At 55.0% G+C, this 108212-nt stretch carries 102 protein-coding genes, 1 tRNA gene and 3 pseudogenes (1 of these 106 only partly in view); 57 read left to right on the forward strand and 49 right to left on the reverse strand.

Annotated elements, in window-relative coordinates; all coding sequences use genetic code 11:
* Both grxC and PGR09_RS15760 read right to left on the reverse strand, forming a co-directional pair.
* Nucleotides 1–218 carry the 5' portion of a glutaredoxin 3 gene (gene grxC / locus PGR09_RS15755; protein WP_015369179.1) on the reverse strand. The gene continues 34 nt to the left of window position 1, outside the view, so the window shows 218 of its 252 coding nt (coding positions 1–218); its start codon is at nucleotides 216–218; its stop codon lies off the left edge, out of view.
* Between the two features lie 104 nt (nucleotides 219–322).
* On the reverse strand, nucleotides 323–754 hold the full coding sequence (locus PGR09_RS15760) for a rhodanese-like domain-containing protein (protein WP_015369178.1): 432 nt from the start codon (nucleotides 752–754) through the stop codon (nucleotides 323–325).
* A gap of 246 nt (nucleotides 755–1000) precedes the next feature.
* Between PGR09_RS15760 and gpmM the strand changes: the two genes are divergently transcribed.
* Genes gpmM through PGR09_RS15775 form a run of 3 tightly spaced genes read left to right on the forward strand, consistent with a single transcriptional unit; the run spans nucleotide 1001 to nucleotide 4777 of the window.
* On the forward strand, nucleotides 1001–2545 hold the full coding sequence (gene gpmM, locus PGR09_RS15765) for a 2,3-bisphosphoglycerate-independent phosphoglycerate mutase (protein WP_045390640.1): 1545 nt from the start codon (nucleotides 1001–1003) through the stop codon (nucleotides 2543–2545).
* Between the two features lie 9 nt (nucleotides 2546–2554).
* Nucleotides 2555–3826 carry a murein hydrolase activator EnvC gene (gene envC / locus PGR09_RS15770; RefSeq protein ID WP_213797568.1) on the forward strand — a complete coding sequence of 424 codons (1272 nt, stop codon included), beginning with the start codon at nucleotides 2555–2557 and terminating at the stop codon, nucleotides 3824–3826.
* A 3-nt stretch (nucleotides 3827–3829) separates the two neighbouring features.
* The gene (locus PGR09_RS15775; protein WP_045390634.1) at nucleotides 3830–4777 is read left to right on the forward strand and encodes a divergent polysaccharide deacetylase family protein; all 948 of its coding nucleotides are present in this window, start codon (nucleotides 3830–3832) and stop codon (nucleotides 4775–4777) included.
* 6 nt (nucleotides 4778–4783) lie between these two features.
* On the opposite strand, the gene PGR09_RS15780 is transcribed toward PGR09_RS15775, so the two are convergent.
* The 4 genes from PGR09_RS15780 to kbl form a co-directional block, all read right to left on the reverse strand.
* Nucleotides 4784–5575, reverse strand: coding sequence for a glycosyltransferase family 2 protein (locus PGR09_RS15780; protein ID WP_045390630.1), 792 nt, complete (start codon nucleotides 5573–5575; stop codon nucleotides 4784–4786).
* Nucleotides 5576–5741: 166 nt separating this feature from the next.
* The gene (locus PGR09_RS15785; protein ID WP_045390627.1) at nucleotides 5742–6470 is read right to left on the reverse strand and encodes a hypothetical protein; all 729 of its coding nucleotides are present in this window, start codon (nucleotides 6468–6470) and stop codon (nucleotides 5742–5744) included.
* Between the two features lie 175 nt (nucleotides 6471–6645).
* Complete coding sequence (tdh, locus tag PGR09_RS15790) at nucleotides 6646–7671, reverse strand: L-threonine 3-dehydrogenase (protein ID WP_430916287.1); 1026 nt, start codon at nucleotides 7669–7671, stop codon at nucleotides 6646–6648.
* Nucleotides 7672–7683: 12 nt separating this feature from the next.
* Complete coding sequence (kbl, locus tag PGR09_RS15795) at nucleotides 7684–8877, reverse strand: glycine C-acetyltransferase (protein ID WP_015703795.1); 1194 nt, start codon at nucleotides 8875–8877, stop codon at nucleotides 7684–7686.
* Between the two features lie 212 nt (nucleotides 8878–9089).
* On the opposite strand from kbl, the gene rfaD reads away from it, so the two are divergent.
* Genes rfaD through PGR09_RS15815 form a run of 4 tightly spaced genes read left to right on the forward strand, consistent with a single transcriptional unit; the run spans nucleotide 9090 to nucleotide 12979 of the window.
* Complete coding sequence (gene rfaD / locus PGR09_RS15800) at nucleotides 9090–10022, forward strand: ADP-glyceromanno-heptose 6-epimerase (RefSeq protein WP_045390625.1); 933 nt, start codon at nucleotides 9090–9092, stop codon at nucleotides 10020–10022.
* A gap of 9 nt (nucleotides 10023–10031) precedes the next feature.
* Nucleotides 10032–11090, forward strand: a complete 1059-nt coding sequence (rfaF, locus tag PGR09_RS15805) for an ADP-heptose--LPS heptosyltransferase RfaF (protein ID WP_015703797.1) — start codon at nucleotides 10032–10034, stop codon at nucleotides 11088–11090.
* Nucleotides 11091–11093: 3 nt separating this feature from the next.
* Complete coding sequence (gene rfaC, locus PGR09_RS15810; protein ID WP_289577787.1) at nucleotides 11094–12065, forward strand: lipopolysaccharide heptosyltransferase RfaC; 972 nt, start codon at nucleotides 11094–11096, stop codon at nucleotides 12063–12065.
* Entirely contained in the window at nucleotides 12065–12979 is a 915-nt protein-coding gene (locus PGR09_RS15815) for a sugar glycosyltransferase (RefSeq protein WP_289577788.1), read from the forward strand. Before rfaC ends, PGR09_RS15815 begins: the two co-directional genes overlap by 1 nt.
* Before the next feature lie 20 nt (nucleotides 12980–12999).
* On the opposite strand, the gene PGR09_RS15820 is transcribed toward PGR09_RS15815, so the two are convergent.
* The 3 genes from PGR09_RS15820 to PGR09_RS15830 form a co-directional block, all read right to left on the reverse strand.
* Complete coding sequence (locus PGR09_RS15820; protein WP_430916289.1) at nucleotides 13000–14229, reverse strand: O-antigen ligase family protein; 1230 nt, start codon at nucleotides 14227–14229, stop codon at nucleotides 13000–13002.
* Nucleotides 14230–14235: 6 nt separating this feature from the next.
* Complete coding sequence (locus PGR09_RS15825; RefSeq protein WP_045386549.1) at nucleotides 14236–14877, reverse strand: hypothetical protein; 642 nt, start codon at nucleotides 14875–14877, stop codon at nucleotides 14236–14238.
* A 96-nt stretch (nucleotides 14878–14973) separates the two neighbouring features.
* The gene (locus PGR09_RS15830; RefSeq protein ID WP_045390617.1) at nucleotides 14974–15936 is read right to left on the reverse strand and encodes a polysaccharide deacetylase family protein; all 963 of its coding nucleotides are present in this window, start codon (nucleotides 15934–15936) and stop codon (nucleotides 14974–14976) included.
* A gap of 111 nt (nucleotides 15937–16047) precedes the next feature.
* Between PGR09_RS15830 and rfaQ the strand changes: the two genes are divergently transcribed.
* From rfaQ to coaD, 7 genes are all read left to right on the forward strand, one after another.
* The gene (gene rfaQ / locus PGR09_RS15835) at nucleotides 16048–17124 is read left to right on the forward strand and encodes a putative lipopolysaccharide heptosyltransferase III (protein ID WP_045390611.1); all 1077 of its coding nucleotides are present in this window, start codon (nucleotides 16048–16050) and stop codon (nucleotides 17122–17124) included.
* Nucleotides 17121–18248, forward strand: coding sequence for a glycosyltransferase family 4 protein (locus PGR09_RS15840; RefSeq protein ID WP_047066654.1), 1128 nt, complete (start codon nucleotides 17121–17123; stop codon nucleotides 18246–18248). The genes rfaQ and PGR09_RS15840 overlap by 4 nt, the downstream gene beginning before the upstream one ends.
* 2 nt (nucleotides 18249–18250) lie before the next feature.
* Entirely contained in the window at nucleotides 18251–19345 is a 1095-nt protein-coding gene (locus PGR09_RS15845; protein WP_430916290.1) for a glycosyltransferase, read from the forward strand.
* Nucleotides 19346–19375: 30 nt separating this feature from the next.
* On the forward strand, nucleotides 19376–20365 hold the full coding sequence (locus tag PGR09_RS15850; protein WP_047078192.1) for a glycosyltransferase: 990 nt from the start codon (nucleotides 19376–19378) through the stop codon (nucleotides 20363–20365).
* Nucleotides 20366–20457: 92 nt separating this feature from the next.
* Nucleotides 20458–21732: a lipid IV(A) 3-deoxy-D-manno-octulosonic acid transferase gene (waaA, locus tag PGR09_RS15855; protein WP_015369159.1), complete on the forward strand. Its 1275-nt coding sequence runs from the start codon at nucleotides 20458–20460 to the stop codon at nucleotides 21730–21732.
* A complete protein-coding gene (locus PGR09_RS15860) occupies nucleotides 21732–22502 on the forward strand; it encodes a glycosyltransferase family 2 protein (RefSeq protein WP_032713074.1) in 771 nt (256 codons plus the stop codon). The genes waaA and PGR09_RS15860 overlap by 1 nt, the downstream gene beginning before the upstream one ends.
* 2 nt (nucleotides 22503–22504) lie before the next feature.
* On the forward strand, nucleotides 22505–22984 hold the full coding sequence (gene coaD, locus PGR09_RS15865; RefSeq protein ID WP_015703808.1) for a pantetheine-phosphate adenylyltransferase: 480 nt from the start codon (nucleotides 22505–22507) through the stop codon (nucleotides 22982–22984).
* A 78-nt stretch (nucleotides 22985–23062) separates the two neighbouring features.
* On the opposite strand, the gene mutM is transcribed toward coaD, so the two are convergent.
* The 4 genes from mutM to radC form a co-directional block, all read right to left on the reverse strand.
* The gene (gene mutM / locus PGR09_RS15870; protein WP_015369156.1) at nucleotides 23063–23872 is read right to left on the reverse strand and encodes a bifunctional DNA-formamidopyrimidine glycosylase/DNA-(apurinic or apyrimidinic site) lyase; all 810 of its coding nucleotides are present in this window, start codon (nucleotides 23870–23872) and stop codon (nucleotides 23063–23065) included.
* Nucleotides 23873–24051: 179 nt separating this feature from the next.
* Entirely contained in the window at nucleotides 24052–24219 is a 168-nt protein-coding gene (gene rpmG / locus PGR09_RS15875; protein ID WP_002922510.1) for a 50S ribosomal protein L33, read from the reverse strand.
* Between the two features lie 20 nt (nucleotides 24220–24239).
* Nucleotides 24240–24476, reverse strand: coding sequence for a 50S ribosomal protein L28 (rpmB, locus tag PGR09_RS15880; RefSeq protein WP_002436699.1), 237 nt, complete (start codon nucleotides 24474–24476; stop codon nucleotides 24240–24242).
* A 217-nt stretch (nucleotides 24477–24693) separates the two neighbouring features.
* Nucleotides 24694–25359 (reverse strand): RadC family protein, encoded by a 666-nt coding sequence (gene radC, locus PGR09_RS15885; protein ID WP_015369154.1) that lies wholly within the window; start codon nucleotides 25357–25359, stop codon nucleotides 24694–24696.
* Between the two features lie 177 nt (nucleotides 25360–25536).
* On the opposite strand from radC, the gene coaBC reads away from it, so the two are divergent.
* From coaBC to slmA, 3 genes are all read left to right on the forward strand, one after another.
* Nucleotides 25537–26748: a bifunctional phosphopantothenoylcysteine decarboxylase/phosphopantothenate--cysteine ligase CoaBC gene (gene coaBC, locus PGR09_RS15890; protein ID WP_047078234.1), complete on the forward strand. Its 1212-nt coding sequence runs from the start codon at nucleotides 25537–25539 to the stop codon at nucleotides 26746–26748.
* Complete coding sequence (gene dut, locus PGR09_RS15895) at nucleotides 26726–27184, forward strand: dUTP diphosphatase (RefSeq protein ID WP_020077682.1); 459 nt, start codon at nucleotides 26726–26728, stop codon at nucleotides 27182–27184. Before coaBC ends, dut begins: the two co-directional genes overlap by 23 nt.
* Before the next feature lie 124 nt (nucleotides 27185–27308).
* Entirely contained in the window at nucleotides 27309–27905 is a 597-nt protein-coding gene (slmA, locus tag PGR09_RS15900) for a nucleoid occlusion factor SlmA (RefSeq protein WP_015369151.1), read from the forward strand.
* A gap of 94 nt (nucleotides 27906–27999) precedes the next feature.
* On the opposite strand, the gene pyrE is transcribed toward slmA, so the two are convergent.
* Complete coding sequence (pyrE, locus tag PGR09_RS15905) at nucleotides 28000–28641, reverse strand: orotate phosphoribosyltransferase (protein ID WP_015703811.1); 642 nt, start codon at nucleotides 28639–28641, stop codon at nucleotides 28000–28002.
* Nucleotides 28642–28753: 112 nt separating this feature from the next.
* Nucleotides 28754–29470 carry a ribonuclease PH gene (gene rph, locus PGR09_RS15910; protein ID WP_045390593.1) on the reverse strand — a complete coding sequence of 239 codons (717 nt, stop codon included), beginning with the start codon at nucleotides 29468–29470 and terminating at the stop codon, nucleotides 28754–28756.
* A gap of 170 nt (nucleotides 29471–29640) precedes the next feature.
* Between rph and PGR09_RS15915 the strand changes: the two genes are divergently transcribed.
* The gene (locus tag PGR09_RS15915; RefSeq protein WP_045390591.1) at nucleotides 29641–30504 is read left to right on the forward strand and encodes a YicC/YloC family endoribonuclease; all 864 of its coding nucleotides are present in this window, start codon (nucleotides 29641–29643) and stop codon (nucleotides 30502–30504) included.
* Nucleotides 30505–30710: 206 nt separating this feature from the next.
* Nucleotides 30711–31328: a trimeric intracellular cation channel family protein gene (locus PGR09_RS15920; protein WP_015703812.1), complete on the forward strand. Its 618-nt coding sequence runs from the start codon at nucleotides 30711–30713 to the stop codon at nucleotides 31326–31328.
* Between the two features lie 4 nt (nucleotides 31329–31332).
* Here the strand turns inward: PGR09_RS15920 and ligB are convergent, their stop codons facing one another.
* Nucleotides 31333–33006 (reverse strand): NAD-dependent DNA ligase LigB, encoded by a 1674-nt coding sequence (gene ligB, locus PGR09_RS15925; protein WP_430916291.1) that lies wholly within the window; start codon nucleotides 33004–33006, stop codon nucleotides 31333–31335.
* A 258-nt stretch (nucleotides 33007–33264) separates the two neighbouring features.
* On the opposite strand from ligB, the gene gmk reads away from it, so the two are divergent.
* From gmk to fpr, 7 genes are all read left to right on the forward strand, one after another.
* Entirely contained in the window at nucleotides 33265–33888 is a 624-nt protein-coding gene (gene gmk / locus PGR09_RS15930) for a guanylate kinase (RefSeq protein WP_015369144.1), read from the forward strand.
* 54 nt (nucleotides 33889–33942) lie between these two features.
* Nucleotides 33943–34218 carry a DNA-directed RNA polymerase subunit omega gene (rpoZ, locus tag PGR09_RS15935; protein WP_000135058.1) on the forward strand — a complete coding sequence of 92 codons (276 nt, stop codon included), beginning with the start codon at nucleotides 33943–33945 and terminating at the stop codon, nucleotides 34216–34218.
* A gap of 18 nt (nucleotides 34219–34236) precedes the next feature.
* Complete coding sequence (spoT, locus tag PGR09_RS15940) at nucleotides 34237–36357, forward strand: bifunctional GTP diphosphokinase/guanosine-3',5'-bis pyrophosphate 3'-pyrophosphohydrolase (RefSeq protein WP_015369143.1); 2121 nt, start codon at nucleotides 34237–34239, stop codon at nucleotides 36355–36357.
* Between the two features lie 96 nt (nucleotides 36358–36453).
* Nucleotides 36454–37143 (forward strand): tRNA (guanosine(18)-2'-O)-methyltransferase TrmH, encoded by a 690-nt coding sequence (gene trmH, locus PGR09_RS15945; protein ID WP_047047644.1) that lies wholly within the window; start codon nucleotides 36454–36456, stop codon nucleotides 37141–37143.
* Nucleotides 37144–37148: 5 nt separating this feature from the next.
* The gene (gene recG / locus PGR09_RS15950; protein ID WP_430916292.1) at nucleotides 37149–39230 is read left to right on the forward strand and encodes an ATP-dependent DNA helicase RecG; all 2082 of its coding nucleotides are present in this window, start codon (nucleotides 37149–37151) and stop codon (nucleotides 39228–39230) included.
* 51 nt (nucleotides 39231–39281) lie between these two features.
* Nucleotides 39282–40292, forward strand: a complete 1011-nt coding sequence (gene glpX, locus PGR09_RS15955) for a class II fructose-bisphosphatase (protein WP_045390580.1) — start codon at nucleotides 39282–39284, stop codon at nucleotides 40290–40292.
* A 95-nt stretch (nucleotides 40293–40387) separates the two neighbouring features.
* Nucleotides 40388–41134, forward strand: coding sequence for a ferredoxin--NADP(+) reductase (gene fpr / locus PGR09_RS15960; RefSeq protein ID WP_430916293.1), 747 nt, complete (start codon nucleotides 40388–40390; stop codon nucleotides 41132–41134).
* Here fpr and PGR09_RS15965 read toward each other — a convergent pair whose 3' ends face one another.
* The gene (locus PGR09_RS15965; RefSeq protein WP_430916294.1) at nucleotides 41135–41563 is read right to left on the reverse strand and encodes a DUF805 domain-containing protein; all 429 of its coding nucleotides are present in this window, start codon (nucleotides 41561–41563) and stop codon (nucleotides 41135–41137) included.
* 112 nt (nucleotides 41564–41675) lie between these two features.
* Here PGR09_RS15965 and PGR09_RS15970 point away from each other — a divergent pair, with 112 nt between their 5' ends.
* The gene (locus PGR09_RS15970; RefSeq protein WP_015369137.1) at nucleotides 41676–42275 is read left to right on the forward strand and encodes a DUF1454 family protein; all 600 of its coding nucleotides are present in this window, start codon (nucleotides 41676–41678) and stop codon (nucleotides 42273–42275) included.
* A gap of 108 nt (nucleotides 42276–42383) precedes the next feature.
* Entirely contained in the window at nucleotides 42384–43151 is a 768-nt protein-coding gene (gene tpiA / locus PGR09_RS15975) for a triose-phosphate isomerase (RefSeq protein ID WP_002922909.1), read from the forward strand.
* A gap of 97 nt (nucleotides 43152–43248) precedes the next feature.
* On the opposite strand, the gene PGR09_RS15980 is transcribed toward tpiA, so the two are convergent.
* The 4 genes from PGR09_RS15980 to zapB all read right to left on the reverse strand — a co-directional run bounded on the left by PGR09_RS15980 (nucleotide 43249) and on the right by zapB (nucleotide 47013).
* On the reverse strand, nucleotides 43249–44553 hold the full coding sequence (locus PGR09_RS15980) for an SLC13 family permease (RefSeq protein WP_045390574.1): 1305 nt from the start codon (nucleotides 44551–44553) through the stop codon (nucleotides 43249–43251).
* A gap of 64 nt (nucleotides 44554–44617) precedes the next feature.
* Nucleotides 44618–45382 carry a CDP-diacylglycerol diphosphatase gene (locus PGR09_RS15985; RefSeq protein WP_045390571.1) on the reverse strand — a complete coding sequence of 255 codons (765 nt, stop codon included), beginning with the start codon at nucleotides 45380–45382 and terminating at the stop codon, nucleotides 44618–44620.
* Nucleotides 45383–45626: 244 nt separating this feature from the next.
* A complete protein-coding gene (locus PGR09_RS15990; RefSeq protein ID WP_015369134.1) occupies nucleotides 45627–46616 on the reverse strand; it encodes a sulfate ABC transporter substrate-binding protein in 990 nt (329 codons plus the stop codon).
* 151 nt (nucleotides 46617–46767) lie between these two features.
* Complete coding sequence (gene zapB, locus PGR09_RS15995; RefSeq protein ID WP_430916295.1) at nucleotides 46768–47013, reverse strand: septal ring assembly protein ZapB; 246 nt, start codon at nucleotides 47011–47013, stop codon at nucleotides 46768–46770.
* Between the two features lie 438 nt (nucleotides 47014–47451).
* Between zapB and PGR09_RS16000 the strand changes: the two genes are divergently transcribed.
* A complete protein-coding gene (locus PGR09_RS16000) occupies nucleotides 47452–48300 on the forward strand; it encodes an MIP/aquaporin family protein (RefSeq protein WP_015369132.1) in 849 nt (282 codons plus the stop codon).
* Nucleotides 48301–48321: 21 nt separating this feature from the next.
* Complete coding sequence (gene glpK, locus PGR09_RS16005) at nucleotides 48322–49833, forward strand: glycerol kinase GlpK (protein WP_045411423.1); 1512 nt, start codon at nucleotides 48322–48324, stop codon at nucleotides 49831–49833.
* A gap of 114 nt (nucleotides 49834–49947) precedes the next feature.
* On the opposite strand, the gene gltS is transcribed toward glpK, so the two are convergent.
* Complete coding sequence (gltS, locus tag PGR09_RS16010; RefSeq protein ID WP_015703819.1) at nucleotides 49948–51150, reverse strand: sodium/glutamate symporter; 1203 nt, start codon at nucleotides 51148–51150, stop codon at nucleotides 49948–49950.
* Between the two features lie 287 nt (nucleotides 51151–51437).
* Between gltS and PGR09_RS16015 the strand changes: the two genes are divergently transcribed.
* From PGR09_RS16015 to PGR09_RS16030, 4 genes are all read left to right on the forward strand, one after another.
* On the forward strand, nucleotides 51438–52829 hold the full coding sequence (locus PGR09_RS16015; protein WP_015369129.1) for a nucleobase:cation symporter-2 family protein: 1392 nt from the start codon (nucleotides 51438–51440) through the stop codon (nucleotides 52827–52829).
* A gap of 161 nt (nucleotides 52830–52990) precedes the next feature.
* The gene (locus PGR09_RS16020) at nucleotides 52991–54688 is read left to right on the forward strand and encodes an AsmA family protein (protein ID WP_430916296.1); all 1698 of its coding nucleotides are present in this window, start codon (nucleotides 52991–52993) and stop codon (nucleotides 54686–54688) included.
* Nucleotides 54689–54904: 216 nt separating this feature from the next.
* Nucleotides 54905–56464, forward strand: coding sequence for a PTS transporter subunit EIIC (locus tag PGR09_RS16025; RefSeq protein WP_430916297.1), 1560 nt, complete (start codon nucleotides 54905–54907; stop codon nucleotides 56462–56464).
* 13 nt (nucleotides 56465–56477) lie between these two features.
* Nucleotides 56478–57857: a glycoside hydrolase gene (locus tag PGR09_RS16030; RefSeq protein WP_047050350.1), complete on the forward strand. Its 1380-nt coding sequence runs from the start codon at nucleotides 56478–56480 to the stop codon at nucleotides 57855–57857.
* A 253-nt stretch (nucleotides 57858–58110) separates the two neighbouring features.
* Here the strand turns inward: PGR09_RS16030 and PGR09_RS16035 are convergent, their stop codons facing one another.
* The 11 genes from PGR09_RS16035 to PGR09_RS16085 form a co-directional block, all read right to left on the reverse strand.
* Nucleotides 58111–58833, reverse strand: coding sequence for a MurR/RpiR family transcriptional regulator (locus tag PGR09_RS16035; protein WP_430916298.1), 723 nt, complete (start codon nucleotides 58831–58833; stop codon nucleotides 58111–58113).
* Nucleotides 58834–58904: 71 nt separating this feature from the next.
* Entirely contained in the window at nucleotides 58905–59579 is a 675-nt protein-coding gene (locus tag PGR09_RS16040; protein ID WP_047078202.1) for a D-lyxose/D-mannose family sugar isomerase, read from the reverse strand.
* The gene (locus PGR09_RS16045; RefSeq protein WP_032709418.1) at nucleotides 59576–60493 is read right to left on the reverse strand and encodes an ROK family protein; all 918 of its coding nucleotides are present in this window, start codon (nucleotides 60491–60493) and stop codon (nucleotides 59576–59578) included. The genes PGR09_RS16040 and PGR09_RS16045 overlap by 4 nt, the downstream gene beginning before the upstream one ends.
* 49 nt (nucleotides 60494–60542) lie before the next feature.
* Nucleotides 60543–61403 carry a ketose-bisphosphate aldolase gene (locus PGR09_RS16050; protein ID WP_045386571.1) on the reverse strand — a complete coding sequence of 287 codons (861 nt, stop codon included), beginning with the start codon at nucleotides 61401–61403 and terminating at the stop codon, nucleotides 60543–60545.
* A gap of 80 nt (nucleotides 61404–61483) precedes the next feature.
* Nucleotides 61484–62335, reverse strand: a complete 852-nt coding sequence (locus tag PGR09_RS16055) for a class II fructose-bisphosphate aldolase (RefSeq protein WP_047078204.1) — start codon at nucleotides 62333–62335, stop codon at nucleotides 61484–61486.
* 11 nt (nucleotides 62336–62346) lie between these two features.
* The gene (locus tag PGR09_RS16060; RefSeq protein WP_063416208.1) at nucleotides 62347–63438 is read right to left on the reverse strand and encodes a PTS fructose transporter subunit IIC; all 1092 of its coding nucleotides are present in this window, start codon (nucleotides 63436–63438) and stop codon (nucleotides 62347–62349) included.
* A 23-nt stretch (nucleotides 63439–63461) separates the two neighbouring features.
* Nucleotides 63462–63776, reverse strand: a complete 315-nt coding sequence (locus PGR09_RS16065; protein ID WP_015369119.1) for a PTS fructose transporter subunit IIB — start codon at nucleotides 63774–63776, stop codon at nucleotides 63462–63464.
* 21 nt (nucleotides 63777–63797) lie between these two features.
* Nucleotides 63798–64268 carry a PTS sugar transporter subunit IIA gene (locus PGR09_RS16070; RefSeq protein WP_047078206.1) on the reverse strand — a complete coding sequence of 157 codons (471 nt, stop codon included), beginning with the start codon at nucleotides 64266–64268 and terminating at the stop codon, nucleotides 63798–63800.
* 10 nt (nucleotides 64269–64278) lie between these two features.
* Nucleotides 64279–65850: a BglG family transcription antiterminator gene (locus PGR09_RS16075; protein ID WP_047078207.1), complete on the reverse strand. Its 1572-nt coding sequence runs from the start codon at nucleotides 65848–65850 to the stop codon at nucleotides 64279–64281.
* Between the two features lie 267 nt (nucleotides 65851–66117).
* Nucleotides 66118–68436, reverse strand: a complete 2319-nt coding sequence (yicI, locus tag PGR09_RS16080) for an alpha-xylosidase (RefSeq protein ID WP_430916299.1) — start codon at nucleotides 68434–68436, stop codon at nucleotides 66118–66120.
* Nucleotides 68437–68448: 12 nt separating this feature from the next.
* The gene (locus PGR09_RS16085; protein ID WP_430916300.1) at nucleotides 68449–69843 is read right to left on the reverse strand and encodes a glycoside-pentoside-hexuronide family transporter; all 1395 of its coding nucleotides are present in this window, start codon (nucleotides 69841–69843) and stop codon (nucleotides 68449–68451) included.
* A gap of 292 nt (nucleotides 69844–70135) precedes the next feature.
* Here PGR09_RS16085 and PGR09_RS16090 point away from each other — a divergent pair.
* Together PGR09_RS16090 and PGR09_RS16095 are read left to right on the forward strand one after the other, a co-directional pair.
* Nucleotides 70136–70230: transfer RNA gene (locus tag PGR09_RS16090), tRNA-Sec, on the forward strand.
* Nucleotides 70231–70432: 202 nt separating this feature from the next.
* Nucleotides 70433–71560 (forward strand): tyrosine-type recombinase/integrase, encoded by a 1128-nt coding sequence (locus tag PGR09_RS16095; protein ID WP_430916301.1) that lies wholly within the window; start codon nucleotides 70433–70435, stop codon nucleotides 71558–71560.
* A 49-nt stretch (nucleotides 71561–71609) separates the two neighbouring features.
* Here PGR09_RS16095 and PGR09_RS16100 read toward each other — a convergent pair whose 3' ends face one another.
* Both PGR09_RS16100 and PGR09_RS16105 read right to left on the reverse strand, forming a co-directional pair.
* Nucleotides 71610–74012 (reverse strand): DUF4062 domain-containing protein, encoded by a 2403-nt coding sequence (locus tag PGR09_RS16100; protein WP_430916302.1) that lies wholly within the window; start codon nucleotides 74010–74012, stop codon nucleotides 71610–71612.
* A 254-nt stretch (nucleotides 74013–74266) separates the two neighbouring features.
* Nucleotides 74267–74830, reverse strand: a pseudogene (locus PGR09_RS16105) (phage polarity suppression protein).
* Between the two features lie 120 nt (nucleotides 74831–74950).
* Here PGR09_RS16105 and PGR09_RS16110 point away from each other — a divergent pair.
* The 3 genes and pseudogenes from PGR09_RS16110 to PGR09_RS16120 form a co-directional block, all read left to right on the forward strand.
* Nucleotides 74951–75166: pseudogene (locus tag PGR09_RS16110) on the forward strand (winged helix-turn-helix domain-containing protein); the annotation flags it as partial.
* Nucleotides 75167–75545: 379 nt separating this feature from the next.
* A complete protein-coding gene (locus tag PGR09_RS16115; protein ID WP_430916303.1) occupies nucleotides 75546–76685 on the forward strand; it encodes a PIN domain-containing protein in 1140 nt (379 codons plus the stop codon).
* A gap of 545 nt (nucleotides 76686–77230) precedes the next feature.
* Entirely contained in the window at nucleotides 77231–77797 is a 567-nt protein-coding gene (locus PGR09_RS16120) for a DUF6680 family protein (RefSeq protein WP_289577798.1), read from the forward strand.
* A 15-nt stretch (nucleotides 77798–77812) separates the two neighbouring features.
* Here the strand turns inward: PGR09_RS16120 and PGR09_RS16125 are convergent, their stop codons facing one another.
* Nucleotides 77813–78007 (reverse strand): toxin-antitoxin system HicB family antitoxin, encoded by a 195-nt coding sequence (locus PGR09_RS16125; protein WP_015703844.1) that lies wholly within the window; start codon nucleotides 78005–78007, stop codon nucleotides 77813–77815.
* 136 nt (nucleotides 78008–78143) lie between these two features.
* Here PGR09_RS16125 and PGR09_RS16130 point away from each other — a divergent pair, with 136 nt between their 5' ends.
* Together PGR09_RS16130 and PGR09_RS16135 are read left to right on the forward strand one after the other, a co-directional pair.
* Nucleotides 78144–78431, forward strand: a complete 288-nt coding sequence (locus PGR09_RS16130; RefSeq protein ID WP_430916304.1) for a SymE family type I addiction module toxin — start codon at nucleotides 78144–78146, stop codon at nucleotides 78429–78431.
* A 235-nt stretch (nucleotides 78432–78666) separates the two neighbouring features.
* Nucleotides 78667–79704 (forward strand): virulence RhuM family protein, encoded by a 1038-nt coding sequence (locus PGR09_RS16135; RefSeq protein WP_430916305.1) that lies wholly within the window; start codon nucleotides 78667–78669, stop codon nucleotides 79702–79704.
* Between the two features lie 282 nt (nucleotides 79705–79986).
* Here the strand turns inward: PGR09_RS16135 and PGR09_RS16140 are convergent, their stop codons facing one another.
* On the reverse strand, nucleotides 79987–81183 hold the full coding sequence (locus PGR09_RS16140) for a hypothetical protein (protein ID WP_015703847.1): 1197 nt from the start codon (nucleotides 81181–81183) through the stop codon (nucleotides 79987–79989).
* A gap of 498 nt (nucleotides 81184–81681) precedes the next feature.
* Between PGR09_RS16140 and PGR09_RS16145 the strand changes: the two genes are divergently transcribed.
* From PGR09_RS16145 to PGR09_RS16155, 3 genes are all read left to right on the forward strand, one after another.
* Complete coding sequence (locus PGR09_RS16145) at nucleotides 81682–82689, forward strand: zinc-binding alcohol dehydrogenase family protein (protein WP_213797554.1); 1008 nt, start codon at nucleotides 81682–81684, stop codon at nucleotides 82687–82689.
* Nucleotides 82690–82992: a putative quinol monooxygenase gene (locus tag PGR09_RS16150; protein ID WP_015369108.1), complete on the forward strand. Its 303-nt coding sequence runs from the start codon at nucleotides 82690–82692 to the stop codon at nucleotides 82990–82992.
* 157 nt (nucleotides 82993–83149) lie between these two features.
* Nucleotides 83150–84199 carry an NAD(P)-dependent alcohol dehydrogenase gene (locus tag PGR09_RS16155; RefSeq protein WP_047047612.1) on the forward strand — a complete coding sequence of 350 codons (1050 nt, stop codon included), beginning with the start codon at nucleotides 83150–83152 and terminating at the stop codon, nucleotides 84197–84199.
* On the opposite strand, the gene PGR09_RS16160 is transcribed toward PGR09_RS16155, so the two are convergent.
* Nucleotides 84196–85149: a GlxA family transcriptional regulator gene (locus PGR09_RS16160; RefSeq protein ID WP_430916308.1), complete on the reverse strand. Its 954-nt coding sequence runs from the start codon at nucleotides 85147–85149 to the stop codon at nucleotides 84196–84198. The genes PGR09_RS16155 and PGR09_RS16160 overlap by 4 nt on opposite strands.
* 21 nt (nucleotides 85150–85170) lie before the next feature.
* Nucleotides 85171–85950, reverse strand: a complete 780-nt coding sequence (locus PGR09_RS16165) for an MBL fold metallo-hydrolase (protein WP_430916306.1) — start codon at nucleotides 85948–85950, stop codon at nucleotides 85171–85173.
* 167 nt (nucleotides 85951–86117) lie between these two features.
* Here PGR09_RS16165 and PGR09_RS16170 point away from each other — a divergent pair, with 167 nt between their 5' ends.
* Nucleotides 86118–86660: an NUDIX domain-containing protein gene (locus PGR09_RS16170; RefSeq protein WP_047047607.1), complete on the forward strand. Its 543-nt coding sequence runs from the start codon at nucleotides 86118–86120 to the stop codon at nucleotides 86658–86660.
* On the opposite strand, the gene nlpA is transcribed toward PGR09_RS16170, so the two are convergent.
* The 6 genes from nlpA to eefA form a co-directional block, all read right to left on the reverse strand.
* Nucleotides 86661–87470, reverse strand: a complete 810-nt coding sequence (gene nlpA / locus PGR09_RS16175; protein ID WP_047047605.1) for a lipoprotein NlpA — start codon at nucleotides 87468–87470, stop codon at nucleotides 86661–86663. It abuts the gene before it with no gap.
* A gap of 193 nt (nucleotides 87471–87663) precedes the next feature.
* The gene (murP, locus tag PGR09_RS16180; RefSeq protein ID WP_063416180.1) at nucleotides 87664–89097 is read right to left on the reverse strand and encodes a PTS N-acetylmuramic acid transporter subunit IIBC; all 1434 of its coding nucleotides are present in this window, start codon (nucleotides 89095–89097) and stop codon (nucleotides 87664–87666) included.
* Nucleotides 89098–89121: 24 nt separating this feature from the next.
* Nucleotides 89122–90024 carry an N-acetylmuramic acid 6-phosphate etherase gene (murQ, locus tag PGR09_RS16185; RefSeq protein WP_047047600.1) on the reverse strand — a complete coding sequence of 301 codons (903 nt, stop codon included), beginning with the start codon at nucleotides 90022–90024 and terminating at the stop codon, nucleotides 89122–89124.
* A 216-nt stretch (nucleotides 90025–90240) separates the two neighbouring features.
* Complete coding sequence (eefC, locus tag PGR09_RS16190) at nucleotides 90241–91605, reverse strand: multidrug efflux RND transporter outer membrane subunit EefC (RefSeq protein WP_032715335.1); 1365 nt, start codon at nucleotides 91603–91605, stop codon at nucleotides 90241–90243.
* A gap of 3 nt (nucleotides 91606–91608) precedes the next feature.
* Complete coding sequence (gene eefB / locus PGR09_RS16195; protein WP_047047595.1) at nucleotides 91609–94716, reverse strand: multidrug efflux RND transporter permease subunit EefB; 3108 nt, start codon at nucleotides 94714–94716, stop codon at nucleotides 91609–91611.
* Entirely contained in the window at nucleotides 94716–95840 is a 1125-nt protein-coding gene (eefA, locus tag PGR09_RS16200) for a multidrug efflux RND transporter periplasmic adaptor subunit EefA (RefSeq protein ID WP_047047594.1), read from the reverse strand. The genes eefB and eefA overlap by 1 nt, the downstream gene beginning before the upstream one ends.
* A gap of 288 nt (nucleotides 95841–96128) precedes the next feature.
* On the opposite strand from eefA, the gene PGR09_RS16205 reads away from it, so the two are divergent.
* Nucleotides 96129–96545, forward strand: a complete 417-nt coding sequence (locus tag PGR09_RS16205; protein ID WP_213797550.1) for a GNAT family N-acetyltransferase — start codon at nucleotides 96129–96131, stop codon at nucleotides 96543–96545.
* Nucleotides 96546–96711: 166 nt separating this feature from the next.
* On the opposite strand, the gene PGR09_RS16210 is transcribed toward PGR09_RS16205, so the two are convergent.
* A complete protein-coding gene (locus PGR09_RS16210; RefSeq protein ID WP_213797549.1) occupies nucleotides 96712–97359 on the reverse strand; it encodes a TetR/AcrR family transcriptional regulator in 648 nt (215 codons plus the stop codon).
* A gap of 80 nt (nucleotides 97360–97439) precedes the next feature.
* Here PGR09_RS16210 and PGR09_RS16215 point away from each other — a divergent pair, with 80 nt between their 5' ends.
* Nucleotides 97440–98933 (forward strand): MDR family MFS transporter, encoded by a 1494-nt coding sequence (locus PGR09_RS16215; protein WP_047078228.1) that lies wholly within the window; start codon nucleotides 97440–97442, stop codon nucleotides 98931–98933.
* On the opposite strand, the gene PGR09_RS16220 is transcribed toward PGR09_RS16215, so the two are convergent.
* On the reverse strand, nucleotides 98930–99901 hold the full coding sequence (locus tag PGR09_RS16220; RefSeq protein WP_162183996.1) for a LysR substrate-binding domain-containing protein: 972 nt from the start codon (nucleotides 99899–99901) through the stop codon (nucleotides 98930–98932). The genes PGR09_RS16215 and PGR09_RS16220 overlap by 4 nt on opposite strands.
* A 39-nt stretch (nucleotides 99902–99940) precedes the next feature.
* Here PGR09_RS16220 and PGR09_RS16225 point away from each other — a divergent pair, with 39 nt between their 5' ends.
* Together PGR09_RS16225 and PGR09_RS16230 are read left to right on the forward strand one after the other, a co-directional pair.
* Complete coding sequence (locus tag PGR09_RS16225) at nucleotides 99941–100570, forward strand: pyridoxamine 5'-phosphate oxidase family protein (protein ID WP_045390516.1); 630 nt, start codon at nucleotides 99941–99943, stop codon at nucleotides 100568–100570.
* The gene (locus PGR09_RS16230; protein ID WP_045390514.1) at nucleotides 100570–101040 is read left to right on the forward strand and encodes a DUF1348 family protein; all 471 of its coding nucleotides are present in this window, start codon (nucleotides 100570–100572) and stop codon (nucleotides 101038–101040) included. Before PGR09_RS16225 ends, PGR09_RS16230 begins: the two co-directional genes overlap by 1 nt.
* Before the next feature lie 19 nt (nucleotides 101041–101059).
* On the opposite strand, the gene PGR09_RS16235 is transcribed toward PGR09_RS16230, so the two are convergent.
* Complete coding sequence (locus tag PGR09_RS16235; protein WP_047078229.1) at nucleotides 101060–101596, reverse strand: carboxymuconolactone decarboxylase family protein; 537 nt, start codon at nucleotides 101594–101596, stop codon at nucleotides 101060–101062.
* Between the two features lie 116 nt (nucleotides 101597–101712).
* Between PGR09_RS16235 and PGR09_RS16240 the strand changes: the two genes are divergently transcribed.
* From PGR09_RS16240 to PGR09_RS16260, 5 genes are all read left to right on the forward strand, one after another.
* Nucleotides 101713–102618, forward strand: a complete 906-nt coding sequence (locus tag PGR09_RS16240; protein ID WP_047078230.1) for an AraC family transcriptional regulator — start codon at nucleotides 101713–101715, stop codon at nucleotides 102616–102618.
* Nucleotides 102619–102681: 63 nt separating this feature from the next.
* On the forward strand, nucleotides 102682–103584 hold the full coding sequence (locus PGR09_RS16245) for an EamA family transporter (protein WP_015369087.1): 903 nt from the start codon (nucleotides 102682–102684) through the stop codon (nucleotides 103582–103584).
* 101 nt (nucleotides 103585–103685) lie between these two features.
* Nucleotides 103686–103976: a YicS family protein gene (locus PGR09_RS16250; RefSeq protein WP_045390509.1), complete on the forward strand. Its 291-nt coding sequence runs from the start codon at nucleotides 103686–103688 to the stop codon at nucleotides 103974–103976.
* Nucleotides 103977–104192: 216 nt separating this feature from the next.
* Nucleotides 104193–104426: a type II toxin-antitoxin system CcdA family antitoxin gene (locus PGR09_RS16255; RefSeq protein WP_045390507.1), complete on the forward strand. Its 234-nt coding sequence runs from the start codon at nucleotides 104193–104195 to the stop codon at nucleotides 104424–104426.
* A 2-nt stretch (nucleotides 104427–104428) separates the two neighbouring features.
* The gene (locus tag PGR09_RS16260) at nucleotides 104429–104743 is read left to right on the forward strand and encodes a CcdB family protein (protein WP_047078232.1); all 315 of its coding nucleotides are present in this window, start codon (nucleotides 104429–104431) and stop codon (nucleotides 104741–104743) included.
* A gap of 29 nt (nucleotides 104744–104772) precedes the next feature.
* Here the strand turns inward: PGR09_RS16260 and PGR09_RS16265 are convergent, their stop codons facing one another.
* Nucleotides 104773–105708 (reverse strand): LacI family DNA-binding transcriptional regulator, encoded by a 936-nt coding sequence (locus PGR09_RS16265; RefSeq protein WP_047047582.1) that lies wholly within the window; start codon nucleotides 105706–105708, stop codon nucleotides 104773–104775.
* 293 nt (nucleotides 105709–106001) lie between these two features.
* Between PGR09_RS16265 and PGR09_RS16270 the strand changes: the two genes are divergently transcribed.
* The 3 genes and pseudogenes from PGR09_RS16270 to PGR09_RS16280 form a co-directional block, all read left to right on the forward strand.
* Complete coding sequence (locus PGR09_RS16270) at nucleotides 106002–106316, forward strand: PTS sugar transporter subunit IIB (protein WP_430916307.1); 315 nt, start codon at nucleotides 106002–106004, stop codon at nucleotides 106314–106316.
* Nucleotides 106317–106327: 11 nt separating this feature from the next.
* Nucleotides 106328–107653, forward strand: coding sequence for a PTS sugar transporter subunit IIC (locus tag PGR09_RS16275; protein WP_045390501.1), 1326 nt, complete (start codon nucleotides 106328–106330; stop codon nucleotides 107651–107653).
* Between the two features lie 278 nt (nucleotides 107654–107931).
* Nucleotides 107932–108212 (forward strand): annotated as a pseudogene (locus PGR09_RS16280) (carbohydrate porin); the annotation flags it as partial.

Genomic DNA, 108212 nt, shown 5'->3' on the forward strand with positions numbered 1-108212 from the left:
TCAAGCGCATACAAGTCGTCACAGCCGCCAATGTGCTGCGCATCAATAAAAATCTGCGGAACCGTCGTCCGGCCGCTGCGCTGGATCATCTCTTCACGCTTTGCGGCATCGCCATCGATAGGCAGTTCGTTGAACGTCACGCCCTTGCTGTTCAGCAGCGCTTTGGCGCGGATGCAGAACGGGCAGGTCGCTTTGGTATAGATCTCAATATTGGCCATGACTCACTCCTGTTTTTACCCCGAGGGATTTTACGCCGCAGAGGCTCCCCGCCGCCTGAGAGGTTATCGGGGGAACCGCTGCGCCATAACGACGCGGGGGTAAATTATTTGCCGCGTACCAGCGGAAGGTTCTCGCCGCTCCAGCCTGCGATGCCTTCTTTCAGTACAAAGACTTTTTCGAATCCGGCTTTATTCAGCAGGCTGGCAGGTTCTTGCGCCTGCATGCCGGACCCATCCACAACAATAATGGGTTGTGCTTTGTGTTTTTCCAACTCGCCGACGTTATTTGCTTTGATATCGGCAGGCAGCAGGTTGATAGCGCCGGCGATATGGCCTTTACGGAAGTCGTCACGCTGACGCAGGTCGACAACAACGGCTTCTTCTTTGTTGATAAGACGCGTCGCTTCACCACGGGTGATGACTTTAACTTTCGACATCAAGCCCTTAAAGGTGGTGAACAGTACCGCACCCAGCAGCGCGATCCACGCGATGCTCAGGACCGGGTGACGGCCGATGAATTGCATAATTTCTTGCATGGGGGGTTACAACTCCCAACTAAGTGATAAAAAAACCAGGGAAGGAGTATACCTGTGCATTGCGGCAAATACAGCCAGTGAGCGCGATGTAATGTATTTTCTGCGGCCCGTCACGAAAAAAAAGCCGACTTCGCCATCGGCTCTGGCGTCGTCCCTTCCCTTTCTTTGATCTTTTACGGTGATTTGATCGATTCAGCTGTAGTAAAATTACGCAAATTTTCTGTCTTTGAGCATGAGGTTGTCGCAATGTCGGTTACTAAAAAACCTATGGTACTGGTGATTCTGGATGGCTACGGCTACCGTGAAGACCAGCAGGATAACGCCATTTATAGCGCGAAAACGCCGGTAATGGACGCACTGTGGGCAAAACGTCCGCACACCCTGATTGACGCATCCGGTCTGGAAGTCGGGCTGCCTGACCGCCAGATGGGTAACTCCGAAGTGGGTCACGTAAACCTCGGCGCGGGTCGTATCGTGTATCAGGATCTGACCCGTCTGGACGTTGAAATCAAAGAACGCACCTTCTTCGCCAATCCGGTGCTGACCGGCGCGGTCGACAAAGCCGTCGCCGCAGGTAAAGCGGTACATATCATGGGCCTGATGTCGCCTGGCGGCGTTCACAGCCACGAAGACCATATCATGGCGATGGTAGAACTGGCCGCCGAGCGCGGCGCAGAGAAAATCTATCTGCACGCTTTCCTCGATGGCCGCGACACGCCGCCGCGCAGCGCTGAAGCGACGCTGGCTAAATTCGAAGCTAAATTCACCGCGCTGGGCAAAGGCCGTATCGCCTCTATCATTGGTCGCTACTACGCCATGGACCGCGACAACCGCTGGGATCGCGTTGAACAAGCCTATGACCTGATGACGTTGGCCAAAGGCGAATTCCAGGCCGATACCGCCGTGGCGGGCCTGCAGGCAGCCTATGCCCGTGACGAAAACGACGAGTTCGTCAAAGCGACCGTTATCCGCGCCGCCGGCCAGGCCGATGCCGCGATGGAAGACGGCGACGCGCTGATCTTCATGAACTTCCGCGCTGACCGCGCGCGCGAAATCACCCGCGCCTTCGTTAACGCCGACTTCGACGGCTTCGCGCGTAAGAAAGTCGTTAACCTCGACTTCGTGATGCTGACCGAATACGCCGCCGACATCAAAGTCGCTTGCGCCTATCCGCCAGCTTCACTGGTTAACACTTTCGGCGAGTGGATGGCGAAGCACGACAAAACCCAGCTGCGCATCTCCGAAACCGAGAAATATGCGCACGTGACCTTCTTCTTTAACGGCGGCGTAGAAGAGCCGTTCAAAGGCGAAGACCGTATTCTGATTAACTCGCCGAAGGTCGCCACTTACGACCTGCAGCCGGAAATGAGTTCCGCCGAGCTGACCGAGAAACTGGTTGCGGCCATCAAAGGCGGCCAGTATGACACCATTATCTGTAACTACCCGAACGGCGATATGGTAGGCCATACCGGGGTGATGGAAGCGGCGGTAAAAGCGGTTGAAGCGCTGGATCACTGCATCGAACAAGTGGCTGCGGCCGTTGAATCCGTAGGCGGTCAGCTGCTGATCACCGCCGACCACGGCAACGCCGAGCAAATGCGCGATCCAGCGACCGGACAGGCGCACACCGCGCATACTAACCTGCCGGTTCCGCTGATCTACGTTGGCGACAAAACCGTGAAAGTGGCCGAAGGCGGCAAGCTTTCCGACATCGCGCCAACCATGCTGTCGCTAATGGGAATGGAAATCCCGCAAGAGATGACTGGCAAGCCGCTGTTCATCGTGGAATAATCCTTCCCCATGAGGGGAAAGGCGACTTATTCAAATACATGGATCGCAACGGCTGTTCGATCCGTTCTTTACGCCAGCGCGCTTAGCGCTGGCGTATTGCTGTGCGCCGCATCCGCTCACGCCGATGACCGCGACCAGCTGAAATCCATTCAGGCCGATATCGCCGCCAAACAGCGCGCGATTCAGCAACAGCAGCAGCAACGCTCCTCTCTGCTGGCCCAGCTAAAAGCGCAGGAAGAAGCGATCTCCGCCGCCGCGCGTAAGCTGCGTGAAACTCAGGATACCCTCAACCAGCTCAATAAGCAGATCGACGAGATGAACACGTCTATCGCTAAGCTGGAGCGCCAGCGCGCCTCCCAGGAACGTAACCTCGCCGCGCAGCTTGATGCCGCCTTCCGCCAGGGGCCGCATACCGGCATGCAGATGATCCTCAGCGGCGAAGAGGGGCAGCGCAACCAGCGCCTGCAGGCCTATTTTGGTTACTTTAACCAGGCCCGTCAGGAGACTATCGCCCAGCTCAAGCAGACGCACGAAGAAGTCGCGGTGCAGAAATCGATGCTGGAAGAAAAACAAAGCCAGCAGCAAACGCTGGTTTACGAGCAAAAAGCGCAGCAGGCCAAGCTTGAGCAGGCGCGCAACGAGCGTAAAAAGACGCTCTCCAGCCTCGAATCCTCCATTCAGAAAGGCCAACAGCAGCTCAGCGAACTGCGCGCTAACGAATCGCGCCTGCGCGGTCGCATCGCCCAGGCGGAAGCGGCAGCCAAAGCCCGCGCCGACCGCGAGGCTCGCGATGCCCAGGCGGTACGCGACCGTCAGCAGGAAGCCTCGCGCAAAGGCACCACCTATAAACCAACCGAAAGCGAACGTTCGCTGATGTCGCGAACCGGCGGCCTCGGCGCGCCGCGCGGGCAGGCCTTCTGGCCGGTTCGCGGAACAATTCTTCATCGTTATGGCGAACAGCTGCAAGGTGAACTACGTTGGAAAGGGATGGTTATCGCTGCGTCTGAAGGCACCGAAGTCAAAGCCATTGCCGATGGTCGGGTGATCCTCGCCGACTGGCTGCAGGGCTACGGGCTGGTGGTCGTCGTTGAACACGGCAAAGGCGACATGAGTCTTTACGGCTATAACCAAAGCGCGCTGGTCAGCGTCGGTACCCAGGTCCGCGCGGGCCAGGCTATCGCGCTGGTAGGCAGTAGCGGTGGTCAGGGTCGTCCGTCGCTCTATTTCGAAATTCGCCGCCAGGGTCAGGCGGTCAATCCACAGCCGTGGTTGGGAAGATAAGTTTTGCTCCAATTTCGCATGATTGCACTTGCTGTAGCCGGTTCACTGGCTATAGCTGCGCCGGTTTTCGCCGGTAAACTCTCTATCGTTATCGATGATTTCGGCTATCGTCCACAGACGGAAAATAAGGTGCTGGCGCTGCCGCCCACCATCTCCGTTGCCGTGCTGCCGAACGCCCCCCACGCCCGGGAAATGGCCACTAAAGCGCATAATCTGGGCCACGAAGTGCTGATCCACCTGCCGATGGCGCCGCTCAGCAAGCAACCGCTGGAAAAAGACACCCTGCGCCCGGATATGAGCAGCGATGAGATCGAACGTATTATTCGTGAGGCTTACGGGAAAGTGCCTTACGCCGTCGGGCTGAACAACCACATGGGTAGCGCCATGACCTCTAACCTGTTCGGCATGCAGAAGGTGATGCAGGCGCTGGAACGCTACAATCTCTATTTTCTCGATAGTGTGACCATCGGCAACACCCAGGCCATGCGCGCCGCCCAGGGGACCGGCGTGAAGGTGATTAAACGCAAAGTGTTTCTCGACGATACCCAGAACGAGGCGGACATCCGCACCCAGTTCAATCGCGCCATCGCGCTGGCGCGGCGTAACGGTTCGGCGATCGCCATTGGTCATCCACACCCTTCAACGGTGCGGGTACTACAGCAAATGGTTTATAACCTGCCGCCGGATATCACGCTGGTGCGCCCGAGCAGCCTGCTGAACGAACCGCAGGTCGATAACTCGACACCGAACACGCCTGCGCAACCAAACGTGCCGCAGCAGCAGAAGCCGCGTAACCCGTTCCACGGCGTGAAATACTGCAAACCGAAGCGTCCGCTGGAGCCGGTGAACGCCAGCCGCTTCTTTAGCATTCTCAGCGAAAGCATCAGCCAGAGCGCGCTGGTCCAGTATTACCAGCTTAAATGGCAGGGCTGGGATAGCCCCACCAACTAATCTTCATCAGGGATCCGTGCGCTTCTCCGTCACGGTTCCCTGCCGCTTCCCGTCGTGAGCATACCAGGCTTTAAAATACTTCATGAAGCTGTACAAGGTGGCATACAGTCCGGTGACAGCCCCCACCTTACCGCTACGCCACGCGCCGCTGAACAGATACCACTTAAAAAACGCGCCGATGGCGCTGATAATCCCGCGACTGAGCGACGGCCTGACCTTTTGCGCCTTCACCAGCCGGGTGGTATAGCTATTGAGCTTGTTAAACACCTCATGCAGTGAATAGAAGGTATCGTGGCGGACAAAGCCCGGCAGCCTTATCGAGGTCAGATGGCCGACCACCTGATCGTCCACCGGCCGCTGGTTAAAGCTGGCACGCTGACGGTTGAACAGGCGTACCGGGTAATCCGGCGATGAGATGGGATAAATGGTCCGCACCTGCTCGCCAAGCACGAACCAGTAGCGCGGCAGACGCCACGCGCAGCTCGGATCCGGTTCCTCTCCCGCCTTAAGCGCCAGAATCGCCGCAACCACTTCTTCATCCAGAATTTCATCGCTATCCATACATAGCACCCAGTCATGGGTCGCCAGCGAGGTCGCATAGTTCATCTGCATGCCATGGGCGGCATAGGGGTGATGGTGAACCGTTATGCCAAACTGCTGACATATCTGCAGCGTTTCATCCGTACTGCCTGAATCCACGACAATAAACTCATCCGCCACCCGCAACAGCGGCGGCAAGACTTCCCGTAATAAGCGGGCCGAATTACAGGTAAGCAAACATACTGAGAGCTTAAACATAGGGTTTATGCGATTAAACGAAGAGTAAACCAACTGTATAAACGAATAGGCAAAAGATCGATGCGGAAATAGTGCGGTAGATGCGTATTATTTTAGAAATGTTATCCAAATCTAAATAAATCTACCATGAGATAAATTTCATCCCCTTGCCCGATACCATCGGGTATCAGTTATCGGGTTTGAGATGCCCTCTCCTTATGTACCCCCGTTTGTCACTCATACGGTCCGCTTTGCTGTCATCGTAAAGAGCGGCATAGATCCAGTATTTGTTAATAGTGCGTATTTTAACCACCACGTCATCAGCCATAACGGAATATGTATTATTCGCATTATCATCTGGCCATTCTTTGAATGAAAGCTGATTCCATTCACGCTGTAAATGATATGTCGTTAACCAGGGATAGCGCCCGTCGCCGCCGCAGGGGACCTGAGCATGCATATCGTCTATCCAGGATGCAGGTTTATTTCGCGCAGGAACAAAAGAAAGCAATACGGCGCTATAATTCTCACTGTTGCATTCGGTATACTGCGCGATATTATTAACCAGCAGACTGCCCTGCTGGTTAACGTACCACTCGCGAAATCTGATAAAATTTTCCGGGATATCACTAAAGTTCTGCCTAATAAACAGCAACTGTTCTTTCAGCGTTCCCTTAACATATATATTGATGACTTTTTTAAATTTCCCCTGGTCATCCAGCCAATAATAGCGAAATCCGAGGGCCGGAACATTAATGGTAGCATTATCGCTCCATTGCGCCTTCCAGTAGGCTTGCAGCACGCCATGTTCAAGCCTTTGCTCAGCCAGAATGCTAAAACTCATTAAAAGCAGCAACGCCGGTAAGATGATATTCTTCAATTGCCAAACACGATTGATGAAAATAGGGTATGCCATATATATCATCCTTGTTATATGAAGATATAGCAGAATATAAATAAAACCGGAGCCTGTTCAATAGCGATCGTAGTAATAACAAAAACTTTATTATTAATATATATGTTGGGAATATGCTGCCCATAATCCATGGGCAGCAAGAATGGTTATTATCGTCATCCTGACGATAATTCGCTTAATCCCAGCTCAGTACCACTTTACCAGACTGACCGGAACGCATCGCGTCAAAGCCTTTCTGGAAGTCATCAATACCGAAACGATGGGTGATAATCGGCGAAAGATCGAGGCCCGACTGGATCAGCGCCGCCATCTTATACCAGGTTTCAAACATTTCGCGGCCGTAAATCCCTTTGATAAACAGCCCCTTGAAAATGACCTTGGTCCAGTCGATAGACATATCCGACGGAGGAATACCCAGCATCGCAATACGTCCGCCGTGGTTCATGGTATCAAGCATGGTGCGGAACGCAGGCGGCGCGCCGGACATCTCCAGGCCCACGTCGAAGCCTTCGGTCATCCCCAGCTCCGCCATCACATCGTTAATATTCTCTTTCGCCACGTTGACCGCGCGGGTGACGCCCATTTTACGCGCCAGTTCCAGGCGATATTCGTTAACATCGGTAATCACCACGTTACGCGCACCAACATGTTTCGCCACCGCCGCGGCCATCACGCCAATCGGGCCGGCGCCGGAAACCAGCACGTCTTCACCGACCAGGTCGAAGGAGAGCGCGGTATGCACCGCATTACCGAACGGGTCGAAGATGGATGCCAGGTCGTCAGAGATATTGTCCGGGATTTTGAAAGCGTTGAAGGCCGGGATCACCAGATATTCAGCGAAACAGCCCGGGCGGTTTACCCCCACGCCGATGGTATTGCGGCACAGATGCGTGCGGCCGCCGCGACAGTTACGGCAGTGTCCGCAGGTGATGTGCCCTTCGCCGGAAACGCGATCGCCGAGCTTAAAGCCGCGCACTTCCTGACCGATACCCACGACTTCACCGACATACTCGTGACCCACCACCATCGGTACCGGGATGGTTTTTTGCGACCATTCATCCCAGTTATAGATGTGCACATCGGTACCGCAAATCGCGGTCTTACGGATTTTAATCAGCAGATCGTTATGGCCGACTTCCGGTTCCGGTACGTCGGTCATCCAGATGCCTTCTTCCGCTTTCAGTTTGGATAACGCTTTCATCTCACACCCTTATTAGGCGATGACGCCCAGTTGTTTGCCGATGCGGGTAAAGGCTTCTACCGCACGTTCAATTTGTTCAGGGGTATGCGCCGCCGACATCTGGGTGCGAATACGCGCCTGGCCTTTTGGAACCACCGGATAGAAGAATCCGGTGACGTAAATACCTTCTTTTTGCAATTCGCGCGCGAACTCCTGGGCGATGGTGGCTTCACCGAGCATCACCGGGATAATCGCGTGGTCGGCGCCTGCCAGGGTAAAGCCTGCGGCGGTCATTTTTTCGCGGAACAGGCGCGCGTTAGCCCACAGGCGATCGCGCAGTTCGCTGCCCGCTTCCACCATCTCCAGCACCTTGATGGAGGCGGCGACAATGGCCGGCGCCAGGGAGTTGGAGAACAGATACGGACGAGAACGCTGGCGCAGCCACTCAACGACTTCTTTGCGTGCGGCGGTGTAACCGCCTGACGCGCCGCCCAGCGCTTTACCCAACGTACCGGTGATGATGTCGACGCGGCCCATCACGTCGCAATATTCATGGGAACCGCGGCCGTTTTCGCCGACAAAGCCCACCGCGTGAGAATCATCGACCATCACCAGCGCATCATATTTATCCGCCAGGTCGCAGACGCCTTTCAGGTTGGCGATCACGCCGTCCATCGAGAAAACGCCATCGGTGGCGATCAGCACGTGGCGAGCGCCGGCTTCGCGCGCTTCTTTCAGACGCGCTTCCAGCTCCTGCATGTCGTTGTTGGCATAGCGGAAACGCTTAGCTTTGCACAGGCGCACGCCGTCGATGATCGACGCGTGATTCAGGGCATCAGAGATAATGGCATCTTCCGGTCCCAGCAGCGTTTCAAACAGGCCGCCGTTGGCATCAAAGCAGGAGGAGTAGAGAATCGCGTCTTCCATACCGAGGAAATCCGCCAGCTTCTTCTCGAGCTGCTTATGCGTGTCCTGGGTACCGCAGATGAAGCGCACCGAGGCCATCCCGAAGCCGTGGCTGTCCATGCCGGATTTCGCCGCGGCAATCAGTTCCGGGTGGTTCGCCAGACCCAGATAGTTATTGGCGCAGAAGTTAATCACGTGGCTGTCGCCGACGGTGATGTCCGCCTGCTGAGCCGAAGTAATGATACGCTCTTCTTTAAACAACCCTTCCGCGCGCGCGGTATCCAGGTCATTGGTTAACTGTTTGTAGAAATCACCACGCATTGCAACTCTCCAGATTCGGCAAAATTTGGCACATATTACCCAAAGCTATACGTTGATACGAGATGATGCATGCCTGAATGAATAATTTGCAGCATAAATCACGCACGGCCAGCACCTTTTCGGCGAATGGCTGAAGCCTTTCGGATGTAGTGATATGATATGAGTATTCATGTCCGGATTGTTTCCGGGCTTTCTACTTCAAAGGTACAGTTATGATCATCGTAACCGGCGGCGCAGGCTTTATCGGCAGCAACATCGTTAAAGCCCTGAATGACAAAGGCATCACCGATATTCTGGTTGTAGACAATCTGAAAGACGGCACCAAATTCGTAAACCTGGTGGATCTGGACATCGCTGACTACATGGATAAAGAAGATTTTCTGATCCAGATTATGGCCGGCGAAGAGTTCGGCGAGATCGAAGCGGTATTCCATGAAGGCGCCTGCTCTTCCACGACCGAGTGGGACGGCAAGTATGTGATGGATAACAACTATCAGTACTCCAAAGAGGTGCTGCACTACTGTCTGGAGCGCGAAATCCCGTTCCTGTACGCCTCTTCTGCCGCCACCTACGGCGGGCGCACCAGCGACTTTATCGAATCACGCGAATTTGAAAAACCGCTGAACGTCTACGGCTACTCTAAATTCCTGTTCGACGAATACGTCCGTCAGATCCTGCCGGAAGCGGATTCGCAGATCGTTGGGTTCCGTTATTTCAACGTCTACGGACCGCGCGAAGGGCACAAAGGCAGCATGGCGAGCGTGGCCTTCCACCTCAATACCCAACTGAATAATGGCGAAAGTCCGAAACTGTTCGAAGGCAGCGACGGCTTTAAACGCGACTTCGTCTATGTCGGCGATGTCGCCGCGGTAAACCTGTGGTTCTGGGAAAATGGCGTTTCCGGTATCTTCAACCTCGGTACCGGCCGCGCGGAATCCTTCCAGGCCGTCGCCGATGCGACCCTGGCGTACCATAAGAAAGGCAGCATTGAATACATCCCGTTCCCGGACAAACTGAAAGGCCGCTATCAGGCATTCACGCAGGCCGATCTGACTAACCTGCGTAAAGCGGGCTATGACAAACCGTTCAAAACCGTTGCCGAAGGCGTAACGGAATATATGGCCTGGCTAAACCGCGACGCGTAAGAAACAAGCATGAAAATATTGGTGATAGGCCCGTCTTGGGTGGGCGACATGATGATGTCGCAAAGTCTTTATCGTACGCTCAGGGCGCGCTATCCCCAGGCGATTATCGACGTGATGGCGCCGGCATGGTGCCGTCCGTTGTTATCGCGCATGCCGGAAGTCAACGAAGCGATCGCCATGCCGCTCGGCCACGGCGCGCTGGCTATCGGCGAGCGTCGTAAACTCGGCCACAGCCTGCGCGATCGTCGCTACGATCGCGCTTACGTGCTGCCGAACTCGTTTAAATCGGCATTAGTGCCTTTCTTCGCCAACATTCCGCTGCGCACCGGCTGGCGCGGCGAGATGCGCTACGGCCTGCTTAACGACGCCCGCGTGCTGGACAAAGACGCCTGGCCGCTGATGGTGGAGCGCTACGTGGCGCTGGCCTACGACAATGGCGTGATGCGCTGCGCTAAAGACCTTCCACAACCGCTGCTGTGGCCGCAGCTGCAGGTCAACGATGGCGAAAAATCACAGGCCTGCAACGCTTTTAATCTTTCGAACGATCGGCCGATTATCGGCTTCTGCCCCGGCGCGGAATTCGGCCCGGCCAAACGCTGGCCGCATTATCACTATGCCGCGCTGGCGAAAAAGCTCATTGACGATGGTTATCAGATAGCGCTCTTCGGCTCGGCGAAAGATAACGATGCCGGCAAAGAGATCATCGCCGCGCTCAGCAGCGAGCAGCAGGCCTGGTGCCGTAACCTGGCCGGCGAAACCCAGCTGGAACAGGCCGTGATTCTGATTGCCGCCTGTCAGGCTGTGGTCAGCAACGATTCGGGGCTGATGCACGTCGCCGCCGCGCTGGATCGCCCGTTGGTGGCGCTGTACGGCCCGAGCAGCCCGGACTTTACCCCGCCGCTGTCGCATAAAGCGCGGGTTATTCGCCTGATTAGCGGCTACCACAAGGTGCGCAAAGGCGATGCCGCTGAGGGCTATCATCAAAGCCTGATCGACATCACTCCAGAACGCGTCCTGCAAGAGCTGAACGAACTGTTAGCGGAAAAAACCGAGCACGAGGAAGCGTAACGGATGCGGGTATTGATCGTAAAAACCTCGTCCATGGGCGACGTGCTACACACGCTGCCCGCGCTAACCGACGCCGCGCAGGCCATCCCCGGTATCCGCTTTGACTGGGTGGTTGAAGAAGGCTTCGCGCAGATCCCTTCATGGCATGCCGCCGTCGAGCGGGTGATTCCGGTGGCGATTCGCCGCTGGCGCAAAGCCTGGTTTTCCGCGCCTATCAAAGCGGAAAGAAAGGCCTTTCGCGATGCCGTAAAGGCCGTCAACTACGATGCCATTATTGATGCGCAGGGGCTGGTGAAAAGCGCCGCGCTGGTAACGCGTCTGGCGCACGGCGTCAAACATGGCATGGACTGGCAGTCCGCCCGCGAGCCGCTGGCAAGCCTGTTTTATAACCGTCGCCACCATATTGCTGTCGAGCAGCACGCAGTAGAGCGCACGCGCGAACTGTTCGCCAAAAGCCTGGGCTATGCCAGGCCGCAAACGCAGGGTGATTACGCCATCGCAAGCCACTTTATTCGCCCTGACGCGCCTGTAGCAGAGCCGTATCTGGTCTTCCTGCACGCCACCACCCGCGATGATAAACACTGGCCGGAAGCGCGCTGGCAAGAGCTTCTGGATCTGCTGGCGGCTAGCGCCGTGCGTATTAAGCTGCCGTGGGGCGCACCGCACGAAGAGGCGCGGGCAAAACGGCTAGCGGAAGGGCGCGATAACGTCGATGTACTACCGCGCATGAGCCTTGAGCAGGTTGCGCAGATTCTGGCTGGCGCACGCGGCGTAGTTTCCGTCGACACCGGGCTGAGCCATCTGACCGCGGCGCTCGATAAACCCAATTTCACGCTCTACGGCCCAACCGATCCGGGACTGATTGGCGGATATGGCAAAAACCAGCATATCGTCCGCCCGCCGTACGGTAGCAGCACCGGCGATATTACCGCTGAGCATGTTCAGCAACTGTTGCAAGCACAGGGATTGGTTTAATGGGATCGCTATTCAAGCAAATTTATCGCTATACCCGCCCGCGCGCCTACCGCCACAATGAAAACCTGTGGCCGTGGGTAAAGATCCGCCGGGCGGAAAGCGGTGAAATTTGTGCCTTACAATACAAGGGCGAATCGGTACCGCTGTGTAGCCTAAGTGAATTAAAAGACGCTTTCTCCGGGCCAATGCTGCTCACCGCGACCGGTCCATCAATCAACGATGTCGATTTTTCTATTATCCCGTCATCGTTGCCGGTAATGGGCGTCAACGGCGCTTACTTTCTCGAAGGAAAGGTAGGATTTTCTCTGTATCTGATCGTTGATATGGAGTTTTTTGACCGTAAACCCGAGGTTATCGCCGGTATTGTCAGCAATCCACGGATCCTCTTTTTTACCACTACCCACGGTATTGCCAAAATCATTGAGCGCATCGGACTCAACAATATTCAGTGTCGACTCGCCCTGATTGAAGATGCCTGTTATATGATTTACCAGCCAAAGATCCCCGGTAACGATATCGCGACGGTCTTTAGCCGCTCCCCAAGTGCGCTCCTGCACCAGCACTTAAGCCATATTGGTTTCTCAACCGATATTCGCAAAGGGATATTTGATGCGGGAACGGTGGCTTACTGGGCGCTGCAGATTATCGCCTGGCTGGGATTCAACAGAATTATTATTGCCGGTCTGGATATGAATAATTTTGAGCAACCGCGATTTTATGAAAACGGTGAGAATAAGCTTCCCTCATATCTCGCCGATAAAGTAGATGGTATGGTTTTCCCCGCCTTTGAACTCGCCAGCCGTCATTTACAGGCAAAGGGTATTACGGTAATTAATCTTTCCCTTAATAGCGCAATTCCTGAACAGGTATTTCCTAAAATGCCGTTATCTCAAGCGCTACATGAAGTGGCCTGAACGGCCACTTCATCACTCCATCACGATTCTTCCGCAGATTTTTCCGGCGATAACGCCGTGAAAACGGCTAACGCCACAATAAACATAATGATAAATCTGTCGTGGATAAACAGAGTATCGACGCAGCCAAAAAGAATCACCGGCGCGCCAATAAATGCCAATGCACATTTCAGCGTCGCCTTTCTGTAAACATAGAGCAGCATCGCGCCATACAATGCCAGCAGGAAGAGGCCGCCAATAACGCCCTGTAGCGACATGGTTTCGATCAAATCATTATGAAGATGATAAACAATGTTGCGCAACCCCTCTGGATTCCCCTGCTCTTTCTCATACATCAATTGCGAGAGGATCTGGAAACGCTGCTGCGAGCTTACGCCACCGGGATGAGCAATAATTTCATAGATCCCGGTATGCCACATACTGAGCCGGGAACCCATCGAGGTATTGTTATCGCTTTGATAGTCCGAGATCTCAGTGACCGCTTCAATCGCCCGATCTTTCAGCGAGGGAAACGCCAACTCAATCACTGCCAGGCCAGCAACCAACAGCATCAGGCACGCCAGCGCTGATTTTTTCTTCGACATCACGTTACCGGTCAGTAGGGCATAGAGCAGTACCGCCGGATAAATAAGCAGCGCCGAGCGAGTTTCGGTCAGAAAAATAATCCACAGCGAGAAAAATATCACACCGCTGGCAATATAGTTGCGATAGCGGATATTGACGCAAGCTAAAGCATATAGCGTCAATAACGAGTATATCGTATAAAGATAGGCGCTTAAGGTTGCGGAGTTATCGATTCTCAGGCGATCGCCGGAAACAAAAAAATGATAATGTAAAGCGTATAGCGTCAATACTGAAAAGCCCGCGACTAATGCGTAACTCAAGCTTTTGCCATATTGTATTGCTGTTGTCCTTAATACCGCAGGCAAGAGTAACATCATCACAGCGCCGATCATCAAATAAGCGCCTGAGCGAGGATAGCTAACATCAGCCATATAAATTTCAGCCGGATTACCCGGAAAGCGATATGACCAAATAAGCTGTGAGGCTCCTAACATCAATAGCATCAGAGACAGAAACATCTCCTCTTTTTTAAAGGTAAGACGTTTTCTGTTAATTACCGCATAAATTAAGGTAATAACCGAAGACAGGTAAAAGAGATTTCTACCCATAATTTTCTCCGGCATCACAAAAACACATGACAATATTGCCAGAAGCAATATTGTCACTGGCGACATCACTTTACTCATAAATAATTAAGCTTTCTCAAATGGTGGCACCCAAGCTTCACCGCAGTCCCAAGGGCGTGGTTTTCCATGGAAACAGACAATTCGCGTCCCCGCAGGCACGGTGCCATCACCGGTAGCATGTTCATTCTTCTTCTTATGAATGACATGCTTTTTATAGCTAACGATCTGTCCGGGTAAAATGTCCTGCCAGATAGCGGCGTGTGGATAGATTTTGCTGATAAACTCCTGGTCACCACCGCTCTGATAGCGCGTCATGAATAGTTCCGGATAGCGCTTAAAAGCTTCCCAGACCTTGTACTTTTCCTCATGCGGAACGCGCATGATAGCGGAGTTTTTGGTTTTCTGCGGAAAGAAAAAATCACTCAGCATGGTCAGCTGTTTATTTGCCAGAATATCACTAATATCACCGACAACGACGACATCTAAATCGAGATAAAAAATATCTTCGGCAACCGAATCCGGATTAAACATCTCGATTTTTGACCACCAGCCAGGCAAATCTTCAGTTAGTTTAATGGTGTTAACGCCAGGAATAGTTAAATCGGTAAAGCACACTTTCTCGATGTCTGCTGGCAATTGTTTGTATAACCACTGCACATGGCTTTGGTTATAATCACCGCCAGAGCGTAGTACGGTTGCTATCTTCATAAAACCTCAGTATATTAATAATTCAGGCGTTAATTATTCATTCGACTGATGATATTACACCAGATTAACGCCGCACCTCTATCAGTAATGATTGTTTTATGTAAGATTTCTCTTGAAATTATAATATTCTGCTAAAGACATTCCGCGGACCTGCGGCGCAAGCCAGCTAAAGAACGCTTCCAGATCGGCATATAAACGTTCAATATCTTGTTCATTCTTAAAGGTCGGGCTACCGCCTGGCATATACTCCGATGAATGCAGCATATACTCAACATAATCATTACCCTGCGCCAGCGTCTGCTGAACTACTTTTTTCATGGTCTCGACGTTACCGCCCATCGGACGCAGCCAGTGTACGGACGGCGAACGGACTTTGCCGCGTAGCCTATCGTAGCCTTGCTTAACGCTATTCATCCATGCTGAGTGTTTGTATTGAATGCTCATAGGCACTTCCAGCAGCGGGGAATGACCTTCGCGACTGATATCATTTTCATCAAGAAAATAAGCATGTTGCGGGAAGCGACGATAATCCGTACCGCCATCGCCCTGCGGCGCGCCTTTAGCGGTTTTCCAGTTCACCCGCGGCGTCACCGAGCAATCCACCTGATAACCGTACTCCACCAGCAGGCGCGCGTAGCGCTCGTCAAACGCCCAGCGCCCGGCGCGATGGCTCACCATTTTGGTCTGGAAGGTATCTTCCAGTAGATGGGTCATATAGTCGACCTTCTCACGCATGGCGGCATCGCTGTACTCGATGAGATAAGGCTTATGACGCCAGTCATCCGCGGTCAGCGGCTCGGTCGGCGGACTGTTCCAGGCATGCAGATGCATACCGATTTCCGCCGTGCCGCGCGCGATGACATCTTTAGCAAACTCGATATAAAAAGGGTCGATGGCCATTTCATAATTGGTCAAATAGACCGGTTTGAAGCCATACTTTTCGCAAAGCTGCTGAAAACGCGGAAGATAGCGCGCATTCTCCGTGGTGATGCTGTCATGTTTTTGCCAGAGGTTGTCACCCTCTGTATCAATCGTGATGAGAAATGCGGGATTATGCACGAAAACGTCCTCAGGCCATACGTATCGGTCCATGGTAGAGCAATACAACGCTTCTCTCAATCTGCACGATCCCCTAGAATCGGAACCCTTATCCTGGATGAAGAACAGAGTATGACGCCTGAAACCCTCTCCCCCGGCCAGCAGAACCCGGCGCGGATCCTGGTCATTAAGCTGCGCCATCATGGCGACATGTTGCTGATCACCCCGCTGATAAACGCGCTCAAACAGCAATATCCCGCCGCTCGCGTCGATGTACTGCTGTATGCTGAAACCCGCGACATGTTGGCGGCGAATCCGGAGATTAACCAGATTTACGCGATCGATCGCAGCTGGAAAAAGCAGGGCAAGCGGCATCAGCTTAAGATGGAATGGCAGCTCATCCGCAATCTGCGCCAGCAGCGCTACGACATGGTGCTCAACCTTGCCGATCAATGGCCCAGCGCGATCATCAGCAAATTAACCGGCGCGCCGACGCGCATCGGTTTCGATTTCCCTAAGCGCCGTCATCCGTTCTGGCGCTACTGCCACACCGCGCTTGCTTCTACCCAGCAGCACAATCAGCTGCATACGGTGCAGCAAAACCTCTCTATTCTGGCGCCGCTGGGGCTTGAGATAAACGATGCGCCGGCGCGAATGGGCTACAGCGAATCTGACTGGACGACCAGCCGTTCGCTGCTGCCGGACGGCTTCCAGGAGAACTACATCGTTATTCAACCGACTTCGCGCTGGTTCTTTAAATGCTGGCGCGAAGAGCGCATGAGCGCGCTGATTAATGCGCTGTCAGCAGAAGGCTACGCGGTGGTGCTTACCTCTGGCCCTGACGCCAAAGAAAAGCAGATGGTAGAGAACATCATCAGCGGCTGCCCGCAGGCGCGACTGCACTCATTAGCCGGCCAGTTGACGCTCCGCCAACTGGCGGCGGTTATCGATCACGCCCGCCTGTTTATCGGCGTAGATTCGGTGCCGATGCATATGGCGGCAGCGCTGGGTACGCCGCTCGTCGCGCTATTTGGCCCGTCGAAACTGACCTTCTGGCGGCCGTGGCAGGCGAAAGGCGAGGTTATCTGGGCCGGCGACTTCGGCCCGCTGCCCGACCCCGACGACATCAATACCAACACCGAAGAACGCTATCTTGATTTAATCCCTACCGACGCGGTTATCGCGGCGGCGAAAAAGGTACTGGCATGAGTAAATTCCGGCTGGCTCTGGTACGGCAAAAGTATCGCCCCGACGGCGGCGCGGAGCGCTTTGTCTCCCGCGCGCTGGAAGCCCTCGACAGCAGTAATCTGGAACTGAACGTCATCACCCGCGAGTGGCAAGGGCCTGTCAAACCGGACTGGCATATTCACATCTGCAACCCGCGCAAATGGGGGCGCATCAGCCGTGAACGCGGTTTCGCCAACGCCGCGCGCGCGCTCTGGCAGAGTGAATCATTCGACCTGGTGCAAAGCCATGAGCGTATTCCGGGTTGCGATCTGTACCGCGCAGGCGACGGCGTTCATCGCCGCTGGCTGCAACAGCGCTCGCGCATTTTACCGGCCTGGAAAAGCCGCCTGCTGTTCGCCGACCGCTATCACCGTTATGTGATGCAGGCGGAACGCGAGATGTATCAGGACGCGCACCTGCGTGGGGTGATTTGCAACGCGGAGATGATCAAGCAGGAAATTATCGAAGACTTCGGCCTGCCGGCGGATAAAATCCACGTCATCTATAACGCTATTGATAACCAACGTTTTCTGCCGCCAGGCGAAGAGACCTTTGCCGCATTACGCGCTAAATGGCAGTTGCCGCTACAGGCAAGCTGCCTGATTTATGTTGGTTCCGGCTTTGAACGAAAAGGGCTGGATGCGGCAATCCGCGCCATCGCCCCCACCGACCGTTATCTGTTGGTGGTCGGCAAAGACAAAGAACAGAACCGCTATCAACAGCTGGCAAAATCGCTGAACTGCGAAGATCGCGTGCGTTTCTTCGGCATGCAGTCCGAAACGCTGCCGTTCTATCAGATGGCTGACGGACTGCTGCTGCCGACGCTGTATGATCCATTCCCGAATGTAATTCTGGAAGCGATGGCCTGCGGCCTGCCGGTTATCACCACCACCGGCTGCGGCGGCGCGGAGTTCATCGTCGAAGGCAGCAATGGCTACGTCTGCGACGCGCTGGATATCGCCGCGTTACAGCAGGCGGTCATGGCGCTGCCCGCGCGCGCGCTGGGTTCGGCTGAAAGCGCACGCGCCCGCGAACGAATTATGGACTGCACCAGCGAGCGACTGTCGACGCAGCTGCTTTCTCTCTATCAGGATCTGGTGAAATAACGATGCGCATATTGTTTGTTATCGATGGCCTGCCGGGCGGCGGCGCGGAGAAAGTCGTGCTCACGCTGGCGGAACATTTTCTCAGCCAGGGCGAACAGGTATCGCTGTTTTCGCTGCGCGACGTCTGCGATTATCCGCTGCCGGAAGGGCTCAATTATCAGGTGATTGCCGACCGCTGCCGCAAACCGTGGCGCAAGCTAACGGAACTCTCCCGCCGCGCGCGCCAGCTTGATCGCGCGATTGAACAAGCAGAACAGCATGGTCGCTTCGATCTGGTACTGTCGAATCTGCACAAAACCGATCGCATCGTCGCCCGCAGCCGGGCATTGCAGGATCGCAACGTCTGGTTCTGTCTGCACGGCGTTTTCTCTACCTCTTATCTTGGCCATCGCAGCGGTTTTGACCGCTGGATGAAGCAGCAAAAAATCAAGCGCGTATACCAGGGGCGCAACGTGGTGACCGTTTCCGATGCGGTTGGAAAGGATTTGGTCGAGCAGTTCGCACTGCGCCCGGCACAGCTTAAAACCATCTATAACCCGTTCGATATCGCCGCCATTCACGCGGCGGCAGACGCGCCGGCCGATATTCCCCAAGGGGACTATATTATCCACGTCGGCCGCTTCCATCCGGGTAAGCGCCATGACCGGCTGATTGAAGCCTACGCGCAAAGCGGTATCGAGGCGCCGCTGGTGCTGCTCGGGCAGGGCAAACCGGAGCAGGAACAGCGGCTTCGTCAACTGGCGCAGCAGCTGCAGGTCGGCGATCGGGTGCTGTTTAAAGGCTTTCAGCCCAACCCGCTGCCGTGGATTAAACATGCGCGAATGCTAACGCTCAGCTCCGACAGCGAAGGGTTTGGCAACGTCATTGTTGAAGCGCTACTGCTGAATACGCCGGTTGCCAGCACCCGCTGTCCTGGCGGGGTCAGCGAGATCCTCAGCGGCGAACTGTCCCGCGGTCTGGCCGATCTCAACAGTTCTGCGCTAGCCCAGACGATGCAAAGCATTTACCATAGCCCGCCGGCCATTGATTCCGCCGCGCTGGAAAAATTCAGCGTAGAGTCGATTTGCCAACAGTACCGTCAGCTGCGCAGCGCCTGACGTCGTTTTTTAACCAGGATCGAATGAGTTATGAGTCAAACGCCTTTATTGAGCATCGTGGCCGCCGTGTATAACGGTGAAAAATTCCTTGCGCAATTCTTTGAATGCCTCGAACAACAGCAGTTGGCAAGCTATGAGCTGATCCTGGTGAACGACGGTTCTACCGACGGTAGCCTGGCGGTTATCGACCAATGGAAAGACAGGCTGCAGAACGTCACCGTGCTGGAGCAGGAGAATCAGGGCGTCTCGGTAGCGCGTAATACCGGTATGGCGGCGGCAAGCGGTAAATACCTCGCCTTCCCGGACATTGACGATAAGTTCTATCCCGGCATGTACCGCACGCTGTTGGAAATGGCCGAGAAGGGCAATCTCGATGTCGCGACCTGTAATGGCCGCTATGTGTACGAAAGCCGCGACGATATTCACCCGATTTTCCCGCCGGAGCGCCTGCAGTCTACTGGCGTCCTGCCGGGTTACGTCTGGCTAAAGCAGGCGCTCGACTCGCGTAAGTTTCTGCACGTCACCTGGCTGAACATCTATCGCCGCGATTTTATCAACCAGCACCATTTCCACTTTGAGCCGGGCCTGCGCCATCAGGATATTCCCTGGACGACGGAAGCGTTGCTGGCCGCCGAACGCGTGCAGTACACCAGCGAGCAATTTTACGACTATTACATTCACTCGGAATCGGTCTCGCATAAGCCGGACAACGACGATACGCTGATGCGCTCAGCGCGCCATTATATGAAGATCCTCGAGATGCTCAGCGCCATCAACCAACGCTATCCGGACAAGGTACGGCACATTTCCGCCTGCCGCTGGCAGATAGCCAAAGAGGGGTTGGGGATTATTCATACCTTCGACTGCATGAAAGATGAGTCGAAAAAGCATATTATCATCAAAGAATTCTTCGAACGCGGCATCTGGCGCCTGATCTGGACTAACGCCTGCACGTTCCGTTTACGCTGGCGTCTGGGACGCCGCTATTTGCGCATCAAGCGCTATCTCAACGCCGCATAGGTCGAAATCCCTCGGTTTCCGCCAAAGAGATAGCTTTACGCGGGTTAAATGCTTAGAATTTGCCCGCAAAAAACCTAAAACGGATAAATAGTTTGGAATTGCTTTATACCACCCTACTCTACCTCATTCAGCCGCTGGTGTGGCTGCGACTGCTGCTGCGCAGCCGTAAGGCCCCGGCATACCGTAAACGCTGGGCTGAACGTTATGGCTTCTGTCAAAACAAGGTAGTGCCGGATGGCATTCTGCTGCACTCCGTCTCCGTCGGTGAAACGCTGGCGGCAATCCCGCTGGTGCGCGCGCTACGCCATCGTTATCCGTCACTGCCGATCACCGTCACGACCATGACGCCGACCGGTTCTGAACGCGCCATGTCCGCTTTCGGCAAAGATGTTCACCACGTCTATCTGCCGTATGACCTCCCCTGCGCCATGAACCGTTTCCTCAACAGCGTGCAGCCGAAACTGGTCATCGTGATGGAAACCGAGCTGTGGCCGAACATGGTCGCCGCGCTGCACAAACGTAAAATTCCGCTGGTAATTGCTAACGCACGACTGTCAGAACGTTCCGCGAAAGGCTATGCCAAACTCGGCGGTTTTATGCGCCGCCTGCTCAGCCGTATCACGCTTATCGCCGCGCAAAATGAAGAAGACGGCAACCGCTTCCTCGCGCTCGGTCTCAAACGTAACCAACTGGCGGTCACCGGCAGCCTGAAATTCGATATCTCCGTCACCCCGGAACTGGCGGCGCGGGCCGTTACCCTGCGTCGCCAGTGGGCGCCGCACCGTAAAGTGTGGATAGCCACCAGTACTCACGACGGCGAAGAACAGATCATCCTGCAGGCGCATAAAAAACTGCTGGAAACCTTCCCCGACCTGCTGCTGATCCTCGTACCGCGCCATCCGGAACGCTTCGGCGACGCCCGCGATATGGTGCAAAAAGCCGGGATGAGCTTCACCATGCGCAGCACCGGTGAAATTCCGTCTAACAGCACCCAGGTGGTGATTGGCGATACTATGGGCGAACTGATGCTGCTCTACGGCATTGCCGACCTGGCGTTCGTCGGCGGCAGCCTGGTTGAACGCGGCGGACACAATCCGCTCGAACCCGCCGCCCATGCTATTCCGGTGCTAATGGGTCCGCACACCTTTAACTTTAAAGATATCTGCGCCAAGCTGCAGCAGGACGATGGTCTGATCACCGTCACGGACGCCGACTCGCTGGTCAGAGAAGTTTCTACCCTGCTGACCGACGAAGATTATCGCCTGTGGTACGGCCGCCACGCGGTGGAAGTGCTGCATCAAAACCAGGGCGCGCTGTCGCGTCTGCTACAGTTACTGCAACCCTACCTGCCGCAGCGGAGCCACTAATGTCGACCCGACTCTCCGTCGTGATGATCGCCAAAAACGCCGCCGACCTGCTCGCCGATTGCCTGGCGTCGGTAAGCTGGGCGGATGAAGTGGTGGTGCTGGACTCCGGCAGTACCGACAATACCGTCGAACTGGCCCGTAGCCTGGGCGCCCAGGTCTATAGCAACACCGACTGGCAAGGCTACGGCATTCAGCGCCAGCGCGCGCAAGATTACGCCACTCACGACTGGGTGCTGATGATTGATACCGACGAGCGCGTTACGCCTGAGTTGAAAGAGTCTATCCTCAAGGTACTGGATGCGCCGCAGCGCGGCGTTATCTACAGCATCGCCCGGCGTAACTACTTCCTCGGGCGCTTTATGCGCCACAGCGGCTGGTATCCCGATCGGGTGATGCGCCTGTACGAACGCGCGCGTTACCGCTATAACGATAATCTGGTGCATGAATCTCTGGATAGCCTTGGGGCCGAAGTGGTGCCGCTCAGCGGCGATCTGCTGCACCTGACCTGCCGCGACTTCTCCGGCTTCCAGCAAAAACAGCTGGCGTATGCCGCAGCCTGGGCGCTTGAGCGTCATCAGAAGGGCAAGAAGACCTCGATGGCGGGGATTTTCAGCCATACGCTGGGCGCCTTCGTCAAAACGCTGCTGCTGCGCGGCGGCGTACTGGATGGAAAACAGGGTTGGCTGCTGGCGGTAGTCAATGCGCAATACACGTTTAATAAATACACCGAGCTGTGGGCACTGAGCCGCGGCTACTCGGAGAAAGTGTAATTATGGGCACAAAAGCGATCTATCCGGGCACCTTTGACCCTATCACCAACGGCCATATCGATATCGTCACCCGCGCGGCGGGTATGTTTGATAAGGTTTTGCTGGCCATCGCCGCCAGCCCGAGCAAAAAACCGATGTTCAGCCTCGATGAACGAATTGCGCTGGCGGAGCAGGCAACGGCGCATCTGGTCAACGTTGAGGTGATTGGCTTTAGCGATTTGATGGCCAATTTCGCCCGCGCGCAGCAGGCCAATATTCTCATTCGCGGCCTGCGGGCAGTGGCGGATTTCGAATATGAAATGCAGCTGGCGCACATGAACCGCCATCTGATGCCCACCCTGGAAAGCGTGTTCCTGATGCCGTGCAAGGAGTGGTCGTTTATCTCTTCATCGCTGGTTAAGGAAGTGGCGCGCCACCAGGGCGATGTCTCCCACTTCCTGCCGCCTAACGTGCATCAGGCGTTGTTAAATAAGCTGAAGTAGTATGTCCTTCCCCCGCTCGCGCTACGCTTAGCGGGGCTACCAGCTTACCTGGCCTGGCATAATCCCCAACCTTCTCCACTACTTCTGACACTGGCGGCAATAAAAGGTCGCTCGCTGCGCGTGTTTGCTGGCGATAATCGGCGTACCGCAGATCCGGCACGGCTCGCCTTTGCGGCCATAAACCTGTAGCTCCTGGGCGAAATATCCCGGTTTGCCGTCGCTTTGCAGGAAATCCTTCAGCGTCGTTCCACCTTGCTCAATTGAGCGTAGCAGCACCAGCTTAATCATCTTCACTAACCACTCGCATTCTTGATGCGAGAGCGACGAGGCCAGCCGATCGGGATGGATCCCGGCGGAAAACAGCGATTCGCTGGCGTAGATATTCCCCACGCCCACCACCAACTTGTTATCCATCAGCCAGGGTTTGATGGCGGTTTTCTTCTTCGCGCAACGCTGCTGGAGATAGTCGGCGTTGAATTCATCGCTTAGCGGCTCCGGGCCGAGATGCGCCAGCACCGGATGACCATCCAGCTCTTTAGTCCATAACCAGGCGCCGAAGCGGCGAGGATCGGTATAGCGCAGCACTTTACCGTTACTCAGCACCAGGTCGACGTGGTCGTGTTTTTCAGCCGGCTGCTCTTCACTGAGGATACGCAGGCTACCGGACATGCCAAGATGAATAATGATCCAGCCGTGGCGCAGCTCCAGCAGCAGATATTTGGCGCGTCGGCGCACGCTCAGCACCGGTTCATCGCTCAGGCGATAAATCTCTTCGGATACCGGCCAACGCAGGCGCCCGTTGCGTACTACGGCGTGCAGGATGTTAGCGCCTACCAGATGCGGCTCAATGCCGCGACGGCTGGTTTCGACTTCAGGTAATTCAGGCATTTTTTTCCTCTTAACCACACAGTTTCGGGTGACAGGGAGGCAGCGGGAAGAGAGGCCGGAAGGCTTAATAAAGCAAGCGGCCAGGCTGTACGCGTGCAGCCAACGCACCTGTGCTCGAAGGGTGAAGCATAAAACAAAAAACCCCGCCGGAGCGGGGTTTTAGTACAAGGAGACTAAAATTATTTGATTTTAGCTTCTTTGTAGATAACGTGCTGACGTACAACCGGATCGTACTTTTTCAGTTCCATTTTTTCCGGTTTGGTACGCTTGTTCTTCGTGGTGGTATAGAAGTGACCAGTACCAGCGGAAGAAACCAGCTTGATTTTCTCACGAATACCTTTAGCCATGATTTATTTCCTCTAAGTACTTAGTACTTTTCGCCACGGGCACGCAGTTCAGACAGAACTGTATCGATGCCTTTCTTATCGATTACACGCATACCTTTAGCAGATACGCGCAGGGTGACAAAACGCTTCTCGCTCTCAACCCAGAAACGGTGAGAGTGCAGGTTCGGCAGGAAACGGCGTTTAGTCGCGTTCAGTGCGTGGGAACGGTTGTTACCGGTCACCGGACGCTTGCCAGTAACTTGGCAGACTCGGGACATGTCTATTCTCCAAAAATCAAATTAGCTCGAGCTTCGTATGGGGTATTGGCGCCTCGTCAGGCTTTACAGCCCGGTCATCGCATAGTTCTATTGAACTCTCGATTGCCAGGCCCAAATGCCAAACCCGAGATTCTCAAAGGTGGCGTAGTATACGCTGACTTGGCGGTGTGCTCAAGTCCCGAACAGACAAAGATCCCGATAGATCGCATGATCGGGGCTAAATCCAGCCACGTTCGGCAAAAGAGACGTACGCGCCGCGGCCAATAATCAGATGATCAAGCACGCGTATCTCCATGAATCTACAACACTTAACCACCCTGTCGGTCATCAACTTATCCGACTTACTCGGTTCAGGACTACCGGAAGGATGATTATGGGCAAGGATCACCGCGGCGGCGTTCACTTTGATTGCTTCGCGTACAATTTCTCGCGGATGCACCTCTACGTGGCTAAGAGTACCAGAAAAAAGGCGGCTATGTTTCAATACCCGGTTCTGATTATCTAAAAAGATCGCCATAAAGATCTCCCGCTCTTCATCGGCGAGCTGGCTTTGTAAAAATTCTCGCGTCATAAGCGGCGTGACCAGCGACGGTTCCTCTCTCATCCGCAGGCTAAAATAGCGCCGCGCCAGCTCGGCAATACCTTTAAGTTGCGCATATTTCGCAATGCCGATGCCGTCGATATCGGCAAATTGTTCTATCTCAGCCGATAACAACCCGTACAGCGAACCGAAGCGCTGTAGCAAGCTGTGTGAAAAAGTCAGCACATCCTGGGTACGCGTGCCGGTACGCAAAAACAACGCCAGCAGCTCAACGTCGCTCAACGTTTCAATACCGTCGCGCAGCATTTTTTCCCGCGGCATCAATGATTCCTGTATATCCATTACCCTGTCTCCTTTCCCGTTCCTCGCCCATCCTGGCATACCCTTTTCACGCTGCCGACCGGTGATTTCAAGGCCTGCGTAGCCCCTCGCAAAGTGAGTATCCGGCATACGCACGATGCCACCGGGATTGTGATAAGATGCGCGGATTCTGGTGTATTTCAACAGGACAAAATCATGATGAGTCTGGCTGGTAAAAAGATCGTTCTCGGCGTGAGCGGCGGCATCGCCGCCTATAAAACGCCGGAACTGGTGCGCCGACTGCGAGAACGCGGCGCGGATGTACGCGTCGCCATGACCGAAGCCGCCAAGGCCTTTATTACCCCGTTGAGCCTGCAGGCGGTTTCCGGTTATCCGGTCTCCGATAGCCTGCTGGATCCGGCCGCTGAAGCGGCAATGGGCCATATTGAACTGGGCAAGTGGGCCGATCTGGTTATCCTTGCCCCGGCAACCGCCGATTTAATCGCCCGCGTCGCCGCCGGTATGGCGAACGATCTGGTCTCCACGATTTGCCTGGCTACGCCCTCGCCGGTGGTCGTCGTTCCGGCGATGAACCAACAGATGTATCGCGCCGCCGCCACCCAAGACAACCTTGCCACTATTGCCGCCCGCGGCCTGTTGATATGGGGCCCGGATAGCGGCAGCCAGGCCTGCGGCGACGTTGGGCCGGGCCGCATGCTCGATCCGCTCACTATCGTGGAGATGGCGGCGCAGCATTTCTCGCCTGTCAAAGATTTGCAACATCTCAACATCATGATTACCGCGGGCCCAACCCGCGAGCCGCTGGATCCGGTGCGCTATATCACCAACCATAGCTCCGGCAAAATGGGCTTCGCGATTGCCGCCGCCGCCGCACAACGCGGTGCGAACGTCACGCTGGTTAGCGGCCCGGTGTCGCTGCCGACGCCGCCGTTTGTGCAGCGCATCGATGTTGGCACCGCGCTGGAAATGGAAGCGGCGGTGCAGAATGGCGTGCAACAGCAGCATATTTTCATCGGCTGCGCCGCCGTTGCCGACTACCGCGCAGCGATTGTCGCCGACGAGAAAATCAAAAAACAAGGTGATGAATTAACAATAAAAATGGTCAAAAATCCGGACATCGTCGCCGGGGTGGCCGCACTAAAAAATCACCGCCCGTACGTTGTTGGATTTGCCGCCGAAACAAATAATGTGGAAGAATACGCCCGGCAAAAACGTGCCCGCAAAAATCTCGACCTGATTTGCGCCAATGATGTTTCTCAGCCAAATCAAGGTTTTAATAGCGATAACAACGCATTACACCTTTTCTGGCAGGATGGGGATAAGCGCTTACCACTTGAGCGCAAGGAATTCCTGGGCCAATTATTACTCGACGAGATCGTTACCCGTTATGATGAAAAAAATCGACGTTAAGATTCTGGACCCGCGTGTTGGCAAGCAGTTCCCATTGCCGACTTATGCCACCTCCGGCTCGGCCGGACTTGACCTGCGCGCCTGTCTTGACGACGCCGTAGAGCTGGCGCCGGGCGCAACCACCCTGTTGCCGACTGGCCTTGCGATTCATATCGCCGATCCGTCTCTGGCGGCGGTGATTCTGCCGCGTTCTGGTCTGGGCCATAAACATGGCGTCGTGCTGGGCAACCTGGTTGGCCTTATCGACTCCGACTACCAGGGGCAGCTGATGGTTTCCGTGTGGAACCGCGGCCAGCAGAGCTTTACTATCGAGCCGGGCGAGCGCATCGCGCAGATGGTCTTTGTGCCGGTGGTACAGGCGGAATTTAATCTGGTGGAAGAGTTTGACGCCACCGACCGCGGCGAAGGCGGCTTCGGCCACTCAGGGCGCAAATAAGCCCGGCTATACGGAACCCGCATCCCAAAGCGCATAATGCAATAACATCACCGCAAACTAAGGTTTGCGGTCGCTTTGTGGATGCCTGCCTGACAAGTGCTTATTTTCAGGGGTATTTTAAAACATGGCAGAAAAACAAACTGCGAAAAGGAATCGTCGCGAAGAAATACTTCAATCTCTGGCGCTGATGCTTGAATCCAGCGATGGTAGTCAACGTATTACCACGGCGAAGCTGGCGGCCTCCGTCGGTGTTTCCGAAGCGGCGTTATACCGTCATTTTCCCAGTAAAACCCGCATGTTTGACAGCCTGATCGAGTTCATTGAAGACAGTCTGATTACGCGCATCAATTTGATTTTGAAAGATGAAAAGGACACCACGGCTCGTCTGCGCCTGATTGTTCTGCTGATTCTTGGGTTTGGCGAGCGTAATCCTGGGCTGACGCGTATCCTCACCGGCCACGCCTTAATGTTCGAACAGGACCGTCTGCAGGGTCGTATCAACCAGCTATTTGAACGTATCGAAGTTCAATTGCGTCAGGTGATGCGTGAAAAGAAAATGCGTGAGGGAGAGGGCTACACCCTCGACGAGACGCTACTGGCAAGCCAGCTGCTGGCATTTTGCGAAGGCATGCTGTCGCGTTTTGTGCGTAGCGAGTTCAAGTACCGCCCAACGGATGATTTCGATGCCCGCTGGCCGCTGGTCGCGGCGCAACTGCAGTAAAGCTCTATATGCAGCCGCAAGGCTGCATGGCTCATCATTCACCTTCTCAGCGTGCTCTGGCTATACCGGCAGCCGCTGGCTGCCGGGCTCATCTTCAGACGCCGTAGGCTTCGCGGTAAGCGCGTACCGATGCCAAATGCTCAGCCATCTCAGGCTTTTCTTCCAGATAGGCGATAAGATCTTTCAGGGTGACGATAGAAATCACTTTGCAGCCATAATCACGTTCCACTTCCTGAATCGCGGAGATCTCGCCGCGACCGCGCTCCTGGCGATCAAGCGAGATGAGCACGCCAGCCAGTTCAGCGCCGTTAGCCTGAATAATTTCCATTGATTCACGAATTGCGGTACCGGCGGTAATCACGTCGTCCACCAGCATCACGCGGCCCTGGAGCGGGCTACCGACCAGGTTGCCGCCTTCACCGTGGGTCTTCGCTTCTTTACGGTTGAAGCAGTACGGCAGGTCGCGGTCATGATGCTCAGCCAGCGCGACGGCGGTGGTGGTGGCGATAGGGATACCTTTATAGGCCGGGCCGAACAGCAGGTCGAACTCGATCCCGGAATCCACCAGCGCCTCGGCGTAGAAACGGCCCAGCAGAGCCAGATCGCGCCCGGTATTAAACAGGCCGGCGTTGAAGAAATAGGGGCTTTTACGCCCGGATTTCAGCGTAAATTCGCCAAACTTAAGAACCTGCTTGCTAAGCGCAAACTCAATAAACTGGCGCTGATACGGCTTCATGGATTCGCTCCTTTTAGTACTGTCATCAATGTCGGACTACACGCTTTGTCCTTCGCAGGTGTCATGAAGGATAAAGCGCAAAAAAAAGGCGACTTCTCAGTCGCCTTAATCATTAATTTTCTAACGCCGCTTTCTGCGTCGTAATAATGGATTCGATTCCCCCTCGCGCTAACGCCAGGAGAGTGAGGAGCTCTTCATGGGTGAACGGCTCGCCTTCCGCCGTGCCCTGCACCTCAATAATGCGGCCGTCTTCGGTCATTACCACATTCATATCGGTTTCCGCGGCGGAATCTTCCACGTACTCCAGATCGCAGATGGCTTCACCATTAACGATACCAACGGAAACGGCGGCTACCATCCCCTTCATCGGGTTGGTTTTCAGTTTACCGGCAGCAACCAGCTTGTTCAGCGCATCGGCCAGCGCAACGCAGGCACCGGTAATGGACGCGGTACGGGTACCGCCATCGGCCTGCAGCACGTCGCAATCGAGCGTAATGGTGAACTCGCCCAGCGCTTTCAGATCCACCGCGGCGCGCAGCGCGCGAGCGATCAGACGCTGAATTTCCATAGTGCGGCCGCCCTGCTTGCCTTTTGCGGCTTCGCGAGCGTTACGGGTATGGGTGGAGCGCGGCAGCATGCCATATTCGGCGGTGATCCAGCCCTGGCCCTGACCTTTCAGGAAGCGCGGCACGCCTTCGTCGATGGAGGCAGTGCACAGCACTTTGGTGTCGCCAAATTCGACCAGCACGGAGCCTTCAGCGTGTTTTGTATAGTTACGGGTCAGGGTTACTGGACGCACCTGATTAGCGCTACGGCCTGCTGGACGCATGATTACTCTCCGGCTTGAAACGAATGTGGCTGCGCATTATACACAAATTCGGCCAAGTTGCATCGCGACGACGCGCGCCTGCCAATGTGGATAATGCGCGCTTATTCCTATCCTGAAAGGGCCTCGAAAGCTATAATCCTCCCCACTCTCCTTAAAAAACAGGAACGTCTATGATCCGCAGTATGACCGCCTATGCCCGGCGTGAAATCAAGGGTGACTGGGGTAGCGCCGCGTGGGAACTGCGCTCGGTAAACCAACGCTATCTGGAAACCTACTTCCGCCTGCCGGAACAGTTCCGGAGCCTGGAGCCCGTGGTTCGCGAGCGCATCCGCTCTCGCCTGACTCGCGGCAAAATCGAATGTACCCTGCGTTTTGAGCAGGATCCCAGCGCCCAGGGTGAGCTGATTCTTAACGAAAACCTGGCCAAGCAGCTGGTTAACGCCGCTAACTGGGTAAAAATGCAGAGCGATGAAGGCGAAATCAATCCGGTTGATATCCTGCGCTGGCCTGGCGTTATGGCCGCTCAGGAGCAAGACCTTGATGCCATCGCCGCTGAAATCCTCAACGCCCTGAATGGCGCGCTGGACGATTTTATCGTCGCTCGCGAGACCGAAGGCCAGGCATTGAAAACGCTGATCGAACAACGTCTGGAAGGCGTCAGCGCCGAAGTCAGCAAAGTCCGCGCCCATATGCCGGAAATCCTGCAGTGGCAGCGCGAACGTCTGGTCGCCAAGCTTGAAGACGCCGAAGTGCAGCTGGAAAACAACCGCCTCGAGCAAGAGCTGGTGTTAATGGCGCAGCGTATCGACGTCGCCGAAGAGCTCGATCGCCTGGAAGCGCACGTTAAAGAGACCTACAACATTCTGAAGAAGAAAGAAGCCGTGGGTCGCCGCCTCGACTTCATGATGCAGGAATTCAACCGCGAGTCGAACACTCTGGCCTCCAAATCCATTAATGCCGAAGTGACCAATTCAGCGATTGAGCTGAAGGTGCTGATCGAGCAGATGCGCGAGCAGATCCAGAATATCGAGTAATCTCTTCCCCGGCTGGCCTGCCCCCGCGGGCCAGCATTACTTTTTCTTATTCATTTTTGAAAAGCAAAAGCCAAATCCCCCACAGTGATTGACCATATCAATCATTCAGCATTAGCTTTTTTCATGAAAATCAGCTCACTTTAGAAAAACTCAATCGTGATCTGTCGCACAAATCGCTACCCTTTGCCCATCATTGTGGGGGATTTATGCTGCTTCATGTTCTTTATCTGATTGGTATTACGGCGGAAGCGATGACCGGCGCCTTAGCGGCCGGGCGTCGCCGGATGGACACTTTTGGGGTGATTATTATCGCTACCGCCACCGCGCTCGGCGGGGGATCCGTGCGTGATATCCTGCTCGGCCATTATCCGCTCGGTTGGGTGAAGCACCCGGAATACGTCATCATTGTGGCGGTTGCCGCCGTTCTCACCACCATCGCCGCGCCGGTAATGCCGCACCTGCGCCGCCTGTTTCTGGTGCTGGATGCCCTGGGCCTGATTGTATTCTCGATTATTGGCGCGCAAATCGCGCTGGATATGGGCGAAGGACCGATAATCGCGTCTATTGCCGCCGTGATCACCGGCGTCTTTGGCGGCGTGCTGCGCGATATGTTCTGTAAACGTATCCCGCTGGTGTTTCAGAAAGAACTGTACGCTGGCATCTCTTTTGCCGCCGCGGTGCTCTATATCGCGTTACAGCACTACGTCAGCAGCCACGACGTCGTGGTCATCGCCACGCTGCTCTTCGGCTTTACCGCGCGTATGCTCGCCCTGCGCTGGAAGCTCGGCCTGCCGGTCTTCTACTACAAACACGACGCACATTGATTCCTCAAAAACCCGGGATATGTTGCCCGTTGAGCCACTGCGCCAGCGCGGCAATATCCGGGTTTTGCAAAAAGGCGACCAGCTGGCGCGCCCTTTCCTGCCCCACCCCCGGTAATTGCCGCCACTGGGACTCATTGCGCTCCTGCAATAGCTGCCAGTTTTCTGACGCAACGCTCGCCTGCGCGGACTGAGGTATCGGTACCCCCAGCGCCAGCACCCAACGAATAAACGGCTGCTCGCGGGTCAAATTGAACTGATGCCACAGCCGCAGGCCACGCTTGCTGGTAATGCCTGGCACGCTCTGTAGTTGTTCAGGCGTCAAAGCCAGCCATGAAAAAAGATGTGCCATGCGGCGATCGTCTATTAGCGTGCGCCATAGCGCCTCTCCTGCTCCCCCCATATCCAGAACTGGCTTAGACGATAGCCAAACAAGCCGGGAGAGAAACTGCCCGGCGCACTCGGACGACGCATAATAACAGGTTAAGGAATGAAAACGGGGCGAAGGCGGTTGTGGCGCATCGCGGTGGCTGGCCCGCCAGACCACGCTATCCAGACGCGGGATCCCCTGTCCAGCCAGGCTTATTAGCACCTGGTCTCCGGCGACGATGTCTAACTGCCGCCAGCGGGCCACCGAGCCAATATTGACCCGACGCACCAGTTTATCGTCCAGTTTTACCGGTTCGAGATGCGCCACAACGGCTATCTTGCCGCTGCGCCCGACAGTGAACTGGATTGTGGTCACTTCCGCCACCTGCGAAAACGGCTGATATTTCCAGGCCGCCACCCAGTGCCCCTGTCCTGGAAGCCAACTGCCCCCGGCTGGTTCTTTTTCCGCACGGATCACAATGCCATCGGTGACAAAGGGCAGCGGCGAGGCGAACCAGCGCTCGCGCCAGACGGCGGTCTCCTGCCAGTCTTTCACCGGATGGGAATAGCGCTGCGCCAGAGGAAACCCGCCGTCGGCAAGCAGCGCCAGGCGGGCGGACATCCGGGCCGGACCGTCGGGCCAGGCCCAGATAAAAACCCCCAGCGTATTCAGCGTTGCCGATGGCGCTTTGCGCATCAGTATCCCGGCGACTTTCGCCCGTGAATTCATACCGCCCGCCTGTTTTTGTATGTGCCCCTCTTGCAGCTGAAAAATCTCGCCCTGTAGCACGCTATTTGCCAGCGCTCCTGCGGTAGTTTGCGGTACGTCGGGGATCTGGCGCACTTTTACCGTCCAGTCTTCCCCCGCCAGACCGTCGCCGCGGCTAATCGCCTGTATTAACCTCCCCGCGCGATAAACCAGCGTCACCGCCACCCCGTCAACTTTCGGCAGTACCCACAGATTGGGTTTCTCGCGCATCCAGCGTCCGACGCTTGCGGCATCAGGCAGTTTACGCACGCCGGTATGCGGGATGGGATGTTTGACTTCGCCGCGCGGCGGCGGCAGCTCATCTTCAGGCGTCTCCTGACCGAAGCAGCGCCGCCACTGCGCCAACCGGGCAGATAGCATGTCATAGACCTCGTCGCTGACCTCGCTGCGGCCCTGCTGCCAGTAGGCCGCTTTCCAGTCGGCAATCTGCTGGCTCAGGCGATCTATCTCCTGCCCGGCTTGTTGCAAAGACCACGCCGGGCAGGCCGCCGTTGCCATTGCCGCCGCCATCCATAACGCTGTCGCTATCAGCCATCTGCACATGCCTTTACCTCCTTGTTCTACCTTGCGGCATCGTGCGCTAAAGACCGAAGCCGCGGCGACAGGCAAATCATTACGTTGCGAGCGGCTTTCCAGGATTTACACCTTGTTGCTGCAACTGCTTAAGAAATCAGGAAAGCGGCAGGCAAAATGAAAGAAACAGCGGCAAAAAGTGTGACAATGACTGCGTCACGCGGCGGCGGCGTGTATAATAGGCTCGTATGTAGGATCTCTTTCGACAATCACATACAAAAGACACTCATGGCTCAAGGCACGCTTTATATTGTTTCCGCCCCTAGCGGCGCGGGTAAATCCAGCCTGATTCAGGCTTTATTGAAAACCCAACCGTTGTACGATTCCCAGGTTTCTGTTTCGCATACCACGCGCAATCCGCGCCCGGGCGAAGTTCACGGTGAACACTATTTCTTTGTCGATCACGATAAATTCAGGTCGATGATTAGCGAAGACGCTTTCCTTGAGCACGCTGAGGTTTTTGGCAATTATTACGGGACCTCTCGTGAAGCTATCGAGCAGGTCCTGGCGACCGGCGTTGATGTTTTTCTTGATATCGACTGGCAGGGCGCCCAACAAATCCGTAATAAAATGCCCGGCGCGCGCAGCATCTTTATTCTGCCGCCGTCAAAAGACGAACTTGACCGCCGCCTGCGCGGCCGCGGCCAGGACAGCGAAGAAGTCATCGCAAAACGTATGGCGCAGGCAGTTGCAGAAATGAGCCATTACGCGGAATATGATTACCTTATTGTGAATGATGATTTTGATACCGCTTTAGGCGATCTGAAAAACATTATCCGCGCTGAACGTCTGCGCATGAGCCGCCAAAAGCAGCGACATGGCGCTTTAATCACCAAACTATTGGCAGACTGAACCCACATTCAGTATCATGCCCAGTCATTTCTTCACCTGTGGAGCATTTTAAGTATGGCACGCGTAACTGTTCAGGACGCTGTAGAGAAAATTGGTAACCGTTTTGACCTGGTACTGGTCGCCGCGCGTCGCGCTCGTCAGATGCAGGTAGGCGGAAAGGATCCGCTGGTACCGGAAGAAAACGATAAAACCACCGTTATCGCACTGCGCGAAATCGAAGAAGGTCTGATCAACAACCAGATCCTCGACGTACGTGAGCGCCAGGAACAGCAAGAGCAGGAAGCCGCTGAATTACAAGCCGTTACCGCGATTGCTGAAGGTCGTCGTTAATCACACAGCGGGTCGCCCTTGTATCTGTTTGAAAGCCTGAATCAGCTGATTCAAAACTACCTGCCGGAAGAGCAAATCAAGCGCCTTCGGCAGGCATATCTCGTTGCACGTGACGCTCACGAGGGTCAGACACGTTCAAGCGGTGAACCCTATATCACGCACCCGGTAGCGGTGGCCTGCATTCTGGCCGAGATGAAACTCGACTACGAAACGCTGATGGCCGCGCTGCTGCATGATGTGATTGAAGATACCCCTGCCACCTACCAGGACATGGAACAGCTTTTTGGTAAAAGCGTCGCCGAACTGGTAGAGGGGGTGTCGAAACTTGATAAGCTCAAGTTCCGCGATAAGAAAGAGGCGCAAGCTGAAAACTTCCGCAAAATGATCATGGCGATGGTGCAGGATATCCGCGTCATCCTCATCAAACTTGCCGACCGCACCCACAACATGCGCACCCTGGGCTCGCTACGCCCGGATAAACGCCGTCGCATCGCCCGCGAAACGCTGGAAATTTATAGCCCTCTGGCGCACCGTTTAGGTATCCATCACATTAAAACCGAGCTCGAAGAGCTGGGCTTTGAAGCGCTGTACCCTAACCGCTACCGCGTCATTAAAGAAGTGGTCAAAGCGGCGCGCGGCAACCGAAAAGAGATGATTCAGAAAATCCTCTCTGAGATCGAAGGGCGTTTACAGGAAGCAGGGATCCCCTGCCGCGTTAGCGGTCGCGAAAAGCATCTATACTCTATTTACTGCAAAATGGTGCTCAAAGAGCAGCGTTTTCACTCGATCATGGACATCTACGCCTTCCGCGTTATCGTTCACGATCCCGATATCTGCTATCGCGTGCTGGGCCAAATGCACAGCCTCTACAAGCCGCGTCCAGGTCGTTTCAAAGATTACATCGCCATTCCGAAAGCGAACGGCTATCAATCTTTGCACACCTCGATGATTGGTCCCCACGGCGTTCCGGTCGAGGTACAAATTCGTACCGAAGATATGGACCAGATGGCGGAGATGGGGGTTGCGGCGCACTGGGCTTATAAAGAGCACGGGGGCGAAAGCAGCACGACCGCGCAAATCCGCGCTCAGCGCTGGATGCAAAGCCTGCTGGAACTGCAGCAGAGCGCCGGTAGCTCGTTTGAATTTATCGAGAGCGTTAAATCCGATCTGTTCCCGGATGAGATTTACGTTTTCACCCCGGAAGGGCGCATTGTCGAACTGCCTGCCGGCGCCACGCCGGTGGACTTCGCCTACGCGGTGCATACCGATATCGGCCATGCCTGCGTTGGCGCGCGCGTCGACCGTCAGCCCTATCCGCTGTCGCAGCCGCTCTCCAGCGGCCAGACTGTCGAAATCATTACCGCGCCGGGCGCGCGTCCGAATGCCGCATGGCTGAACTTTGTCGTCAGCTCGAAAGCGCGCGCCAAGATCCGCCAACTGCTGAAGAACCTTAAGCGCGACGATTCCGTCAGCCTTGGCCGCCGATTGCTCAACCACGCATTAGGCGGCAGCCGCAAGCTGGCAGAAATCCCGCCGGAGAACATCCAGCGCGAACTTGATCGCATGAAGCTTGCCACGCTTGACGATCTGCTGGCGGAAATCGGTCTCGGTAACGCAATGAGCGTCGTGGTAGCGAAAAATCTGCAGCAGGGCGAAGCCTCTGCCGCACCGGTGCCGGCCAACGCGTCGAATCACGGCCATCTGCCGATCAAGGGCGCCGATGGCGTGCTGATTACTTTCGCCAAGTGCTGTCGTCCGATTCCGGGGGACCCGATCATCGCCCACGTCAGCCCAGGCAAAGGGTTGGTTATCCACCATGAATCCTGTCGTAACATCCGCGGCTACCAGAAAGAGCCCGAGAAGTTTATGGCGGTCGAATGGGATAAAGAAACTGCGCAGGAATTTATCGCCGAAATTAAGGTGGATATGTTCAACCACCAGGGCGCGCTGGCTAACCTGACGGCCGCAATCAACACCGCGTCTTCCAATATTCAGAGCCTGAATACGGAAGAAAAAGATGGCCGCGTTTACAGCGCCTTTATCCGCCTGACCGCGCGTGACCGCGTGCATCTGGCGAATATCATGCGCAAAATTCGCGTCATGCCGGACGTGATTAAAGTCACTCGTAACCGAAATTAGCTTTTACAAAAATCGAATCCCCAGGAAGGTACTAAAGTACGTGACTGGGGTGAGTGAGTGCAGCTAACGCCGAGGCAGTTCGAAGGATTAAGTAGAATGAATTCACAGCGTTATGCGCGTATCTGCGAGATGCTCGCCAGGCGTCAGCCTGATCTGACGGTCTGCATGGAGCAGGTCCATAAACCCCATAACGTCTCTGCGGTCATCCGCACCGCAGACGCCATCGGCGTACACGAAGTACACGCCATCTGGCCTGGCAGTCGTATGCGCACCATGGCCTCTGCCGCCGCCGGCAGCAATAGTTGGGTGCAGGTGAAAACGCACCGCACGATCGGCGATGCCGTCAGCCACTTAAAAGGCCGGGGCATGCAAATCCTCGCGACGCACCTTTCCGACAAAGCCATCGATTTTCGCGAAATCGACTATACGCGCCCGACCTGCATCCTGATGGGCCAGGAGAAAACCGGCATCACCCAGGAAGCGCTGGCGCTGGCAGACCAGGACATCATTATTCCAATGGTCGGTATGGTGCAGTCGCTGAACGTCTCCGTCGCCTCCGCGCTGATCCTTTACGAAGCGCAGCGTCAGCGGCAGAACGCCGGAATGTACCAACGCGCCAATAGCATGCTGCCGCCTGAAGAGCAGCAGCGGCTGCTATTTGAAGGCGGTTACCCGGTGCTGGCACGCGTCGCCAGGCAAAAAGGTCTGCCTTATCCCCACGTCAACGAGCAGGGCGAAGTCGAAGCCGATGCCGAGTGGTGGGCAACGATGCAGGCGGCGAGGTAAATCCGATGTCAGGCCGCCTGTTAGATGCCGTACCGCTCAACTCGCTGACCGGCGTTGGCGCCGCACAGAGCAACAAACTGGCGAAAATCGGTCTGCATACGGTTCAGGACCTGCTACTACACCTGCCGCTACGCTATGAAGACCGGACTCACCTGTACCAAATCGGCGAACTGCTGCCGGGCGTCTACGCAACCGTAGAGGGTGAAGTGCTCAACAGCAATATCACCTTCGGCGGCCGCCGGATGATGACCTGTCAGATCAGCGACGGCTCCGGCATCCTGACCATGCGTTTTTTTAACTTCAATGCGGCGATGAAAAACAGCCTGGCGACCGGTCGTCGTGTGCTGGCCTACGGCGAAGCTAAACGCGGCAAGTTCGGCGCCGAGATGATCCACCCGGAATATCGCGTGCAGGGCGATATGAGCACCCCGGAGCTGCAGGAAACCCTGACTCCGGTCTACCCGACCACTGAAGGCATTAAGCAGGCGACGCTGCGCAAACTCACCGATCAGGCGCTTGAGCTGCTGGAAACCTGCGCGATTAGCGAACTGCTGCCGCCGGAGCTGGCGCAGGGGATGATGAGTCTGCCGGAGGCGCTGCGTACGCTGCACCGCCCGCCGCCGTCGCTACAGCTCAGCGAGCTGGAGAGCGGTAAACATCCGGCACAGCAGCGTCTTATCCTGGAAGAGTTGCTGGCGCATAATCTCAGCATGCTGGCGCTCCGCGCCGGTGCCCAGCGCTACCATGCGCTGCCGCTCAGCGCCAACGACACGCTGAAAACCCAGCTTCTGGCTTCTCTACCCTTTAAACCAACGGGCGCGCAGGCGCGCGTCACCGCGGAGATCGAGCGCGATATGGCGCTGGACGTGCCGATGATGCGCCTGGTGCAGGGCGACGTCGGATCCGGTAAAACGCTGGTCGCCGCGCTGGCCGCCCTGCGCGCTATCGCCCATGGCAAACAGGTGGCGCTGATGGCGCCTACCGAACTGCTGGCCGAGCAGCATGCCAATAATTTCCGCAGCTGGTTCGCGCCGCTGGGCATTGAAGTCGGCTGGCTGGCTGGCAAACAGAAAGGCAAAGCGCGCCAGGCGCAGCAGGAAGCCATTGCCAACGGCGAAGTGCAGATGATTGTCGGCACCCACGCCATTTTCCAGGAGCAGGTGCAGTTTAACGGCCTGGCGCTGGTGATTATCGACGAACAGCATCGCTTTGGCGTTCATCAACGCCTGGCGCTGTGGGAAAAGGGCCAGCAGCAGGGCTTCCACCCGCATCAGTTGATCATGACCGCTACACCGATTCCGCGCACCCTGGCGATGACCGCCTATGCCGATCTCGATACCTCGGTTATCGACGAGCTGCCGCCGGGCCGTACCCCGGTCACTACCGTCGCTATCCCGGACACCCGCCGCAGCGACATTATCGACCGCGTGCGCAACGCCTGCACCCAGGAAGGTCGCCAGGCCTATTGGGTCTGTACGCTGATTGAAGAGTCCGATCTGCTGGAAGCCCAGGCGGCGGAAGCCACCTGGGAAGAGCTCAAGCTGGCACTGCCGGAACTTAACATCGGTCTCGTTCACGGGCGAATGAAACCAGCGGAGAAACAGGCCGTGATGCAGGCCTTCAAGCAGGGCGAGATGCACCTGCTGGTCGCCACCACGGTGATTGAAGTCGGCGTCGACGTCCCTAACTCAAGCCTGATGATTATCGAAAACCCGGAGCGTCTGGGTCTGGCGCAGCTGCACCAGCTACGCGGGCGCGTCGGGCGCGGCGCCGTCGCCTCCCACTGCGTGCTACTTTATAAATCGCCGCTTTCCAAAACGGCGCAGAAGCGCCTGCAGGTGCTGCGCGACAGCAACGACGGTTTCGTCATCGCCCAGAAAGACCTTGAAATCCGCGGCCCCGGCGAGCTTCTCGGCACCCGCCAGACCGGCAACGCCGAGTTTAAAGTGGCGGACTTGCTGCGCGATCAGGCCATGATCCCCGATGTTCAGCGCATTGCTCGTCATATTCACGAACGCTATCCGCTGCAGGCGCAGGCGCTGATTGAGCGCTGGATGCCGGAAACCGAACGCTATTCCAACGCGTAGCGCGTCCTTTTTGCCGCGCTACGGGCAACTTTTCTACACAATGAGTGGATTATGAAACGAGAACTGGCCATCGAATTTTCGCGTGTCACCGAAGCCGCCGCGCTGGCGGGCTATAAATGGCTGGGCCGCGGCGATAAAAATACCGCCGACGGCGCAGCGGTTAACGCCATGCGCATTATGCTTAACCTCGTCAATATCGACGGCACCATCGTCATCGGCGAGGGCGAAATCGATGAAGCGCCGATGCTCTATATCGGCGAAAAAGTGGGTACCGGCAAAGGCGACGCGGTAGATATCGCCGTCGACCCAATTGAAGGCACCCGCATGACGGCAATGGGCCAGGCCAACGCGCTGGCGGTGATGGCGGTCGGCGATAAAGGCTGCTTCCTCAATGCGCCGGATATGTATATGGAAAAGCTGATTGTCGGCCCCGGCGCTAAAGGCGCTATCGATCTCAATCTGCCGCTGGAAGATAATTTGCGCAACATCGCCCGCGCGTTGAATAAACCGCTCGCTGAACTGACCGTCACCGTGCTGGCGAAACCCCGCCACGACGCGGTCATTGCGCAACTGCAGCAGTTGGGCGTGCGCGTGTTCGCGATCCCCGATGGCGACGTGGCGGCCTCTATCCTTACCTGCATGCCGGATAGCGAAGTCGACGTGCTGTACGGCATCGGCGGCGCGCCGGAAGGCGTGGTTTCGGCGGCGGTGATCCGCGCGCTGGACGGCGATATGCAGGGCCGCCTGCTGGCTCGTCACCACGTGAAGGGCGACAGCGAAGAGAACCGCCGTATCGGTGAAAACGAACTGGCGCGCTGCAAAACCATGGGCATCGAAGCGGGCAAAGTGCTGCGTCTTGATGAAATGGCGCGCAGCGATAACGTCATCTTCTCCGCCACCGGGATTACCAAAGGCGATCTACTGGACGGCATTACCCGCAAGGGCAATATGGCGACTACTGAAACGCTGCTGATCCGCGGTAAATCGCGGACTATCCGCCGTATTCAGTCGATTCATTACCTCGACCGAAAAGACCCGGACGTCCAGCAACACATCCTGTAAAACATTTGATCAATCGAGCTTTCCAGCCTTTTCGGGCTGGAAATCTTCTCCCGTCGCGGTGAAGATAGACTGACGAGATTGAAAGGAGAGACGCAATGGCAAACTGGGTTACAGGTAAAGTTGTAAAAGTGCAAAACTGGACCGATGCACTGTTTAGCCTCACCATTCACGCGCCCGTTGAGCCGTTCACCGCAGGGCAGTTTGCTAAACTGGGTCTGGATGTTGACGGCGATCGCGTGCAGCGCGCCTACTCCTACGTCAACGCCCCCAGCAATCCCGATCTTGAGTTCTACCTGGTCACCGTTCCGGAGGGTAAACTCAGCCCGCGACTGGCCGCGCTGAAACCCGGCGACGACGTTCAGATTGTCAGCGAAGCCGCCGGTTTCTTCGTGCTGGAAGAGGTGCCGGACTGCAACACGTTGTGGATGCTCGCCACCGGTACGGCGATCGGCCCCTATCTGTCGATTCTGGAAGAAGGGAAAGACCTGGATCGCTTCAAGAACCTGGTGCTGGTGCATGCGGCGCGCTATGCCGCCGACCTCAGCTATTTACCGCAAATGCGCGAGCTGGAGCAGCGCTATGCCGGCAAATTACGTATCCAGACCGTGGTCAGCCGCGAGACAGCGGAAGGTTCGCTGACGGGCCGGGTGCCGTTCCTGATTGAAACCGGCGCGCTGGAAGAGGCGGTCGGCCTGCCGATGACCGCCGATACCAGCCACGTGATGCTGTGCGGCAACCCGCAGATGGTGCGTGATACCCAGCAGTTGCTGAAAGAGACCCGGCAGATGACCAAACATCTGCGTCGCCGACCGGGCCATATGACGGCAGAGCACTACTGGTAATCAGACGACCGCTTTCCAGCGGACATCCTGCGTCTCTTTGCCAAACTTATTTTCGCCCTGGGTGCCGACGAACGCGCCCAGGTCGATCAACATCATGACGATAATCAGCGTCGGTACAAAGCGCCCGACGCCCCACTGCCAAACCTGCGGCAACATCGCCCAGTTGCCCGCCAGCAGCATCCACGCCAGAATCATCAGCAGCGCCCAGAGGCCGGATCTCCCGCGATCGTGCAGACGCTTCACCACTACCGCCGCCGTCGGCCAGAGCAGGCAGACGAGAATAAACGCCGCGGTCTGCAAACTCAGCAAATTGCTGCCCGCGAGAGTAAACAGCGCGCTCATGGTCAACACCCAGATAACGATCCAAATCCAGAAATCCCGGCGGCCAATACGGCCTTTAATTGAGAATAACCACTGCTGTAGGGTCATGTTTTATTCCTTATCATCATCATTCGCGTAGTTTACCCTGAAGGCGTCACTTTTTGACAAGCGTGACGGTTCCCGTTTTAATCGTCGGCAGGCAAAAAAAGGAAAGATGGGCATGAAGAAGTGGGCAATCTTAAGTTTGATTGGGCTGACAGCGTTATCTGTCGGCCCGATGGCGTTGTCCGCAGAAACGGAATCCGCCGCCACCGCCCCCTATCTTTTACCCAGCGCGCCGATTTTTGATGTCAGCATCAGCGAGTTCCGCGAGAAATTTAATGCCGATAATCCGAAACTGCCGCTTAACGAGTTTCGTTCTATCGCCTCCAGCCGCGATAAAGCCAACCTGACCCGCGCCGCCACCAAGATTAACGAGAATCTGTATGCCTCTACCGCGCTGGAGCGCGGCACGCTGAAGATTAAATCAATGCAGATAACCTGGCTGCCGATTCAGGGGCCGGAGCAAAAAGCGGCGAAAGCGAAAGCGCAGGAATATATGAGCGCCATTCTTCGCGCCTTTGTGCCGACCCTAAGCCCACTGCAGAGCCAGCAAAAGCTGCAAAAACTGCTGACCGCCGGCAAAGGCAAACGCTACTACACCGAAACCGAAGGCGCGGTGCGCTATGTAGTGGCAGATCACGGGGAAAAGGGGCTAACTTTCGCCATTGAACCGATTAAGCTGGCGCTATCTGAAACGCTGGAAGACAACAATAAATGACAAAAAGCAAAGCCTTTCCAGTGACGAGTCTCTATACTGTTTCACAGACCATGCTGCCCTCTGGGGCGGCTATATTCCTTAATTCGCTTAGTAGCGTGGAGAATTAAAATGCGACATCCTTTAGTGATGGGTAACTGGAAACTGAACGGCAGCCGCCACATGGTAAACGAACTGGTTGCTAACCTGCGTACTGAACTGGCCGGCGTAAGCGGCTGTGCAGTGGCAATCGCGCCGCCGGAAATGTATCTCGACCTGGCTAAGCGTGCGGCAGAAGGCAGCCACATTCACCTGGGCGCGCAGAACGTTGACGTGAACCTGTCCGGCGCATTCACCGGTGAAACCTCCGCCGAAATGCTGAAAGATATCGGCGCGCAGTACATCATCATCGGCCACTCCGAACGCCGTACCTACCACAAAGAATCTGACGAACTGATCGCGAAGAAATTCGCTGTACTGAAAGAGCAGGGCCTGACGCCGGTTCTGTGCATCGGTGAAACCGAAGCGGAAAACGAAGCGGGCAAAACTGAAGAAGTTTGCGCGCGTCAGATCGACGCGGTTCTGAAAACTCAGGGCGCAGCCGCTTTTGAAGGCGTGGTTATCGCGTACGAACCAGTATGGGCTATCGGTACCGGTAAATCCGCTACCCCAGCGCAGGCTCAGGCGGTACACAAATTCATCCGTGACCACATTGCTAAAGCTGACGCTAAAATCGCTGAGCAGGTCATCATCCAGTACGGCGGTTCCGTTAACGCCGGCAACGCCGCAGAGCTGTTCACCCAGCCGGACATCGACGGCGCGCTGGTTGGCGGCGCATCCCTGAAAGCAGACGCTTTCGCGGTGATCGTTAAAGCTGCAGAAGCGGCGAAAAAAGCGTAATTCGCTTTCCCGGTGGTGAAACGCCGCCGGGGTTGCTGAAAAATTCGCCAAATGAAAACCCGGCTTAGCGCAGCGCGAGCCGGGTTTTATATTATCGCTACAATTTCCCTAATAGCTGATACCACGCGTAATCCAGCGGCAGCAAAATCAAATAGCTCACCGCCGCCAGCGCCAGACATAGCAACATCCCCGCTCTCGCCGGGACTTTACCTAATCCCATCGCCACCACGATCGGCGACGCCTGGTACGGCAGCAGCGGCGTGGAATAACCCAGCACCTGAATCATAATCACGCTCAGCAGCGGAAAGCCGGTCGCGTCGGCAAAGCTCTGCGCAAAAGTCGTATACAGCGCCGGGACGCCGTTGGCGGTCATAATAAAGTTCAGCGCGCTGGTAATGCCGGTCAGCGCCAGGAAGCTGGTGAACGGATTATCTTTATCCAGCGGCATCACCTGCAGCAGCGCGTTACCCACCGCGCCGCCAATCCCGGTTTGGGTCACGGTAATCGCCAGTCCCAAAATGCCGGCAACATAAATGCAGGTGCGCATATTCACCCCGCTGGCGAACTCCTCGCCGCTGATAAATCCCACTCGCGGCAGCAGCGTGACCACCGCCGCCGCCAGGCCGGTCCACGCCGGGCCGACGCCGTGCCAGCTCTCTGTCACCCATAACGTCAACACCACCGCCAGCAGCCACGCCAGACGCTTTTCGTCGCGGCTCATAGGCGCCAGCGGCGCCAGCTCGCGCGGCGAATGCGGTTTGCCGGGAAACAGCCAGCAGATCAGCGCCACCAGCACCGCCCCTTTCAGCCAGCCAAGTACCGGCGTATGCAGCAGTAAATAGGGAACGTAATTCAGATGGATCCCGTAAGAGCCTTCCGCCGCGCCGCTCATCACCAGATTCGGCACGTTAGCGGGCAAAATGGTCGCAGATAGCTGGAAGGTGCCAAAGCCCACCGCCAGCGCCAGGCCGTACCAGCCGCGCGTGCCGTCGGCTATCCCCGCGCGCCGGGCCATCGCCGCCACGATCGGCATTAACAGCGCGATGCGCCCCATATTTGATGGCATCACGAACGCCAACGCATAACTCAGTAATACCACGCTGCCGACCATCCGCGGCCAGGAGTCGGTGAGCCGCGCCGATAGCGCCTGCGCCGCTCTATCCGCCAGTCCGGTTTTTCGAATGGCGATCCCCAACACAAAGCCGCTGAACACCAGCCAGAACGCCGAGGAAGCAAAACCGCCGAAGATCACCTCCGGCGGAGCGATTTTGGTCATCATCGCCGCCGCGAAGAACAGCAGCGCGGTGATAAATTCCGGTAACAGCGAAGTCGCCCAGAGCACAATGGTGATGCCGACGATCAGCGAAGGGAGGAACAGCGGGTGGGTTAGCCAGAGCGACATGCCTGTCTCCTGTCGTTTTTTTCAGCAAGAATACGACGACAGGAAAGACAGGTAAACGCCAGAACTAGTGGTTTGCGTTAAGAATTGCGCAGCTATGATCCTGAATTTCTTCCGCCGAAGCACGGTTGAGAGTCAGCAGGTTACGCTCTGTCGCCAACAGCACCAGCGAGCCGTCGCTTTGCCGCGCCATCGCTAACGCATAACGCCCCATATGTTCGCGCGCTTCCGGTACCTCTTCCGCCAGCATCAGGAACGGGCTGCGCTGAGCCAGCTCGGTTTCCGTTACCCGACGCGCCAGGTATTCATGGCCCTGCAGACCGCCCGGCAAGGGTAGCCAGCGGCTGCTAATCGTCGCCGCATCATTATCTAACTGCGCACGTACATCGGGACGCAGACAGGAGATATGAATATGGAAGTGGTTTTGCGTGCGCCCGCTGCGCGAGTTAATCGCCAGCGATACCGCGTTATCATCAATTGGCGCGCCGCGGCGCTGGCTCATAATTTCGCGCCCCTGCCAGGCCTGCCAGAAGAAATTCGGCGTTAGCGGATCCAACAGCAGCGGACTTTCGGTACCGTTAATACGGTAGGTCGGCATTAGCAGATATTGCAGCGGGCCGTTGCGATCTTTAAACAATACGTAGCCGCCTTTCAGGTTCACTTCCGCGCACGGCGACGGGTTCTGATGTTGCTGCTGATTGGGTACGCACTGCTGCAGGACAATATGACGTAACGCGTTCGGGTTGCCGGAATGCAGCCAATAGTAGCCGCCGGCCAAAGCCGCCAGAATAACCACCAGCAGCGCCCACAAAAAGTATCTTACTCTTCTCATTATCGTTCCCTGTTAAGCCTGAACCGGAAGAGTAACGTAATTTGATGACTAAATGAAAACAGATGGTGGTCGAGGAGTTATCCCGGGTAGCGGCTGGCGCCTTACCCGGGCTACCAGAGAACTGCAGCCCTGCTAAGCGTAGCGCAAGCAGGGACTCCCGGGTAGCGGCTGTCGCCTTACCCGGGCTACCAGACGGCGCAGAATTGTAGCCCTGCTAAGCGTAGCGCCAGCAGGGACAAGAGGATTAACGCTGGCTAATCTGGTCGAAGGTACCGCCGTTGGAGAAGTGCTCCTTCTGCGCTTTCGTCCAGCCGCCGAACTCCTGATCGATGGTAAACAGCTTCAATTTCGGGAACTCGTTGGCATATTTCTTCGCCACATCAGGATCGCGCGGACGATAGAAATTCTTCGCCGCAATCTCCTGGCCTTCCGGCGAGTAGAGATACTTCAGGTACGCTTCCGCCACCTGACGAGTGCCTTTCTTATCCACCACTTTATCGACGACGGAAACCGTCGGCTCTGCCAGAATGGACTCGCTCGGCGTCACGATTTCAAACTTGTCCTTGCCCAGCTCTTTCGTCGCCAGCAGCGCTTCGTTCTCCCAGGCAATCAGCACGTCGCCGATCCCGCGTTCCACGAAGGTGTTGGTGGAACCACGCGCGCCGGAATCCAGCACTTCCACGTTTTTATACAGCGCCTTCACGAACTCCTGCGCTTTAGCCTGATCGCCGTGATTCTGATGCAGGGCATAGCCCCAGGCCGCCAGATAGTTCCAGCGGGCGCCGCCGGAGCTTTTCGGGTTCGGGGTGATGACCGATACGCCTGGTTTAATCAGGTCGTTCCAGTCATGGATCTGTTTTGGGTTGCCCTTACGGACGAGGAACACGATGGTTGAGGTATACGGCGCGGAGTTATCCGGCAGGCGTTTCAGCCAGTTTTTATCGATACGACCGCGTTCGGCAATGGCGTCTACGTCGTAGGCCAGCGCCAGGGTGACGACATCCGCTTCAATCCCGTTGATAACCGACGTCGCCTGTTTGCCGGAGCCGCCGTGCGACTGACGGATCACCACGTTATCGCCGGTTTCCTGCTTCCAGTGCGCGCTAAACGCTTTATTGTACTGTTCGTACAGCTCGCGCGTCGGATCGTACGAGACGTTCAACAGCTGATAATCTTTTGCCAGCACGCTGGCGGATGCCAGCAACAGAGTTAACCCTACGCCCCACTTATTCATCGCACCGCTCTCTTTATGTGTGTTGTGATGAACTTAGCCTGCCAGAAAGCGAATCAATGATTAAAGAATAAAAAAAGATTGGCTATAACCTGGAGATATAAAGCGGGGGATAGAGAAAACCCCCTCCCGGGCGGGAAGGGGCGGGAAGCGATTAGACTTCTTCCATGCGACCCAGCAGCGCCTGCAGACGATCCTGCCAGCCCTGCTGTTGTTCTCTCAGCTGGCTATTTTCACGCTCCATCTCTTCACGGCCGTGCTGCGCGCTCTGCACTTCCTGCGCCAGCGTGGTGTTCTTTTCTTTCAGCTCTTCGATTTCCATCTGCAACAGAGTGATGGTATCAATCGCCTGCTGAACTTTTGATTCTAATTTCTCAAACACTTCTAATGACATCGTCATACCTCTCCTGATCTTGCAAGGCGTTGATAGAAACTCGTGTTTCGTATACGCGGTCCCGCCTTAACGAATTAGCGCACAATAGCGGTGTTGTCGTCGATTGTATGAATCCCCGCCTCACCTGTCCAGCGACAACCCGCGCAGATTGCGGTTTGCAACACTTTTCAGTCTTTACCTGGTGCGTTCGCGGCAATTGCCCCGAACTTCTCTGGCGATTGTTAATCAATGAGATAACAAAATACGCAGAAAAAGGTGGGTAAATGTGCCGCAACACGCGTTTATGGCGCGAAAACGCTCATTTTCTTGACGAGGGACACAAATTTAAATTTCGATATTTCTCGTTTATGCTCGTTAACGATAAATTAACACTATGCCTACAAGGCACCGTGGTCGTCCGCGACCAACATACTTACAATAATCACTTCGCTTCAGGATCCGATTATGAGCCAGACATCAACATTAAAAGGCCAGTGCATCGCAGAGTTTCTCGGTACCGGGTTGTTGATCTTTTTCGGCGTTGGGTGCGTAGCTGCGCTCAAAGTCGCAGGAGCCAGCTTCGGTCAGTGGGAAATCAGCATCATCTGGGGTCTGGGGGTGGCTATGGCTATCTACCTGACCGCGGGCGTATCCGGTGCACACCTTAATCCGGCAGTCACCATCGCCTTATGGTTATTCGCCTGCTTTGATGGGCGCAAAGTTGTTCCTTTTATTATTTCGCAATTCGCCGGCGCCTTTTGCGCTGCGGCATTAGTTTACGGGCTTTATTACAATCTTTTCTTCGATTTCGAACACACCCACAACATGGTACGCGGCAGCGTGGAAAGCCTTGAGCTCGCCGGTATCTTCTCGACCTACCCTAACCCGCATATCAATTTTGTGCAGGCCTTCGCGGTAGAAATGGTGATTACCGCTATTCTGATGGGCGTGATTTTAGCACTGACCGACGACGGCAACGGCGTGCCGCGCGGCCCGCTGGCGCCGCTGCTGATTGGCCTGCTGATTGCTGTTATCGGCGCCTCCATGGGCCCGCTGACCGGCTTCGCGATGAACCCGGCGCGTGATATCGGACCGAAAGCCTTCGCCTGGCTGGCAGGCTGGGGCAACGTCGCCTTCACCGGCGGCAAAGATATTCCTTATTTCCTGGTGCCGCTGTGCGCACCGGTGGTCGGCGCGGCGCTGGGCGCATTCAGCTACCGCAAATTTATCGGCCGCCATCTGCCTTGCGACACCTGCGTCGAGGAAGAAAAAGAATCCGCTTCTTCCGCGTCGCAACAAAAAGCTTCGCTGTAATCTGACTACGGGACACCAATTATGACCGAGAAAAAATATATCGTTGCGCTCGACCAGGGCACTACCAGCTCCCGCGCCGTCGTGATGGATCACGACGCCAATATCGTCAGCGTATCACAGCGTGAATTCGAACAAATTTATCCGAAGCCAGGCTGGGTTGAGCACGACCCGATGGAGATTTGGGCCTCGCAGAGCTCTACGCTGGTCGAAGTGTTGGCGAAAGCCGACATCAACTCCGACGAAATTGCCGCCATCGGCATCACCAACCAGCGTGAAACCGCCATCGTATGGGAGCGTGAGACCGGCAAGCCTATTTACAACGCTATCGTCTGGCAGTGTCGCCGTACCGCGGATATCTGCGAGCAGCTCAAGCGCGACGGCATGGAAGAGTACATCCGTAAAGCCACCGGCCTGGTGGTGGACCCGTACTTCTCCGGCACCAAAGTGAAGTGGATCCTTGACCACGTCGAAGGCGCCCGCGAGCGCGCCAAGCGCGGCGAGCTGCTGTTCGGTACCGTTGATACCTGGCTTATCTGGAAAATGACCCAGGGGCGCGTGCACGTCACCGACTACACCAACGCCTCGCGTACCATGTTGTTCAACATCCATGAACTGGACTGGGACGACAAAATGCTCGACGCGCTGGATATCCCGCGCGCCATGCTGCCGGAAGTACGTAAGTCTTCTGAAGTGTACGGCCAGACCAACATCGGCGGCAAAGGCGGCACCCGTATTCCTATCTCCGGCATCGCCGGCGACCAGCAGGCGGCGCTGTTTGGCCAGCTGTGCGTGAAAGAAGGGATGGCGAAAAATACCTACGGTACCGGCTGCTTCATGTTGATGAACACCGGTGAAAAGGCGGTGACCTCAACCCACGGCCTGCTGACCACCATCGCCTGCGGCCCGACCGGCGAAGTGAACTACGCGCTGGAAGGCGCGGTGTTTATGGCCGGGGCGTCGATTCAGTGGCTGCGTGATGAAATGAAACTCATCAACGATGCTTTCGATTCTGAATACTTCGCCACTAAGGTGAAGGACACCAACGGCGTGTATGTGGTGCCGGCCTTTACCGGTCTTGGCGCGCCGTACTGGGATCCGTATGCCCGCGGCGCGATTTTCGGCCTGACCCGCGGGGTGAACGCCAACCATATTATCCGCGCCACGCTGGAATCTATCGCCTATCAGACGCGTGACGTTCTGGAAGCGATGCAGGCCGACTCCGGTATTCGTCTGCACGCCCTGCGCGTGGACGGCGGCGCGGTCGCCAACAACTTCCTGATGCAGTTCCAGTCCGATATTCTCGGCACCCGCGTGGAACGCCCGGAAGTGCGTGAAGTCACGGCGCTGGGCGCCGCCTATCTGGCAGGTCTGGCGGTCGGCTTCTGGCAAAACCTCGACGAGCTGCAGGAGAAAGCGGTGATTGAACGTGAATTCCGCCCGGGTATTGAAACCACCGAGCGCAACTATCGTTACAGCGGCTGGAAGAAAGCGGTGAAACGCGCGTTAGCGTGGGAAGAGCACGACGAAGCGTAAGATTGTGGAGGTATTCCCGGCTTGCGGCGTAAACGCCTTAGCCGGGCTACAAAATCCCAAACAGCACGATCTTGTAGCCCGGACAGGTGCGCAGCACCGCCTCCGGGTTTTTTATCAGCCAAATATCGGCAGCAACAGGTACAGCTTAATCACCAGCGCGTTGACGATGTCGATAAAGAACGCCCCCACCATCGGCACCACCAGGAAAGCCATATGCGACGGGCCAAAACGGTCGGTAATCGCCTGCATATTGGCAATCGCCGTCGGCGTCGCGCCAAGCCCGAACCCGCAATGACCGGCTGCCAGCACGGCGGCATCATAGTTCTTGCCCATCATCCGGTAAGTCACAAACACCGCATACAGCGCCATCGCCACCGCCTGCACCGCCAGAATAATAATCATCGGCAGCGCCAGCGACGCCAGTTCCCACAGCTTGAGGCTCATCAGCGCCATCGCGAGGAACAGCGACAGGCTGACGTTGCCCAGTACCGATACCGCGCGGTCAAACACGCGATACAGCCCAGCCAGCGCCAGGCCGTTGCTGAGGATCACGCCGATAAACAGCACGCAGACGAAGGTCGGCAATTCAAACACGGTGCCTGCCAGCAGTTGCGCAACCACCTTCCCTACCGTCAGGCAGATAGCGATTAACGCAATACTTTCAATCAGCACCAGCGAGGTGATCATGCGGCCCATATCCGGCTTCTCAAACGCCGTCGGCGCCAGCTGGTCGTCCGGCGTACCGTCCGGCGAGGAAGAGTGCTTCACCAGATAACGCGCCACCGGCCCGCCGATCAGGCCGCCGAGCACCAGGCCGAAGGTTGCGCAAGCCATGGCGACCTCGGTGGCGTTGGCAAATCCGTAACGCTCAACGAACAATTTACTCCACGCCGCCCCGGTGCCGTGACCGCCGGAAAGCGTAATAGAACCGGCCAGCAGGCCCATCAGCGGATCCAGCCCCAGCAGCTTCGCCATGCCGATACCGAGCGCGTTCTGCAGCAGCAGCAGGCCTACCACCACAATCAGGAAAGTGCCAAGCACTTTGCCGCCCGCCCGTAGGCTGGCAAGGTTAGCGTTAAGGCCGATAGTGGCGAAGAATGCCAGCATCAGCGGGTCCTTCAGGCTCATATCGAAATCAATTTCGATATCCATGCTTTTTTTCAAAACCAGCAGCGCCAGCGCCACCAGCAGGCCGCCGGCGACGGGTTCAGGAATGGTATATTTTTTGAGGAATGGGACGTTCTGAACGAGCTTTCGCCCTAAAAGCAACACCATGGTTGCGGCAACGAGCGTCGATAAGGTATCGAGATGCAACATAAAAAAGAGCTCCTTATGGGCGCATGATTCATTCACACGCGACGGTATTCCTGGTGTCGATTACTTCTCATCTTGAGGAGTCGGAGAGCGATTTTAAGCAGAAGTGCGCAAAAAATGACAGAAAAAGATATTTTGTATTAGCGTTGATGCGATCAAGCATACAAAATGTTAATTAATTTGTTACATCTATTCAGTGAGGATATTTTTCGCGCCAAATCGTGGCAAACGTTTGCTTTTGGTCTACAGTCCGATAAAATTCCCGCTTTGCCACCTTGGGATTGTTTGTGATGTCCGTTACGACCGCAGAGTCAGAAAATGCGCAACCGGTTGCGCATAAACCAGCCAGCGAATTAATCTATCGCCTCGAAGACCGTCCGCCGCTTCCGCAAACGCTGTTTGCCGCATTCCAGCACCTGCTGGCGATGTTTGTCGCGGTCATCACCCCGGCGCTGCTTATCTGTCAGGCGCTCGGCCTTCCGGCCGAAGATACGCAACACATCATCAGCATGTCGCTGTTCGCCTCCGGCGTGGCATCCATTATCCAGATTAAAGCCTGGGGACCAGTAGGCTCCGGCCTGCTCTCCATCCAGGGCACCAGCTTCAACTTCGTCGCCCCGCTGATTATGGGCGGCACCGCGCTGAAAACCGGCGGCGCCGACGTGCCGACGATGATGGCCGCGCTGTTCGGCACCCTGATGCTGGCGAGCTGCACCGAAATGGTCCTCTCGCGGGTTCTGCATCTGGCGCGCCGCATTATTACGCCGCTGGTCTCCGGCGTGGTGGTGATGATTATCGGCCTGTCGCTGATTCAGGTTGGCCTGACTTCTATCGGCGGCGGCTATGCGGCGATGGCCGACCACACCTTCGGCGCGCCGAAAAACCTGCTGCTGGCGGGCATCGTGCTGGCGCTGATCATTATCCTCAACCGCCAGCGCAACCCGTACCTGCGCATCGCCTCGCTGGTCATCGCGATGGCTGCCGGTTATCTGGCGGCGTGGTTCCTCGATATGCTGCCGGCTAACACCGCGCCTACCAACAGCAGCCTGATCACTATCCCTACGCCGCTCTATTACGGCCTGGGCATCGACTGGAGCCTGCTGCTGCCGCTGATGCTGGTCTTTATGATCACCTCGCTGGAAACGATCGGCGATATCACCGCCACCTCCGACGTCTCTGAACAACCGGTCTCCGGCCCGCTGTATATGAAACGCCTGAAAGGCGGCGTACTGGCGAACGGCCTGAACTCATTTGTTTCCGCCGTTTTCAATACCTTCCCGAACTCCTGCTTCGGCCAGAACAACGGCGTGATCCAGCTGACCGGCGTCGCCAGCCGCTATGTGGGCTTTGTGGTGGCGCTGATGCTGATTGTGCTCGGCCTGTTCCCGGCGGTAAGCGGCTTTGTACAGCATATTCCTGAGCCGGTACTTGGCGGCGCGACGCTGGTGATGTTCGGTACCATTGCCGCATCCGGCGTGCGCATCGTCTCCCGCGAGCCGCTGAATCGCCGCGCCATTCTGATTATCGCCCTCTCTCTGGCGGTGGGTCTCGGCGTATCGCAGCAGCCGCTGATCCTGCAGTTCGCGCCGGACTGGCTGAAAAACCTGCTCTCCTCCGGTATTGCCGCTGGCGGTATCACGGCGATTGTTCTGAATTTAATCTTCCCACCTGAGAAGAACTAACGCATTGAAGTTGCGCTCCCCGGTATCGCCACGGCGACCAGGGAGCGCGGCGGCTGTAACATCTCTTCACCTCACTTCATCTCATTTCACTATTCCTGCCTTGAGGATTGCGCATAAATCGTGCATAACACGGTGATGTGTACTTATCAGGATGGAAGATCATGAAATTTCTTGGAAAGCTGATTCTCTGGCTGCTGATCGCCCTGCTGGTCGTTATCGTCGCCGCTTACTTTGCGCTGCAAACCCGCTGGGGGGCGCGCCAGGCGAGCAGTTGGTTAAGCGAAAGCACCGGCTGGAAAATCGCCTTCGATAAGATGGCGCATGACTTCTCTTCCCCACTGCATCTGCAGTTGCAAAATGTCACCTTTGGCCGCGACGGCAAGCCGCCGACGCTGGTCGCCAGAACGGTGGATATCGGTTTTAGCACCCGCCAGTTCAGCGACCCGCTGCACGCCGATGAAATCGTCCTCAGCGACGGCACGCTGAATCTCTCTCCGGCTTCCGCCTCGATGCCGTTTGCCGCCGACCGCCTGCAGCTACGCGATATGGCCTTTAACAGCCCGGACAGCGAGTGGAACCTGAGCGCGCAGCGGGTGACCGGCGGCGTGATGCCGTGGCAGCCGGAAGCGGGCGACGTGCTGGGCAGAAAAGCGCAAATTCAGATGAGCGCGGGCTCGATGAATATTAACGGCGTCGAAGCCAGCAACGTCCTGATCCAGGGGGCAATTGATAACGGCGAGGTGACTCTGAACACCCTTGGCGCCGATATCGCGCGCGGCACGCTGACCGGCAACGCCAAACGCCGCGCCGACGGTAGCTGGCTGGTTGATAACCTGCGCCTGAATGAAATTCGGCTACAGAGCACCAAACCGCTGAATGAGTTCCTTGCGCCGCTCACCTCGGTGCCGTCGCTGCAGATTGGCCGGCTGGATGTGACCGATGCTCGTTTGCAGGGGCCAGGCTGGGCGGTGACCGACCTCGACCTCAACTTGCGCAATCTGACTTTGAGCCATAACGGCTGGCAGAGCGACGACGGGACGCTATCGATGAACGCCAGCGAGTTTATCTACGGTTCGTTGAATTTCCTCGATCCCATCGTCAATGCCGAATTCTCGCCGCAGGGCATTGCGCTGCGCCAGTTCAGCTCCCGCTGGGAGGGCGGCATGGTGCGTACCTCCGGCAACTGGCTGCGCGCCGGTAATGCGCTGGTGCTCGACGATGCCGTCTTCGCCGGGCTGGAATATACGCTGCCGTCCAACTGGAAACAGCTGTGGATGGAGCCGATGCCGAGCTGGCTGCAAAGCCTGACGTTGAAGAAATTCAGCGCCAGCCGAAATCTGATTATCGATATCGACCCGGCCTTCCCGTGGCAGATCACCGCGCTGGACGGTTACGGCGATGAACTACAGCTGGTGAAAGATGGCCAGTGGGGCGTGTGGAACGGTAGCGCCAACCTCAATGCCGCCGCCGCGACCTTCAACCGCATCGACGTACGCCGCCCGTCGCTGAAGCTGAGCGCGAACGCTTCGACGGTCAACATCAGCGAGCTGAGCGCTTTTACCGAGCGCGGCATTCTGCAGGCGACCGCCGCGGTGTCACAATTGCCGCAACGCCAGGTTAATCTGAGCTTGAACGGCCGCGGCGTGCCGCTGAATATTCTGCAGGCCTGGGGCTGGCCTGCGCTGCCGATTAGCGGCGACGGCAACTTCCAGCTAACCGCGAACGGTAGCATGCAGGCCAATGCGCCGCTGAAACCGAGCGTCAACGGCCAGCTCAGCGCCGCCAATATGGATAAGCAGCAGGCGGCGCAGGTGATGCGCAACGGCGAGGTTAGCAACGCGCCCGCCGCGCCGCAGTAAAGTCATCCTCACCCTGCCCTCTCCCCGCAAAACTCAGCTCTGACAGCTCCCTCTCCCTTTCAGGGAGAGGGAGCTGAAACCTGTGCGCAATGAGCGGCTATTTGTACCTATTTCCCGCAACAGGTTCCTTTCAAATATCAGAATTGCTATAACCAAAATACTGGAAGTTGATAAAAATAATGATCCCCTGTACCTACAAAAATAAAAGGAACAACCATGTCTGTAATACGTCAACGTATTCTGGAGAATATGCAAAAATTCTCCAGGGCCATGATCGGCGCAGTATTGTTCTTGCCGGTCATTGGATTAATTCTGGCTCTCAGTTCCGTCTTAACTAACCCAACTCTTATTGCTGAAACCAGTTTCCTTCATCAATTAGGGCAACTGCTTGGCGATACCTTCTGGCCATTATTCGGTAACCTCGGATTATTGTTTTGCGTGGGAATAAGTTACGGCCTGGCAAAAGATAAAAAAACGGAAGTCGCGCTTGTCTCGGTGATGTGTTTTATCATGTTTCTCGGCGCCAACCATTCATGGCTGGAACATACGCATGCGGTGGCGGAAAAAATTAACGGCGAATATTACGGCACCGGGCAAACGCAGCTATTAGGCTTTGTGGTCGTCGATATGGGGGTATTCCTCGGAATCATCCTTGGCTGCACCATTGCCTGGGTACATAATAAAGTCTCCAATATTGAGCTGCCCGGCGCGCTATCGATGTATGGCGGGGCGAAGCTGACGCTGGTCGCGATGACGCCAGTCATTATCTGCTACGCCATTGCTTTTACCTGGATTTGGCCGTTTATGACCCACGGCATTAGCGCGCTGACCGGGTTTATGAAGAACGCCGGCGTCGCGGGAGTGTTTGTCTACGGCTTCTTTGAAAAATTCCTTATTCCCACCGGCTTGCACCATTTCGTGTGGTCGCCTTTCCAGCTCACGCAAATCGGCGGCACGCTGAATGTCGATGGCCAGGTGGTCTCCGGCACCCAGGCGATTTTCCTCGCCTATATGCGCCATCCAGACCTGACCCCGGTGATGAACGACGCGTTGCGTTTCTCGCAACAGGGGATGACCACCATCTTTGGCCTGGCGGGCGCATCGCTGGCGTTTTATCACACCGCGAAGCCGGAGAAGAAAGCGATGGCGAAGGCGATTCTGCTGCCGGCGATTATCACCTCGATGCTAACCGGCATCACCGAACCCATTGAGTTCACCTTCTTATTTGTCTCGCCGCTGCTGTGGGTGATCCATGCGACCTTAACCGCCGCTTCACAGGCAATTTGCGACATCTTCACCGTGCGACCGTGGGGCGCCTCCGGCCTGATTGAATTTCTGATCTACAACCTGCCGCTGCCGGTGTCGTTAACCCGCTGGCCTGGGTACGTGCTGATCGGTATTGGTCAATTTATCGTTTATTACGCGATATTCCGCACGCTGGTCATGAAGTTAAATCTGAAAACGCCGGGCCGCGAGGATGACGATAACGTCAAGTTATACAGTAAGGCGGACTACCGTAAAAAAGTCAGCGGCCCGCAGTCGATGACAGATGAAATTATTAATGGTTTAGGCGGTAAAGCCAATATTATCTCCGTTGATAACTGTTTCACGCGCCTGCGGGTGGCCGTCCATAATATGGCATTAGTTGATGATGAAATATTAAAAAGCACCGGCGCAAATGGCGTAGTACGCAATCGTAATGAAGTTCAGGTTATTTATGGCGTCAAAGTCGGGCAAGTCCGTTCCCGGGTTGATAGCTGGCTAGCAGATAATTAATTGGGAGTAATATATGAAATTAACCGTATTAGGCGGGGGCGGCGTACGCTCTGCATTTCTGGCGAAGTCGCTGGCTTATAACGCGCACCGCATTGGTTTAACGGAAGTGGTATTTCAGGATAGCTCAGCGGAGAATTTATCGCTATTTGGTGAAATCGCCCGCTATGTATTTAATACCATTCGCCCGGATATTCATTTTACTACCACCAGCGATCCGATTGCCGCGCTGCAGGGTACCCATTACGTGATTACCACGCTGCGCGTCGGCGGCGATGAGAGCCGCATCCGCGACGAGCGGATTGCGCTGGAGCATAACACGCTGGGCCAGGAGACCACCGGCGCGGGCGGTTTTGCCATGGCGATGCGCTCGATCCCGGCGATCCTGCGCTACTGTCAGTTGATCGAGGAACACGCCGACAAAGACGCGATCCTGTTTAACTTTACCAATCCGTCCGGGCTGGTTACCGAGGCGATTATCAAATCCGGTTTCAAACGCCGGGTGTACGGGATTTGCGATGCGCCGTCGGAGCTCATCCGCGAGCTGCCGGAGATCCTCAGCTGCGACCCGCACGACCTGAGCGTGGAATGCTACGGCTTAAACCACTTTTCCTGGTTTACGCATTTCACCGTGCGCGGGGAAGATGTTACCGCCCAGTTGGTCGCCAACCCGGATTTGTATCGCAAAACGGCGATGCAGTACTTCTCGCCGGAGCTGGTCAAACTGTGCGATAACCAGTTGCTCAACGAGTATCTCTATTACTACTACTATCGCGAAGTGGCGCTACGAGCGATTCAACAGGCGCCGGAGACCCGCGGCGAGCAGATTGCCCGTATCAACCACGATATGCGTCAGGAGCTAAGCGGCGTGGATGTTAAAGCGGATCCGCAGGCGGCCTTTACCATCTGGATGAAGCACTACCTGCGCCGCGAAAACAGCTATATGCAGAACGAGTCGCAGCAGGAAAAATTCCATACCCGCGAGCCGTTAACGTTGCGGCAGTTTATCGAAGAGCCGGATACCGGCGGCTACGCCGGGGTGGCGCTGGATATTCTGGAGGCGGTCAACAGCACCACCACCAAACGCATTGTGGTGTCGATACAGAATAACGACACGCTCGATTTTTTACGTCCCGACGATGTAATTGAAATCAGCTGCGATCTGAGCAAAGAGGGTCTTAAGCCAGTGACGCCGGTTAAGGTACCGACGGCGCAGAAAAATATGATTGCCAGCGTGAAGGAGTATGAACGGCTGGCGGTGGCGGCGATTCTGCAGCAGGACAAATCGCTGGCGGTGCAGGCGTTAATGGCTCATCCGCTGGTCGGTTCATATTCGCTGGCGAAGAGGCTGGTTGCGGCCTATCTCGACGATGAACAGTTCGCCGGGTGGCGGTAACGAGTTCACGCTAGATTGAGTAGCCCGGATAAGGCGCCAGCCGCTATCCGGGAACTATACCCCGCTCGCGCTACGCTTAGCGGGGCTACAGCCCGCTCGATTGAGTAGCCCGGATAAGGCGCCAGCCGCTATCCGGGAACTCCCCCGCTCGCGCTACGCTTAGCGGGGCTACAGCCCACCCGATTGAGTAGCCCGGATAAGGCGACAGCCGCTATCCGGGAACTATCCCCCGCTCGCGCTACGCTTAGCGGGGCTACCTATTGCTACGTACGCTGGTAAACCACATTTTTAACAACCGCTCAAAGCCCAATATGCAGTAGCCAAAAAACGGGTTGCTCCAGTAAATATCATCGTCAAACTTCTGCGGGTCGTGAATAATAAACGCCGTATTCGCGGCCTGCGCCAGCGGGCTTTGATAATCGCCGGTAAAGCAAACCAGGTTTATCTCCTTACCTTCCAGCGCCTTAACCCAATTTAACGCCGAACTGCTGCGTCCGGATTTCGAAATGATCCAGATAGAATCAAAGCGGGCAGCGTTTTTTTGCTCAAGGATTTCGTAATCGGGCCACAGCGCCAGGCTGGCGTTCACGCCGGTAACGAGAAACTTATTATAAATATACTGGGCGATCAGCTGCGAAAAGCCGCTGCCGTGGATCAAAATACGCTGCTGCTCAAGGCCTGCCAGCAGCGGCGTCAGCGCCTCCGCTGGCTGAATGCTCATATAATCAATATCGTTGGTGACATCGAGTTTTGGCATGGTGATATTGAACTTGATGAAATAGACCAGCTCCAGCCAGCCGCTGAACTTAAGCTTCTTCGCCAGCCGCACCAGCGAAGAAGGATTACTGTAGCAGCGCTCCGCAACGGTGCGGATCCCTTCGCGGATACACAGCTGCGGGTCATTCTGAATAAAACGCAGCACGGTCAGTTCGGTTTTACTCAACTTCACGTCACGAAAGATATTTTCTAAGTCCATTACGGGCTCCTCTCAGCGGCAGATTACGCTACCACCGGAGGGCAAATCGGTCTGTGGGATGGCTCTCAACGTCACTGCCGGTATTCACTGCACAGCAGCCATCTTGCAGGTTCATCTTCCTCAATGGAGGGAAAGCGCCCGCCCGCTTCGAGAAAACGATTATCCGTATGGTCGTCATTAACCATTGAAATCTCCCAACCCATCACTATCCCTTTTTCGGCCCAAAAGCGATGATAGAGGCCCACCGGTAGACAGACGCTCTGCCCCGGATGCAGCACCAGCGTCTCAGCGGGTTTCAGCGTACGCTGGCAGCCATCGATCATCACGCTAACATGGCGCTGTTGGTCTAACTGTTCGTCCTGCGTCGCCCAGGCCAGTTGCATGCAGAGGTCGCCGCCGCCGCGGTTAATGATGTCCTCCATTTTGTGGTAATGGAAATGCCAGGGGGTTTGCTGATCTTGCTGAATCTGCAACATTTTTTCCGCGTAGGGTTTGGTATAACGCGGGTCGGATAAGGAACCGTTGCGTAACGTCAACAGCGTAAGGCCCGTTTCGCGAAAGCAACCGCTGGCGAAATCCGTCACATCCCATCCAAGCTGTAGATCCTGGACTTCATGCCAACCTTCATGCCGCTTCTGCGGCCAGATTGATGCCGTAAAGTGGGCAAATTCCGGCAGGCTGATGCGAAAAGTTTCGGCCATCGCCAGCGCTTTATCTATCGCATAGTTAATCTGGGAACGTTTCATGGTTTAACTCCGCTTCGCACGGCAAGCCAGGCAGCGCCGCGCATACCGCTACTGTCGCCATGCCGCGCAGAAATGATAGGGGTAGAAAAATGGTCGGTGAAGACCAACGGGGCGACCGCCGATGGTAAATCCGCTACCAGCTGCGGCGCGTTGGATAAACCGCCGCCCAACACAATCACGCCGGGATCGATGATATTGACAATAGTCGCCAGCGTCCGCGCCAACTGTTGACGAAAGCGATGGATCTGATGGCAAGCGGCGGATTCTCCCGCCTGCGCGCGGGCGAGAATCTGCTCGCTCGACAAACGCTCTCCGCTGAGCAGTCGATAGCGTTCACGTAGCCCCGTTGCGGAAATAAAAGACTCCACACAGTTAAATCTGCCGCAATAACAACGTGTCGGCGGCCCATCCTCCTCAGGAGAATAGCCAGGCAAGGCGATATGCCCGCACTCTGCGGCAATACCTGAGGCGCCGACGAAAGGCTGCCGCTCCAGGGTAATACCACCTCCGCAGCCGGTCCCTAACGTCATGCCGAAAACCGATGAAAACCCTTCTCCGGCGCCATCGCATGCTTCTGATAAGGCGAAACAATTGCCATCGTTGGCTAACACCACCGGCTGACCGAGCGCCTGTTCAAGCGCATCCTGTAAACGATAGCCGTTAATTACCTGAATGTTGGCGTTACGAATGGCGCCATGCTGTGGCGAAACGCTACCCGGCAACGCGATGCCAATAGCCATCGGCGTTCCCGTCCGCGCGCGAATATCGGCAACGAAATCCACGATGCACGATATAAATGCCTGACGGTTTTCTTTCCGTGTTGCGCGGCGGTAACGCCCCCGCTCCCGTCCCTGCTCATCCATCACGACGGCGGCGATTTTCGTCCCACCGACATCCAGTCCGAGGTAATTCATCTTTGCCTCCTGCCGATTGGAAGGCGGGCGTACCCGCCTTCCGACTGGGTCAATACAAGCTTGCTTTGCCGGTGGAACCAAACAACTTCATTTTGTGGCGAATAACTTCACGTGCGGCATTAATCGGTTCCGGATAAATCACATTCGGATCCCACCAGCTCTCTTTACTTAAAATTTCACGTACTTTCAGGAAGTAGGCGTGTTTCATATCGCTGGAGATATTGATTTTCCCGACTCCGAGCGTGACCGCCTCGGCAATTTCCGCATCCGGATTGGCGGAGCCGCCGTGCAACACCAGCGGAATCGACACTCGTCCGGCAATATCGCGCAGGATGTGCATCTGCAGTTCAGGCTGCATCCCTTTTGGATAGATGCCGTGCGCGGTACCAATCGCCACCGCCAGCGTGTCGACGCCGGTACGCGTGACAAAATCCTGCGCCTGCGCCGGGTCGGTATAAGTCACTTTCGACACTCCGCCCTCTACAGACGTTCCCGTTTGGCCGATGGTCCCCAGTTCACCTTCGACAGAGACGCCAACCGCATGCGCCAGCCTGACCACTTCCCGAGTTAGAGCGACGTTTTCTTCATAGGGCAGCAGCGACCCATCGATCATCACCGAGGTAAAACCGCACTGGATCGCACGCAGAACATGCTCCACCGAGGCGCCATGATCGAGATGTAATGTAAACGGCACCCGGCTACGCTGGGTGATATCCCGCACGTAGCTAAAAAAGGAATCGCCGACAAAGTCGTGCTCGCTGGGGTGAATTGAAATGATGGCGGGAGTATTTGTCGCTTCCGCCTCTTCCACGACGGCGCGAATAAAGCAGCTGTCCGCAACGTTAAATGCGCCGATAGCAAAGCCGTGTTCACGAGTCGGTTTAAGTATTTCTTGCATGGAAACTAACATGGTCTTCTCCAGTTTCAGGGTGTAGTTCGCCCTGCCAGGGCGAATATGCGCTGGCATAGAGGGCGTGACTGATAAGTGAATCAGGCGCGGTTTATCGCGCCGGATGCTTGTAAGTAAGGGACGATAGCTTCAGCGCTGGCGTGTTCCATCACCGCCATGGCATCGGCCAGTTCAATAGAGCTGTCATGGCAAAGGGTATGGAGTAGTGCGGCTTTACCTGCCTCAAACACCGCCGCGCCGACATTAATCTTCGCCACGCCAAATGCCGGGCAGCAGGCAAGCTGATCAAATGGCGTGCCGCTGCCGCCGTGCAGGGCCAAGGGCACCGAAGAGGCTCGCTGCACCTGCGCCAGACGGTCAAAGTCCAGCGCGGGCGTGACCCCAGGCGCATACATGCCGTGGGCCGTGCCGACGGAGACCGCCAGTAAGTCGATACCGGTTTGCTCGATAAACGGGGCGACGTCCTCAGGTTGCGTCATCAGGTCGGCGTTCGTCGCAGAGTCATAGCGCGGAGCATCCGCCAGATGCCCCAATTCCCCTTCAACACACAGCCCGATGCTGGCAGCCAGAGTGGTGACTTCGCGGGTCTGGCGGATATTTTCCGCAAGTGGAAATGCAGAAGCATCAATCATCAACCCGCTGAATCCAGCGCGAAAAGCCTGACGGATCTTCACCGGTTCTTTCCCATGATCGAGACTCAAGGTCACGGGAACGCTGGCCTCTTCGGCAAGGGTCCTGACCACCGCCATCGCCGTCGCTGGAGGGAAATGCGCCAGATGGCCCTGATAGAGATTGAGAATAATCGGCGCGCGGTATTTTTCCGCCACGCGTACCGCGGCGCGGGCACTCTCCAGATTCATACAGTTAATCGCCAGCAGGGCATACTGTTCACGCCAGGCTTTCTCAACCATCTGCTTCATATCGGCAAACATAGGGCCTCCGTTTACTCAAGGGTAAAGGTGATTTCATCATCGGCGACTTTTTGGTCGCTCAGTTCATCAAACTCTTCATCACGCCCCGTGACCGGTTTTTTCCATAGCGACAACATCACGCCGCAGATAACCGTCCCAATCGCCAGCGCCAGACAAAACAGCAGTGGATGGGTGAATAGCGGCACCACAAACATACCGCCATGTGGCACCGGGCTTTCCACGCCCCAGGTCATAATCAAGCCGCCTGCCACCGCTGAAGCCACGACGCAGGATCCCACCACCCGCAGCAGATCGCGGGCCGCGATAGGGATCACCCCTTCGGTGATCATGCAAATACCCATCGGGAAGGCGGCCTTTAACGCTTCACTTTCGGCACGGGTATATTTATGGCGGGTCAGAAGGAAGGACAACGTAATACCGAACGGCGGGATCATGGAGCCGACAAACTTGACCGCCTCCGGCCCATAGACCCCGCTCACCAGCAAGCCATCGGCGAATAACGACATGGTTTTATTCACCGGCCCGCCAAAATCAAAGGTGGCCATCGCGCCAAGAATGGCCCCCAACAGGAATCGTGAACCGCCCTGCATCGACTCCAACAGATGAATCAAGGCCTCCTGCAGCCAGGCAATCGGCTTGCCTATCAGGGTCATCATCAACAGACCGCTGATAATGGTGCTTAATACCGGCAACACCATAATGGGCATCAGCCCTTGCATCGATTTTGGCAATCGAACGTAATGCTTTAACAGCAGCACCGTATAACCTACCAGGAAACCGCCCAGCATCCCGCCGATGAAACCGGTGTGGATTTGCCCGCAGACAAACCCAACTATCAGACCTGGGGCAAAACCGGGTCTGTCGGCGATTGAATATGCAATCGCCGCGCAGATGAGCGGGACGATGAGCCCCATCCCCCAACCGCCGATTTGATTCAACATCCACGGAATGGTGCCGACTTTCTCGGCGACATTGGTACCGCCCAGGACCTGACCGAGGGCAATGCAGATCCCGGCGGCAACAATCAGCGGTATCATCCATGAAATACCCGTTAATAAATGCTTTTTAATTTCCTGCGAAACAGGTGGTTTATTCTCACTCATGGTAGATCCCTCCAGAATAAGGATCAGGCATTAGCTAAGGATTTCTCGACCTTTTCGATAAACTGAATCGGTGATTTAATAACGACCTCCGTTTTCACGCGGACAATTCGTTTGTTTTTAAAACGCTCTTCGCCTTTAATTTTCACATCAACGGCAAGAATAACGACATCGGCGGCAGCGATATCTTCAGTTGTCAGTTCATTCTCAGTACCTATTGTTCCCTGAGTTTCAACTTTGACATTGTGGCCCAGCGCTTTCGCGCCTTTCATTAACTTCTCACGTGCGATATAAGTATGAGCAATACCCGCCGTACAGGCGGCAACACAGACAATATTCATCTCAGACTCCAATAGTTATTGTTAGTAAACATCCGATTCAGCATATTGACTAAAGAGATCAATAATCTTCTGCGGACTGGTTTCTTCGAGCAATTGCGCAATAATGTCATCATCGGCCAACGCTCCAGCGACCTGGGAGAGTAAGCGGATATGGGTGGTATTTTGGTCTTCCAGACGGACGGCAAATAAAATAATGCAACGAACCTGGCTTCCATCGAGCGTTTCCCAGGCAATATCCTGGCGAGTACGACCAATGGCGAGCGTAGTATTCAGCACCGCGGATGATTTCCCATGAGGAATAGCGATGTGATTTTCAAATCCGGTCGAACCTTCCGATTCACGCTGCCAAACGTCGTTAATAAACGTTTCGCGACAGCTTATGGCCCCATCTTTCTGCAGCAGATCGGTTAATTCTTCAATAACTTCACTTTTAGTCGTGGCCTTCATATCCAGCAATACACGCTTAGTATTTAAAATCCGGCTGATGTCCATATTATTTACCTCATGGATATAAAATTTCATTGCTGGCAGTTGATGTTGCAGCATGGTGTAATTTCTCGGTGATAACTTTTTCTGTCACCCGCTTAATATCGGCATCGTTAAAAAAAGCCGTGACATAGACTACCGGTAACGCAATCTCCGGCAGATGAATGGTTGAAATGACCAGTTCAATATCATCCTGTCGCTGTAGCGTATGTAGACTACCCGCAGGCAGTACGCCGACGATGGTCCAGTCAGGAAAGGCCCTGAGGACCCGGCTTTTCAACAGATGCGAAGTACCAATCCCGGTCGAACACACCAACAGAACTCGCTTTCTGGCCACCTGCCTCTCCATCGCGGCCTGGAAATGCACGGTTAAATAACCCACTTCATCTTCCGAAACCGCGTTCTCGCCCCAGGCGGCAAATACCTGATTCACCACCCGCAGAGTTAATGGCCACACCTCTGTTAATTCACCCTTGATATCTTCCAGCAGCGGATTACGGATATAGATACGATAATTCAGCCGGTTAAGCAGCGGCTTAATATGAATGAGCAGCCCTTCATATAACGCGGTGTCATGCGTAAGATCGATATCAACCACCGAGGAAAACAGGGCGATCAGCCGGGAGGTGATTTGCCGGGCCTCATCGCTGGAATGTATATTGCGCAGCATGCTGACATCATCACGTTCTTCCACCAGCATGCCGGACGAAATAATGTATTGATAAATAAACCAGCTTTCGTCCTCTGGTAAAGGATGGGCAATGCGGGCCTCAATTTTTTGCAGCATATTCTGCGCGATACGAAAGATGGACTCATCAAATAACGGATGTCCCTGTTCCCGGCGCGGTAAGGCATTGCCGCGGGTTATGCGATACATCATAATCAGGATATGGGTGAAGATATTGACGTAATATGGCTCGCCTAGCGACCAACTTAATTTTCGTTCCATATCCTGAAGAAGCGACTGCACAAAGATGACATCTTCTTCACCAAAATAATGCACCAGGGCCTTATAGCTACCACTATCCAGACGGGAGTGAATAATATTTCCTGGTTCATTATGGTTAATAACACCATTAATTAATAAGGCCATAGCCTGGCGAACATGTGATTCACTCCCCTCAATATGAGTGCCGCTCTGGCTACGAATAAGCATCAGACCCAGTGGCCTAATCCATGATTCGATCACTTTTAAATCATTTACAATCGAGGCGCTGCTAATAAAATAACGTTCAGACAATTTACTGATCGATGTTTCGCGCGGCGTTTCACTTAATAACTGAGAAGCAATTTTCACACGCCGGGAATTATTCATCATGGCATCTGTATCATCACTTTCGCTACTGAGTAACTGGTCTAATTGCAACAGATCGGCGACGTTATCAGCCAATAGCATGACGCCCGCGCCGGCACGTTTATCAATACTGATTTTCCAGTCAGAGAGCCATTGTTCAAGAAAACGTAAGTCACGCTGAACTGTTTTTTCTGAAACATTTAAGTATTCAGCCATTTTTAATAACGTAACGTATTCTCGTTTAGGCAGGAGAAATTTTAATAATCTGTTCTGTCGCGAGGTAACCATTTGCATTATTTACCCTTATTGCATAGCAGATTAATGCCAATAAGATATCGCTATACGACGCGATCTCTATGAAAATCATTGAGGATAAATATAGGGAGACGGGGGGTAAACAACAATACTAAATCGTGTCCGGATATCCGGACAGAAATAAGACAAGACAGAGAAATGACCGATATTTATAAGTCAGATCACATTTCAGTCATTAATATACGTGATAACGATCTCAAATTCGCAGAAAGAATAACTCCCGCGATATGCTGCGGGAGTTGTTATTTATAGCGTAATCGTCAGCGCATTGCCCTGGGCGCTCACCACCACGCCCAGTTCGCTGCCCGCCTGCGTCCCACCCTGCACGCCCGCTATCTGCGGGATATTGCGCAGACACAGCGTCCAGCCGCGGGCTTCGCCTTCGCCGCTCACGGTAATGGTGTTGCCCTGGCGCTTCGCCTTCAGAGTGAAGATCGCGGAACCGTCGGCCGCCGGAACCTGACAGACCGTTTCATTGCCATCGCCAAGCTGGAACAGCTGGAAGGCGGTGCCTTCATGCCAGGCATAATCGGGTTTCTGGTCGTTGTTGCCCAGCGCCAGCAGGGTGTTGTCACGAACGTAGACCGGCAGACTCAGCACATCGTGACGCTGCTTATGCCAGCGGCTACCCTGCGCTTCATCGTTATGCCACAGATGCGTCCAGCGCCCTTCCGGCAGATAAAACTGCACCTCGCCCGCTTCGGAGAACACCGGCGCCACCAGGACCGAATCGCCCAGCATATACTGGCGGTCGAGATAGTCGCAGGCGGGATCGTCGGGGAATTCGAGCATCATCGAGCGCAACATCGGAGTGCCGAACTCGTTGGCCAGCGCCGCCTGGCGATAGAGATACGGCATCATGCGGCATTTCAACTGCGTGAAGTGGCGCACCACGTCACAGGACTCTTCGTCGTAGGCCCACGGCACACGATAGGATTTGCTGCCGTGCAGGCGGCTGTGGCTGGAGAGCAGGCCAAAGGCGCACCAGCGCTTATAAACGTGGGCTGGCGCGGTGTTTTCGAAACCGCCGATATCGTGACTCCAGAAGCCGAAGCCGGACATGCCGATCGACAGCCCGCCGCGCAGGCTTTCCGCCATCGATTCGTAGTTGGCGTAGCAGTCGCCGCCCCAGTGCACCGGGAACTGCTGCGCCCCCACCGAGGCGGAGCGGGCGAACAGCACCGCCTCCTGCTCACCGACGGTCTCTTTCAGCACCTTCCACACCAGCTCGTTATAGATGAATGCGTAGTGGTTGTGCATTTTCTGTGGGTCGGAACCGTCAAACCACTGCACGTCGGTCGGGATACGCTCGCCGAAGTCGGTCTTAAAGCAGTCGACCCCCATCGCCACCAGGCCTTTTAACTTGTCGGCGTACCACTGGCAGGCTTCCGGGTTGGTGAAGTCATAAATCGCCAGCCCCGGCTGCCACTTATCCCACTGCCACAGCGAACCGTCCGGGCGCTTCAGCAGGTAGCCTTTCTCTTTGAGCTCCTTGAACACCGGCGAGCGCTGGCCGATGTAAGGGTTGATCCACACGCAGACCTTCAGCCCTTTCGCCTTCAGACGCTTGATCATCCCCTCCGGGTCCGAGAAAGTTAGCGGATCCCATTCAAAATCGCACCACTGGAAGGCCTTCATCCAGAAGCAGTCGAAGTGGAAGACGTGCAGCGGCAGATGGCGCTCGGCCATACCGTCGATAAAGCTATTTACAGTCGCTTCGTCATAGTTGGTGGTGAACGAGGTCGTCAGCCACAGACCGAACGACCATGCCGGCGGCAGCGCCGGGCGGCCGGTGAACTGCGTATAGCGGTTAAGCACCGCTTTCGGCGTCGGGCCGTCGATCACGAAGTACTCGAGATATTCGCCCTCAACGCTGAACTGGACTTTAGAGACTTTTTCCGAGCCCACCTCGAAAGAGACGCGCTGCGGGTGATTCACCAGTACGCCGTAGCCGCGGTTGGTCAGGTAGAACGGAATGTTTTTGTAGGATTGCTCGGTGCTGGTGCCGCCGTCTTCGTTCCAGGTTTCTACCGTCTGGCCGTTGCGCACCAGCGCGGTAAAGCGCTCGCCGAGGCCGTAGACGGTTTCACCGACGCCGAGGTCGAGGCGCTCAAACATGTAGTTGCGCTGGGTCTTGCTATCCTGGACGTAGCCGTTGTTTTTCAGCTGGCTACCGGTGATACGCACGCCGTCGCGCAGAAAATCCAGCGCCCAGAATTCACCTTTAGTGACGCGCACACTGAGGCTGCCGCTTTTCAGCTCGGCGAACTCGGCCGTATTTTCTATTTCGACATGGACGTCTTTCTGCACGTTCAGCGGATAGTGCGGGCCGTTATCCAGCGCGCCCTGGAAGTGCTCCATGCGCACGCCGATTATCCCTTCCTGAGGCGAGAAAAAGCGCAGGGTGAACAATGGCGTATCCAGCTGCCAGGCGCGTTCGCGGACATCGCGCGGCGCGGCATAGACCACCATTTCATTCCCCTGCTGCTCCACCTCGTAAACCTGTACGGGTTGGATCAGGTTGAGCCCTGGTTGAATGAGCCAGTTTCCATCACTGATTTTCATTAAAACGTCCTCTTAGTTTTGCCATTCTTTTTCGATCGGGGCTGCCGTGAATTCTTGTTCGTTGCGACGCGCGCCCTCGGCCAGCTCGGCCATCATTTTTTTCAGGAACGGCGTTTTCAGCGTGTAGTAGCGTTTGGCGATTACCGCGCTCAGCAGGTAGCACACCGCCGGAACGAGGGTGAACAAGGCGATAATGATGGTGAGGGTGGCGCTATTCTGGGTTTTAGCGGCGGCGTCATAGCCGCCGCCGGCCAGCATCCAGCCGATCAGCGCGCCGCCCAGCGCCAGCCCTAACTTGAGCACAAACAGGGTGCCGGCGAAGCTGATGCCGGTCAGGCGTTTGCCGTTGCACCATTCGCCGTAGTCGACGGTGTCGGACATCATCACCCACTGGATTGGCGTCACCAGCTGGTGCAGTACGCCAATGATAAAGATAAAGACGAACATGGTGATTTCGGCGTCCATCGGTACGAAGAACATCGCCACGCTGAGCACCGCCAGGAGGGCGTTGGTCCACCAGAAGACGCTGACTTTGCATTTCCAGTCGGTCAACGGCTTCGCCAGCGCCGAGCCAATCAGGTTGCCGACGCAGTAGGTGGTGAGGAAGACGGTGAACAGCGCCGCCGAGCCCATGATCCAGGTGGTGTAGTACATCATCGCGCCGCCGCGAACGCAGACCGCGAGGATATTGAGGATGGTGAGCACGCCGACTACCCGCCACTGGTCATTGCGCCAGATATCGCGCAGGTCTTCACGCATCGAGGTACTGCTCGGCGGCGCTTCGACACGCTCTTTGGTGGTGAAAAAACAGAAGGCCAGCATCAGGAAGGCGATCGCCGACAGTACCGCAATGCCACCCTGGAAGCCGAGCGCTTTATCTTCGCCGCCGATAAAGTTGACCAGCGGCATCATCAGCACGGTGGAGAGCATGCCCCCCGCCGTCGCCAGCACGAAACGCCAGGACTGCAGCGAGATGCGCTGCGTCGGGTTGTCGGTGATCACGCCGCCCAGCGCGCAGTAGGGGATATTCACTACGGTGTAGAGCAGGGTCAGCAGCGTGTAGGTCACGGCGGCGTAGATCAGCTTGCCGTTGTGGCTTAAATCCGGCGAGCTGTAAGCCAGCACGCAGACGAGGCCGAACGGGATAGCGCCGAAGAGGATCCACGGGCGGAACTTACCCCAGCGGCTGCGGGTACGGTCGGCAAGCAGGCCCATGCACGGGTCGGAAATCGCATCCAGCGCCCGCGCCAGCAGGAACATGGTGCCGACAAAGCCGGCGGGGATACCGAAAATATCGGTGTAGAAAAACATCATGTATAACATGACGTTATCAAAAATGATGTGGCTGGCGGCGTCACCCATACCGTAGCCAATTTTCTCTTTGACGGACAGAATATGATCTTTCATTTGCGCACTATTCCCTTAGCGGCACCGCGGATTGGTACCGGTTACGGTTTTTGTAACCCTTTGGCGCAGTAAGATGAATTGCGATATCTCGTTATCAAATTACGTTTCTTGTTTTCTGTGATCGCGGTAGCCCGAAAGAGTGTGAAAAAGTGTAACCCATGGATTTTGAACGGATTTGTCTCAGACTGTTCTGCAAAGTCCAGTTTTAACAGTAAAAAAGTGCGTTTAGGTATGTGGTAAATGCCTGAAAGTAGCTATAATGCGCCCCGCCTCCATGTAGCAATCGAGGCGCGGAAGATCGTCATCTCCGGTGAGGTGGCTGGACTTCAAATCCAGTTGGGGCCGCCAGCGGTCCCGGGCAGGTTCAACTCCTGTGATCTTCCGCCAAAATTCCTCCGCCGCTATCCAAGAACGTCTAAAAATTCCTTTATTTTCAATACATATAGTTAATCGCTCATCCGTAATCGTCCGACAAGTTCTCCCTGAATCCATGAAAAAAATGTATAGTGATGTGTATAGGTTTTTTATACACATGGCACTGACAGACATATAAATCAAACGAGCAAAGCCCTAAGACAAACCCTACACATTGAACGATGGGCAAGGCCTGTCATTGCTTATCAATCCCGATGGTTCGAAGGGCTGGCGGTTCCGTTTTCGCCTCGCTGGAAAAGCGCGGTTAATGTCATTTGGCAGCTACGACTTGATAAGCCTCGCTGAAGCTCGTGAAAAGCGCGAGGCCGCCCGCAAGCAAGTTGCTAATGGCATTGATCCGGTTGAGGAACGGAAAGCGCAAAAACTGGCACAGCAGCTTTCAACCGAAAACTCATTCGAAGCCATAAGCCGCGAATGGCATGCAAACAAAGCTGACCGCTGGACAGTGGCATACCGCGACGAAATCATTAAGACCTTCGAGCAAGATGTTTTCCCATTCATCGGCAAACGTCCTGTCGGTGAGATCAAACCGTTAGAATTACTTAAAGTGCTGCGACGAATTGAGAAGCGTGGAGCGCTGGAGAAGACCAGAAAAGTGCGCCAAAGATGCGGCGAGGTCTATCGCTATGCAATCATAACTGGCCGTGCTGAATACAACCCAGCGCCTGATTTAGCTATCGCTCTGGCCGTTCCCAAGCAAAAACACCATCCTTTTTTATCCGCAGAAGAGTTACCTCATTTTATTCGAGATCTGGAAGCGTATACCGGCAGTATCATTACGAAGAATGCTACAAAGATAGTTATGTTAACTGGTGTTCGAACCCAAGAGATGCGCTTTGCTACGTGGTATGAGGTAGATCTTGAGAAAGGTATATGGGAAATCCCCGCTGAACGGATGAAAATACGTAGGCCTCACATTGTGCCTCTATCTACTCAGGTGATCGATCTTTTCAAGCAACTCAAACCAATAACCTGCCATTATCCCTATATTTTTATTGGTAGAAATAACCGTAGCAAACCAATTTCTAAAGAAAGCGTGTCACAGGTGATTGAGTTACTTGGTTACAAAGGACGCGCTACAGGTCACGGATTTAGACATACGATGTCGACAATCTTGCATGAGCAAGGATTTGATAGTGCATGGATTGAGATGCAGTTGGCTCATGTAGATAAAAATAGTATTCGTGGAACATACAATCATGCACAGTATTTGATTCAACGTCGTGGAATGATGCAGTTTTATTCTGATAAAGTGTTAGCAATTACCAAGGCTAGCAATTAACCAATTGCTAGCCTTGGTAAAAATACTCACTATTTTATCAAAAGCAAAATTATAAAAGGCTCAGTAATCTATTAGTAGCATTCTGAGACCACTCTTTTTTAAGTGAGACACCTAAGTCTAACCAATGCACAACATTATAATAATAGGTGTCCTTTTCTAATATTATGTTTTGAACTTGAATTATTTTTTCTTTAGACACACAGTTTATATATTTCAGACACATGGCCTCTCTAGTTTTACTGTTATCTGAATTCATCAAGTTAACAACTTGATCGATAGATAATCGATTTATACCAGCTTTACTTATCTTAGCAATAATAGATTTTCTAAGATCTTCACCCATATGCATTTCTAACAATTCCGAAATCTTTACACCTGACAATTTTATTATTGTTTGGCAAAGCATATTTTTTAACTTGGATGGATTGGAATCATGTTTTTTAATTGACCATTTAGATGATTTATCATAATTAACCAACACATTTACATCACACCACTCACCAAACCTTGAAAAATATGAAATTATATTGCTTGATATCAAAGAGTTTTCGTTTTTCAAATAAGACCTAATCAAATGAATATCGCTTTTATTCTTTTTTGATGCAATCCAATCTGCATAGAGAACACAAATATCCTGCTGAACCCCGCCCTTTATTTTGTCAAAGATAGAGCTAAAATTATCCCCCAGACCTTGATTATATTTTGAAGTAACATACTTAAAATGGTTTTCGCAACCATCCTCTAGAGTGGTTTTGACTTCAGTAATATATTTATCAATACCTTTTTTAGCCAACGACAAAAGAGGCACACCATCAAACCGGAACTCATCTTTATAGATTCTTTCAATAACTTCTCTATCTTCATGATACATAGTATCAGTCACAAATTTATCATATTGCTCTGTTCGAACCTTACCTTTATCATCTTTGTAAACTAACCATGTGTTAGCAAGAGCTCGTGCATTTATAAAGTCATCCTCCGCCATATCTATTAACATTTTGAATTTTATATCCATATGTTCAGATTGTAATATATAATCCCTCAAAGATTCATCAAAACCGTAATCTTTTTTTATTATGTCATAAGCCATTATCCTGACTAGATTACAACGGTTAACAATAGCTTTTTTTAATTGCTCTAGTGATAAGTGGAACGCATTATCAGCAAACGATTTAATTATATTCTCATTTAAGCTCGCTGGCTGATATTTAAGAATCATATCAAAGGCATCAACCGTGCTGTCTTTCAACAATATACTAATCATTGCTTCAATTGCTAGATCGTTTGTTGATGGATCATTTTTCTGTATTTCAGACTCAATAAAAACAATATCTTCTGCAGTACCGAATAAAGAAAGAAAATGTAAGGCTGCTGTCTTAACTGCCTTTATATTATCATCACCAAACCAATTCTTTAACAGGTACTCCCTTGAGAAAGTATTAGATAATGGCTGATTCAAAGTTATCATTGCGTTTATAGCATTAACTCTATTTTTATCTTTTGTAATTATTGAATATATTTCTAAATTAGCTTCATCTTTATCAATCTCAATCCATTTCCAGAGAGGAACATTGTGGTCATCGAAATTATTAATTCCACTAAGTATTAACCCACCTTTTTCATTACCTCCCATTACATATTGATTTGCATTCAGGTAAATAAGATTGGCGTCATGTGCATCAAGATAAGAATCACTGTTACCACCTTTTCGCATTGAGATACTTAATAGTCTTAAAAAAGCAATTTGGTGAGATGAAAGCTCATCGATCCCGTTGAACTCCAATGAGTTAGTAATACTTTTCAAGAAATTAATAGTTTCTGACTTAAAATATTTATCTTCAAGAGGTTTTAAGGGTTCGTTTGCTACATTAAATTCACTTTGAGATTGGGTTATATTATCTTCTTGCTGTGAAAGTTCTAACCCATATAAATCTGTAATATAAGACGTTAGTATTTTCCTAAGTTTCTTTTCAAAGGCCTTTTCATCAGAAAAGGTCATAAACAAAATTTCCTTTTGTGCGATCAGTTCATTTTTGAAATTTATAACTTTCTGTAAGTCTGCACCAGGATCCCTCATCAGGTCGTCAGACACATCTTTGAAAAACATACTTAACTGAGGCTTTTTCCCTTCAGAATAAAGCTCTTTAGCTAGATAAAACTCCTCCTCAAAGCCTGACGAGTATTTTCCATTTAAATCAGGCGGAGTCCCCCAACGTTTCCAAATAATTCCTATAAACAACTCACAACGCTTTAAGTCTTTATTAATCAACTCTTGAGGTCGCCCCATTGAGCCAATGGTTTCTTCCCAACCAACCATCTCTAATTGAATGCTGAAGGTATCACCTAAAAGTTGATTAATTTCAAATGCTACATCTCGGGCTATATGTCGCTCTGCCCCTAAATCTCCCGGGGAAGCAATGAAGACACGTACTATTTTCCTTGAGATAGACATAAATATCACCGTATTTACTAAAATAAGTAGATAATAATACGTACAAACTCACTCAGCGCGCAATGCTCTCCCCGCCACGCCTGCCCACTTAAGGGGCCGCTTTTAATGCAGATGCAAAGGTAGGCTCAGGTCGCGCCGGGACTGGCGCTGGTCGGGAGTACAGGAGCAGGAAAGCGCATGCAAAACCATGCACCCTTTGGATGCATGGCTTAATTCGGGAAAAATGGCGGGAATTACGGGGATTTTTTGACAGGTTACTGCGCGGCCAGTTCGGCGCGTCGGCGGGTGTAAATCATGCTCTGTGCAGGGGTGAATTTTTCACGATTATCATCCCGCGAAGGCGCGTCAGGCCTGTATCCGATGGCCGTTAAAATATCGCTGTCCTATGCAGAATAATTAATGTCATTTCCTGCGGTCAGCCAGACGGAAAGAGCTTCTCGCAGGTATGTCACCGAACGGTCGAGCGCGCGACTTTTTAACATCGCGGGCTGGTTCTTAATCCCCATCAGCTCAGGTGCCAGTGTGGCGGCCAGCTCTGCGCCGTTCTGCTGCATAAAATCGTACAGCCGGTTACTGATGCTGATGCGCTGCACCTCCTCATGCGAGGAAATGTAGAGACCGGCGGCCTGATTAATCTCCCATTTTTTTATATCGATGAGCTCACGCAGCGTCTGTAAGCGGCGGGAACCCGTTGCGTCATCCAGCATTAAATCCCGATATTACAGCTCTGTAGCGGCCAGTTCAGCTTTACGGTTCATCCACGCTGCTTTGTTCGTCTGACAGGCTTCGAACGCATTTTGTAAGGTCGGGCCAGTCATTATCGTCCTCCTGATTATGGTTGAATGGCGAGCTGTAACACCCTTTCACTTTGCGGGTGGTTCTGGTTTTCGGCGGAGCGGGTTCGGCCTTCTTCTCTTCCGCAGGGGAGCGGATAATCTCAAAAATATCTTTATCACGCGTATATGGAGGCTAACGGGTACAGGAACGTGCTCAGCCTGAAAATGTTCGGGCTGGGGCTACCCATGATGCTGAAAGAGTACGGCCTGAATTATGAAAAGCGGCACACAAAGCAGGGGATACAAACCAACCTGTCGCTGAAAGAGGAAATCTACGGCGACTGGCTGCCGAAGTGCGACGACCCCGCAGCAACATAACCTCACTCAGACCGGCAACAGCCGGTCTTTTCCTTTCTGGCCATTGCCATAGGGTGAACAATCCACTGTTCACCCTTCACCGTATACTCACCCTGTATCACCATGAAATTATTGATAAAAAACCAGAGGTGAACAGTGTGAACAGTAAAACCTAAAAAAACTTTTTTATCTTCATCCTTCATCGATAACTGAATCACTTAGAGTGTTCTGATTATGATTAACAACACTTCGCAATTTGCTGTGATCACCTTTCCAATGGACATGTCCATAAGTGCCCAGTAACTGGGTTCATTATGGATGACATTGTAAAAATAGACTTTAATCTTCTACTTTGATTGTATTATATTTATCGACAACCGATTTTTTATGGGCAATCCTTATGTACAATATAGTTTTAGACACAAATATTCTTCATCAAGAAGGTTTACACTCCAATGACATGAGTATTTTGAAAAATCTTGTTGATGCTAAATTAGTTTGTGTTCATATACCATCTATCATCGCTCAAGAATTTATTACAAAAAGAATCACTTCTGTAAAGGAAGAGAATCTAAAAATAATAAAAGCCCTTGAAGCAATAGAGAAAGAAGGTCGCAGAATCAATACAGTATTGTACGATGAGCGTCAGAATTTTATAGATCAAATTGGGATAATTAATGGAAGCATAGAAGAAAGAGCCAAACTTTCTTTTGAAAAATGGGTTAAAGACTTTAAAGTTAATATACTTCACCCTCAACAAGAAAGCTTTTCACAAGTGTTTAATGATTATTTTTCTGGAGAGGGTGTGTTTAGGCAAGTCAAGGCTAGGGATGATATTCCAGATGCTTTTATCAACATTTGTCTAGAGTCGCTAATCGAATCTGTAGGTCGTTTAATCGTTATAATTAAAGATGAGAGATTAAAAAAGCACTTAGATAAAAACACAGAAATTAAAACATTAACAGGTCTAAGAGAGTTCTTTAACGAAAATGGTTTAGAGAAAACATTAGCAAACGATAGAATTACTAAGTTTATTCTTTCAGAAGAATTTAGCCATAATTTAGTTGTGTTTTTAGATGCTGAACCTCACTACTTTGACTATTTTAATGAAGAAAGCGATTCTGTTCACGGCGATACTCTAATTGGAGTCAGGGCCTATAACATTAATATTGAAATCGAATCATACGATTCGATTGAAAACCTACAATTATCGGACGTACGAGAAATATCTCCGAATAAATTTTCTGCTATCTGTTCCTTTACAGTAGATTCAAGCATAGGATATGTTACGGATTACGGGAGTTATTTGGATGTCACCAAAATGCCTGACCGAAATCCAGATTGTTGGAGTGTTAATGGTGATGGATGGTGTGATATTATAGAAACAGCACGACTCAAATTTTTTGGCGATTTAACAATTGAATTTTCCAAAGAGTATGATCAGATTGATAAAATTAATATCATTAATGAATTATTTGAAAAAGGTATTATTATGAGCATGAATATTTTTAATTCACAAATCGAAGAAATGATACAGTAATATTAAATTACATCTCATGTAAGATAAATTAGGGAACGCAAGTCAATTAATTTATCGTAAATCATTAATTTGTGTTATTAATTTGAGTAGGGTTGAAGTATAGACCCTTCTCTCCGCCACCCCATTGTGGTGATGAGGTTCTGACAATCTCAAGACGAGCAAGAATTGATCGCTCTCCATCAATCAACGCACCACAACATAACACACTGATATTAATGGTTTTTACCTTATAGTCCATCAAATTCCATAAACTGCCTTCTCATGCCAATTTATGGAATTTATGACGTTAATTTTGATGCTGACTTTTTGCATAAAAATCAGACACACCGTCAAATGTGTATAGCATAGTGTATATCAAGGCATTCGATTAAAACAAAAACTCAACACATTCAATTTGTTATGGTGAGTTCAGCACTCCTGTGATCTTCCGCCAAGTTTTCCTTCTCTATCGGCCATTCGGCATATATTAAATATTCTATTGATAACTTACCCTATTGAATCCTTCGTTATTCTAACTTTATATCTCATAAAATATGGATTCTAAAATGAGTTTAGTGCTATCCATCACAACGGTGATAGTGACTTTAATCAGCCCTGTAATTGCCATTCAAGTTCAGAAATTTATCGAAAGATATACTGATAAAAAGACACTTAAAATAGATATTTTTAAACAATTGATGGCCACCAGGTCGCAGAACGCAAGGCTATCAAATGAACATGTCAGAGCGCTCAATATGATCGATATTGCTTTTTACGGTCGGGTAAGGAAAGGACAAGCTAAAAGAAGCAAAGCAGAAAGTCAGGTAATATCAGCATGGAAGCTGTATTTCTCACATCTAAATACAACATATCCAAACAACGATAACGCCAGCGGCCTTATCTGGAATCAAAACAGCAATAATTTATTTGTAGATCTTCTTTCAGCCATTGCCAAAGATATTGGTTATGATTTTGAGCGCGTTCAGTTGCAAACCGCTATCTACTCGCCAATTGCACACGGTGAAATTGAAAACGATCAATTAAAAATAAGAAAGGGCCTGGCATCAATATTCTCTGATGATGGCGCTATAAAAATGGAGATCGTTGGTATTCCCAGTCGAACGGAAAGTTAAATCGGTCGTCAAAGTTTACTTATCAGCAGTCTCAATGCCCAGCCTCTCCAGCTCCTTTCTTCCCAGGGTCTTGAGCCAGTTTCCCAAACTCATCCCTGCGTCTGCTGCTGCAGCCTCAAACTGCGCTTTTAGCTCCGGCGTTATCCGTATCTGGAAAGTGGGAGCTTTGCCGCATTTTGACTGATTGGTATCACGTTTGGCTGTTGACATATACGTACCTAAAAGAGCAATGTATAACCATACAGGTACGTACCTAACCAGATTCCGTCCTGATCTTAAATCGCCCTCATCAGATACTCGCAATACCTGATGAGAGCTAACATCACCAACTATCAAGGAGTTGATTATGGCTGATTTGCATTCTACCCCAGATATCACCGTTAGCGGAACCGAGCGTCAGCTGCTGGTTGGCTATCGGCCCAATGGCCGGGATATCAGTACACCAAGTCTTACCCTTTCCGGCAAGTGGCTACGCGAAGCGGGATTCGATACCGGGAAGCCGGTCACGGTTAAAGTGATGGATGGCTGCATAGTGTTGCTGCCGCTCAGCGATAAAGAAGAGAAATTAACAGCCGAATTACGGCATATTCAACAATCGCTGAAAAGCGTCAACGGCACGCTGCAACATACCTGATAGCGCGAGCAAGAAAAATCCCCGGGTGGCGGCTAGCGCCTTACCCGGGCTACCAGACGGCGCAGAACCGTAGCCTTGCTGAGCGCAGCGCGAGCAGGGAAAATTCCCGCGTCTTAATACCTTCACTTTCCGGATAACCGCTCGCAAATGCGCCAGATTAATCGTTCGTCTAATGAAATTTATGCCCCGCTTCTGACATACTCTACCGTTGTGAACAGGTTGACCCGGAGACCATATGGCAAAGGAAAATATAACGTCGTCCCCAGCAAGTGAATTCATTATGTTTGCCAGCGGTGATGGGAAAGTACGCGTTGAATGCCGCTTTGAGCAAGAAACACTATGGCTCCCTCAAGCAACTATCGCCAACCTTTATGAAGTCACTCCACAAGCCGTTACACAGCATATTAAAGCGATCTATGAGGAAGGTGAGCTTGAGCAAAACGCAACCTGTAAGTCTTACTTACAAGTTCAACAGGAAGGTAGCCGTCAGGTAAGCCGAAACCGGCTTCACTACAGCCTGCCTGTCATACTCGCTGTTGGCTATCGCGTTCGCTCCTCTCGCGGCACGCAGTTCCGCCAGTGGGCGACCCAGACGCTCCAGGAATACCTGATCAAAGGTTTTGTGATGGACGATGAGCGGCTGAAGAATCCGCCTGTGGGTCCATCGGCTGTACCCGACTATTTCGATGAGATGCTGGAGCGTATCCGCGATATTCGCGCCAGCGAACGCCGCGTTTATTTGCGGGTGCGAGAAATTTTTGCCTTAGCGGCTGACTATCAACCGTCGTTAAAAGAAACCACGCAGTTTTTTCAAACTATCCAGAACAAGTTACATTTTGCCTGTACCGGACATACCGCCGCTGAGCTCATTCATCAACGTGCTGACGCCAGTCTGCCGCATATGGGGCTGACCAGCTATAGAGGCGAAGAGGTGCATAAGGGCGACGTGACGGTAGCAAAAAATTATCTCACTCAGGATGAAGTCAATGAGCTTAACCGCGTAGTTAACATGTGGCTGGATTTTGCCGAGGATCAGGCCCGTCGTCGTCAGCAGGTCTTTTTACGCGACTGGCAGGATAAGCTGGATCAGTTCCTGCAATTTAACGACCGCGAGGTTTTGCAAGGCGCAGGTAAAGTCAGTAAGAAAATGGCCGATGAAAAAGCGCAGGCGGAATATAGTCAGTTTGCTGAACAACAGCGGCGCTTAAAGGAAGCCGAAGGTGAAAAGGATATCGCCGGTTTGCTACAGTGGGAAACAGGGCCTAAAAAGTAGCTCAGGATGCCTGATAGCGCGAGCAAGCCTCTCGGATGGCGGCTGACGCCTTACCCGTCTACACCGGCATATGATCTGTAGGCCCGCGCAAGCGTAGCGCCGCCGGGCAATAACCGCGGGTAAAGAGCCGCTTTTGCGCCGGATGGCGGCTGCGCCTTATCCGGCCTACGGTCTGATAGCTCGAGCAAGCCCCCGGGTGGCGGCTAGCGCCTTACCCGGGCTACCAGACGGCGCAGAACCGTAGCCCTGCTGAGCGCAGCACGAGCAGGGAAAATTCCCGCCTCAGAAGTAATAGCCAATATTGACGTTAGTGCGAAAGTACCATTTGCCGCTGCCCTCGGACTGGGTGCTGGTCCAGCCGGTAGCGTTCAGCGCGCCGCCCCACGGATTAACGTTCTTCGCCCAGCTGAGATCGACCCAGAACATCACCGGCAGCGCGAAGACCTGTACGCCAAGGGTGTTCATCTGCGAATCGCTCCAGCCGCTTTTATCTTTCCACAGCACGCTGTAGTCGTTGTAAAAACGCAGCTTCGACACGCCGCCCCACTTCACATCAACATCGCGGGCGACGTTCAGCGACGCGGTCGTCGCTTTCGCCGGGATCAGGTAGGCCGGCGTCAGGCCGTTGCCGCCCATCAGAATCGTATCGTCGCTGACGCCCGCTGGGTTCTTCGGATCGTACTGATAGCGAATCAGCTGCGAGGTCAGTTGCCACGGCCCGTTATGTAACATGCCGTGCACGCCTGCCGCCCAGAAGGTGCCGTCGTCGTCGGTCTCGCGGTTGTGCAACCGCGCCAACGCCAGCGAGCCGCCCAGCTCGTTATTCCAGCCGCCGCCGTGAAAATCCCGCGCAATACGCACATTCACCTGGTCGCGCTTTTCATTATGCTGCTGATGCTGAGTCGGATAGATAGTGTTTTTCAGCCGATCGTAATCGCCAACGTCCGGCGCATAGCGCAAATTCTCCGGTTCCATCCACGGGAAATAGGCCACATCCAGCGACCAGTTATTATCGTGATATTGATAGTTCACGCCGCTACCGGCGCTCACGCCAAAGCCTAAATAAAACGGAATACCGTAGGACCAGCCAAATTGCGGATAAGGTTCAAGGCCAAATGGTTTGCCGGGGATCCCCAGCTGGATATTATTATTGTTGTCGAAGCGATACCCTACGTAAGCGCGGTCGATGGCGTATTTACGGTGATCCTGAAACCAGAACCCGGCATCAAAGAAATAATTATCATAGAAGCCGCTGCTGTCGATACGGAAGGTATCAAAACGCAGATGCGGCGGGTTGCGGTAATTACTGCCTTTCCAGTCCTCGTAGCGATAGTTCGCCCGCAGCGCGCCGCCGAAATCCAGCCCGGCGAGATTATCCGCGCTGCGCCAGCCGATATGCGGGAACGGCTTGCCGTCGTCCGCCAGCGCCAGCCCGCTGGTCGCGGCTGCCAGCAGCAGAGAAAGGAGTATTTTACGCATAGCACATCCCTCACTTTATTTTTATAAGCGATAAAAAACCGTCGATTAATATCGACTTATTATTTTGTCTCAGCGGTGAAACTCTTAATTAAATAGCATGATGATTTTATTTTTGTTCCAAATATGAAACTCTGTTTATTATTTGATAGCAGAAAAATCGCACGCAGGATGTCGGACGTCAAGGTATAAACCTTGAGCCATAACGCAATATTATTATTCTTCCGGAGTGATATTAATATTTGCGACATGGAGGAGGTAACTTTCTCAAATATGAAACACTATGTTTATGGTAATTTATATTGTTGAACCATCATGGTCCTGGTACCTGACCATCGTACTGTTTATCTGTAGTGGCAGGCGGGCGCAGGATGGGTGGTGTCGCCGATTTTCACTTTTTTTATATAACTGTTATCGCCGCCGGGCCGTTTTTCCCGACGCTAGACCGGTCTATCCTCGACGTATTCACACCATGAATCCTCTTTGTAGATCGGAGAACCTATGAAAGCCATTGCCATTACCCAGGCCGCCGCCGACGGCAACAACATCCCCTTTTTACGCGATATCGATCTGCCGGATCCGCAGGCGCAGGGGCACGATCTGCTGGTCGAGGTCAAAGCCATTTCGGTGAACCCGGTCGACACCAAAGTGCGCGCCGGATTTAATGCCGATACCCCGCGGGTGCTGGGCTGGGATGCGGTTGGCGTGGTGAAAGCCGTTGGCGATGCGGTGACGCTGTTCACGCCGGGCGATGAAGTGTGGTACGCCGGCGCGCTGGGCCGCCCCGGCAGCAACAGCGAACTGCAGCTGGTTGATGAACGCATCGTGGCGCTGAAGCCGCGCTCGCTGGAGAATGCCGCCGCCGCCGCGCTGCCTCTGACCGCTATCACCGCCTGGGAATTGCTGTTCCACCGCCTTGGCGTGCAGGAAGGCGGTAACGCCGGCGATACGCTGCTGATTGTCGGCGCGGCGGGCGGCGTTGGCTCTATCCTTACCCAGTTGGCCAGCAAACTCACCAACATGACGGTAATTGGCACCGCATCGCGCCCGGAAAGCCAGAAGTGGGTACGCGAGGCCGGGGCGCATCACGTCATCGACCACAGCAAACCGCTCGCTGAAGAACTGGCGAAAATCGGCATTCATGCCGTGACCCACGTCGCCAGCCTGACCAATACCGATCAGCACTTTAACGAACTGATCGCCGCGCTCGCCCCGCAGGGTAAGCTGGCGCTGATTGATGACCCGGAGAGCCTGGACGTGGTGCCGCTGAAAGCGAAAAGCATTTCGCTGCACTGGGAATTTATGTTCACCCGCTCAATGTTTGAGACGCATGACATGATCGCCCAACATCAGCTACTGACCCGCGTCGCCGCGTTGATTGACGATAACACGCTGCGCACCACCCTTGGCGAACACTACGGAACCATCAACGCCGCCAATCTGCAAAAAGCCCACGCTAAGTTGGAAACCGGGCGCTCGGTCGGCAAAATCGTGCTGGAGGGTTTCTAAATGCGCGACGACACCATTGCGCTTATCGCGGTTCTGAAGGCGAAAGCCGGCCAAACCGAGGCCCTGCGCGACGCGCTGCAGGCGCTGCTGCTGCCAACCCGCGAGGAGCCGGGCAATCTCGACTACGCGCTGTTTCAGCTGCGCGACGCGCCGGATACCTTCTACATGCGTGAGTCCTGGCGCGACCAGCAGGCGCTGGATGAGCATATCGCTCAGCCCTACTTCCAGGCCTTTATCGGCCAGATGGAGAGCCTGCTCGCCGAGCCGCTGCGGCTGGATTATCTGACACCCATCGCGCCTTGATATCACGAGCGCCTCACCTCGGTGAGGCGCCTTTTTTAACCCTTCGAGCTGCGCTTTTCTCATCCTGCCTTAGCCAGGCTACGCTTACCCTTGCCGCGCAAAAAACGCTCACCCCCTTCCGCTTGATTTATCACGCTATTGCACAAGAGGTAATGCTATGCAGATCAACGCTATAGGTACGTACTCCGCCAGCCAGCCGCTCGAATCGATGTCTATCACCCGCCGCGAACCCGGCCCACAGGATGTGCAGATCGCCATTGCATACTGCGGCGTCTGCCATTCCGATCTCCATCAGGCGCGAGCGGAATGGGCCGGGACACTGTATCCCTGCGTGCCGGGCCATGAAATCGTTGGCCGGGTGACGGCGGTCGGCGATGCCGTCTCAGGTTACGCCGTTGGCGATCTGGTGGGCGTCGGCTGTATGGTGGATAGCTGTAAGCAGTGCGAGGAGTGCGCTGAAGGGTTGGAGAACTACTGCGACCATATGGTGCTGACCTATAACGGGCCGACCCAGGACGCGCCAGGGCACACGCTCGGCGGGTATTCACAGCAGATCGTGGTTAATGAACGCTACGTATTGCGGATAAATCATCCCGAAGCGCAGCTCGCCGCCGTCGCGCCGCTGTTGTGCGCCGGGATCACTACCTATTCGCCGCTGCGCCACTGGCACGCCGGGCCGGGCAAAAAAGTCGGCGTCGTCGGCATCGGCGGCCTGGGTCATATGGGGATCAAGTTGGCCCACGCCATGGGGGCCCACGTGGTGGCCTTTACCACCTCCGAATCCAAGCGCGACGCGGCCAGAGCGTTGGGCGCGGATGAGGTCGTGGTGTCGCGTAACGAAGACGAAATGGCGGCCCACGCCAAAAGCTTCGATTTCATCCTCAACACCGTGGCGGCGCCGCACAATCTCGATGCCTTCACCACGCTGCTGAAACGCGATGGCACCATGACGCTGGTTGGCGCCCCGGCCACGCCGCATCCATCGCCGGAAGTGTTCAATCTGATCTTCCGCCGCCGCTCGATTGCCGGCTCGATGATCGGCGGTATCCCGGAAACCCAGGAGATGCTCGACTTCTGCGCCGAACACGGCATCGTCGCCGATATCGAGCTGATTCGCGGCGATCAGATCAACGAAGCCTGGGAAAGAATGGTCAAGGGCGACGTGAAATATCGCTTCGTGATCGACAGTTCGACCCTCGCCGGCTAAACGCCGCGGCGGAAAGTCCGCCGCCACTCCGTCGGGCTAACGCCAAAACGCGCTTTAAACTGCTGGCGCCAGGTGACGGCGGAAAGATAGCCCACCGCTTCCGCCACCTGCTCGACCGGTAAATCCCCCGCTTCGAGCAGGCTCTGGCTACGGCGCAGGCGCTCGGCGGTCAACCAGTCGGCGATGCTCATCCCGGTCGCCCGGGCGAAGTGGCGGGTCAGCGTACGGCGGCTCATCGCCACCACCTCGGCCAGCGAATCAAGATTATGCGGTTCGGCAATGTGCTGCTGCAGATAATCCAGCAGACAGTTCATCCGCGCATCGCGGGTGTTGCGCGGCACCGGCTGGGCGATAAACTGCGCCTGGCCGCCCTCGCGGTGCGGCGGCACGATCATCCGCCGGGCGATCTGGTTGGCGGCGAGGCTGCCAAAACGCTGGCGAATGATATACAGGCAGCAATCGAGCGCCGCAGCGGTCCCCGCCGAGGTAATCACCTTCTGGTCATCGACGTACAGGGCGTTGATATCGAGCCGCACCTGCGGAAACAGGCGCTGGAAATCCTGCTCGAACTCCCAGTGGGTCGCCGCCCGCTTACCGTCGAGTAGCCCGGCGTAGCCAAGGACAAACGCGCCGAGGCACAGGCCGACGATTTCCGCGCCGTTATCGCGCGCCCGAATCAGACTCGCGATCAGCGCCTGCGGCGGGCGCTGGTTGACCTCGCCCCAGTAGGGCACCACCACGATATCGGCCTGTTCCATCGCGGTAAAATCGCCGCTGGCGTACAGCGCAAAGCCGTCGCGGGCGCTGAGTAATCCCGGCTGTTCGGCGCAAATCTGCAGATTAAAACGTTTGGTTTCCGAGACCGTATCGCCAAACAGCATACAGGGGACGGCATAATGAAACGGGCTAAAGCCCTCTACGGCGACAATCGCCACGTCGGTTAATGTCATCATCCCTTCCCCTTGAGCAGATTAATAAACAACGGTTTCCCCATCCTGCGGAATACTCACTACCCCGGCAATCTGATTATCCGCGACGTACTGGCGCATCTCTTCGCGGCTCACCAGACAATGGTTAACCGCCTCCAGGTGGATGGCCATGATTTTCGCTTCCGGCAGGGCGAAATGCGCCTTCAGCAGATCTTCTTTACCCATGATGATCGGGCCAAAGCCGATAACGTGAGCGTAACCGGCGTTAAGCACCACCACATCCGGGCGCAGCTTCAGCATGTCGGCTTCAATCTCATCGCGCCAGATGGTATCGCCAACCAGCCACAGCGTCTTCTCCTGCGGATGACGGAACACCACGCCGCAGGCCTCGCCCAGACGTTCAGCCATCGCCGGTACCGCGTAGGTACGGTCGCTGCCATGTTGCCCGGAAGTGGTTTTCTGCAGACTAACGCCGGCAAATACACTGTCTGCCGACAGCAGGCGGATATCCTGAAATCCCTGGCTGCGCAGCAGCGCGGCGTCAGCCTCATGCTGGACGAAAACCGGCAGGGCTTTCGGGATCGCCGCGATCGCCGCCTCGTCCCAATGATCGTCATGGGTATGGGTGACGATAACTGCGTCAACGTCGATAATCTTTTCACGGGAAAACGGCAGCGCCACCAGCGGATTACGTAGCTCGCTGCGCGCGGTTCCTGGAAAGCCCGGCCAGGCGCCTTTGTCAGCCAGCATAGGGTCGATCAGGAACTTTTTACCAGCGTATTCAATAATCTGTGTAGCATTGCGGATATGGGTGATGTTCATGTTAGCGTTCCTCTGTGGGGTAATCTGACGAACATCGTACTGAGTACCAGCCTGGCGCAATATGGGCGTTTGGGCAATGATCGATGGAATCGGGCCAACCTGCGACGGTTGCCAATCACAGCCGGCTATGTTGTTCTGAAGGTTAAACTTTCTACAGGAATGGCAGGATGAAGAAGAAACTAACCGCCGCCGATATGCACAACCCGCAGGTCATCGCCGAGACGCCGTGGTTCAGCATGCGCAAGGTAGGTATTGATGTCGCCCCCGGCGAGCGGCGCGACTTTTATTCCATTCACTACCCGCGCCCGGCGGTCGGAATTGTGGCGCTCCAGGATGACAAAGTGCTGCTGATTCGTCATTACCGCTATCTGATCGATAAGGTGGTGTGGGCCATTCCCTCTGGCGGTGTCGATGAAGGCGAAGAGCCCGCCGTCGCCGCGCTGCGCGAACTGCGCGAAGAGACCGGCTGGCAGGCGCAACGCGCCGAGGAAATCATCCGCTACAACCCGTCATACGGCAGCAGCGACCAGCTGTTTATCACCTGGCTCGCCACCGATTTAAGCTGGGTTGGCATGGACGCAGATCAGGATGAAGTGATGGAAACCGGCTGGTTTACCTTCGAGGAGATAAACCAGCTGATCGCCCGCGGCGAAATGCCGGACGGGCTGTCTCTGGTGCCGCTACTGCACCTGATGGCGCAGCGTAGATGATTACCAGCCCGGTACCGCGCCGCCGTTGAAGATGGTTTCTGCCGCCTTCGCCACTTCCGGCGACTGGTACGACTGCATAAACTCTTTCACGTTTTCGGCGTCTTTATTGTCTTCACGCGCCACAATGATGTTCACGTATGGCGAGTTTTTGTCTTCAATAAAGATGCCATCGCGCACCGGCGATAACCCGGTTTGCTGCAGGTAGGTGGTGCTGATAATGGCGACATCGACCTTCGGATCGTCCAGCACCCGCGGCAGCTGCGCGCCCTCCAGCTCCATAATTTTCAGGTTGCGCGGGTTGCTGGTGATATCCACCGCCGTCGGCAGCAGGCCGGTGCCCGCTTTGAGGGTAATCAGTTGCTCTTTTTGCAATAACAATAGCGCGCGGCCGAGGTTGGTCGGGTCGTTGGGAATGGCGATGGTCGCGCCATCTTTAATATCGGCAACGGATTTAATCTTGCGCGAATAGCCGGCCATGGGAAAGACGAAAGTATTGCCGATGGCCACCAGGTGGTAGCCGTGCGCTTTGTTGTCTTGTTCCAGATAGGGACGATGCTGGAAGACGTTGGCATCCAGCTCCCCGGCGTTGGTGGCATCGTTCGGCAGCAGCGAGCCGCTAAAGCCCACCAGCTCGACGTCGAGGCCATATTTTTCTTTCGCCACCTTCTTCGCCACTTCCGCCACATCCTGTTCCGCGCCGTTAATCACGCCGACTTTTATGTGTTTGGCATTGTCATTCTTCTGGTCACAGCCCGCTAACAGCAGGCCAGCCAGCATCACTGCCGCCGCCGTGCGTAAACGCCATTTCATTGTTAGTACCCCGTCAGTCCATGGAAAATCATTATTATATTTCGAGCAAAACTATAACGATTTTGTGCTCGATTTTTAAACACGAAAAGGTATCAATAAGATGAAAATCGTCTAAGCGCGGGATGAAGCGATGGCCAGCAGCTCCCCGGTAGCGCTTACGCTTACCGGGGCAACCGTAGCCGGGGAAATACGCTTAACTCAGGTCGACGTTTTTGCTGGCGAACAGCCAGGTGAGGACAAAACCGCATAGATACGAAACCACCAGACCGCCGGCGTACACCGCCATCCCGGCATAAATTCCGCTTCCGGAGGTCATCAGCGGCAGCGCCACCAGCCCCGAGGGGCCGAACACTGTGTTCAGGCCGACCGGCAACCCCAGCCAGGCAATCAGGCCCACGAAGAAACCGCCGCAGGCGCCGCCGATACAGGCGGTAATAAACGGTTTCATACGCGGCAGGGTTACGCCGTAAATCAGCGGTTCGCCAATACCGAGGAAGCCCGGAATAATCGCCCCTTTGATTTGGGTTCGCAGCAGCGAATCGCGCTTCGCGCGCCAGAACAGCGCCAGCGCCGCACCCACCTGCCCGGCCCCGGCCATCGCCAGGATCGGGAACAGCGAGTTAAAGCCCTGCGCATCCACCAGCGCAAAATAGACCGGCACAAACCCCTGATGCACGCCGAACATCACCGCCAGCAGGAACAGCCCGGCCAGCACCGCCGAGCCAAACGGATTGCCGTTAAGATGCAGGAACAGCCACGACATACCGGTAAACAGCCAGCCGCCAATCGGCATAATCACCGTAAAGGTCACCGCGCCCATAATCAGCAGCGTCACCGCCGAGGTGAGGATCATATCGAGGTTAGCGGGCATTATCCGCCGCACCTGACGCTCCACCCACGCGCCAAGAATCGAGGCGATTAGCACGCCGATAATATTGCCGCGCGGGTCGATACCGTGGCCGAAGAAGGTCGAAATTCCGGCGTAGAATCCGCTGGTTGCTTCCGGGTTGTAGCCCAGCACGAACAGCGAGGCGATAATCGCGCCGTTCACGCCCGAACCGCCGAAGGCTTTCTGAGCGTTATAGCCAATCAAGATACTCAGGAAGGTAAACATCCCTTTGCTGAATACCTTCATGTAGCCAATCAGCGCCACCAGGCTGGCGTTAGGGTGCGCGTTCTCCAGCACGAAGATTTGTTCCGCCAGCGTAGCAAAGCCCAGCAGCAGCCCGACGGCGATGAATCCGGGGATCAACGGCGTAAAGATAGTGGCGAACTTCGCAAGAAATTTCTGTACCCCGCTGGTCTGCTTACTCTTCAGCGCCTGCTTTTTTTCCGCCGCCACATCCGCCAGCGAGGCGGCTGCCTGCGGCGCCGCATCCATCAGGCCGTTCATCATTTCCGCGGCGGTCTGAGCCTTGCCGGGGCCTAATACCACCTGGAACTGTTCATCGCTGACGATAACCCCCATCACGCCGTCAATCTGGCGAATGGCGGCGCTATCGGCCAGGCTTTCATCGCGCAGGGTCAAGCGCAGGCGCGTCATGCAGTTACCCGCCTGCGCCACGTTTGCGGCCCCGCCGACGTGGGCCAGGATCCGCGCTATCATCTCTTTCGTTATTTTTGCCATTGCCTGTTACCTGTCTGTCGGCGCTCAGGTGTTGCCTAGCGCCTTGCGGATATAACCGTTGTTTTTCGCCAGCAGCGACTGCGCTTCTGCGGCGCTTAAGTCAGCCAACACCATCACAATCGCCGTCTTACAGTGGCGGCCGCAGGCATCCAGCGCATTCTGCGCGGTGGCGCGATCGCAATCGGTCGCTTCCATCACGATAGACACCTGGCGCTCAATCAGCTTGGCGTTGGTCGCTTCCACATCAACCATCAGGTTGCTGTAGACCTTGCCGATGCGGATCATCGCCCCGGTGGAGATCATGTTCAGCACCAGTTTCTGCGCGGTGCCGGCTTTCAGGCGGGTCGATCCGGTAACCACTTCCGGGCCGACCACCGGGGTAATTGCGACATCCGCCAGCTGCGCCATTTCACCGTGCGGGTTACAGCTGACGATAGCGACAAACGCATTTTGGCTATGGGCGTATTCCATCGCGCCAATGACGTACGGCGTACGCCCGCTGGCCGCCAGCCCCACCAGCACATCACGGTTGCTGAAGTTAAGGTTCTGCAGGTCCATCGCCCCTTGCGCTTTATTGTCTTCCACGTTTTCCACGGCGCTCAGAATCGCTTTATGTCCGCCGGCGATAATCCCCACCACCTGTTCCGGACGGGTGCCAAAGGTCGGCGGGCATTCGCTGGCGTCCAGAATACCCAAACGCCCCGACGTGCCGGCGCCGATGTAAATCAGCCGTCCCCCGGCCCGCAGCGCCGCCGCCACTTTATCCACGACTTCCGCTATCTGCGGCAAGTAAGGCGTTATCGCCTGCGCCACTTGCTGATCTTCCTGGTTTATCACCGTCAGCATGTCGACAGTGGAGAGGGTGTCAATGTTGGCGCTGTTGGCGTTGCGTCGCTCGGTCAGCAGTTTGCTCAGGTCGATACTCATAAAAACCTCGTTATTCTCAGTTGCGCGCAGTATAAGGAATTTTTTATTCCATTCATGTGAAGAGTATCACGATTAATACGCTTGGGATAATAGGAGAATTGTAGGTATAGCCAGAGATATTGCGGTAATAAAGGTGGAATATTTTATTACCGCAACCTGGAGTTAACGCATGTGCCAGGAGTGATTAAGGTGCTATAACGCGTCCGAAGAGGAACATTAACTGGCGCCGCCGCCCAGCGATTGCCAGAGCGTAATGCGGTTATTGAGGTCGGTCTGCTGCAGCGACAGCAGCGTCGCCTTCGCCGACCACAGCGTCCGCTGGGCGGTCAGCACCGACAGATAGTCGCCGACCCCGGCCTGATAACTCTTCATCGCGATATCCAGCGACTTCTGCTCGGCGGCAACATACTGCTGCTGGGCATCGAGCTGTTCACTCAGCGTTTCCCGGCGCGCCAGCGCATCGGCAACGTCCTTAAAGGCGCTCTGAATGGATTTCTCGTAGGTGGCAATCAGCCCCTTTTTCTCAGCCTGCGCATAGCGTAGCTGCGCCAGATTACTGCCGCCGGTGAACAGCGGCAGGCTGATGGACGGGGCGAACGACCACACCTGCATGCCATGGCTAAACAGCGACGATAGCGAATCGCTGCCGACCCCGGCGCTGGCGGTCAGCGAAATGGAGGGGAAAAAGTTCGCTCGCGCCGCGCCGATATCGGCATTAGCGCTCTTGAGATTATGTTCCGCCTCCTGAATATCCGGCCGGCGCAACAGTACCGATGATGATACCCCCGCCGGCACCAGTGCGATGCTGTTATCCCCCAGGCTCTCCAGCGTACCGGGCAGCAGGCTCTCCGGCACGGTTTCCCCCGCCAGCAGGTTAATGGCGTTTTTATCCTGCGCCACCAGCGTACGGTAGCTGGCGACGCTGGCTCGCGCCTGCTGATAGACGCTTTCCGCCGAACTTAAATCACCGGCGGAGGCGGTGCCCACCGCCATCTGGCGAGCGACGATTTTGCGCGAGTTCTCCGCGCTATCCATCGTCTGCTGCGCCAGCGCCAGATTGCTATTATCCGTCGCCAGCGTCACCCAGGCGGTGGTCAAATCGGCAATCATCGTCAGTCGGGTATTTTGCGCGGTGAATTCGCTGGCAAGCCAGCTTTCTCGCGCCGCACGAGACAGGCTCTGGTTCTTGCCGAACAAGTCCAGTTCGAAGCTCGAGACCGCGCCGTCAGCCTGCGAGGTAGAACTTAAGCCGCTGGCGATCGTTTTACTGCGGGTATGGCTCAGCTCGGCATCGACGGTGGGAAACAACGATGCGCGCGTTTCGCCATACTGGGCGCGAGCGGCTTCAATATCGGCCAATGCTTTTTGCACATCGCGGTTGCTATTAAGCGCTATGCTGACCACTTTTTTTAACCGCGCATCATTGACCACTTTTTGCCAGTCGCCGACCACCGCCGTTGATTCGCCGTGTGCACCGGGAAGGGTCGCCGGCACCGGCGCGGCCGGGCGCTCGTAGTGCGGGTCAAGAGAGACACAGCCCGCGGTCAGGAGCGCGATAAACATTAAACTCAAACGAAACATAACTTACTCCTGAGAAGGACGTGGGCGGGTAAAGAGACGCTTCACCAACACAAAGAACAGCGGGACGAAGAACACCGCTAGCAGCGTCGCCGTCAGGGTGCCGCCGATAATCCCGGTACCAATCGCCACGCGGCTGTTGGCCCCGGCGCCGGTAGCAATGGCCAGCGGCAGTACCCCGGCGATAAATGCCAGCGAGGTCATGACAATCGGGCGCAGACGGGTCTGCGCGGCGCGGATCGCCGCCCGCGAGAGCGAATAGCCCTCATCCACCGCGGATTCAGCGAACTCAACGATCAGAATGGCGTTCTTCGACGACAGGCCAATGGTCGTCAACAGCGCCACCTGGAAATAGACGTCATTACTTAAGCCGCGCAGCGTGGCCGCCAGCGCCGCGCCAAGCAGGCCTAACGGGATGACCATGATCACCGAGAACGGCACTGACCAGCTTTCATACAGCGCCGCCAGGCACAGGAACACCACCAGAATCGAAATGGCGTACAGGCTCATCGCCTGGCCGCTGGCCAGTTTTTCCTGCAGCGAAATACCGCTCCATGCCCAGGTGGAGCCCGCCGGCAGGCTATCGGCCAGTTTTTCCATTTTGTCCATTGCCGCCCCTGAGCTGAAGCCCGCGGCGTTTTCCCCCTGGATCTCAAAGGCGGCCGAGCCGTTGTAGCGTACCAGGCTTTCCGGGCCGTATTCCCAATGGGTGGTGGCGAACGCGGTGAACGGCGTCATGCTGTTATCGCTGCCGCGGACAAACCATTTACCAAGATCGGACGGCACGGCGCGCGCGTCGCTCTCGCCCTGGATATAGACCTTTTTCACCCGGCCGCGATCGATAAAGTCGTTGACGTACGTGCCGCCCCAGGCGCTGGAGAGCGTATCGGTCACGTCACTGAGCGACAGCCCCAGCGAGACGGCTTTGTTGTTATCGATATCCACCTGCAGCTGTGGCATTTGTGGCAGATCGTTGGCGCGAACCGACTGCAGTTCGCCGCTCTGATTGGCTGCGGCCAGCAGTTGGCTGCGCAGCTTCATCAGGCTATCGCGATCGGTACCCCCGCTGGCCATCAGCTCGAAAGTGAAGCCATTACTTTGCCCAAGGCCGTCCACCGATGGCGGCGTCATAGCGAACAGGGTGGCGTCGCGGATCGCGCCCAGCTCTTTGTTGGCGCGCAGCGCAATGGCCTGCGCGGTATTTTCGTCGCCTTTGCGCTGCGACCAGTTTTTCAATGAGACGAAGGCCATACCGGCATTCTGACCGCTGCCGCTGAAACTGAAGCCGTCGACGGTGAAGATAACCTCGGTATTGGCTTTCTCTTTGGTGAGGAACCAGTCGGTCACCTGACGGCGCACCTCGGCGGTACGCACCGCCGTCGCCCCGGCAGGCAAGGTGTACTGGACCATGATTTCGCCCTGATCCTCCACCGGCAGGAAGCTGCCCGGCAGTTTCCACATCGCCAACGCCATCGCCCCGCAAATCAAGGCGTAAGCGCCCATCATCACCGCGCCGCGGCGTAGGCCGCCGAGTACGCGACGCTGGTAGCCATCTTCCGTACGCCCCCACAGGCGATTAAAGGCGCCGAAGAAACCTTTGTCATGAGGTTTGGAGTGGCTTAGCAGCGCGCCGCACAGCGCCGGAGTGAGGGTTAACGCTACGACCACCGACAGCATCATCGCCGAGATAATCGTCACCGAGAACTGGCGATAGATTACCCCGGTCGAACCGCCGAAAAAGGCCATTGGCAGGAATACCGCCGACAGCACCAGGGCGATCGCCACCAGCGCGCCGGAGATTTCGCCCATCGATTTTTCGGTGGCTTCGCGGGCGGGCAGCCCTTCGTCGCGCATAATCCGTTCGACGTTTTCCACCACCACAATGGCATCATCCACCAGCAGGCCGATCGCCAGCACCATGGCGAACAGCGTCAGGGTATTAATGGAGTAGCCGAACAGCGCCAGCACCCCAAAGGTGCCAAGTAACACGACCGGTACCGCTACCGCCGGAATGAGCGTCGCGCGGAAATTCTGCAGGAACAGGTACATTACGCAGACCACGAGAATAATCGCTTCAAACAGGGTCTGAATGACGTCCTCGACCGAGATTTTGATGAACTCGGTGCTGTCTTTCGGGTAGGCGATATCGTAGCCCTGCGGCATTTGACGCTGGAATTCAGCGATTTTGCTTTTCACCAGCGTTGCGGTATCCAGCGCGTTGGCGCCGGGTGCCATCATCACCGCAATCCCGGCTGCGGGGTGGCCGTTCAGATTAGCGGTAGCGGTGTAATCCTCGCTGCCCATCTCCACCCGCGCGACATCGCTCAGGCGCACCACCGAACCGTCGGATTGGCTCTTTACAATGATCGCTTTGAACTGGTCAGGAGTTTGCAGCCGCGACTGCGCGCGCACGGTGGCGGTCAATTGCTGGGCATTGGACGACGGTAGCGCGCCGATTTTACCCGCGGAAACCTGCACGTTCTGCGCCTCAATAGCCGACTGTACGTCGGAAGGCATCAACGAGTAAGAGGCGAGTTTGGTCGGGTCCATCCAGACGCGCATCGCGTATTCGGCGCCGAATACCTGCAGGCTGCCGACGCCCTCCACGCGCGCCAGCGGGTCCTGCATATTGCTGACCAGCCAATCGGAGATATCAGAACTGGTGGCGCGGTTGGTTTTGTCATACACCGCGAGGATTAACAGGAAACTGCTTTGTGATTTTTCTACCGTTACGCCAGATTGCTGTACTTCACTCGGCAGACGCGATTCCGCCTGCTGCACTTTATTTTGTACCTGTACCTGAGCAGTGTCCGGATCGGTTCCCTGCTCAAAGGTGACGGTAATACTCACCGTACCATCCGAACTGCTGGTGGAGGTGAAATAAAGTAAGTTATCCAGTCCGGTGAGCTGCTGCTCGATAACCTGGGTGACGCTGTTTTCCAGGGTTTCTGCGGAAGCTCCGGTATAGGTAGCGGATATTTTGACCGCCGGTGGGGCGACGTCCGGATATTGTCCCACCGGCAGCGTGCGGATCGCCAGCGCCCCGGCAAGCATGATAAGGATAGCGATCACCCAGGCAAAGACCGGGCGACGCACGAAGAAACGGGAGAACATCAGGCATTGCCTCCGTTATTTTTGACGGCAACGGCCTTCACCGCTTGTCCGGGGGACACTTTACCGGTGCCTTCGACAATCAGCTTGTCGCCCGCTTTCAGACCGCTCAGCACCAGCCATTTATCGCCGTAGGTATCGCCGGTTTGCACGGTACGCTGCTCAACGTTGTTGTCGGCATCGACAACCAGCGCCGTGGCGTCGCCTTTGGCATCGCGGGTGATACCCTGCTGCGGCGCGAGGATCGCGTCGTTCATGATGCCTTCATCGATACGCGCGCGGACAAACATTCCCGGCAGCAGGACATGCTGCGGGTTGGGGAAGATGGCGCGCAGGGTCACCGAGCCAGTGGATTCATCGACGGCGACTTCGGTGAGCGCCAGACGCCCTTTTTCGGGATAAGTACTGCCATCCTCAAGGGTTAACGTCACGCTGAGGGTATCGCTGTTGCTGGCCAGGCTCTGCCTGCGTAAACGCAGGAGATCGACACTGGATCGCGTCAGATCGACATACATGGTGTCGAGGCCGCGGATCGTCGCCAGCGCGGTATCCTGGTCTGCAGAGACCAGCGCTCCCGGCGTGACCGAGGAGATGCCGATGCGCCCGGCAATCGGCGCGGTGACGGTGGTCCAGTTCAAGTTGATGCGCGCGCTCTCGAGCGCCGCTTTTTTCGACTCCACGCTGGCCTTGTCCTGGGCGCAGGCGGAGGCAGCGTCGTCGGCATCCTGGCGAGAGACGCCGTTATCTCTGACCAACGACGCGTAGCGCTGGGCTTTCTGGCAATCAGAGACCACCAGCGCCTGCGCCTGCTTCAACGCGGCCGCCGCTTCGTTCCAGGTGGCGCGATAACTGGAGGGATCGATCTGGTAAAGGGCCTGCCCGGCCTTCACCATATCGCCTTCGGTAAACAGGCGCTTCTGAATGATGCCACCGACCTGCGGGCGCACTTCGGCGCTGAGCGAGGCGGTAGTGCGGCCAGTCAGTTGGCTGACCACCGGCACCGGATGGGCTTGCAGCGTAACAATTCCCACCTCCGGCGTGGGTTGTTGCGGCGCAGTTGTCTGCGCATTATCGCATCCGCTCAGGAGAAATAATGCTGTCGCGATGGGGGCTATGATGTGTTTCATTTTATTTTCTCAAGATGTAAGACGTCCCCCCGTGAATTAAATCGCGAGGAAAAGAGGGGCGCTGCGGCATTTTCGTCTTAATGGAAATATCGCAATGAAGCTTAGATGTTCCTTAACACTATTATTATTGTGGGGATTCTCAGCCCGCCCTTTCGAAAGTCATAGAAAGGTTATTTCGCTTACTTTGAAGGACAAAATTAAGACAAAAAATAATGGAGAAAATAAGAATATTTTGTGAAAGTCAGTAGAGGAAAATATAACGATAGCCTGTGCAACTGGAGAAACTTAATGGCTCTAATAATTACAAAAAGCATTAATCCCGACGATCAACAAGAATTGTTTGCCGGCCTACGGCAGTATAATCAGCAGTATCTCGACGCAGATCAGTTTGGCGATCTGGGCATTTACTCCCGCGATGAGCAAGCGGTAATGCGCGGCGGGCTTATCGCCAAACGCAAAGGCAACTGGCTATGTATCGAATACCTGTGGGTGAGCGAAACAACGCGCGGCAACGGTCTGGGCCGCGAGCTTATGCAGGAAGCGGAACAGCAGGCGCAGGCGTTGGGCTGCAGTCATTTGTTGGTCGATACCTTTAGCTTCCAGGCGCTGCCGTTTTATCAGAAATTAGGCTATCAGTTGCAGATGTCGCTGCCCGATTTCCCGCACGCGGGTATGCAGCGGCACTACTTGTCGAAAGCGCTGTAACGATAACCGCGGATAAGGCGCGACTTTTGCGCCGGATGGCGGCTACGCCTTATCCGGCCTACAGTTCTTAGGTAGCCCGGACAAGGCGCAGCGCGCCGCCTCCGGGAAAATCCCTGCGCCAGGAGAGTCATAACGCAGAAGCAGTGTCGGCATCTGAATTAACACCTTAACCGCCGACCCCGTGGCCCATTAACGCCAGCGCGTGGCTCACAATGGTCTGCCGGGTTACCGCCTGTAAACGCGGATCGCTATGGATGCGCGAGAACGGCACCAGCACCAGGCTAATCACCGTGGTAAACAGCAGCTCCGGCGCCAGCGCCGGGTTAATTTTCCCCTCCTGCTGCCAGCGATGAACCGTCTCCAGCATCACCTGAAAACGCTCCTCGCCGAAGCGCGCATCCATGTGCTGGCGCAGCATCGGCATCTCGCCGATGATCTCCTGCATCCACAGCGGCGCGAACCAGGCATTTTGCTCCGCCATGTCCGCCAGCGTCTCAACCATCATCGTCAACGCCGTCACCGGATCCTGCGGATGGTCGACAAATATGCGGCTGATATCGTTGCGCAGCGGCATAAAGCGCTCTTCCAGCAAATTCTCAATCAGCGCTTCCCGCGACGTAAAATAGTAATTCAGCATCGCCGGCGTCACCCCGGCCTCTTTGGCAATGGCATTTAGCGACACGCGGGCCGCGCCGTGACGAGCAAACAGCGCCAGGGCGATATCGATCAACTGCTCGCGGTTAGCGGTTCCCGGCTTTTTACCGCGTGGCCGACCGGGGCGGCGCGGCGCTTCATTAGCTTTTTGTGCTGGCATATGTTGGCGATCTCTTGACCCGATTCATCATTTCCCTAAATATTAATTATGCATTTAATTAATTTCAAGCGAGTGATGCAATGACATCTGAAGTCGCAAGCCAACCGGCGCCGTCAATCCGCCTGCTGTTCAGCGCCCTGTTGCTGGTAATGCTGCTGTCGGCGCTGGACCAGACCATCGTCTCCACCGCCTTGCCAACTATCGTTGGCGAGCTCGGCGGGCTGGATAAACTCTCGTGGGTGGTCACCGCCTATATCCTCAGCTCGACCATCGTGGTGCCGCTGTACGGTAAATTCGGCGATCTGTTCGGGCGTAAAATCGTGCTGCAGGTGGCGATCGTGCTGTTTCTTGCCGGTTCCGCGCTCTGCGGGCTGGCGCAAAACATGACGCAACTGGTGCTGATGCGCGCGCTACAGGGGCTTGGCGGCGGCGGCCTGATGGTGATCAGCATGGCGGCGGTCGCCGACGTTATCCCACCCGCCAACCGCGGGCGCTATCAGGGGCTGTTCGGCGGCGTCTTCGGCCTGGCGACGGTTATCGGCCCGCTGATCGGCGGCTTCCTGGTACAGCACGCCTCGTGGCGCTGGATTTTCTATATCAACCTGCCGCTGGGTCTGTTCGCGCTGCTGGTCATCGGCGCGGTATTCCACAGTAGCAACAAACGTAGCCAGCATCAGATTGACTGGCTGGGGGCGATTTACCTCAGCATGGCGCTGTTGTGCATCATCCTGTTTACCTCGGAAGGCGGCAGCGTCCATGCGTGGAATGATCCGCAGCTGTGGTGCATTCTGGCCTTCGGCATCGTGGGGATCATCGGTTTTATCTACGAAGAACGGATCGCCGCCGAGCCGATTATTCCGCTGTCGCTATTCCGCAACCGTAGCTTCCTGCTGTGTAGTCTGATTGGCTTTGTTATCGGCATGTCGCTGTTCGGTTCGGTCACTTTCCTGCCGCTCTATCTGCAGGTGGTGAAAGAGGCGACGCCAACCGAGGCCGGGTTACAGTTAATCCCGCTGATGGGCGGCCTGCTGCTGACCTCCATCATCAGCGGCCGGGTGATTAGCCACACCGGGAAATACCGGATTTTCCCGATTATTGGTACCCTGCTCGGCGTGACCGGCATGGTGCTGCTGACCCGCATCACCATTCATTCGCCGATGTGGCAGTTATACCTGTTTACCGGCGTGCTCGGCGCGGGCCTGGGGCTGGTGATGCAGGTACTGGTACTGGCGGTACAGAACGCGATGCCGGCGCAGATGTACGGCGTCGCCACCTCCGGTGTGACCCTGTTCCGCTCAATTGGCGGCTCCATCGGCGTGGCATTGTTCGGCGCGGTCTTTACCCATGTGCTGCAAAATAACCTGCAGAAACTGTTGCCGGAGGGCGCGGCGCTGCCGCCAGCCATGAACCCGGTGGCGGTACAGCATCTGCCAACGGCGATCCGCCTCGATTATCTCGACGCCTTCGGCGCGGCGATCCATGCGGCGTTCCTGATGGCGGCCTGCATTATGGCCGTCGCGTTTGTTCTTTCCTGGCTATTGAAGGAGGCGCCGCTGAAAACCGCGGCGCATTAAGCGGCCCCGGCAATACGCAGCAAGGACTGGCGCAGCGCCGGCGCGGCAAAATCGATAAATTTCCGCAGCTTAAGCGGCGCCAGCTCCCGCGCGGTATATAACAAATGAACCGGCGCGGGCTCCGGCTCGACGCTTTCCAGCAGCAGACGCAGTTCCCCGCAGCGCAGGCCATCCAGCGCCTGATAGTGCAGCAAGCGGGCCACCCCAACGCCCAGCCGGGCGGCATCGGCGGCGCTCTCCGGCGTGGTGACGGCCAACACCGGCGGCAGATTAATCAGCTGATCTTCCCGTTCAACGGCGCGAAAGCGCCAGCCGCGATAGGGCATCGGCGATTCAATACGGATGATCGGCAGCGCCGCCAGATCGCGCGGACGCTGCGGTTCGCCGTATTTCGCCAACAGCGCGGGATGGGCGCAGGCTACAATGCGCATCGCGCCCAGCCGGGTGGCCACCATGCTGCTATCAGCCAGTTCACCAATCCGTACCGCCAGATCGATATGGTCGCCGACCAGATCGGCATTACTGTCGCTGAGTAACAAACGTACGCGAATTTGCGGATAACGGGCGATAAATTCACTAATGACTGGCAGAACGTGCTGGCGACCAAACATCGTCGGCGCGGAGATCACTAGCTCGCCCTTCGGCTCCTGGTATTCACCCGTTGCCCGGCGTTCGGCGTTTTCCACCTCTTCGAGGATCCGCCGCGCGGCGGCGACATAATCGACGCCGGCATCGGTGAGGGTGAGTTTACGGGTAGTGCGCGTCAATAAACGGACTCCCAGCGCGCTCTCCAGCTCGCCGATATTACGGCTCACGGTCGTCAACGGCGTATTCAGCGCCCGCGCCGCCGCCGACATACTGCCCAGTTCAGTGACTTTCACCAGCAGCGCCATAGCGCTTAATCGGTCCATTATTCTCCCGTTATCCGGAAAGATGATTACCAGATAAGCAGTATTATCATTTTTCACAGCACAGTCCATGATAGCCCCCTACCTTCAGGAGGCGTTATGGCAGCAACCTTTCTCGATATCGCTATCACCCCGGATGTCATGGATGTGCAACATGAAATGGGCAGCGACCAGCTGTGGCAAACGCCGCACAGCCGCCGTCAGGCGGATCGCTTCGGTGCCAGCGAAGAGGGGATGATCGCCACCCGCGACAGTTTTTATCTGGCGACGGTGTCGCAAAGCGGCTGGCCCTACATTCAGCATCGCGGCGGCCCGCCGGGTTTTCTGCGCCTGCTGGATGACACCACGCTGGCCATGGCCGATTTCGGCGGTAATCGCCAGTACATCACCACCGGCAACCTGCGCGGCAGCGACCGGGCCTGCCTGTTTTTGATGGATTACCCGCGCCGTGCCAGGCTGAAAATCTACGCCACCGTCGAGGTGCTGGCGGCGGAAGAGCAGCCTGAGCTGCTGGCGTTAGTGACGCCGGCAAACTACCGCGCCCGCATCGAACGCCTGTTTCGTTTTCATCTGCAGGCTTTTGACTGGAACTGCCCGCAGCACATTACGCCGCGCTACAGCGCACAGCAGGTCGCGGAATACAGCCAGAGCCTGCAAGAGCGTATTCATGAACTGGAGCAGGAGAATCAGCGCCTGCAGCAACAATTATCCCCAAAAGGAGAGTCCTGATGAGCGAACAACGTCCCCCGTTACCGCCGTTTACCCGCGACAGCGCCGCGCAAAAGGTGCGCGCCGCCGAAGATGGCTGGAACAGCCGCGATGCGCAAAAAGTCGCGCTGGCTTATACCGTGGATAGCGAATGGCGCAACCGCAGCGAATTTGTCCACGGACGGGGGCAAATCGTGGAGTTTCTGCAGCGAAAATGGCGTAAAGAGCTGCAATACCGGCTGATTAAGGAGCTATGGGCATGGCAGGATAATCGCATCGCCGTACGCTTCGCCTATGAGTGGTGCGACGACAGCGGCAACTGGTTTCGTTCGTACGGCAATGAAAACTGGCAGTTCGATGAGCACGGGCTAATGTCCATGCGCTACGCCTGCATCAACGATTTGCCGATCGCGGCAAGCGAGCGCCTGTTCCACTGGCCTCAGGGTCGCCGCCCTGACGATCATCCGGGGCTAAGCGAACTGGGACTGTAAACAGGCGCGCGACGACGGGTTAATCGGCTTTCGGGAAGTCCACTACCGTGTCGTTAACCCGGTTCACCATGTTGGTGAACAGGATGGCGCTGACGGCGCTGACGATCTCAATCACCTGCTGGTCGCTAAAACCGGCGTGACGCAGCGCGGCGACGTCCGCTTCCGGCAGCGTACCGGTGGTTGTCACCAGGGTTTGGGCGAATTTCACCAGCGCGCCCAGGCGCGCATCTTCCGTATACTCGCCGCGGCGCAGGGCGTGGATTTGCTCGCCGCTGAAGCCCGCTTTTTTGGCCATCAGGGTATGGGCGGCCAGGCAGTAATCACAGCCGGTCGCTTCGCTGACCGATAAATTAATCGCTTCCAGCTCCTGCGCGCTGAGGCTGCTTTTATGCAGCATCGCGTTGTGCGCCAGCGCCTGTTGCAGCGCCGCCGGCGAGTGGCCGCCGATGGTCAGATAGGCATTCGGCACTTTACCCATCGCTTTTTTAATTCCGGCGAAAATATCGGCGGCTTTCCCGGTGGCATCTTGTTCACGGATATCGGCTAAACGGCTCATGGTGTACTCCTGTTATTTGAGGGTATGTTGTGGCAATGGAGACATCTTAGTGGTCGGCGGCGTGCTAGACTGGCGCTCTTCGTCTCATTTTTTTGTCTTATCGTCTCAGGAGTCGCATGGATAGTTTGAGCCATCTGTTGACGCTGCTGGCCCCGCGTTGCGAAGTGAATCTGCATTGCCGTTTCGGCGGCCGCTGGCAGGCCGGACACGATCAAATGCGAGCGGGCGTGGTGCCGTGGCACTTTGTGTTGCGCGGCGAAGGGCGCCTAACCGTCGGTCATCAAACCCGCCACATGCGCGCCGGCGACGTGATCCTGCTGCCGCACGGTTCGCCGCATCTGATGGAGAGCCTGGTGGAGTGGGGCCAGGTACTGCCCGTCGCCCATCGCTTTAACGGCACGCTAACGGAAGTGCGTACCGCCGTGGAAAGCGACGCGCTGGAGATGCTGTGCGGCGAGTTTTACTTCGGCCCGCACGTCAACTGGCTGTTCGCCGAAGAGTCGGAGCTTATCCATTTACACACCGACGAGCGCGAAGATTGCCCGGAGCTGGATATATTGCTTAACGTGCTGGTACGCGAAAGCCTGGCGGAACATCCCGGCGGTAGTGCTATCGTGCGCAGCCTTGGCGATACGCTGCTGGTACTGCTGTTACGTACCCTGCTCGGCGCGCAGGAGCCGCCGGGCGGCCTGCTGCGCCTGATGAGCGATGCGCGGCTGATGCCGGCCGTTCTCGCGGTGCTGGCCGCGCCGGAACAGCCGTGGACTATCGAGAGCATGGCGGCGCGGGCGTTTTTATCGCGCGCCACCTTCGCCCGCCATTTTGCCCGCGTCTATCATCTGACGCCGCAGGCGTGGCTGTCGCAGCTGCGGATGGCGATGGCCGCTCGCCTGCTGCATCTCGATCGCCAGGCGCGGCTGGAAGTGATTGCCGAACGCTGCGGTTTTCAATCACAGGCTTCATTTGCGAAAACCTTTAAAAAACACTACGGCATGACGCCGGGCGAGTGGCGTCGGCAGTAAAGCGCGCGCCGCGTCGCCGCCGTGCTATGATTCCTGCTTTGCGCTATTTCACGCGAGGGAAAAATGGGTTCCAGCAAAAGAGGGATGTTGAACGTATTGATCGCCGCCGTCCTGTGGGGCAGTTCCGGGGTCTGCGCGCAGTACATTATGCAGCAAAGTCAGATGTCATCGCCCTATCTGACCATGATCCGCCTGCTGTTCGCCGGGCTGATTTTGCTGATGCTCGCTTTCGTTCACGGCGACAAAATTTTCCGCGTCATGCAAAACCGCAAAGATGCCCTTAGCCTGCTGTTTTTCTCGCTGGTCGGCGCGTTAACCGTGCAGTACACCTTCCTGATGACTATCGAGAAGTCGAACGCCGCCACCGCCACGGTGCTACAGTTTTTGTCGCCGACGATTATCGTCGCCTGGTTCGCGCTGGCGCGTAAGGCGCGGCCTAGTCCCTTTGTGCTGCTGGCGATTGGCACCTCGCTTGCCGGCACCTTCCTGCTGGTCACCCACGGCAACCCGACCTCGCTCTCCATCTCGCCGGCGGCGCTGTTCTGGGGGATCGCTTCTGCCTTCGCGGCGGCGTTTTATACCACCTATCCCTCAACGCTTATCGCCCGCTACGGCACACTGCCGATCGTCGGCTGGAGCATGCTGATTGGCGGGGCGATGCTGTTGCCGTTTTATGGCAGCCAGAGCGCGAACTTTGTGGTGAACGGCCGTCTGCTGCTGGCGTTTTTCTATCTCGTGGTGATCGGCACCTCGCTGACTTTCAGCCTGTATCTCAACGGCGCTCAGAAAATTGGCGGCGCAAAAGCCGGGATCCTCAGCTGCGCCGAGCCGCTGAGCAGCGCCCTGCTCTCTCTCTTGCTGTTGGGCATTACCTTTACTCTGCCGGACTGGCTGGGGACGCTGTTGATTCTCTCTTCGGTCATTCTTATCGCGGTGGATTCCCGGCGGCGGGTACGCGCGGCGTAATAGCAATCGTCTGATTTTAAACAACAAAAAATGTCTAACATTTGCGCAATTCACCTGCTGCGCATATAGTTGACTGAAGCGAAAAGTGAAGGAGAAGCGCCATGAAAGCGTGTTGGATGTTGTGTCTGGTTACTGCCCTTAGCGCCAGCGCGGCGTGGGCCGAATCGCCGCTGCAAAGCCTGCAGTTTGAGCAGCAAAAACAGCAGGTGTTGAAAGCGGTGAAGGAAAAATGCGCCCCGGCGAGCACCCTCAGCGATAACGATTTCGCCAATAAAATCCTCGCCTCGAAAGACAACCAGAGTTACGTTCGCGAAGCGACGCTGGCGAAAGAGCGCAATAATCAAAAAGGCTATCTGGCCGCCATTGATAAAATTCGCTGCCCGGGTAAATAACGGGCTGAATTATCAGGAAAACCGTTGCCACTCCAAATTATCCTCACCTGAGTTCGGTACTTCGCCGGACTCAGGCTTTACGTCCCATGAGGGCGTTACCCTCACCGTATCTCCTAAATAATATGTTTTATCGCGATGAGCTATCAGAGGCCGCCAGGTAGCGATCGTGTCAGTATAAGTGTAAGCTCCACATATCTGCTCACTGGAGATCTCATCATGACTGTAAAACGTAAAACGCAAAACGTGACCGTCACTCTCGAACGGGATTTACTCAATCGTGCGCGCGAAGCCGGTGTAAATATGAGCGCTACATTAGCCGCAGCGCTTGATGCTGAGCTGAAAAAACATGCTGCCCTGCGTTGGCGCGAAGCTAATGCTGAAGCAATAGCTGCAATGAATGCTTTAGGGGAAGAGACCGGATGCTTTTCTGATGAATATCGGAGTTTTTGACAGTGCAATATTATGTCTACAGAAGTACCAGTAAAAACCCGGCCTTCCCACTTTTAATTGATGTTACCAGTGACATTATTGGCGACATTAATCGCCGCTTAGCGATCCCGTTAATGCCCGTTGAGCGACTCGGTGTTAATCCCGCGCCGGAGCGTTTAAACCCGATACTGGCTTTGGTTGACGGGAAAAAATACGTTTTGATGACACACGAAGCGGCAACCATTCCTGTTAAAGCCTTAGGGGTCGAGTTTTGCGATGCGAGCGGATACCGCAACGCTATTAAAGGAGCGCTCGATTTCATGCTTGATGGCATTTAGATACGCATGTTTAGAATATCTCCGCACCTCTAGGGAATAATTAAGTCGCCGCGCAGCAGGCTGCCGCCGGGCTGCGGGCTTTTGCCGATCAGCCAGTTGACGATCCGCGAAGCCATCGCATCCATCGAATACTCAATCGCCGGGATGGTTGGAATACCCGGCATCTGCAGCGAACCCGCGAGACTGAAGACCATTACTTTTTCCGGCACCGCGCGGTTAAACGCCTGCAGCTGCGGCACTACCCGCTGCGCCTGCAGTTCATCGCTCACCAACAGCGCATTAAAGTTCAGGGTAGTGGCGTTATTCATCAGCTCCTGCACCGCCACCGACGACGAGGGGCAGTCCAGGAAGACCAGGTTGCGATTAAACGGCAGGAAGTTCTTCTCCAGCGCATGCTTATAGCCCAGCAGCACCTGGTCGGCAAAGCCGCTCCCCTGCGGATGGATCAGCGCAATCTGCCGCCGCCCCTGATTAATCAGATAATGACAGGCGGTTTCCGCGGCGAAGGCGTGATCAAACTGAATACTGTTCTCGCCATCGCTTTCCAGACAATCAATCAGCACCACATCGGGGCGCTCGATCTGCAGCGGAAAGCGCGCGCCGATGATCAGCACGTCATCACACAGGCCACAGGTGAGTTCATCCAGCGCGCTTAATACGTCGCCGCGGTTATTGGCGAAGCGCAGCAGTAGATGCTTCTGATGCTGGCTGAGCTGTTTTTCCAGGGCGTAGAGATAGCTGGTGGTCTGATTGATGTTGTCCTGCGCGCAAATCACGCCGATACAGCCCGTCGACTGGCTCAGTAAGGATTGGGCAATCATATTGGGCCGGTAGTTAAGCGTTTCCGCCGCCTGGAGCACCGCCTGGCGGCTGGCCTCTTTTACCCCGCGCGAACCGCTGAGCACGCGCGAAACCGTGGCTTTCGATACCCCGGCTAACCGTGATACATCATTGATTGTCGACATCTTTTTTCCCCTGGCAGGCGCGGTTAGGCCCCTGTAACGCTGTGTCCTGAATCGCTTCAATTATAACCAGCGGCAGTATAGCCGTTTCCTTTTTTATTTGGAAACCGATTTTCCATTTTGGCAAAAAACCACGCCAAATCGACATTATTTTGTGAGCAAAATCTAATTAGTAAGGCCGCTAACGATGAGTTATTGACCGCGCTCACAGTTCTGTTTTTTATAAATGGAAACCGGTTTCCGTCTGATATCAAATCATCCTCGCAATAACTTTTTACATATGAGGAAAACCGTCGATGTACAAGATTATGCTGTGCTGCTCCGCCGGAATGTCCACCAGCCTGCTGGTGAGGAAAATGGTGGATGCCGCAAAGGAACGCGACCTGCCGGTGCAGATTGACGCCTATGGCGTTGCCGAATTTGATATGCAGTTTCCGAAATACCAGGTGGTGCTGCTTGGTCCGCAGGTCAAATACATGCTGAAAATGCTTAGCGAGAAAGCCGCTCCCCTGAATATTCCCGTCCAGCCTATCGATACGATGGATTACGGAATGCAGCGGGGAGATAACGTTCTGAATTATGCCCTGTCGCTGATCGCCGCGGCGCACTAAGAGGTGTTCAAATGAGTTCTCTGTATCAGTCGATGATTGCCGTGATCGAGCAGTCTATTACTCCGCTGGCAGGACGCCTTGGGCAACAGAAATATGTTATCGCCATCCGCGATGGCTTTACCGCCGCATTGCCGTTCATGATCATCGGCTCTTTCATGCTGGTATTTATCTTTCCGCCTTTCTCGCCGGAGACCACTAACGGCTTTGCCCGCGGCTGGCTGGATTTTTCCCAGCAGTACCGTGAACAGCTGATGCTGCCGTTTAATCTCAGCATGGGCGTCATGACCTTCTTTATCTCGGTCGGCATCGGCGCCAGCCTCGGACGCCAGTTCCAGCTCGATCCGGTCATGTCAGGCCTGCTGGCGTTTATGGCCTTCCTGCTGGTCGCCGCGCCCTATGCCGATGGCAAAATTTCTACTCAGTATTTATCCGGCCAGGGCATTTTCACCGCGCTGATCACCGCCATCTACTCCACCCGCGTTTACGCCTGGCTTAAGCAAAACAACGTGACCATTCGCCTGCCGAAAGAGGTGCCGACCGGCGTCGCCCGTTCATTTGAGATCCTCATTCCGGTACTGGTGGTCATCGGTACTCTGCATCCGCTCAACCTGTTCATTGAAGCGCAAACCGGCATGATCCTGCCGCAGGCGATTATGCATCTGCTGGAACCGCTGGTCTCCGCTTCCGATTCGCTGCCGGCGATTCTGCTGTCGGTGCTGATGTGCCAGATTTTCTGGTTCGCCGGTATTCACGGCTCGCTTATCGTCACCGGCATTATGAACCCGTTCTGGATGGCCAATCTGTCGGCAAACCAGGCGGCGCTGGCGGCCGGCGCGGCGCTGCCGCACGTTTACCTGCAGGGCTTCTGGGATCACTATTTGCTGATTGGCGGCGTCGGTTCGACCCTGCCGCTGGCCTTCCTGCTGCTGCGTAGCCGGGTCACGCATCTGCGGACTATCGGCAAAATGGGCATCGTGCCGAGCTTCTTTAATATCAACGAACCGATTCTGTTCGGCGCGCCGATCATCATGAACCCAATGATGTTTATCCCCTTCGTCTGCGTGCCGATGGTTAACGCGGTGCTGGCTTACGGCGCAACCCGTCTTGGCTGGCTGAGCCAGGTGGTGTCGCTGACGCCGTGGACGACGCCCGCGCCGATTGGCGCCTCGTGGGCGGCTAACTGGACCTTAAGCCCGGTGGTGATGTGCGTTATCTGCATGGTGATGTCGGCGGTGATTTATCTGCCATTCCTGCGTGCCTATGAGCGTTCATTAATAAAGAATGAAGTGGAAAAGGCGAAAAGCGTTGCAGCTGTCGCCGGAGCCGTTAGCCAGTAATTATTGTCTTACCTGAAAATATGAATTTATGCGGAAAAGGGATTTTCGCCAAATGACCTGATTATAAACTCAATAACCTCAGGAAATATTATGATCTATTTTCTAATAAATTAATCACTCTGTATTAGTCGTTAAATTTCGCCACTGAGAATAAGATATTTATTCTCCGGCGTAGCTGTACCCTGAAAAAAACAAATCAGCTTATTTTGGTTATTTTTATTTTAACCAGAATGGGGCGGTTATTGTCTGCATATATTAATTATTAAAGTGAGATAACCATGAATACAGTTAAAAAGCTGCCATTGGCCATGGCGGTTATCGCCGCGCTGTGCCCAATTTCCGTACTGGCGCAGGAGTTTACCCAGGAGCAGATCGACGCCATCGTCGCGAAAGCCGTCGATAAAGCGCTGGCCGACCGCCAGGCCAAAATCGACGCCGCCGCCAATAAAAAAGTCGACGTGATGACCAACCCGCAAACCACCGCGGCTTCGCCGGATCTGGCGATCCCTTTCGGCCTGAAATTTAGCGGTTACGCCCGCTATGGCGCCCACTTCCAGAC

The sequence above is a fragment of the Klebsiella sp. 141251 genome (assembly GCF_050600725.1).
GTDB lineage: Bacteria > Pseudomonadota > Gammaproteobacteria > Enterobacterales > Enterobacteriaceae > Klebsiella > Klebsiella aerogenes.

Excerpts from the sequence above, each read along its gene's own strand:
- gmk (WP_015369144.1), top strand. The coding sequence starts at position 33,265 with ATGGCTCAAGGCACGCTTTATATTGTTTCCGCCCCTAGCGGCGCGGGT.
- rph (WP_045390593.1), bottom strand. The coding sequence starts at position 29,470 with ATGCGTCCAGCAGGCCGTAGCGCTAATCAGGTGCGTCCAGTAACCCTG.
- PGR09_RS15915 (WP_045390591.1), top strand. The coding sequence starts at position 29,641 with ATGATCCGCAGTATGACCGCCTATGCCCGGCGTGAAATCAAGGGTGAC.
- PGR09_RS15860 (WP_032713074.1), top strand. The coding sequence starts at position 21,732 with ATGTCGACCCGACTCTCCGTCGTGATGATCGCCAAAAACGCCGCCGAC.
- dut (WP_020077682.1), top strand. The coding sequence starts at position 26,726 with ATGATGAAAAAAATCGACGTTAAGATTCTGGACCCGCGTGTTGGCAAG.
- nlpA (WP_047047605.1), bottom strand. The coding sequence starts at position 87,470 with ATGAAATGGCGTTTACGCACGGCGGCGGCAGTGATGCTGGCTGGCCTG.
- PGR09_RS16150 (WP_015369108.1), top strand. The coding sequence starts at position 82,690 with ATGCGCGACGACACCATTGCGCTTATCGCGGTTCTGAAGGCGAAAGCC.
- PGR09_RS15980 (WP_045390574.1), bottom strand. The coding sequence starts at position 44,553 with ATGTCGCTCTGGCTAACCCACCCGCTGTTCCTCCCTTCGCTGATCGTC.
- PGR09_RS16050 (WP_045386571.1), bottom strand. The coding sequence starts at position 61,403 with ATGTTAGTTTCCATGCAAGAAATACTTAAACCGACTCGTGAACACGGC.
- PGR09_RS16225 (WP_045390516.1), top strand. The coding sequence starts at position 99,941 with ATGGCAGCAACCTTTCTCGATATCGCTATCACCCCGGATGTCATGGAT.
- murQ (WP_047047600.1), bottom strand. The coding sequence starts at position 90,024 with ATGAGTATCGACCTGAGCAAACTGCTGACCGAGCGACGCAACGCCAAC.
- rfaF (WP_015703797.1), top strand. The coding sequence starts at position 10,032 with ATGAAAATATTGGTGATAGGCCCGTCTTGGGTGGGCGACATGATGATG.
- PGR09_RS16130 (WP_430916304.1), top strand. The coding sequence starts at position 78,144 with ATGGCTGATTTGCATTCTACCCCAGATATCACCGTTAGCGGAACCGAG.
- PGR09_RS16140 (WP_015703847.1), bottom strand. The coding sequence starts at position 81,183 with ATGCGTAAAATACTCCTTTCTCTGCTGCTGGCAGCCGCGACCAGCGGG.
- rpmB (WP_002436699.1), bottom strand. The coding sequence starts at position 24,476 with ATGTCCCGAGTCTGCCAAGTTACTGGCAAGCGTCCGGTGACCGGTAAC.
- PGR09_RS16120 (WP_289577798.1), top strand. The coding sequence starts at position 77,231 with ATGAGTTTAGTGCTATCCATCACAACGGTGATAGTGACTTTAATCAGC.
- PGR09_RS16000 (WP_015369132.1), top strand. The coding sequence starts at position 47,452 with ATGAGCCAGACATCAACATTAAAAGGCCAGTGCATCGCAGAGTTTCTC.
- PGR09_RS15965 (WP_430916294.1), bottom strand. The coding sequence starts at position 41,563 with ATGACCCTACAGCAGTGGTTATTCTCAATTAAAGGCCGTATTGGCCGC.
- PGR09_RS16235 (WP_047078229.1), bottom strand. The coding sequence starts at position 101,596 with ATGAGCCGTTTAGCCGATATCCGTGAACAAGATGCCACCGGGAAAGCC.
- PGR09_RS16085 (WP_430916300.1), bottom strand. The coding sequence starts at position 69,843 with ATGAAAGATCATATTCTGTCCGTCAAAGAGAAAATTGGCTACGGTATG.
- PGR09_RS16135 (WP_430916305.1), top strand. The coding sequence starts at position 78,667 with ATGGCAAAGGAAAATATAACGTCGTCCCCAGCAAGTGAATTCATTATG.
- PGR09_RS15780 (WP_045390630.1), bottom strand. The coding sequence starts at position 5,575 with ATGTTTAAGCTCTCAGTATGTTTGCTTACCTGTAATTCGGCCCGCTTA.
- PGR09_RS16250 (WP_045390509.1), top strand. The coding sequence starts at position 103,686 with ATGAAAGCGTGTTGGATGTTGTGTCTGGTTACTGCCCTTAGCGCCAGC.
- rpoZ (WP_000135058.1), top strand. The coding sequence starts at position 33,943 with ATGGCACGCGTAACTGTTCAGGACGCTGTAGAGAAAATTGGTAACCGT.
- PGR09_RS16265 (WP_047047582.1), bottom strand. The coding sequence starts at position 105,708 with ATGTCGACAATCAATGATGTATCACGGTTAGCCGGGGTATCGAAAGCC.
- PGR09_RS16145 (WP_213797554.1), top strand. The coding sequence starts at position 81,682 with ATGAAAGCCATTGCCATTACCCAGGCCGCCGCCGACGGCAACAACATC.
- rpmG (WP_002922510.1), bottom strand. The coding sequence starts at position 24,219 with ATGGCTAAAGGTATTCGTGAGAAAATCAAGCTGGTTTCTTCCGCTGGT.
- tdh (WP_430916287.1), bottom strand. The coding sequence starts at position 7,671 with ATGAAAGCGTTATCCAAACTGAAAGCGGAAGAAGGCATCTGGATGACC.
- PGR09_RS16240 (WP_047078230.1), top strand. The coding sequence starts at position 101,713 with ATGGATAGTTTGAGCCATCTGTTGACGCTGCTGGCCCCGCGTTGCGAA.
- PGR09_RS16230 (WP_045390514.1), top strand. The coding sequence starts at position 100,570 with ATGAGCGAACAACGTCCCCCGTTACCGCCGTTTACCCGCGACAGCGCC.
- rfaQ (WP_045390611.1), top strand. The coding sequence starts at position 16,048 with ATGACGCCTGAAACCCTCTCCCCCGGCCAGCAGAACCCGGCGCGGATC.
- glpK (WP_045411423.1), top strand. The coding sequence starts at position 48,322 with ATGACCGAGAAAAAATATATCGTTGCGCTCGACCAGGGCACTACCAGC.
- PGR09_RS16215 (WP_047078228.1), top strand. The coding sequence starts at position 97,440 with ATGACATCTGAAGTCGCAAGCCAACCGGCGCCGTCAATCCGCCTGCTG.
- PGR09_RS15825 (WP_045386549.1), bottom strand. The coding sequence starts at position 14,877 with ATGAAGATAGCAACCGTACTACGCTCTGGCGGTGATTATAACCAAAGC.
- PGR09_RS16170 (WP_047047607.1), top strand. The coding sequence starts at position 86,118 with ATGAAGAAGAAACTAACCGCCGCCGATATGCACAACCCGCAGGTCATC.
- kbl (WP_015703795.1), bottom strand. The coding sequence starts at position 8,877 with ATGCGTGGTGATTTCTACAAACAGTTAACCAATGACCTGGATACCGCG.
- PGR09_RS16025 (WP_430916297.1), top strand. The coding sequence starts at position 54,905 with ATGTCTGTAATACGTCAACGTATTCTGGAGAATATGCAAAAATTCTCC.
- murP (WP_063416180.1), bottom strand. The coding sequence starts at position 89,097 with ATGGCAAAAATAACGAAAGAGATGATAGCGCGGATCCTGGCCCACGTC.
- PGR09_RS15845 (WP_430916290.1), top strand. The coding sequence starts at position 18,251 with ATGCGCATATTGTTTGTTATCGATGGCCTGCCGGGCGGCGGCGCGGAG.
- pyrE (WP_015703811.1), bottom strand. The coding sequence starts at position 28,641 with ATGAAGCCGTATCAGCGCCAGTTTATTGAGTTTGCGCTTAGCAAGCAG.
- PGR09_RS16030 (WP_047050350.1), top strand. The coding sequence starts at position 56,478 with ATGAAATTAACCGTATTAGGCGGGGGCGGCGTACGCTCTGCATTTCTG.
- PGR09_RS15820 (WP_430916289.1), bottom strand. The coding sequence starts at position 14,229 with ATGAGTAAAGTGATGTCGCCAGTGACAATATTGCTTCTGGCAATATTG.
- PGR09_RS16155 (WP_047047612.1), top strand. The coding sequence starts at position 83,150 with ATGCAGATCAACGCTATAGGTACGTACTCCGCCAGCCAGCCGCTCGAA.
- coaD (WP_015703808.1), top strand. The coding sequence starts at position 22,505 with ATGGGCACAAAAGCGATCTATCCGGGCACCTTTGACCCTATCACCAAC.
- fpr (WP_430916293.1), top strand. The coding sequence starts at position 40,388 with ATGGCAAACTGGGTTACAGGTAAAGTTGTAAAAGTGCAAAACTGGACC.
- PGR09_RS16035 (WP_430916298.1), bottom strand. The coding sequence starts at position 58,833 with ATGGACTTAGAAAATATCTTTCGTGACGTGAAGTTGAGTAAAACCGAA.
- trmH (WP_047047644.1), top strand. The coding sequence starts at position 36,454 with ATGAATTCACAGCGTTATGCGCGTATCTGCGAGATGCTCGCCAGGCGT.
- PGR09_RS16100 (WP_430916302.1), bottom strand. The coding sequence starts at position 74,012 with ATGTCTATCTCAAGGAAAATAGTACGTGTCTTCATTGCTTCCCCGGGA.
- PGR09_RS16070 (WP_047078206.1), bottom strand. The coding sequence starts at position 64,268 with ATGGACATCAGCCGGATTTTAAATACTAAGCGTGTATTGCTGGATATG.
- PGR09_RS16160 (WP_430916308.1), bottom strand. The coding sequence starts at position 85,149 with ATGACATTAACCGACGTGGCGATTGTCGCCGTAGAGGGCTTTAGCCCG.
- PGR09_RS16205 (WP_213797550.1), top strand. The coding sequence starts at position 96,129 with ATGGCTCTAATAATTACAAAAAGCATTAATCCCGACGATCAACAAGAA.
- glpX (WP_045390580.1), top strand. The coding sequence starts at position 39,282 with ATGAAACGAGAACTGGCCATCGAATTTTCGCGTGTCACCGAAGCCGCC.
- PGR09_RS16055 (WP_047078204.1), bottom strand. The coding sequence starts at position 62,335 with ATGTTTGCCGATATGAAGCAGATGGTTGAGAAAGCCTGGCGTGAACAG.
- envC (WP_213797568.1), top strand. The coding sequence starts at position 2,555 with ATGAGGGGAAAGGCGACTTATTCAAATACATGGATCGCAACGGCTGTT.
- PGR09_RS15920 (WP_015703812.1), top strand. The coding sequence starts at position 30,711 with ATGCTGCTTCATGTTCTTTATCTGATTGGTATTACGGCGGAAGCGATG.
- PGR09_RS15970 (WP_015369137.1), top strand. The coding sequence starts at position 41,676 with ATGAAGAAGTGGGCAATCTTAAGTTTGATTGGGCTGACAGCGTTATCT.
- coaBC (WP_047078234.1), top strand. The coding sequence starts at position 25,537 with ATGAGTCTGGCTGGTAAAAAGATCGTTCTCGGCGTGAGCGGCGGCATC.
- PGR09_RS15785 (WP_045390627.1), bottom strand. The coding sequence starts at position 6,470 with ATGGCATACCCTATTTTCATCAATCGTGTTTGGCAATTGAAGAATATC.
- eefA (WP_047047594.1), bottom strand. The coding sequence starts at position 95,840 with ATGAAACACATCATAGCCCCCATCGCGACAGCATTATTTCTCCTGAGC.
- eefC (WP_032715335.1), bottom strand. The coding sequence starts at position 91,605 with ATGTTTCGTTTGAGTTTAATGTTTATCGCGCTCCTGACCGCGGGCTGT.
- ligB (WP_430916291.1), bottom strand. The coding sequence starts at position 33,006 with ATGTGCAGATGGCTGATAGCGACAGCGTTATGGATGGCGGCGGCAATG.
- PGR09_RS16060 (WP_063416208.1), bottom strand. The coding sequence starts at position 63,438 with ATGAGTGAGAATAAACCACCTGTTTCGCAGGAAATTAAAAAGCATTTA.
- PGR09_RS15985 (WP_045390571.1), bottom strand. The coding sequence starts at position 45,382 with ATGAGAAGAGTAAGATACTTTTTGTGGGCGCTGCTGGTGGTTATTCTG.
- recG (WP_430916292.1), top strand. The coding sequence starts at position 37,149 with ATGTCAGGCCGCCTGTTAGATGCCGTACCGCTCAACTCGCTGACCGGC.
- PGR09_RS16040 (WP_047078202.1), bottom strand. The coding sequence starts at position 59,579 with ATGAAACGTTCCCAGATTAACTATGCGATAGATAAAGCGCTGGCGATG.
- PGR09_RS16065 (WP_015369119.1), bottom strand. The coding sequence starts at position 63,776 with ATGAATATTGTCTGTGTTGCCGCCTGTACGGCGGGTATTGCTCATACT.
- PGR09_RS16015 (WP_015369129.1), top strand. The coding sequence starts at position 51,438 with ATGTCCGTTACGACCGCAGAGTCAGAAAATGCGCAACCGGTTGCGCAT.
- rfaD (WP_045390625.1), top strand. The coding sequence starts at position 9,090 with ATGATCATCGTAACCGGCGGCGCAGGCTTTATCGGCAGCAACATCGTT.
- PGR09_RS16275 (WP_045390501.1), top strand. The coding sequence starts at position 106,328 with ATGAGTTCTCTGTATCAGTCGATGATTGCCGTGATCGAGCAGTCTATT.
- PGR09_RS15990 (WP_015369134.1), bottom strand. The coding sequence starts at position 46,616 with ATGAATAAGTGGGGCGTAGGGTTAACTCTGTTGCTGGCATCCGCCAGC.
- PGR09_RS16245 (WP_015369087.1), top strand. The coding sequence starts at position 102,682 with ATGGGTTCCAGCAAAAGAGGGATGTTGAACGTATTGATCGCCGCCGTC.
- PGR09_RS16045 (WP_032709418.1), bottom strand. The coding sequence starts at position 60,493 with ATGAATTACCTCGGACTGGATGTCGGTGGGACGAAAATCGCCGCCGTC.
- PGR09_RS16075 (WP_047078207.1), bottom strand. The coding sequence starts at position 65,850 with ATGCAAATGGTTACCTCGCGACAGAACAGATTATTAAAATTTCTCCTG.
- PGR09_RS15850 (WP_047078192.1), top strand. The coding sequence starts at position 19,376 with ATGAGTCAAACGCCTTTATTGAGCATCGTGGCCGCCGTGTATAACGGT.
- PGR09_RS16255 (WP_045390507.1), top strand. The coding sequence starts at position 104,193 with ATGACTGTAAAACGTAAAACGCAAAACGTGACCGTCACTCTCGAACGG.
- radC (WP_015369154.1), bottom strand. The coding sequence starts at position 25,359 with ATGGATATACAGGAATCATTGATGCCGCGGGAAAAAATGCTGCGCGAC.
- rfaC (WP_289577787.1), top strand. The coding sequence starts at position 11,094 with ATGCGGGTATTGATCGTAAAAACCTCGTCCATGGGCGACGTGCTACAC.
- yicI (WP_430916299.1), bottom strand. The coding sequence starts at position 68,436 with ATGAAAATCAGTGATGGAAACTGGCTCATTCAACCAGGGCTCAACCTG.
- tpiA (WP_002922909.1), top strand. The coding sequence starts at position 42,384 with ATGCGACATCCTTTAGTGATGGGTAACTGGAAACTGAACGGCAGCCGC.
- PGR09_RS16125 (WP_015703844.1), bottom strand. The coding sequence starts at position 78,007 with ATGTCAACAGCCAAACGTGATACCAATCAGTCAAAATGCGGCAAAGCT.
- PGR09_RS16210 (WP_213797549.1), bottom strand. The coding sequence starts at position 97,359 with ATGCCAGCACAAAAAGCTAATGAAGCGCCGCGCCGCCCCGGTCGGCCA.
- PGR09_RS16165 (WP_430916306.1), bottom strand. The coding sequence starts at position 85,950 with ATGAACATCACCCATATCCGCAATGCTACACAGATTATTGAATACGCT.
- PGR09_RS16270 (WP_430916307.1), top strand. The coding sequence starts at position 106,002 with ATGTACAAGATTATGCTGTGCTGCTCCGCCGGAATGTCCACCAGCCTG.
- slmA (WP_015369151.1), top strand. The coding sequence starts at position 27,309 with ATGGCAGAAAAACAAACTGCGAAAAGGAATCGTCGCGAAGAAATACTT.
- mutM (WP_015369156.1), bottom strand. The coding sequence starts at position 23,872 with ATGCCTGAATTACCTGAAGTCGAAACCAGCCGTCGCGGCATTGAGCCG.
- PGR09_RS16115 (WP_430916303.1), top strand. The coding sequence starts at position 75,546 with ATGTACAATATAGTTTTAGACACAAATATTCTTCATCAAGAAGGTTTA.
- gpmM (WP_045390640.1), top strand. The coding sequence starts at position 1,001 with ATGTCGGTTACTAAAAAACCTATGGTACTGGTGATTCTGGATGGCTAC.
- PGR09_RS15760 (WP_015369178.1), bottom strand. The coding sequence starts at position 754 with ATGCAAGAAATTATGCAATTCATCGGCCGTCACCCGGTCCTGAGCATC.
- PGR09_RS15840 (WP_047066654.1), top strand. The coding sequence starts at position 17,121 with ATGAGTAAATTCCGGCTGGCTCTGGTACGGCAAAAGTATCGCCCCGAC.
- PGR09_RS15815 (WP_289577788.1), top strand. The coding sequence starts at position 12,065 with ATGGGATCGCTATTCAAGCAAATTTATCGCTATACCCGCCCGCGCGCC.
- PGR09_RS16020 (WP_430916296.1), top strand. The coding sequence starts at position 52,991 with ATGAAATTTCTTGGAAAGCTGATTCTCTGGCTGCTGATCGCCCTGCTG.
- gltS (WP_015703819.1), bottom strand. The coding sequence starts at position 51,150 with ATGTTGCATCTCGATACCTTATCGACGCTCGTTGCCGCAACCATGGTG.
- zapB (WP_430916295.1), bottom strand. The coding sequence starts at position 47,013 with ATGACGATGTCATTAGAAGTGTTTGAGAAATTAGAATCAAAAGTTCAG.
- eefB (WP_047047595.1), bottom strand. The coding sequence starts at position 94,716 with ATGTTCTCCCGTTTCTTCGTGCGTCGCCCGGTCTTTGCCTGGGTGATC.